Annotated in this window: 121 protein-coding genes, 1 other RNA gene and 1 riboswitch (1 of these 123 running past the window's edge); of the genes, 59 read left to right on the top strand and 63 right to left on the bottom strand. The window is 44.3% G+C overall.

All coding sequences use genetic code 11. The features are described from left to right. Nucleotides 1–206, top strand: the 3' end of a protein-coding gene (locus AAAA78_RS17190) for an MBL fold metallo-hydrolase (RefSeq protein ID WP_340593349.1). 1,144 nt of this gene lie to the left of the window's left edge; 206 of the gene's 1,350 nt are visible here — the last part of the coding sequence; the start codon falls outside the window, past its left edge; its stop codon occupies nt 204–206. Here the strand turns inward: AAAA78_RS17190 and AAAA78_RS17185 are convergent. From AAAA78_RS17185 to AAAA78_RS17175, 3 genes are read right to left on the bottom strand one after another with little or no spacing between them, the layout of a single operon-like run. After that, on the bottom strand, nt 198–710 hold the full coding sequence (locus AAAA78_RS17185) for a BON domain-containing protein (protein ID WP_340593348.1): 513 nt from the start codon (nt 708–710) through the stop codon (nt 198–200). The two genes, AAAA78_RS17190 and AAAA78_RS17185, sit on opposite strands and share 9 nt — an antisense overlap. A 14-nt stretch (nt 711–724) precedes the next feature. Further along, nucleotides 725–1,204, bottom strand: coding sequence for a DUF6496 domain-containing protein (locus AAAA78_RS17180; protein WP_340593346.1), 480 nt, complete (start codon nt 1,202–1,204; stop codon nt 725–727). Nucleotides 1,205–1,215: 11 nt separating this feature from the next. After that, nucleotides 1,216–1,689 carry a CBS domain-containing protein gene (locus AAAA78_RS17175; protein ID WP_340593345.1) on the bottom strand — a complete coding sequence of 158 codons (474 nt, stop codon included), beginning with the start codon at nt 1,687–1,689 and terminating at the stop codon, nt 1,216–1,218. A gap of 237 nt (nt 1,690–1,926) precedes the next feature. On the opposite strand from AAAA78_RS17175, the gene AAAA78_RS17170 reads away from it, so the two are divergent. After that, on the top strand, nt 1,927–2,796 hold the full coding sequence (locus AAAA78_RS17170) for a VOC family protein (protein WP_340593344.1): 870 nt from the start codon (nt 1,927–1,929) through the stop codon (nt 2,794–2,796). A 43-nt stretch (nt 2,797–2,839) separates the two neighbouring features. Here AAAA78_RS17170 and AAAA78_RS17165 read toward each other — a convergent pair whose 3' ends face one another. Continuing rightward, nucleotides 2,840–3,331, bottom strand: coding sequence for an SRPBCC family protein (locus AAAA78_RS17165; RefSeq protein WP_340593342.1), 492 nt, complete (start codon nt 3,329–3,331; stop codon nt 2,840–2,842). Nucleotides 3,332–3,559: 228 nt separating this feature from the next. On the opposite strand from AAAA78_RS17165, the gene AAAA78_RS17160 reads away from it, so the two are divergent. The 4 genes from AAAA78_RS17160 to AAAA78_RS17145 all read left to right on the top strand — a co-directional run bounded on the left by AAAA78_RS17160 (nt 3,560) and on the right by AAAA78_RS17145 (nt 8,001). Next, the gene (locus AAAA78_RS17160; protein WP_340593341.1) at nt 3,560–4,498 is read left to right on the top strand and encodes a hypothetical protein; all 939 of its coding nucleotides are present in this window, start codon (nt 3,560–3,562) and stop codon (nt 4,496–4,498) included. 90 nt (nt 4,499–4,588) lie between these two features. Next, nucleotides 4,589–6,457, top strand: a complete 1,869-nt coding sequence (locus AAAA78_RS17155; RefSeq protein ID WP_340593340.1) for an OPT family oligopeptide transporter — start codon at nt 4,589–4,591, stop codon at nt 6,455–6,457. A gap of 45 nt (nt 6,458–6,502) precedes the next feature. Continuing rightward, complete coding sequence (locus AAAA78_RS17150; RefSeq protein ID WP_340593339.1) at nt 6,503–6,865, top strand: MGMT family protein; 363 nt, start codon at nt 6,503–6,505, stop codon at nt 6,863–6,865. Further along, entirely contained in the window at nt 6,862–8,001 is a 1,140-nt protein-coding gene (locus AAAA78_RS17145) for a winged helix-turn-helix domain-containing protein (protein WP_340593338.1), read from the top strand. The genes AAAA78_RS17150 and AAAA78_RS17145 overlap by 4 nt, the downstream gene beginning before the upstream one ends. 58 nt (nt 8,002–8,059) lie before the next feature. Here AAAA78_RS17145 and AAAA78_RS17140 read toward each other — a convergent pair whose 3' ends face one another. The 5 genes from AAAA78_RS17140 to AAAA78_RS17120 form a co-directional block, all read right to left on the bottom strand. Then, the gene (locus tag AAAA78_RS17140; RefSeq protein ID WP_340593337.1) at nt 8,060–8,710 is read right to left on the bottom strand and encodes a L,D-transpeptidase; all 651 of its coding nucleotides are present in this window, start codon (nt 8,708–8,710) and stop codon (nt 8,060–8,062) included. A 216-nt stretch (nt 8,711–8,926) separates the two neighbouring features. Next, nucleotides 8,927–9,433: a DUF1993 domain-containing protein gene (locus tag AAAA78_RS17135; protein WP_340593336.1), complete on the bottom strand. Its 507-nt coding sequence runs from the start codon at nt 9,431–9,433 to the stop codon at nt 8,927–8,929. Between the two features lie 81 nt (nt 9,434–9,514). Next, nucleotides 9,515–10,012 carry an SgcJ/EcaC family oxidoreductase gene (locus AAAA78_RS17130; RefSeq protein ID WP_340593335.1) on the bottom strand — a complete coding sequence of 166 codons (498 nt, stop codon included), beginning with the start codon at nt 10,010–10,012 and terminating at the stop codon, nt 9,515–9,517. Nucleotides 10,013–10,068: 56 nt separating this feature from the next. Beyond that, entirely contained in the window at nt 10,069–11,814 is a 1,746-nt protein-coding gene (locus AAAA78_RS17125; protein WP_340593334.1) for a hypothetical protein, read from the bottom strand. A 58-nt stretch (nt 11,815–11,872) separates the two neighbouring features. Then, nucleotides 11,873–12,391 carry an asparaginase domain-containing protein gene (locus AAAA78_RS17120; protein ID WP_340593333.1) on the bottom strand — a complete coding sequence of 173 codons (519 nt, stop codon included), beginning with the start codon at nt 12,389–12,391 and terminating at the stop codon, nt 11,873–11,875. A 113-nt stretch (nt 12,392–12,504) separates the two neighbouring features. Between AAAA78_RS17120 and AAAA78_RS17115 the strand changes: the two genes are divergently transcribed. Next, complete coding sequence (locus AAAA78_RS17115; RefSeq protein WP_340593332.1) at nt 12,505–12,978, top strand: VOC family protein; 474 nt, start codon at nt 12,505–12,507, stop codon at nt 12,976–12,978. Between the two features lie 2 nt (nt 12,979–12,980). Here the strand turns inward: AAAA78_RS17115 and AAAA78_RS17110 are convergent, their stop codons facing one another. The 3 genes from AAAA78_RS17110 to AAAA78_RS17100 all read right to left on the bottom strand — a co-directional run bounded on the left by AAAA78_RS17110 (nt 12,981) and on the right by AAAA78_RS17100 (nt 14,570). Next, nucleotides 12,981–13,460: a GreA/GreB family elongation factor gene (locus AAAA78_RS17110; protein WP_340593331.1), complete on the bottom strand. Its 480-nt coding sequence runs from the start codon at nt 13,458–13,460 to the stop codon at nt 12,981–12,983. A gap of 54 nt (nt 13,461–13,514) precedes the next feature. After that, nucleotides 13,515–14,054: a DUF924 family protein gene (locus AAAA78_RS17105; protein WP_340593330.1), complete on the bottom strand. Its 540-nt coding sequence runs from the start codon at nt 14,052–14,054 to the stop codon at nt 13,515–13,517. A gap of 66 nt (nt 14,055–14,120) precedes the next feature. After that, complete coding sequence (locus tag AAAA78_RS17100) at nt 14,121–14,570, bottom strand: Hsp20/alpha crystallin family protein (RefSeq protein WP_340593329.1); 450 nt, start codon at nt 14,568–14,570, stop codon at nt 14,121–14,123. 147 nt (nt 14,571–14,717) lie between these two features. Between AAAA78_RS17100 and AAAA78_RS17095 the strand changes: the two genes are divergently transcribed. From AAAA78_RS17095 to AAAA78_RS17085, 3 genes are read left to right on the top strand one after another with little or no spacing between them, the layout of a single operon-like run. Further along, nucleotides 14,718–16,088: an NAD(P)H-binding protein gene (locus AAAA78_RS17095; protein WP_340593328.1), complete on the top strand. Its 1,371-nt coding sequence runs from the start codon at nt 14,718–14,720 to the stop codon at nt 16,086–16,088. Then, complete coding sequence (locus AAAA78_RS17090; protein WP_340593327.1) at nt 16,085–16,477, top strand: TM2 domain-containing protein; 393 nt, start codon at nt 16,085–16,087, stop codon at nt 16,475–16,477. Before AAAA78_RS17095 ends, AAAA78_RS17090 begins: the two co-directional genes overlap by 4 nt. A 2-nt stretch (nt 16,478–16,479) precedes the next feature. Beyond that, on the top strand, nt 16,480–16,842 hold the full coding sequence (locus AAAA78_RS17085) for a DUF1304 domain-containing protein (RefSeq protein WP_295903814.1): 363 nt from the start codon (nt 16,480–16,482) through the stop codon (nt 16,840–16,842). Here AAAA78_RS17085 and AAAA78_RS17080 read toward each other — a convergent pair. After that, nucleotides 16,820–18,616 carry a glycosyltransferase family 39 protein gene (locus AAAA78_RS17080; protein ID WP_340593326.1) on the bottom strand — a complete coding sequence of 599 codons (1,797 nt, stop codon included), beginning with the start codon at nt 18,614–18,616 and terminating at the stop codon, nt 16,820–16,822. The genes AAAA78_RS17085 and AAAA78_RS17080 overlap by 23 nt on opposite strands. Before the next feature lie 53 nt (nt 18,617–18,669). Continuing rightward, nucleotides 18,670–19,044, bottom strand: coding sequence for a hypothetical protein (locus tag AAAA78_RS17075; RefSeq protein WP_340593325.1), 375 nt, complete (start codon nt 19,042–19,044; stop codon nt 18,670–18,672). Nucleotides 19,045–19,074: 30 nt separating this feature from the next. Between AAAA78_RS17075 and gstA the strand changes: the two genes are divergently transcribed. The 3 genes from gstA to AAAA78_RS17060 all read left to right on the top strand — a co-directional run bounded on the left by gstA (nt 19,075) and on the right by AAAA78_RS17060 (nt 21,113). Then, nucleotides 19,075–19,707 carry a glutathione transferase GstA gene (gene gstA, locus AAAA78_RS17070; protein WP_340593324.1) on the top strand — a complete coding sequence of 211 codons (633 nt, stop codon included), beginning with the start codon at nt 19,075–19,077 and terminating at the stop codon, nt 19,705–19,707. Nucleotides 19,708–19,793: 86 nt separating this feature from the next. Further along, the gene (gene ubiG, locus AAAA78_RS17065; protein ID WP_340593323.1) at nt 19,794–20,564 is read left to right on the top strand and encodes a bifunctional 2-polyprenyl-6-hydroxyphenol methylase/3-demethylubiquinol 3-O-methyltransferase UbiG; all 771 of its coding nucleotides are present in this window, start codon (nt 19,794–19,796) and stop codon (nt 20,562–20,564) included. Nucleotides 20,565–20,627: 63 nt separating this feature from the next. Continuing rightward, complete coding sequence (locus AAAA78_RS17060; protein WP_340593322.1) at nt 20,628–21,113, top strand: DUF1772 domain-containing protein; 486 nt, start codon at nt 20,628–20,630, stop codon at nt 21,111–21,113. Here AAAA78_RS17060 and AAAA78_RS17055 read toward each other — a convergent pair. Continuing rightward, entirely contained in the window at nt 21,064–22,635 is a 1,572-nt protein-coding gene (locus AAAA78_RS17055; protein ID WP_340593321.1) for a B12-binding domain-containing radical SAM protein, read from the bottom strand. The two genes, AAAA78_RS17060 and AAAA78_RS17055, sit on opposite strands and share 50 nt — an antisense overlap. Before the next feature lie 129 nt (nt 22,636–22,764). Between AAAA78_RS17055 and AAAA78_RS17050 the strand changes: the two genes are divergently transcribed. Next, on the top strand, nt 22,765–23,994 hold the full coding sequence (locus AAAA78_RS17050; protein ID WP_340593320.1) for a M20/M25/M40 family metallo-hydrolase: 1,230 nt from the start codon (nt 22,765–22,767) through the stop codon (nt 23,992–23,994). A gap of 90 nt (nt 23,995–24,084) precedes the next feature. On the opposite strand, the gene AAAA78_RS17045 is transcribed toward AAAA78_RS17050, so the two are convergent. Beyond that, nucleotides 24,085–25,008 (bottom strand): LysR family transcriptional regulator, encoded by a 924-nt coding sequence (locus tag AAAA78_RS17045; RefSeq protein WP_295903787.1) that lies wholly within the window; start codon nt 25,006–25,008, stop codon nt 24,085–24,087. A gap of 207 nt (nt 25,009–25,215) precedes the next feature. On the opposite strand from AAAA78_RS17045, the gene AAAA78_RS17040 reads away from it, so the two are divergent. Both AAAA78_RS17040 and AAAA78_RS17035 read left to right on the top strand, forming a co-directional pair. Beyond that, entirely contained in the window at nt 25,216–25,596 is a 381-nt protein-coding gene (locus AAAA78_RS17040; protein WP_295903784.1) for an HPF/RaiA family ribosome-associated protein, read from the top strand. A 39-nt stretch (nt 25,597–25,635) separates the two neighbouring features. Beyond that, nucleotides 25,636–26,118: a BON domain-containing protein gene (locus AAAA78_RS17035; protein WP_340593318.1), complete on the top strand. Its 483-nt coding sequence runs from the start codon at nt 25,636–25,638 to the stop codon at nt 26,116–26,118. 88 nt (nt 26,119–26,206) lie between these two features. Here AAAA78_RS17035 and AAAA78_RS17030 read toward each other — a convergent pair whose 3' ends face one another. After that, nucleotides 26,207–26,776, bottom strand: a complete 570-nt coding sequence (locus AAAA78_RS17030) for a hypothetical protein (protein WP_340593317.1) — start codon at nt 26,774–26,776, stop codon at nt 26,207–26,209. A gap of 66 nt (nt 26,777–26,842) precedes the next feature. Between AAAA78_RS17030 and AAAA78_RS17025 the strand changes: the two genes are divergently transcribed. Continuing rightward, nucleotides 26,843–27,412, top strand: a complete 570-nt coding sequence (locus AAAA78_RS17025) for a flavodoxin family protein (protein ID WP_340593315.1) — start codon at nt 26,843–26,845, stop codon at nt 27,410–27,412. A gap of 63 nt (nt 27,413–27,475) precedes the next feature. Here AAAA78_RS17025 and AAAA78_RS17020 read toward each other — a convergent pair whose 3' ends face one another. The 4 genes from AAAA78_RS17020 to AAAA78_RS17005 form a co-directional block, all read right to left on the bottom strand. Beyond that, nucleotides 27,476–28,096 carry a superoxide dismutase gene (locus tag AAAA78_RS17020; RefSeq protein ID WP_295903770.1) on the bottom strand — a complete coding sequence of 207 codons (621 nt, stop codon included), beginning with the start codon at nt 28,094–28,096 and terminating at the stop codon, nt 27,476–27,478. 62 nt (nt 28,097–28,158) lie between these two features. Continuing rightward, nucleotides 28,159–29,448 carry a polyamine aminopropyltransferase gene (gene speE, locus AAAA78_RS17015; protein ID WP_340593313.1) on the bottom strand — a complete coding sequence of 430 codons (1,290 nt, stop codon included), beginning with the start codon at nt 29,446–29,448 and terminating at the stop codon, nt 28,159–28,161. A gap of 113 nt (nt 29,449–29,561) precedes the next feature. Continuing rightward, nucleotides 29,562–30,626 carry a hypothetical protein gene (locus AAAA78_RS17010; RefSeq protein WP_340593312.1) on the bottom strand — a complete coding sequence of 355 codons (1,065 nt, stop codon included), beginning with the start codon at nt 30,624–30,626 and terminating at the stop codon, nt 29,562–29,564. Between the two features lie 119 nt (nt 30,627–30,745). Beyond that, nucleotides 30,746–31,666 (bottom strand): class I SAM-dependent methyltransferase, encoded by a 921-nt coding sequence (locus tag AAAA78_RS17005; RefSeq protein WP_340593311.1) that lies wholly within the window; start codon nt 31,664–31,666, stop codon nt 30,746–30,748. Between the two features lie 46 nt (nt 31,667–31,712). On the opposite strand from AAAA78_RS17005, the gene AAAA78_RS17000 reads away from it, so the two are divergent. Continuing rightward, nucleotides 31,713–32,543, top strand: a complete 831-nt coding sequence (locus AAAA78_RS17000) for a Bd3614 family nucleic acid deaminase (RefSeq protein ID WP_340593310.1) — start codon at nt 31,713–31,715, stop codon at nt 32,541–32,543. Here the strand turns inward: AAAA78_RS17000 and AAAA78_RS16995 are convergent. Next, nucleotides 32,518–34,104 (bottom strand): PAS domain-containing hybrid sensor histidine kinase/response regulator, encoded by a 1,587-nt coding sequence (locus tag AAAA78_RS16995; RefSeq protein ID WP_340593309.1) that lies wholly within the window; start codon nt 34,102–34,104, stop codon nt 32,518–32,520. The two genes, AAAA78_RS17000 and AAAA78_RS16995, sit on opposite strands and share 26 nt — an antisense overlap. A 300-nt stretch (nt 34,105–34,404) precedes the next feature. On the opposite strand from AAAA78_RS16995, the gene AAAA78_RS16990 reads away from it, so the two are divergent. After that, entirely contained in the window at nt 34,405–34,740 is a 336-nt protein-coding gene (locus AAAA78_RS16990; RefSeq protein ID WP_340593308.1) for a four-helix bundle copper-binding protein, read from the top strand. Between the two features lie 85 nt (nt 34,741–34,825). Here AAAA78_RS16990 and AAAA78_RS16985 read toward each other — a convergent pair whose 3' ends face one another. Then, nucleotides 34,826–35,290 (bottom strand): fibronectin type III domain-containing protein, encoded by a 465-nt coding sequence (locus AAAA78_RS16985; RefSeq protein WP_340593307.1) that lies wholly within the window; start codon nt 35,288–35,290, stop codon nt 34,826–34,828. 98 nt (nt 35,291–35,388) lie between these two features. Here AAAA78_RS16985 and rnpB point away from each other — a divergent pair. Together rnpB and AAAA78_RS16975 are read left to right on the top strand one after the other, a co-directional pair. Continuing rightward, nucleotides 35,389–35,773: RNase P RNA component class A (gene rnpB, locus AAAA78_RS16980), an RNA gene on the top strand. Nucleotides 35,774–35,803: 30 nt separating this feature from the next. After that, nucleotides 35,804–37,630, top strand: coding sequence for a M3 family oligoendopeptidase (locus tag AAAA78_RS16975; RefSeq protein ID WP_340593306.1), 1,827 nt, complete (start codon nt 35,804–35,806; stop codon nt 37,628–37,630). A gap of 50 nt (nt 37,631–37,680) precedes the next feature. On the opposite strand, the gene AAAA78_RS16970 is transcribed toward AAAA78_RS16975, so the two are convergent. From AAAA78_RS16970 to AAAA78_RS16930, 9 genes are all read right to left on the bottom strand, one after another. Beyond that, on the bottom strand, nt 37,681–38,295 hold the full coding sequence (locus AAAA78_RS16970; RefSeq protein ID WP_340593305.1) for a glutathione S-transferase family protein: 615 nt from the start codon (nt 38,293–38,295) through the stop codon (nt 37,681–37,683). Between the two features lie 15 nt (nt 38,296–38,310). Then, nucleotides 38,311–39,105, bottom strand: a complete 795-nt coding sequence (locus tag AAAA78_RS16965; RefSeq protein ID WP_340593304.1) for an ABC transporter permease — start codon at nt 39,103–39,105, stop codon at nt 38,311–38,313. 2 nt (nt 39,106–39,107) lie between these two features. Further along, the gene (locus AAAA78_RS16960) at nt 39,108–39,926 is read right to left on the bottom strand and encodes an ABC transporter permease (RefSeq protein ID WP_340593303.1); all 819 of its coding nucleotides are present in this window, start codon (nt 39,924–39,926) and stop codon (nt 39,108–39,110) included. Further along, nucleotides 39,877–40,707 (bottom strand): ABC transporter ATP-binding protein, encoded by an 831-nt coding sequence (locus tag AAAA78_RS16955; protein ID WP_340593302.1) that lies wholly within the window; start codon nt 40,705–40,707, stop codon nt 39,877–39,879. Before AAAA78_RS16955 ends, AAAA78_RS16960 begins: the two co-directional genes overlap by 50 nt. 17 nt (nt 40,708–40,724) lie before the next feature. Continuing rightward, nucleotides 40,725–41,255 carry a hypothetical protein gene (locus tag AAAA78_RS16950; protein ID WP_340593301.1) on the bottom strand — a complete coding sequence of 177 codons (531 nt, stop codon included), beginning with the start codon at nt 41,253–41,255 and terminating at the stop codon, nt 40,725–40,727. A gap of 144 nt (nt 41,256–41,399) precedes the next feature. Next, nucleotides 41,400–42,200, bottom strand: a complete 801-nt coding sequence (locus tag AAAA78_RS16945) for an endonuclease/exonuclease/phosphatase family protein (RefSeq protein ID WP_340593300.1) — start codon at nt 42,198–42,200, stop codon at nt 41,400–41,402. A 42-nt stretch (nt 42,201–42,242) separates the two neighbouring features. Further along, nucleotides 42,243–42,767, bottom strand: a complete 525-nt coding sequence (locus AAAA78_RS16940; RefSeq protein WP_340593299.1) for a GNAT family N-acetyltransferase — start codon at nt 42,765–42,767, stop codon at nt 42,243–42,245. Between the two features lie 89 nt (nt 42,768–42,856). Then, complete coding sequence (locus tag AAAA78_RS16935) at nt 42,857–43,891, bottom strand: class I SAM-dependent methyltransferase (protein WP_340593298.1); 1,035 nt, start codon at nt 43,889–43,891, stop codon at nt 42,857–42,859. 1 nt (nt 43,892) lies between these two features. Further along, complete coding sequence (locus AAAA78_RS16930) at nt 43,893–44,375, bottom strand: hypothetical protein (protein ID WP_340593297.1); 483 nt, start codon at nt 44,373–44,375, stop codon at nt 43,893–43,895. Between the two features lie 101 nt (nt 44,376–44,476). On the opposite strand from AAAA78_RS16930, the gene AAAA78_RS16925 reads away from it, so the two are divergent. The 7 genes from AAAA78_RS16925 (at nt 44,477) to AAAA78_RS16895 (ending at nt 52,969) form a co-directional block, all read left to right on the top strand. Next, nucleotides 44,477–45,100 (top strand): hypothetical protein, encoded by a 624-nt coding sequence (locus AAAA78_RS16925; RefSeq protein ID WP_340593296.1) that lies wholly within the window; start codon nt 44,477–44,479, stop codon nt 45,098–45,100. A gap of 60 nt (nt 45,101–45,160) precedes the next feature. Continuing rightward, nucleotides 45,161–46,768: a carboxyl transferase domain-containing protein gene (locus AAAA78_RS16920; RefSeq protein WP_340593295.1), complete on the top strand. Its 1,608-nt coding sequence runs from the start codon at nt 45,161–45,163 to the stop codon at nt 46,766–46,768. A gap of 2 nt (nt 46,769–46,770) precedes the next feature. Further along, nucleotides 46,771–47,550: an enoyl-CoA hydratase-related protein gene (locus tag AAAA78_RS16915; RefSeq protein ID WP_340593293.1), complete on the top strand. Its 780-nt coding sequence runs from the start codon at nt 46,771–46,773 to the stop codon at nt 47,548–47,550. After that, a complete protein-coding gene (locus tag AAAA78_RS16910; RefSeq protein WP_340593291.1) occupies nt 47,550–49,028 on the top strand; it encodes an acetyl-CoA carboxylase biotin carboxylase subunit in 1,479 nt (492 codons plus the stop codon). Before AAAA78_RS16915 ends, AAAA78_RS16910 begins: the two co-directional genes overlap by 1 nt. Before the next feature lies 1 nt (nt 49,029). Further along, a complete protein-coding gene (locus AAAA78_RS16905; RefSeq protein WP_340593290.1) occupies nt 49,030–49,410 on the top strand; it encodes an acetyl-CoA carboxylase biotin carboxyl carrier protein subunit in 381 nt (126 codons plus the stop codon). A 5-nt stretch (nt 49,411–49,415) separates the two neighbouring features. Further along, nucleotides 49,416–50,354, top strand: a complete 939-nt coding sequence (locus tag AAAA78_RS16900; RefSeq protein WP_340593289.1) for a hydroxymethylglutaryl-CoA lyase — start codon at nt 49,416–49,418, stop codon at nt 50,352–50,354. An 83-nt stretch (nt 50,355–50,437) separates the two neighbouring features. Then, nucleotides 50,438–52,969: a PAS domain-containing hybrid sensor histidine kinase/response regulator gene (locus tag AAAA78_RS16895; RefSeq protein WP_340593288.1), complete on the top strand. Its 2,532-nt coding sequence runs from the start codon at nt 50,438–50,440 to the stop codon at nt 52,967–52,969. Here the strand turns inward: AAAA78_RS16895 and AAAA78_RS16890 are convergent. Further along, nucleotides 52,944–54,755, bottom strand: a complete 1,812-nt coding sequence (locus AAAA78_RS16890; protein WP_340593287.1) for a TonB-dependent receptor plug domain-containing protein — start codon at nt 54,753–54,755, stop codon at nt 52,944–52,946. The two genes, AAAA78_RS16895 and AAAA78_RS16890, sit on opposite strands and share 26 nt — an antisense overlap. Nucleotides 54,756–54,771: 16 nt before the next feature. Next, a complete protein-coding gene (locus tag AAAA78_RS16885; protein ID WP_340593286.1) occupies nt 54,772–55,359 on the bottom strand; it encodes an energy transducer TonB in 588 nt (195 codons plus the stop codon). Between the two features lie 156 nt (nt 55,360–55,515). Here AAAA78_RS16885 and AAAA78_RS16880 point away from each other — a divergent pair, with 156 nt between their 5' ends. From AAAA78_RS16880 to AAAA78_RS16870, 3 genes are all read left to right on the top strand, one after another. Next, nucleotides 55,516–56,970 carry a hypothetical protein gene (locus tag AAAA78_RS16880; RefSeq protein ID WP_340593285.1) on the top strand — a complete coding sequence of 485 codons (1,455 nt, stop codon included), beginning with the start codon at nt 55,516–55,518 and terminating at the stop codon, nt 56,968–56,970. 157 nt (nt 56,971–57,127) lie between these two features. Continuing rightward, nucleotides 57,128–58,663, top strand: a complete 1,536-nt coding sequence (locus AAAA78_RS16875) for an ABC-F family ATP-binding cassette domain-containing protein (protein ID WP_340593284.1) — start codon at nt 57,128–57,130, stop codon at nt 58,661–58,663. 77 nt (nt 58,664–58,740) lie between these two features. Beyond that, nucleotides 58,741–60,228, top strand: coding sequence for a hypothetical protein (locus AAAA78_RS16870; RefSeq protein ID WP_340593282.1), 1,488 nt, complete (start codon nt 58,741–58,743; stop codon nt 60,226–60,228). Here AAAA78_RS16870 and AAAA78_RS16865 read toward each other — a convergent pair. The 3 genes from AAAA78_RS16865 to AAAA78_RS16855 all read right to left on the bottom strand — a co-directional run bounded on the left by AAAA78_RS16865 (nt 60,225) and on the right by AAAA78_RS16855 (nt 63,808). Beyond that, a complete protein-coding gene (locus AAAA78_RS16865; protein WP_340593280.1) occupies nt 60,225–61,025 on the bottom strand; it encodes a DUF2799 domain-containing protein in 801 nt (266 codons plus the stop codon). The two genes, AAAA78_RS16870 and AAAA78_RS16865, sit on opposite strands and share 4 nt — an antisense overlap. After that, nucleotides 61,025–62,857: an ABC-F family ATP-binding cassette domain-containing protein gene (locus AAAA78_RS16860; protein WP_340593279.1), complete on the bottom strand. Its 1,833-nt coding sequence runs from the start codon at nt 62,855–62,857 to the stop codon at nt 61,025–61,027. The genes AAAA78_RS16865 and AAAA78_RS16860 overlap by 1 nt, the downstream gene beginning before the upstream one ends. Before the next feature lie 90 nt (nt 62,858–62,947). Further along, nucleotides 62,948–63,808 carry an endonuclease I family protein gene (locus tag AAAA78_RS16855; protein ID WP_340593278.1) on the bottom strand — a complete coding sequence of 287 codons (861 nt, stop codon included), beginning with the start codon at nt 63,806–63,808 and terminating at the stop codon, nt 62,948–62,950. Continuing rightward, nucleotides 63,799–63,897: riboswitch (purine riboswitch) on the bottom strand. Its footprint overlaps the gene before it by 10 nt. Nucleotides 63,898–64,093: 196 nt before the next feature. Between AAAA78_RS16855 and AAAA78_RS16850 the strand changes: the two genes are divergently transcribed. Both AAAA78_RS16850 and AAAA78_RS16845 read left to right on the top strand, forming a co-directional pair. Further along, nucleotides 64,094–65,041, top strand: coding sequence for a hypothetical protein (locus AAAA78_RS16850; protein ID WP_340593277.1), 948 nt, complete (start codon nt 64,094–64,096; stop codon nt 65,039–65,041). A gap of 51 nt (nt 65,042–65,092) precedes the next feature. Then, nucleotides 65,093–65,452, top strand: coding sequence for a zinc ribbon domain-containing protein YjdM (locus AAAA78_RS16845; RefSeq protein WP_340593276.1), 360 nt, complete (start codon nt 65,093–65,095; stop codon nt 65,450–65,452). Here the strand turns inward: AAAA78_RS16845 and panD are convergent. From panD to AAAA78_RS16815, 6 genes are read right to left on the bottom strand one after another with little or no spacing between them, the layout of a single operon-like run. Beyond that, nucleotides 65,449–65,835, bottom strand: a complete 387-nt coding sequence (gene panD / locus AAAA78_RS16840) for an aspartate 1-decarboxylase (RefSeq protein ID WP_340593275.1) — start codon at nt 65,833–65,835, stop codon at nt 65,449–65,451. The genes AAAA78_RS16845 and panD overlap by 4 nt on opposite strands. An 11-nt stretch (nt 65,836–65,846) precedes the next feature. Further along, nucleotides 65,847–66,617 carry a type III pantothenate kinase gene (locus AAAA78_RS16835; RefSeq protein WP_295905535.1) on the bottom strand — a complete coding sequence of 257 codons (771 nt, stop codon included), beginning with the start codon at nt 66,615–66,617 and terminating at the stop codon, nt 65,847–65,849. Then, nucleotides 66,614–67,888: a bifunctional phosphopantothenoylcysteine decarboxylase/phosphopantothenate--cysteine ligase CoaBC gene (coaBC, locus tag AAAA78_RS16830; RefSeq protein ID WP_340593274.1), complete on the bottom strand. Its 1,275-nt coding sequence runs from the start codon at nt 67,886–67,888 to the stop codon at nt 66,614–66,616. Before coaBC ends, AAAA78_RS16835 begins: the two co-directional genes overlap by 4 nt. Next, the gene (gene panC, locus AAAA78_RS16825) at nt 67,875–68,630 is read right to left on the bottom strand and encodes a pantoate--beta-alanine ligase (RefSeq protein ID WP_340593272.1); all 756 of its coding nucleotides are present in this window, start codon (nt 68,628–68,630) and stop codon (nt 67,875–67,877) included. The genes coaBC and panC overlap by 14 nt, the downstream gene beginning before the upstream one ends. Beyond that, nucleotides 68,627–69,418: a 3-methyl-2-oxobutanoate hydroxymethyltransferase gene (gene panB / locus AAAA78_RS16820; RefSeq protein ID WP_340593271.1), complete on the bottom strand. Its 792-nt coding sequence runs from the start codon at nt 69,416–69,418 to the stop codon at nt 68,627–68,629. Before panB ends, panC begins: the two co-directional genes overlap by 4 nt. 7 nt (nt 69,419–69,425) lie before the next feature. Then, nucleotides 69,426–70,148, bottom strand: a complete 723-nt coding sequence (locus AAAA78_RS16815; RefSeq protein WP_340593270.1) for a DUF2520 domain-containing protein — start codon at nt 70,146–70,148, stop codon at nt 69,426–69,428. A gap of 148 nt (nt 70,149–70,296) precedes the next feature. On the opposite strand from AAAA78_RS16815, the gene AAAA78_RS16810 reads away from it, so the two are divergent. The 4 genes from AAAA78_RS16810 (at nt 70,297) to AAAA78_RS16795 (ending at nt 73,213) form a co-directional block, all read left to right on the top strand. Beyond that, complete coding sequence (locus AAAA78_RS16810; protein WP_340593269.1) at nt 70,297–71,031, top strand: hypothetical protein; 735 nt, start codon at nt 70,297–70,299, stop codon at nt 71,029–71,031. Between the two features lie 38 nt (nt 71,032–71,069). Then, nucleotides 71,070–71,639, top strand: coding sequence for a hypothetical protein (locus AAAA78_RS16805; RefSeq protein ID WP_340593268.1), 570 nt, complete (start codon nt 71,070–71,072; stop codon nt 71,637–71,639). 12 nt (nt 71,640–71,651) lie between these two features. Then, nucleotides 71,652–72,362 carry an SDR family NAD(P)-dependent oxidoreductase gene (locus AAAA78_RS16800; RefSeq protein WP_340593267.1) on the top strand — a complete coding sequence of 237 codons (711 nt, stop codon included), beginning with the start codon at nt 71,652–71,654 and terminating at the stop codon, nt 72,360–72,362. A gap of 92 nt (nt 72,363–72,454) precedes the next feature. Next, nucleotides 72,455–73,213 (top strand): cyclic nucleotide-binding domain-containing protein, encoded by a 759-nt coding sequence (locus AAAA78_RS16795; protein ID WP_340593266.1) that lies wholly within the window; start codon nt 72,455–72,457, stop codon nt 73,211–73,213. A 26-nt stretch (nt 73,214–73,239) separates the two neighbouring features. On the opposite strand, the gene AAAA78_RS16790 is transcribed toward AAAA78_RS16795, so the two are convergent. Genes AAAA78_RS16790 through AAAA78_RS16770 form a run of 5 tightly spaced genes read right to left on the bottom strand, consistent with a single transcriptional unit; the run spans nt 73,240 to nt 76,480 of the window. Further along, the gene (locus tag AAAA78_RS16790) at nt 73,240–74,157 is read right to left on the bottom strand and encodes a hypothetical protein (protein ID WP_340593264.1); all 918 of its coding nucleotides are present in this window, start codon (nt 74,155–74,157) and stop codon (nt 73,240–73,242) included. A 50-nt stretch (nt 74,158–74,207) separates the two neighbouring features. Beyond that, complete coding sequence (locus AAAA78_RS16785; RefSeq protein WP_340593263.1) at nt 74,208–74,711, bottom strand: OmpH family outer membrane protein; 504 nt, start codon at nt 74,709–74,711, stop codon at nt 74,208–74,210. 21 nt (nt 74,712–74,732) lie between these two features. Beyond that, nucleotides 74,733–75,584, bottom strand: coding sequence for a DUF4097 family beta strand repeat-containing protein (locus tag AAAA78_RS16780; protein WP_340593262.1), 852 nt, complete (start codon nt 75,582–75,584; stop codon nt 74,733–74,735). 9 nt (nt 75,585–75,593) lie between these two features. Beyond that, complete coding sequence (locus AAAA78_RS16775; RefSeq protein ID WP_340593260.1) at nt 75,594–76,166, bottom strand: DUF1700 domain-containing protein; 573 nt, start codon at nt 76,164–76,166, stop codon at nt 75,594–75,596. Beyond that, the gene (locus tag AAAA78_RS16770) at nt 76,163–76,480 is read right to left on the bottom strand and encodes a PadR family transcriptional regulator (RefSeq protein ID WP_367276382.1); all 318 of its coding nucleotides are present in this window, start codon (nt 76,478–76,480) and stop codon (nt 76,163–76,165) included. Before AAAA78_RS16770 ends, AAAA78_RS16775 begins: the two co-directional genes overlap by 4 nt. 242 nt (nt 76,481–76,722) lie before the next feature. On the opposite strand from AAAA78_RS16770, the gene AAAA78_RS16765 reads away from it, so the two are divergent. Together AAAA78_RS16765 and AAAA78_RS16760 are read left to right on the top strand one after the other, a co-directional pair. Beyond that, a complete protein-coding gene (locus AAAA78_RS16765) occupies nt 76,723–77,505 on the top strand; it encodes a S1 family serine peptidase (RefSeq protein ID WP_340593259.1) in 783 nt (260 codons plus the stop codon). Nucleotides 77,506–78,123: 618 nt separating this feature from the next. Next, nucleotides 78,124–78,741, top strand: coding sequence for a hypothetical protein (locus AAAA78_RS16760; RefSeq protein ID WP_340593257.1), 618 nt, complete (start codon nt 78,124–78,126; stop codon nt 78,739–78,741). Between the two features lie 52 nt (nt 78,742–78,793). Here the strand turns inward: AAAA78_RS16760 and AAAA78_RS16755 are convergent, their stop codons facing one another. The 3 genes from AAAA78_RS16755 to AAAA78_RS16745 all read right to left on the bottom strand — a co-directional run bounded on the left by AAAA78_RS16755 (nt 78,794) and on the right by AAAA78_RS16745 (nt 82,702). Next, nucleotides 78,794–80,167 carry an HAD-IG family 5'-nucleotidase gene (locus tag AAAA78_RS16755; RefSeq protein WP_340593256.1) on the bottom strand — a complete coding sequence of 458 codons (1,374 nt, stop codon included), beginning with the start codon at nt 80,165–80,167 and terminating at the stop codon, nt 78,794–78,796. Nucleotides 80,168–80,174: 7 nt separating this feature from the next. Continuing rightward, entirely contained in the window at nt 80,175–80,540 is a 366-nt protein-coding gene (locus AAAA78_RS16750; protein WP_340593255.1) for a rhodanese-like domain-containing protein, read from the bottom strand. A gap of 173 nt (nt 80,541–80,713) precedes the next feature. Beyond that, a complete protein-coding gene (locus tag AAAA78_RS16745; RefSeq protein WP_340593253.1) occupies nt 80,714–82,702 on the bottom strand; it encodes a M13 family metallopeptidase in 1,989 nt (662 codons plus the stop codon). A gap of 159 nt (nt 82,703–82,861) precedes the next feature. Here AAAA78_RS16745 and AAAA78_RS16740 point away from each other — a divergent pair, with 159 nt between their 5' ends. The 11 genes from AAAA78_RS16740 to AAAA78_RS16690 all read left to right on the top strand — a co-directional run bounded on the left by AAAA78_RS16740 (nt 82,862) and on the right by AAAA78_RS16690 (nt 92,016). After that, nucleotides 82,862–83,377, top strand: a complete 516-nt coding sequence (locus AAAA78_RS16740) for a hypothetical protein (RefSeq protein ID WP_340593252.1) — start codon at nt 82,862–82,864, stop codon at nt 83,375–83,377. Nucleotides 83,378–83,429: 52 nt separating this feature from the next. Then, nucleotides 83,430–84,686: a DEAD/DEAH box helicase gene (locus AAAA78_RS16735; protein WP_340593251.1), complete on the top strand. Its 1,257-nt coding sequence runs from the start codon at nt 83,430–83,432 to the stop codon at nt 84,684–84,686. A gap of 1 nt (nt 84,687) precedes the next feature. Next, nucleotides 84,688–85,821: a hypothetical protein gene (locus tag AAAA78_RS16730; protein WP_340593250.1), complete on the top strand. Its 1,134-nt coding sequence runs from the start codon at nt 84,688–84,690 to the stop codon at nt 85,819–85,821. 347 nt (nt 85,822–86,168) lie between these two features. Further along, entirely contained in the window at nt 86,169–87,224 is a 1,056-nt protein-coding gene (gene hppD, locus AAAA78_RS16725; protein WP_340593249.1) for a 4-hydroxyphenylpyruvate dioxygenase, read from the top strand. 9 nt (nt 87,225–87,233) lie between these two features. Further along, nucleotides 87,234–88,418, top strand: coding sequence for a bifunctional diaminohydroxyphosphoribosylaminopyrimidine deaminase/5-amino-6-(5-phosphoribosylamino)uracil reductase RibD (ribD, locus tag AAAA78_RS16720; protein WP_340593248.1), 1,185 nt, complete (start codon nt 87,234–87,236; stop codon nt 88,416–88,418). A gap of 10 nt (nt 88,419–88,428) precedes the next feature. Beyond that, nucleotides 88,429–88,845, top strand: coding sequence for a PspC domain-containing protein (locus AAAA78_RS16715; RefSeq protein WP_340593246.1), 417 nt, complete (start codon nt 88,429–88,431; stop codon nt 88,843–88,845). A gap of 5 nt (nt 88,846–88,850) precedes the next feature. Then, nucleotides 88,851–89,252: a hypothetical protein gene (locus AAAA78_RS16710; protein WP_295902595.1), complete on the top strand. Its 402-nt coding sequence runs from the start codon at nt 88,851–88,853 to the stop codon at nt 89,250–89,252. Then, nucleotides 89,252–89,503 (top strand): hypothetical protein, encoded by a 252-nt coding sequence (locus AAAA78_RS16705; protein WP_340593243.1) that lies wholly within the window; start codon nt 89,252–89,254, stop codon nt 89,501–89,503. Before AAAA78_RS16710 ends, AAAA78_RS16705 begins: the two co-directional genes overlap by 1 nt. Nucleotides 89,504–89,575: 72 nt before the next feature. Beyond that, nucleotides 89,576–90,331 (top strand): ABC transporter permease, encoded by a 756-nt coding sequence (locus AAAA78_RS16700; RefSeq protein ID WP_340593242.1) that lies wholly within the window; start codon nt 89,576–89,578, stop codon nt 90,329–90,331. Continuing rightward, nucleotides 90,321–91,031: an ABC transporter ATP-binding protein gene (locus AAAA78_RS16695; RefSeq protein WP_340593241.1), complete on the top strand. Its 711-nt coding sequence runs from the start codon at nt 90,321–90,323 to the stop codon at nt 91,029–91,031. Before AAAA78_RS16700 ends, AAAA78_RS16695 begins: the two co-directional genes overlap by 11 nt. Continuing rightward, a complete protein-coding gene (locus tag AAAA78_RS16690; RefSeq protein WP_340593240.1) occupies nt 91,021–92,016 on the top strand; it encodes an ABC transporter substrate-binding protein in 996 nt (331 codons plus the stop codon). Before AAAA78_RS16695 ends, AAAA78_RS16690 begins: the two co-directional genes overlap by 11 nt. A gap of 28 nt (nt 92,017–92,044) precedes the next feature. On the opposite strand, the gene AAAA78_RS16685 is transcribed toward AAAA78_RS16690, so the two are convergent. Genes AAAA78_RS16685 through rfaD form a run of 3 tightly spaced genes read right to left on the bottom strand, consistent with a single transcriptional unit; the run spans nt 92,045 to nt 95,548 of the window. Next, a complete protein-coding gene (locus AAAA78_RS16685; RefSeq protein WP_340593239.1) occupies nt 92,045–92,827 on the bottom strand; it encodes an RNA methyltransferase in 783 nt (260 codons plus the stop codon). Further along, nucleotides 92,827–94,569 (bottom strand): aromatic amino acid hydroxylase, encoded by a 1,743-nt coding sequence (locus tag AAAA78_RS16680; RefSeq protein WP_340593238.1) that lies wholly within the window; start codon nt 94,567–94,569, stop codon nt 92,827–92,829. The genes AAAA78_RS16685 and AAAA78_RS16680 overlap by 1 nt, the downstream gene beginning before the upstream one ends. 10 nt (nt 94,570–94,579) lie before the next feature. Beyond that, a complete protein-coding gene (gene rfaD / locus AAAA78_RS16675) occupies nt 94,580–95,548 on the bottom strand; it encodes an ADP-glyceromanno-heptose 6-epimerase (RefSeq protein WP_340593237.1) in 969 nt (322 codons plus the stop codon). 198 nt (nt 95,549–95,746) lie between these two features. Here rfaD and AAAA78_RS16670 point away from each other — a divergent pair, with 198 nt between their 5' ends. The 3 genes from AAAA78_RS16670 to AAAA78_RS16660 all read left to right on the top strand — a co-directional run bounded on the left by AAAA78_RS16670 (nt 95,747) and on the right by AAAA78_RS16660 (nt 98,433). Then, nucleotides 95,747–97,300, top strand: a complete 1,554-nt coding sequence (locus AAAA78_RS16670) for a S41 family peptidase (RefSeq protein ID WP_340593236.1) — start codon at nt 95,747–95,749, stop codon at nt 97,298–97,300. Beyond that, nucleotides 97,297–97,935 (top strand): alpha/beta hydrolase, encoded by a 639-nt coding sequence (locus tag AAAA78_RS16665; RefSeq protein WP_340593235.1) that lies wholly within the window; start codon nt 97,297–97,299, stop codon nt 97,933–97,935. The genes AAAA78_RS16670 and AAAA78_RS16665 overlap by 4 nt, the downstream gene beginning before the upstream one ends. Nucleotides 97,936–98,022: 87 nt before the next feature. After that, nucleotides 98,023–98,433, top strand: coding sequence for a bacteriohemerythrin (locus tag AAAA78_RS16660; protein WP_340593234.1), 411 nt, complete (start codon nt 98,023–98,025; stop codon nt 98,431–98,433). Here the strand turns inward: AAAA78_RS16660 and AAAA78_RS16655 are convergent. Beyond that, nucleotides 98,430–98,681 (bottom strand): hypothetical protein, encoded by a 252-nt coding sequence (locus AAAA78_RS16655; RefSeq protein WP_340593233.1) that lies wholly within the window; start codon nt 98,679–98,681, stop codon nt 98,430–98,432. The two genes, AAAA78_RS16660 and AAAA78_RS16655, sit on opposite strands and share 4 nt — an antisense overlap. 187 nt (nt 98,682–98,868) lie before the next feature. Next, the gene (locus AAAA78_RS16650) at nt 98,869–100,725 is read right to left on the bottom strand and encodes a hypothetical protein (protein ID WP_340593232.1); all 1,857 of its coding nucleotides are present in this window, start codon (nt 100,723–100,725) and stop codon (nt 98,869–98,871) included. Nucleotides 100,726–100,850: 125 nt separating this feature from the next. Here AAAA78_RS16650 and AAAA78_RS16645 point away from each other — a divergent pair, with 125 nt between their 5' ends. Then, complete coding sequence (locus tag AAAA78_RS16645) at nt 100,851–101,480, top strand: hypothetical protein (protein ID WP_340593231.1); 630 nt, start codon at nt 100,851–100,853, stop codon at nt 101,478–101,480. On the opposite strand, the gene AAAA78_RS16640 is transcribed toward AAAA78_RS16645, so the two are convergent. The 3 genes from AAAA78_RS16640 to AAAA78_RS16630 all read right to left on the bottom strand — a co-directional run bounded on the left by AAAA78_RS16640 (nt 101,477) and on the right by AAAA78_RS16630 (nt 103,720). Further along, nucleotides 101,477–101,800 carry a hypothetical protein gene (locus AAAA78_RS16640; protein ID WP_340593230.1) on the bottom strand — a complete coding sequence of 108 codons (324 nt, stop codon included), beginning with the start codon at nt 101,798–101,800 and terminating at the stop codon, nt 101,477–101,479. The two genes, AAAA78_RS16645 and AAAA78_RS16640, sit on opposite strands and share 4 nt — an antisense overlap. Before the next feature lie 223 nt (nt 101,801–102,023). After that, a complete protein-coding gene (locus AAAA78_RS16635; RefSeq protein WP_340593229.1) occupies nt 102,024–103,193 on the bottom strand; it encodes a hypothetical protein in 1,170 nt (389 codons plus the stop codon). Further along, nucleotides 103,193–103,720: a peroxiredoxin gene (locus tag AAAA78_RS16630; RefSeq protein ID WP_340593228.1), complete on the bottom strand. Its 528-nt coding sequence runs from the start codon at nt 103,718–103,720 to the stop codon at nt 103,193–103,195. Before AAAA78_RS16630 ends, AAAA78_RS16635 begins: the two co-directional genes overlap by 1 nt. Before the next feature lie 67 nt (nt 103,721–103,787). Here AAAA78_RS16630 and AAAA78_RS16625 point away from each other — a divergent pair, with 67 nt between their 5' ends. Together AAAA78_RS16625 and AAAA78_RS16620 are read left to right on the top strand one after the other, a co-directional pair. Further along, nucleotides 103,788–104,558, top strand: coding sequence for an exodeoxyribonuclease III (locus AAAA78_RS16625; protein WP_295904599.1), 771 nt, complete (start codon nt 103,788–103,790; stop codon nt 104,556–104,558). A gap of 9 nt (nt 104,559–104,567) precedes the next feature. Next, nucleotides 104,568–105,152: an FxsA family protein gene (locus tag AAAA78_RS16620; protein WP_340593227.1), complete on the top strand. Its 585-nt coding sequence runs from the start codon at nt 104,568–104,570 to the stop codon at nt 105,150–105,152. 28 nt (nt 105,153–105,180) lie between these two features. Here AAAA78_RS16620 and AAAA78_RS16615 read toward each other — a convergent pair whose 3' ends face one another. Beyond that, nucleotides 105,181–106,467, bottom strand: coding sequence for a penicillin-binding transpeptidase domain-containing protein (locus tag AAAA78_RS16615; RefSeq protein ID WP_340593226.1), 1,287 nt, complete (start codon nt 106,465–106,467; stop codon nt 105,181–105,183). A gap of 136 nt (nt 106,468–106,603) precedes the next feature. Here AAAA78_RS16615 and AAAA78_RS16610 point away from each other — a divergent pair, with 136 nt between their 5' ends. The 3 genes from AAAA78_RS16610 (at nt 106,604) to AAAA78_RS16600 (ending at nt 108,480) form a co-directional block, all read left to right on the top strand. Then, nucleotides 106,604–107,236 carry a TetR/AcrR family transcriptional regulator gene (locus AAAA78_RS16610; RefSeq protein ID WP_340593224.1) on the top strand — a complete coding sequence of 211 codons (633 nt, stop codon included), beginning with the start codon at nt 106,604–106,606 and terminating at the stop codon, nt 107,234–107,236. 66 nt (nt 107,237–107,302) lie between these two features. Then, complete coding sequence (locus tag AAAA78_RS16605; RefSeq protein ID WP_340593223.1) at nt 107,303–107,647, top strand: hypothetical protein; 345 nt, start codon at nt 107,303–107,305, stop codon at nt 107,645–107,647. 461 nt (nt 107,648–108,108) lie between these two features. Then, nucleotides 108,109–108,480, top strand: coding sequence for a TraR/DksA family transcriptional regulator (locus AAAA78_RS16600; RefSeq protein ID WP_295900723.1), 372 nt, complete (start codon nt 108,109–108,111; stop codon nt 108,478–108,480). Between the two features lie 84 nt (nt 108,481–108,564). On the opposite strand, the gene AAAA78_RS16595 is transcribed toward AAAA78_RS16600, so the two are convergent. From AAAA78_RS16595 to AAAA78_RS16585, 3 genes are all read right to left on the bottom strand, one after another. Then, nucleotides 108,565–109,140: a uracil-DNA glycosylase family protein gene (locus AAAA78_RS16595; RefSeq protein WP_340593222.1), complete on the bottom strand. Its 576-nt coding sequence runs from the start codon at nt 109,138–109,140 to the stop codon at nt 108,565–108,567. 75 nt (nt 109,141–109,215) lie between these two features. Continuing rightward, complete coding sequence (locus tag AAAA78_RS16590) at nt 109,216–110,007, bottom strand: hypothetical protein (RefSeq protein WP_340593221.1); 792 nt, start codon at nt 110,005–110,007, stop codon at nt 109,216–109,218. Next, on the bottom strand, nt 109,998–110,837 hold the full coding sequence (locus AAAA78_RS16585; RefSeq protein ID WP_340593219.1) for a prepilin-type N-terminal cleavage/methylation domain-containing protein: 840 nt from the start codon (nt 110,835–110,837) through the stop codon (nt 109,998–110,000). Before AAAA78_RS16585 ends, AAAA78_RS16590 begins: the two co-directional genes overlap by 10 nt. Between the last annotated feature and the right edge of the window lie 36 nt (nt 110,838–110,873).

Here is a 110,873-nt window from a genome sequence, read left to right as displayed (position 1 = left end):
CGAAATTATACGCGGCCCTTGAGTTGGGCGAGTCTTTGACTTCTATGTATATGAGAATCAATAACTGTGTTTTTGATTCAGAAACAGAAAATGAAATTAAAGACGCCGATATTGTTGAAGATCCTCTTATTAGAAGTCTTTTTAACGGCGTCTTTGGTTCGTATCAAAAAGCCCAGCTTAAAAAAATCAAAAACCAATCACGATAAACTATGTGAGATGCGGCGAAGATCGCGGTCTCTCGGCAAAACCTCAAGATTGTTGTCAACTTGCTGGACACCTAACAGATCCTCAACAACTTCTTCAGCCAAGGCACGAACTCGTCTTGTTTCGACCGTTCCATCGAGATAAACGATACCGTGATCGACATCGACAATGATCTCGCTGGCATCGATATCCGGATGTCTAGAAAGGACTTCGCACACGTCTTCGTAAATGCGTTCATCCGTGCGACGATAATTTTTCGGACCTCTTCCGTAAAATGACTTTTGATTACGCTCCTCGCGGGGTTCGCGACTCCATTCGCGCGCAAGGTCGCGGTTGTTTTCACCTGGCACGTAACGCACATTTGGATTCATAGCTCGATCCCATTCATAGGACTCTGCTGTTGAATAGCTGTAACCCGATGAAGGCGTATGAATGGCGTCGGATCTTAATCCATAGTCGATAGATTCTGAAGTGATGTGGCGATAGCGAGGATTGGTGTGTCTCACGATAGACTCCTTTGCTAATGATGCGCGCGCATTTCTCGAGTGTGAGCAGCTTTTTTTGCAGCTCTTTTGAGTTCCTGAGGTCCCTTGGTTTTTACGGCTTTCATCGCAGCTTTGTGGCGTTTTTCAGGACCCCGTTTTTTAGCGGCTTGTTTTGAAAACTTCGACATGGATTCAGGCGAAACTGTCGATGTTGGTTCGCGTTTTAACGCCTTTAACGAAGCACGTGCTCGTTTTGCGGAAGTCTCGGAACTCGCTTTGCGTTTTGTCTTTCTTGTAGTCTTCGCTTTTTTATTTGGATTCGGGGGAAGTTTGACTCCGGCTTTACGGGCTTCTGAAAGACCGATAGCGATAGCTTGTTTCGGAGAGCGCACGCCATGTTCGCCTTTGCGCACTTTATCGATTTCGGCTTTGACGAATTCTCCGGCTTGAGTGGAGGGAGATTTTCCTTCGCGGGCTTTTTTGCGTGCCCGCTCAACGACTGCTTTTTCTGGCATAACAACCTCTATTAATGGTGAGACCGTTCGTTTTGATGTTGAGTTTCTGAAATTTGAACCAAATCAAAAAGAGCACCCAGAAGAACTTCAATTAAGTTTCTTGCAGTCACAACACCAATGACTTGGTTGCCTTGTCCCATCAAAGGCAGACGGGTGACACCGGAGTTTTTCATAAGACCCGCAAGTTTAAAAATATCGTCGTCGATATTTCCAGTGACAACCGAAGGCGACATAATATCACCGACACGGATCGACGACACGTCGTCATTCGAAGCAAGGCAAAGAGCAATGTCGCGATCCGTGACGATTCCTTGAATCGAGGATGGTCCTTTGTTTCCCATAACCAAAACATCTCCGACTTGTTGATCTTTCATAAGCTTTGCCGCTTCAGTAAGATTGGCGTCGGGACCGATAGAGACAATGCGGCTTTTTTCCCAGCGCAGTTTCAAGTTGGCTTTGCGAGTTCCGGTTTCTTGATGAGTCATTTTTGCTTCCATAAAATTCCTTGTGGTTAGAGTAATTTTCTCTTCACAAAAAGTGTCGGCCAATTTCGCTGGCTAAGAGAGAAAAAAGCACTCTTCGTGATAAAGTACAGCAAAGAGATTTCCATTTTGCTGAATGTTCAGAAAAAATAATGTGTCCAATATTGGACCTGTTTATTTGCACATATAGGCAAGGCTTTTTCCAAGTGCTACGATGAAAAAGAATTCTAAGGAGGCTTTATGCAAATCGATCCTTGTCTTTGGTTTGATAACCAAGCAGAAGAAGCGGCGAAACTCTACACGTCTCTTTTCAAAAACTCGAAGTTAGGAAGTGTAGCTTATTACGGGAAAGCGGGAGCTGAAGTCTCTGGGCAAAAAGAAGGTTCCGTGATGACTGTTGAATTTGAAATCGAAGGGCAAAATTACGTAGCTCTCAACGGTGGACCTATTTTTAAATTTACTCCCGGCGTTTCACTGTTCGTATCATGTGAAACGGAAGAGGAAATAAACCATCTTTGGAAGGAGCTGAGTAAGGACGGCAAAATTTTGTTTGAGCTTAAGGAATATCCTTGGGCAAAAAAATACGCTTGGTGTACGGATCGTTTCGGTCTTCCTTGGCAGTTGATTCTTTCCGAAAGCAAACAAAAGATCGCTCCTGCTATTCTATTTACAGGAAAAATGTTTGGAAAAGGCGAGGAAGCCATTGAATTTTATACTTCAGTTTTCAAGAACTCCATGGTGCAAACAATGCATAAGGATCCTCAAACTAAGACAGTGATGCACGCAAGGTTTTCTCTCGGTGGACAAGAGTTTGTTTTGATGGAAGGTCAAAAAGAGCAAACAAACGAGATTACGCATGCTCTTTCGTTGATGGTGAATTGTAAAACTCAAGAAGAGGTCGACGAGTATTGGCAGAAACTTTCCGCAGGCGGATCGACGGAGCCTTGTGGATGGCTCAAGGATAAATATGGCGTTTCATGGCAAGTTGTGCCTGAAGTTCTCGCAGAGATGATGAGCGACCGCGATCCTGTTAAAACGGAGAATGTGATGAAGGCTATGCTCACCATGAAAAAGCTTGATATCGCCAAGCTGAAAGACGCATATAGATGACTTTGTCTTACCAGGCTCTTGTTGTTACAAGGGCCTGATAATTCTAAAGATTAAGTTCCGCAGGTCTTTCATTTCGAAGAACATCATCGAACTTATCCAGAGATTCATTCCATCCTTGCACACACTGATCAAAAAAGTTGGCAGGAAAATCCTTATGAACGATAGTAAGTTTCGTTTGGTTGCCTTTATCTTCAAAGGTCACCGTCAATTCCAGTTCATCCTTCATGCTAGGCATTCCGTATTCAGCAGGAGAAACAATGTGCCCTTTTTCATCAGCGAATGAATCTGTTGCAACAATTTTTTCCAGATAGCGCACATCTTTGTAGGTGCCCGTACTCCAGAATAATTTTCCTTCAGCATCTTTCATGGCGTAAAGGTAAGTGCCGCCGATGCGCAGATCATTCTTAATAGAAGGAGCTGTGAAAGCTTTCGGTCCCCACCAGAGTTTGATGCGTTCAGGATCAGTCCACGTTCGCCAGACTTGTTCCCTCGGAGCATCGAACACACGAGTCAAAGTGATTGTTTTATTAAGCATGTTTTGCCTCCATGAGTGCCTTTATTCTACAACACAAAAGAGACGCTCAAGTTTGCAAAGTCACAAAATGTGAAAAAATAAAGTCGGGCTTTCTTTACGTCGAGTCGGTTGCCAAGGCTCACCATTTTACTGAGGTCTTTAACAAGAATTTCGAATGCTCTAGCTTCGCAAAAGACCTCTGTTAAGTTTGAGTCAAAGAATCCAAGCGCAAGGATTCAGGAGGATGATATGCGTTTTAATTTGATTGTCTTATTAGCAACGTTATTGGCGGGAGCATCTGTTTCTACCAGCGCCATCGCTCGTGACGACAGAGAAGATCCTTATGTAATATCTGATTATCAACCACAACACGAAGATCCTCGTGCACCAGGTTGGTCTGATTGGTCAAGCATTGGCGGTGTAGGCACTTCAGACCCGGCGTCATGTTCACGCTCAGGATTTCGCACGATTGTTTTTGTGCGTGGAACTGACAACGCTCTGTGGTTCCGGCACTGGGATGGCATGAAGTGGTCGGCATGGACTTCGTTAGGCGGAGTTCTTACTTCTTCTCCTGCATGCACATGTCAGGGAAATCGCATCGACGTTTTCGTGCGGGGAACAGACAATGCTTTATGGCAACGCACTTTCCGCGGAGCTTGGCTTCCATGGCAATCCTTAGGCGGAGTTCTGACTTCTGGTCCCGCAGCCTCTTCATGGGGTGGCAATCGACTTGATGTTTTTGTGCGCGGTACAGACAACGCTCTTTGGCACAAATGGTTTAGCGGTAACTCATGGTCTGCGTGGGAGTCTCTTGGAGGCGTACTGACTTCTGATCCTGGTGCTGCGTCTTGGGGTACTGGCCGAATAGATGTTTTTGTTCGTGGTACCGACAATGCCCTCTGGCATAAATGGTTTAGCGGTGGAGGATGGTCCGGCTGGGAGTCATTAGGTGGTGTGCTGACATCATCACCCGATGTCGCTTCGTGGGGAAACGGACGGCTTGACGTTTTTGTTCGCGGCACAGACAACGCCCTCTGGCACAAATGGTTCAGCGGTAGCTGGTCAGGTTGGGAATCGTTAGGCGGCGGACTTTCTTCAGGGCCTGGAGCAAATTCTTCGGCGAAAGATCATGTCATGGTTTTTGTAAAAGGAACTGATAACGCTATTTGGTTCCGTTCATATAGATAAAAATAAATTATCCCTTGTGGCTGGGATTTTTTCTGGTCACAAGGAAATTATCTATAGCATACTGTCCTCGGAATAAACGAAGGACGTGCTATGATTAAGGAACTCTCTGAAGAACAAGTTCACTCGATGACTCTTGAAGAAAAAGACGAGTGGTGGCTGAAGAATGTTTATAAGGGCGATATGCCTCAGCTCACACTCCGTTCTGCTTTGACGGGAATGATTCTTGGTGGCGTTTTAAGTCTGACGAATCTTTATATTGGAATCAAAACCGGATGGACATTGGGAGTAGGGATCTCTTCGGTGATTTTGTCTTTCGCGTTTTTTAAATTAATGGCGAAAATGAAACTCGGCTCGCACATGACGATTCTTGAAAACAATGCCATGCAAAGTATTGCAACAAGTGCCGGATATATGACAGCACCGATGATGGCCTCAATTCCTGCTTACATGATGGTGACAGGACAAGTGATTCCAATGTGGCAAACATTTTGGTGGATCGTTGTGTTGGCCTTGCTGGGAGTTCTCTTCGCATTCCCTTTAAAAAAACGTTTTATCAACGATGAACAAATGCCGTTTCCGGAAGGTTACGCTGCCGGTGTTGTGCTTGAAAGTCTGCATTCCGATGAAGGTAAAGAAGGTGTCTTTAAAGCGAAGCTAATGATGGCGGGTGCGGGTCTTTCTGCATTAATTGAAATTTTAAGAGCTGACGCCGTTTTGGATTCTTTAAAATTAAAGTTCTTAGCACTTCCACATTATTGGGACGATTTCATTTATAAATTCGCGACTCCTAAGATCATAGGAAGTCCTTTGAAAGATCTCACCATTCAGTTTGATACGTCCATCGTCATGATGGGAACGGGTGGTTTGATGAGCATGAAGACGGCGATGTCGATCTTGCTTGGTGGATTCATTAATTATTTCATTTGTGCGCCAATTCTTATTGATGCCGGAATTATTCCTGAAGCGAAGTTTAAAGCGATCACAATGTGGGCGCTATGGGGAGGTGCCGCAGTGATGACGACATCTTCTTTGTACGGTTTCTTTTCAAAACCACAAATCATTGTACAAAGTTTTGCAAAGATGTTTTCAAAAAAAGAAAAGAAGTCAGATGCTTTGGATAAAATTGAACTTCCAATGTGGATTTTTGCTGTAGGTATTCCTGTTCTTGGTGCTATCACAGTTTACTTGGGTCACGTGTGGTTCGGTATTCACTATTGGCTAGGACTTCTTGCGATTCCTTTGGTGTTCATCTTCACGCTCATTGCTGTCACATCGACGGGATTAACAGCGATCACTCCGGGCGGAGCTCTTGGCAAGCTCACACAAATCACTTATGGTGTGGTTGCTCCTGGAAATGTGACGACGAACTTAATGACGGCAGGAATCACATCCGAAGTTTCTTTGAATGCGAGTAATCTGCTCATGGATATTAAGCCTGCTTACATGTTGGGTGGAAAACCTCGTCATCAAGCGGTCGGTCATGTCTTAGGAATTTTTGCAGGTGGCTTAGTGGCTGTTCCCGTTTTCTATTCGCTCTTCCATGGCGACGTTTCCATGTTCACATCTGAAAGTCTGCCGCTTCCAAGTGCGTCTATTTGGAAAGGTGTTTCGGAAGTTTTAACAAAAGGAATTAGCAATCTTCATCCGACAGCGCAAGTGGCGGCTTTTGTCGGGGCTATTCTTGGAATTGTGATTGAAGTTCTAAATAAAAAAACGAAAGGCCGTTTTCCTCTTTCTGGAGTCGGTCTAGGCTTGGGATTTGTTCTTCGCTTTGCCGATGCATGGTCTATGGCTTTGGGAACTTTGCTATTCTGGCTTGCGCGCAAACGTTTTAAAGACCCTGCAAGCTTTGGTTATCGCGCGTTCGTTGATAACCAGGAAACTCTTGCGGCCGGTGTGATTGCGGGCGGATCAATTATAGGGATTATTTTAATTCTCTTGGAAAATGCAGTTGGTTAAACTAAAAAGGGAGCTCAAGCTCCCTTTTTTTGACTGAGGTCCGCGATGGAACAAACCGATTTTTCAAAGAAAGTTATTAGTTTCATTAAAAAGATTCCCAAAGGGAAAGTGGCGACTTACGGTCAAATCGCAAAACTTGCCGGAAAGCCGCAAGGTTCGCGGGGAGTCGCGTGGATTTTACACTCTTGCTCTGAAAGTCATGACCTTCCTTGGCAGCGCGTTTTAAATTCCAAGGGAAAGATTTCGTTTCCGCCATCGACTTCGTCTTACGTGAAACAAAAGCGTCTTCTTGTTAAAGAAGGCATTGAGTTTGGTGAGCAAGATCAGATCGATCTAAAGAAATTTCAGTGGAGAAAAAAGGTTGAAGCAAAGAAAACCAACACCCGCTCACCAAAGATGTTTTCATGAAAAAAGTTATTTCAAAAGAACAGGCAAAGGGATTATGGATTCAAGCGCAAGGATTGCATGAGCGCGTTCCTTTTGGAAAAGGCGCAAAAGCCACACAAGCTGCCGTTGAGCACTTGGGTTACGTGCAGATTGATACCATCAATGTGATTGAACGCTGTCATCATCATATTCTTTTCACGCGGATTCCCGACTATAAACGCCAGCATCTGCATCAAGCACAATCTCAAGATAAAACGGTGTTTGAGTATTGGACTCATGCTCTTTCCTATGTCCCTACGAAAGACTTTCGTTTTTATATGGACGAGATGAAACGCACACGACTTTCCCCAAGCAAGTGGTTTCAAACCGTAAAAAAAGAGGAAATGCAGAAAGTCCTAAAGCTTATCAAGAATGAAGGTCCTCTTTCTATCCGCGATATTGAAGATGACGTCCTTGTGGAGAAAAGTCATCCGTGGGCCAGCCGTAAACCATCGAAGAAAGCGTTGCAGTTGGGATTCTACACTGGACAACTCGTGATCTGCGAACGTCAAGGGATGTTGAAGAAGTATGAATTGCTGGATCGACATTTTGACTGGGAAAAGAAACCCGAGGCGGCAACCGAAAAAGAGATTTTAGAATATCTTCTTGAGCGCGCATTACGTTCTCAAGCTTTAGCCAGTGTTGATTCTATTTGTTACTTGGATGCTAAGAAAAAACCGGGAATTAAGAAGCTTATCGAGGGGAAAGCACGAAAGAAAGACCTTGTTCCTGTTCACGTTGCGGGTGTTGAAAAAACAGAATTTTGGATTAAGCCTGAAATACTTGAAAAGAAAATAGAGCTTGATAAGGACCTTGTGCATATCCTTTCTCCGTTTGATCCTTTGGTAATTCAAAGAAAACGTCTTCAGGCTTTGTTTGATTATGAACATCGTTTTGAAGCCTATCTGCCGAAAGAAAAGCGCGTTTACGGATATTTTGCTTTGCCCGTGCTAGTCGGCGATCAGGTTGTCGCTGCGATAGATTTAAAAGCGGACCGAGATAAGAACGAGTTGCTGATTCAAAAATGGAATTGGCTTCCGAAGATGAAATCAGCATCGAATAAAAAACTTATCGAAGAAGAGCTTCATCGTTTTGAAAAATTTCAACTTGGGAAATAGAAAACGGCGACCTTTGTGATCAGCAAAAGTCGCCGCTTTGCTCTCGCTCACAACGCACTCATTGAACTGTAATCCAAACGTTCTGGATTCCGTTACTACGAACTAAGCGATTAAATCGATATGCATTATCTGGATGCATGCGAATACAGCCATGCGAAGCGGGACGACCTAAGTTAGGCCAGTTGCCCCGCGGAGTTCCGTGAAGCGCAAATCCTCCCGCAATAAAAACGGCGTACGGCATATTGCCTAAGCCATTGTAATCTCCCTCTGGATATTTCGTAGATGTGTATCTGTCGTAAATACGTCCGTTAGGGTGTCTATCAAAATTAGGAGTCGTATATCCCGCTTTTCCTGTTGAAACAGGCCATGAGTCCGCAAGTCTTCCATGAACGTACAAATATAATCTTTGTGATGACTTCACAACCTGAGCCCACACAGCACATTCACTGCGGTAACAGCTTGCAAACCCGATAATATCATTAATAAACGATTCATCAGGTAAATGCGAAGGTTGACCTGTTTCCTCTTCATAAATTTCGTCGTAGTGGCGGAGCACTTCTTCGATATTGGGATCGAAGGGGTTGAGGTCCTCAATCATGTTTGGAATCTTGTCATTTTGCATGACTTTCATTGGTTCCGCGTGGACAGGTTGGGCTGTTAAAAAAAACAGAGTGATAGCGAGAGATGTTATTTGATGTATCAATTTCATGTCACACCTCCATTGTTAAATCTCCTTTCTGTTTCCATTCTACTGCTTGCGGTCAAAATTTTAGATTTTTCTGCGCAATTCACGACGGCTGACACAAGAATTTTATTTTTTAATGAAGAAGCTGAAACGGTCGGACACGGAGGTCGGGCGGATTTTGACAAAACAAAAGACGGGGCAAGGAGCCCCGTCTTCGAGAAATAGCACTTTACAGAAAAATTATTTTTTTAACGGCAATTTTCCTAAGTAGTCTTTTTTGCCGATATCCACACCGTTGTGTCTCAAGATCGAGTACGCTGTTGTGATGTGGAAATAGAAATTAGGAATAGCGTGGTGAAGAACGTATTCTTCTCCTGTGAGATATTGCCCTTCCCAACGTGGTTGCGTGATGTGCTTCGCCTCAGCACCTTTGTAATCAGCGGCAGAGAATTTTTCTAGAATCGAAATCGTGCTTTCAATACGGGCTTTGAAATCGCCGAAAGTTTTTTCGTTGTCTGCGTGAGACGGAACTTCTTTTCCAGTCAAACGATGTGCACACAGTTTCGCTGTATCACATGCGATTTGAATTTGGCGAGTTAAAGGAAACTGATCTGGAGCCAAGCGAGAGTGCAGCAAAACTTCCATATCAATTTTTTTGGAATCCGCAAACTGAGCACCTTTATCAAGAATCTCTAAAAGGTTGCGAAGCATTTTTACAAAAGGGGGATTAGTTGTTTCATAAAGCATAGAAAGCCTCCAGAGATACAACTATGAAAAGGTGCTACCAAATTGTCCAGCGCCAATTATTTTTGACGGACCTCAGTAACCTTAAAATCCCTGTGAGCTTTTTTCTGAAATATTGGAAAGCTTTAATTCTTCGCGCAGTTCTTTTGTAAGATCATCGGCAAGGTGCTGGCGTCCATGAAATGCCGCGGGCGTATTTTGAAAAAGAGCAATGCGCCAATGTTCGTGGTCCTTAACGGCTACGACTGTTTGAATGGCGTTGACCGCAGGCAGAATATCATTCTTGCCTCGGGGAACCATTCCTGCGACGGCCCGTAGCATTGCGACGGTGGGGCTTAAGAAGCGAACTTCGCGGACTTTGCTGATGTAAGTTGCTGTCGGGTGACTCAAAAAAATAGGGGCTAAGTGCTCGCCAATTTCATTTTGTCCGTTGGCGAGGCTTCCATCGAAGCCCACCATATTTCCATCATTCGTAAAAAGCTCCGCCATGCCTCGGGCACTTTGTTGGTTCCACGCCTGTAAAAGGTTGTGATAAAGAACACGAACCATATTTTCATCAGGATTAGCAGGAATAGAACTCATAACGATACCTCCGGAAGTCTTAATCCGACTACAGGAAGTATCGCAGTGGCAACTTATTAATTATTTGTTCTGTCTAAAATGTATTTTAATAAATTTTCGCGAGTGATGCCGCGTTCTGTGATTTGTGAGTCGGTGTTGACCGCAGCTGTTGTCTTCAGCCAGTTCTTAATCGTTGAGACCGAAGATTTTGAGGTTGGCGTAAAACCTTTTACTAGATCCAAACAAAGTCCGCGGGCTGCGCCTTCGTGAGGAGAGTAATCGCGTGAAACAAAAATGCCATTGCGGTACCACTGATTCTCACGGTGAATATTTGGATAGACGCGGTTTTTAAGCTCCGCCCAAATATCGCAGTACTCTTGATTGCTCATCTGCGAAGTCATTCGATATGAATTAACGTTCATGGATTCAAGAATCCAATCGGTGAGTTCCGGAGCCAGATTTTTTCGAAGCTCATTTGTTAAAGCTTTAAACTTTAAAACACTGATACGCAATTTTGGATCAAACAGCGCTTGCGAAGTTAAATCAGCAAAGCGGGAGGCATTTTGTTTCTGCCAACGTTGAGCCGCTTCATAATCTACGCAAGAGCCAAAGAAGCTCACCGGAATATTGCCTAAGACCGTCTGATAAAAACTTTGGCGACAAGCATTTTGAATGGCTTCTTTATCGGCGTTAGTGAAAGCACCGCCGTCTTGATTGACCTGTTTTTGATATTGCACGTTTAACGGCGTTTTGTGGCAGCTGGCTTCCGAAGTGAATTCAAGTCCGTCAAAAACGTACAGCCTGATTAGGTTGTACTTATCCATAGACTTACTTTTTAAAAGATCCGGATTCAAGCGGTAGGACGTCACACTTTCTGCAAAATCCTCGAAGGGATTTGTTTCGCCGTACTTCGATACAAAGGGATGACCTTGCATCGCCTTCTGTTTTTCTTTGGCAAATTCTCCGGGTTTAGTTTCTTTCCAGTTTCCAAGAGCTAACCAGGAAGCGGAACGATCATAGTCCGAAAATTGATTGTCCGATTGATTGTGCGCAATCTCGTGGAAAAGTGTGTACTGGCGCATAAGAGAATTTTGTTCGGACCAGCTGTCAAAGAGTTCAATCGAGGCATTGGCTATGACCGTGCCTGCGTTGTCTTTGTAAGAAGCCCGCGTAAATCCGCGTTTAAATCGGATGAGTTGTTTGTTAAAGCCAAAAGGCATTTGATCCGGATTCACAAGTTCAAAAGCACGGATTACGTCAATGATTTCAAGACCATTGAAAGCGTCAGCATTGATAAAAGAATAGGGTGAAGTGTTGACATCAAACTTATCCATTAGGAAAAGCATTTGCGGTCCGACGTCTCTTCCAAAAATCTTTTGAGCGGTACACAAAGCTTTCGTGCAAGAAGGATTGACGTTGAATTTTTCCTGAAAACTTTTTGGAGTTCCTTCAACCTCTGTCGATTCACGTGCTGGTGAAAGAAGTTTTGAAAGAGCTAATACCAAGCGGGGCTTTTCATCCACCAAACGGATTCCTGAAATCTCAGAAATTCCTCCCTCAAAACCCGGTCCATTCGGCATTTCACGATAATATTTTTCTATCTCTGCCGTTGTCGCTGGAAGTTTTATGCGGCATTTGGCTTGTTGAACGTGTTGAGCCTTCGCCGCCCACCAATCGAGTTCATCTGCGGCAGGAGTTCGGCCTTTGGTTTCAAACGGAACGGGATGATCTTCACTTGCTTGCGGCTGGACTTTCGTCGAGAGATGCGTGCACGAAGTGAGAATAAAAATCAAAGCGGCAGGAAAAGAGATCAGGTATTTCATACCCACACTCTTCGGAGATTATTGATAAATCCCAAGACTCAGAATGAGAAACTAGAGACTAAAAGCTCTCGAAAGTTCCCTTTTCTTTATTTTTTCTGACGTTGGGAACGTTGAAAACTTGATTGTGGAAAGAGATGTAAAAACCAGGTTTCATCAGCTTTGCCGTGAGAAGAGCTTCCGTTACATTTTGGGCGGCATCACTGTCTTCAAAACCCATTGGAATCATCGCGCCGGTGAAAACCACAGGAACTTTAGGTGTGCCTATTTCTTTATAGCAGTGCTCTGCCGTGATGCTCATCGTGTCTGTGCCGTGCAAAACGACAATTGGAGAACCTCTTTGCATTTGATCTTTTACAGTGGCGGCAATCAACGCGCGATCAGAATCAGTCATGTAAAGAGAATCTTTGCTGAGCAGTGGGTACACCATGATGTTTGTATACGGAAGACGCATCTTTGACAGAAGAAGATTTTTGATGCTGGTGCCACGATTTTCCAACGAACCGTCGAATTCGTTGTACGTTTTTTCGATAGTTCCACCTGTCGTGATAATAATAACATCTTGAATTGAAGTGCCCATGGTTCGAAATCCTATGTCAACTTCTAGGAACTAGCAAGAATTACCCTGCTGGAAAGTAATTTGCGAGTTTCAGCAAGGTCTTCTAAAAGAGAAACCTATTTATGGAGGTTTTCATGGCACAAAAAGTAGAACCAGTCCCGAACCCGCAAGCTCCTTTGACTCCGTACATCTGTATTCGTGGAGCTGCCAAAGCCATCGAGTTTTATAAAAAAGCTTTCGGTGCAGAGGAACTCTTTCGCATGGAGGATCCTTCTGGAAAAATCGGACACGCTGAAATTCGTGTGGCGGGAGGCAATCTGATGATTGCTGATGAATTTCCAGAAATGGATTTTCGCAGTCCCGAATCTTTGGGCGGAAATCCGATGACGCTGCATCTTTATGTGAAGGATGTGGATGCATTTACGGATAGAGCCGTGAAAGCGGGAATGACTGTGGACCGTCCTGTCGCGGATCAGTTTTATGGAGACCGTGGAGGAAAGCTAAAAGATCCATTTGGATATATTTGGTGGATCTCAACGCATAAAGAAGATGTCTCGCCCGAGGAATTAAAAAAACGTGCACAAAAAGCGTATCAGGAAAGACAGTAAACTTACCAGATATTGAGCACTTCATACTCGCGGAATTGATCGCCGTTTTCGACGACGGCAATTCCGCCGACCTTCAAGTCCTGCAACGCTTCACCTAAAGGGCTGCTGGGAGTGATAACTTGGATGGTACGGCCTTCATAAGAAATACTAAGACCGCCACCTTTTGCCATGATAAAAAAGAAACTGTGTTTGCCGTTGGATTCAACTTCGACCAAAGCTGTTGAGTTGATTTTATCATTAGGTCCGAAGTCTTTGATGTCGACGTGTTTGAAAATCACCAAGAGTTCTTCAATTTCAGCAATGCGCTTGGCTTGAGCGCCTGCAAGGTAAGAAGCTTCCAAACCGCGAGTGTCATATTCGTTTTCGGGTTTGCTTTCTTCATGAGTGGCTGCTTCGTAAGTCGCCTTAGCGGCTTGTTTTAAAACGTCCAAGTCGTTAGTAAGCTGCGTACGAATATTTTCGATGAGTTTCTTTTTATTCAAGCCAGACCTCGTTTGCCTTCTAGTATCGTCTTTTGACGAAAAAGAGGCAACAGTCTAAAACGAAGAACCCGGCGTTTTTAAAAATTCAATTTCTTCCGGAGTCGACGTGCGTCCCAAAACTCTATTGCGGTGAGGGTATCTTCCAAAACGATCGATAATATTCTTGTGAAGAATTTCGTATTTTAAACCGTTCTCAAGACCTTTTTGCGAAAAAAGCTCCACGGCTTTTTTGTGAACTTCTGGATCCTCGCTATGCATGTAAGGCATATAGATAAAAGATCTTTGTTCTAAAGAAATTTTTTGATCGTCACCTACGCGAACAGCTTCTTGCGCTAAATGCAATGCCAAAGGATCGGCGGCAAATGCTTTGGGAGTATCACGAAACATATTGCGAGCGAATTGATCTAAAACAATCACTTCAGAAAGACGCCCTTCTGGAGTTTGTCTCCATCCTGCTGAATTTCCCGCAACGACATAGTCATACGTTTTAGAAAAACGAGTGCGAATCTGCTGGTCAAAAAGATCATCTTTCATAAACCAGAAGCTAGGATCAATTTCTTCAAACCAAAAATCTAAAACGGGCTGCCAATCCATATACGTCTTTCTAAAAATAAGAGAGGGCCTGGTGGGGAACCAAGCCCTCGTGGGAGGAGAATGCGATTAGTGGGAAGGAGTATTGAGTTTTTCGGAAGAATCCCCAGTTTTAGATTGGATTTCAATAGTGCGTGCCTTCATCGCGGCAGCTTTAGGTAATTGAATACTTAAAACACCGTCTTCATGGTTGGCTTCGATTTTTTCAAAGTCCACCGTGTTCGGCACACTAAAGCTTCGTTTAAAAGAAGCAGTTTTATTATCTCGTTTTCTTTCGCCAGAGATGGTGAGAACGTTCTCATTCATCTCGATTTTAATATCTTCCTTTTTGACGCCAGGAAGATCCGCGCTAATTAGGTAATAATTTTCACCTTCTGTAATTTCATAGGCTGGAGAATAAGTACGCTCTGCTGGTGTGGCAGGCGCCTGCGCGAAATTTTCGAAAAATTTCTCCATCTCGTTGAAAAGATCCGTTGATGTTGTTCTTTGAGTTGACCAATAAGGTGTTAAAAGTCTCATAGAAAAACCTCCTTTATGAGTTCTTTCAGTACAAACATGTGTGCGCAAAAATTCTTGTCAAGGTGCCTACGTAAGTTGTTGTATTTTGTCGGTTCTTTTTAGAACCTAGATATGAATGTGATACGCTATTTCTTTTAGGGAGATTCTGTGAGGGTCGCAATTGCGGGTGCCAGTGGCTTTGTTGGCAAGGCCCTTGTCGAAGTTTTAAAAAAGGATCACGAAGTCGTGGCCTTAAGTCGTTCGGTGAATAAACAGCCGGACTCGAAAGTGCAATGGCGCGAGTGTGATCTTTTTAGTCTGCTTGATGCCGAGAAGGCGTTAAGCGATGTCGATGTAGCAGTGTATCTTGTTCACTCCATGCGTCCTTCTGCGCATCTAATTCAGGGAACCTTTGATGATTTAGATTTGATCGTCGCCGATAATTTTGTTAGAGCCGCCGAAAAAGCCGGAGTAAAACAAATTATTTACCTGGGTGGCATGAGACCCGATGATACGGATGAAGTATCGCCACATTTGCGCAGTCGTTGGGAAGTCGAACAAGTATTTAGAAAAAGCTCTGTGCCTACAACCGTTCTTCGCGCCGCGATTATTCTTGGTGCGGAAGGATCTTCATTCCATATCATGACTCGTTTAGTAAGGCGTTTGCCCGTGATGTTGTGTCCAGCTTGGACACGTACTCAGAGTCAGCCCATGGCTCTAAAGGACATTGTTTTTAGTCTCAGTCATTGCGTGGGAAATAAAGAATATTTCAATCAAGTTTTCGATGTTGGGGGACCTGAAGTCGTCAGTTATTCCTCGATGATGCTAAAGATCGCGAAGATTTGCGGTCTTCGTCGCCGAATTTTTCGTTTTCCTTTGGTTACACCAAAGCTTTCGACACTTTGGGTGTGTTTAATTACGAAAGCTCCTAAAGCTTTAGTGCGTCCTTTGGTAGAAGGTTTAAAAGCGTCTCTTATCGTAAATCCAAAAAGAGCGTTGCATATTCCAGGTTATCATTTCATGAATGTGGAGGAAGCTCTTACGGAAGCATTGAAAGATTACGACGAATCTAAAGCTCCTCTGGCATTTCAAGGAACGCCCTCACGTCGGCATGTCGTTCGTTCGGTGCAAAGAATCTCTTTACCTAAAGGGAAAACGGCAGAGAGTGTCGCTAAAAGCTATCAAGAATTTCTGCCGAAGATGCAACCGGGATTCTTGAAAGTTGAAGTGAAAGATAACTGGATTTATTTTTGCTGGCGCTTTCCATTAGTTCGTCTTTTGGTTCTAGAATATGCTCCTCAGCGCAGCTGGTCCCATCGACAACTTTTTTATGTGCGCGGCGGACTTCTAGCGCGCAAGACGGTTCGTGGTCGTTTAGAATTTCGTGAAGTTTTGGGCGGAGAGTATGTGATTGCGGCTATTCATGATTTTGAACCGCGCATACCTTGGTATATTTATAGATGGACGCAAGCTCTCTTTCATCTTTGGGTAATGAATCAATTTGGTGCATACTTAAATAAAAAGGAGAGGACATCGTGACAAATACAACTCACTCGACATTGATCGGCTACATCCTTTGGATTTTTGGTTTTATGGGAGCGCATCGCTTTTATTACGGTAAACCGATCACGGGAACTATCTGGTTCTTTACTTTAGGTCTTTTGGGAGTCGGTTGGTTGGTGGATTTATTTTTAATTCCATCAATGGATCGCCAAGCCGATCGTCGTTATAAAGCAGGACGAGTGGACTATAACATCGCCTGGATTCTACTTACTTTTTTAGGCTACTTTGGCGTTCATCGTTTTTATATGGGAAAATGGGTGACGGGCCTTATTTGGTTTTTCACTGGCGGCCTTTTCTTTTGCGGGTATCTTTTTGACTTCTGGACATTGAATGAACAGATCTCTGAAGTGAATGGAGTGGGATAAAAATGCTTTCAAATATTTTTGTGGGAGTCGTTGCTGTTCTTCATTTTTATTTTCTGTATTTGGAAATGTTTCTTTGGACGAAGCCTTTGGGATTAAAAATCTTTAGAAACACGCCGGAAAAGGCGAAAGAGTCAGCAGTTCTTGCTGCCAATCAAGGACTGTATAACGGTTTTCTAGTTGCGGGACTTATCTGGAGTCTTGTGCATCCAGATCTTTTATTCAGTTACCAGCTAAAACTTTTCTTCTTAGGTTGTGTGATTGTCGCAGGCATTTATGGTGCCGCGACGGTGAGTAAGCGTATTTTTTACGTTCAAGCCGTTCCTGCTATTCTGGCTTTGGTTTTTACGTTGGTGATGAAGCCTTAATTGCTTCCAGAGGCAAAGAAGAAGGTTTGGGTTTTTCAAGGGCCCAAGCCTTTATTTTTTCTAAAGCCCAAGCTAATCCGGCGGAACTCCAGACTATAATGATCGCGTCAAAGGGCACGCGGAACCGATTTTCTGATTTGAAAAACCACACAGTAAAAAACAGTGTCAACATCATCAAAGCAGCGACTTCGGTGAAGGAATCCTTTTTGCGTGAAAGGCTTAAAGCGCCGATAAGAGCAAAAGGAAGAAGTCCATATAAAAAGAATATCTCCCAAGGATAATACCAGGTCTTCATCGGTGTTTCGGCAATCGGCCACAGAGTATTTCCTGCAAAAAGATAGTAGATATAGCGGAAACTAGAAAGAAGAACGGCCGGATTTTCTTCAATGCATTTAAATCCTTCTTTCCAGAAGTAAGCTTGATCGGTGAAAGGGCGAGGCCATTTTTTAAAAGTTCTTTCTCCTAAAACTCCAAAGAGCGGAGACATCCAGCGCGCACCCCGGGAGTCGCGATTGTCTTTAGAAGGACATTTTCCTTCAACAAAGTTAAGGGCTCCTGCGGTAGGTCCCAATTGAGGTTTGTCGTAGTGAATTCCGGTCCAAACAACGTGGGGAATCACGACGATCAAACAACCCACAGCGAGCATACTGACTTTGAGAAAAGCGGCCGAAAGATTTTTGCGATCCCGATAAAGAAGCCATAGAGAAAACGCCGGAATAAAGAAAGCGTGATTGCCTTTAAAATAAAATGCAAAGGCCAGCAAAAACCCGATGATAAAAAATCCTGTCAGCGTTTGGCGTTTCAGAACTTTGAGTATGCACCAAAGAGTGAAGGTTATTAAAAAGGCATACGTCATTTCGGCCATATGCATAGAGGCCAATGCTGCTAAAGGGATATGAGTGCTGGCGACAAGCAAGCTGATCAGTCCTGCTGTTTTTCCAAAGCGTTCACGTACCATAAGAAAAATCAAAAAGACCACGCCCCAAGATAAAAATACCTGCAACCAGTTCAAAAGCGGAAACCCGCCTAAGTGACGAACCCACAAAGATAAAAGCGTATAGCCAATGGGCTGAAAGGTTTGTGTTGTTTGGTAAATGCCACGGTCCAACTCCCAACCGCGATCAAAGTACATTCCCATGTCAGAAAATAAACTCATTTGTGGGGAAGACATGATAAACACGAACCAGAACCGAAGAAAAAAGGCGCCCGCTAAAAAAATCATCACGGCAACACGCTCTGGATTTTGCATCGTGGGTAACTTTCCATAAACAGCTAAGCCCAACGAAATCATAAGAACTGTCAGTCCCAGTGCGAAGGGCCATTCGGTCCAATCAACATCAAGAATAACGCCGTAGTTTCCTCCAGAGGTGCTGCCGGCGATATACCATGTCGTCGGTTGGTTTAATATCGAAGCTGTATTGCGAAGAATAACACCGTCTTTATTATTGCAGACTGCATTTTGATTGGATGGAAAATTCCATTCTCCATGAGAAGTGCTGAGCTGATGAACGCAGTTAAATGTGCGCAAATGAAGACGCTTTGGTGCGACAAGCATAGGCTCTGTATCAAAATTTAACCAATAAAGACCATCTTGATGAGGGCGGTGATAAACCGTCGAGGGCGCTTGATCCGTGGAATCCAAATCAGGATGAATGAAGCGAATATTTTTAGGCTGGGGTGTTACGAAAGAGAACCACGACAGCGTGAGAAGAATTCCGCAAAGACCTGCAACAAAAAACCAATTCGTCGGAGAAAACTTTTTTCTTATTTCCATAGAGTCTGGACTATCTACAGAAATAAGTGTTTTGGCCTCAAGTTACGAAAGCTTTAGTGAACAAGTCGTAATAAAGTTCCGCCGTGAAGGAAGATCAAAACGAGATAAGGAATCGTGATCGGTCCTAGAACGCCCCAATGCTTCGGATTGTGAAACAGATGGAGGCCTGTAATAACAAAAATCAGAGGCGCAAAAACTGTCAGGCTTAGTGGCACTGCGAAACCTAATAAGAGAAAAGCTCCGAAAAATATTTCGACAAGTTTTACTATGGGCATGATGAATTTCGTTTCAACGCAGGCCTCAACAAATCTGTCGATAACCGGTCCCGAAGGCGGAATTTTCACCCAATAAAAAAAACCATTGAGTCCCCAAAAGACCATTTGCAATCCAAAAGCCCAACGGAAGATAATCTCGATGTATTCACTCATGTGTTTAGTCTATATGAAAGGATCAAAAGTATGAAACTCTATTTTTCACCAGGCGCGTGTTCGTTGGCTCCGCATATTATTCTCGAGGAGCTGGGCCTTAGCTACGAAGCAGAGTCCGTCGATCTACGCACAAAGAAAACCTCCAAAGGTGACGACTATTTCAAGATCAATCCCAAAGGTTCCGTTCCTTCAATGGATTTGCCTGACGGCGGACTTCTTACAGAGTGCGCAGTGATTTTACAATTTTTGTGCGACAAAAAGCCTGAAATGAATTTGATTCCAAAAGTAGGATCTCCGGATCGTTATCGTTGTTTGGAGTGGATGAATTACGTAGCAACTGAAATGCATAAAGGTCTTGGCGCTCTGTTTGCGACAGAGAGAATGTTTCCGAATAATCCATCAGGTGCTCAAGACTACCGTGACGGCATTCTCCTTAATATGGAACGTCGTTTTGCATTCTTAAACAGTCACTTCGAAAATAACAGTTTCTTGATGGGACAAACTTACACGGCACCTGACGCGTATTTATTTACTATTCTAGGATGGGCTAATTTCTTGAAGGTGGATCTGTCAAAACACGCTCACCTTTTCGGTTTTATGGAAAGAATGATGGGTCGTCCAGCGGTGCAAAAAGCCATGAGAGCAGAAGGTCTTTTAAAATAGTCTCGTGATTCTTGCCACTGGACTTCGCGAAACCTCCCTGAAAACTCAAGCTCTTTGGTAGTTTGAATCAATGGGGAGGTTTCTGCATGGATTCGGATCTCGCGAAGTTAGACCGGGAAATTATCAATAACGATGTGTACAACCATTTAGCGGAACGCTGGTATGAGGCGCAAGACGATCCCATCGCCCTCTTACGAAACCAGCACAAGTTAGAACTCCCATGGATCTTGGAAGAAATCCGTCGCAATATAGGTTACCGTGCAGAAATCCTCGATATGGGATGCGGTGGAGGATTTCTTTCAAACGATTTGGCTTTAGCAGGTCACAGTGTCACCGGAATTGACCTTTCAACCTCCAGTTTAAAAGTAGCCGAAAAGTACGATCGAACACACACGGTACGCTACATGCAGGGTGATATTTACCAAGTGCCATTTCCAAGAGAGAGTTTCGATGTTGTGGCGGCAATGGATGTTCTCGAACACGTGTCTGAGCCGAGCAAAGTGATTGCCGAAGCTACACGAGTTTTACGCCCCGGTGGACTTTTCTTTTTCAACACCTTTAACAAAAATCCATTATCGTGGCTTATTGTGATCAAAGGGATGGAATGGTTTGTAAAAAACACACCGAAGGACAATCACGTCTATTCGCTATTTATCGATCCAAATAAATTGCGCGACTGGATGGATGACGTGGGCCTGGAGTTGATGACCCTTCGAGGCATTCGGCCCGTCTTCGCACAGAAAGCATTCTTTCAACTTTTGCGAAGTGGAGTTGTTCCTAAAGACTTTCGTTTTAAATTCACAAAGCATCCACTCATCGCCTACACAGGCTACGCAAAAAAAATGCGTGAGCATTAAGGACTTTTTGATTTCAAAAAAGAAACTTGTGGTTCTCTAAACAAGAGAATATAGACTCTCGCTATGAGCGTATCTGTAGTTTCGAGATACATGAGCCTTTTGATGGTGGGTCTCATGGCGGGTAATTCCCTTGCATTCGTGTTAGGAATGGGGACTGCCATGGAAAAGCTTTCAATGGGATCTTACATTGAACTTCGTCAGTCCATGGATACAACATTCTCGGCGTGGGCTCCGCTTTTTTATATTCTTATCACAGCTTCGATTGCTTCTAATTTGTATTATCTGCGCAGAGCATGGAGAACTTTGGAATTCATGCTTGTCGCCTTTGCCTTGGTCTGTGTTCTTGATGAGGCTGTTATGACTTGGGCAACTCATTCTTGGCAGCTCATGACGCCGTTGTCAGATTGGGATGACATTCGCTCGCAATGGCTTCGTTTTATGTATATTCGAAGCGCACTGCTGGTCTCGGGTTTTGGTCTTTTGCTTGCTTCAAGCTTCTTTATGAAACGGTCTCTGTCTTCCCCGCGAGATGTCTTTGCTGTCGTTTAGGAATATTTGTCTTGTCTGACGAATCACCTAATGAATGTTTTTTCACTTGCGAATAGTCTTTTAAGAATTTCGGCAAATCTGTTTTTCCTGTCGCATAGTAATCTTCAAGGATCAGTGTTTTTGCATCTTCCTGAGGCCAGCCCAACTGATCTTTGAGATACGTGTAGGCCGTTTCAAAAAGGCTCAGTTGCGAAATTCCAAAGGACTGAGCATAGCGAGTCGTTAAGAATTCATTGAAGTCAAAAAATTCCCAGAAGAAGGATTTATCTTCACGAGTTTGTGAACGTTCTCGCAAGATATTCACAAACTTTTTAAAGACACCGCTATTGGCATAAAGATCCCAATACTTTGAAAAGCGATTCATCTTTTGCAAAGTTTCAAAATCCATATTCTTGTTGCGCAAAATCTGGAATGGAGGATGAGAAGAGTAAACCATCTCCCACTCTTTATCGTGACGGGCAATCGGAGCACCCTTAAGGCGCTTTAGGATTCCTACTTGAATTTCATGAGGTTGAAGTTCCGCCAAGGTATCAAAACCTTTTCCGAAACTGACAAGGTCTTCACCCGGAAGACCCGCAATTAGATCCGCATGAGTGTGCACGCCCGTTTCTGAAGCGAGAAAGCGGAAGTTGTCTTTCACTTTTTCATAGTCATTACGACGACTCACAAGATGTGCCACTTCGGGATTCCAGGTTTGAATACCGATTTCAAACTGCAAAGCCCCTGGAGGGAATTGTTTGATCAAATCGCGAATTTCCACCGGCAAACGATCCGGCACCATTTCAAAATGCAGGAAAAGACCCAAATGAATGCGATCCAAGAAGAACTGTAAGATCGTTGTGCACGTTGTAGGGCTTAAATTGAATGTACGGTCGATAAATTTAAATTGCCTCGCACCACGGTCTAAAAGTTTTTGCATCTCTTGCAGGAACTCTGTCAGTTCAAAGTTGCGCACGGCTTTGTCTAAAGATGACAAGCAGTATTCGCAGCGATATGGGCAACCCCGAGACACTTCGACGTAGATCACGCGGTTTTGAATGTCTTCATCGGTGTAAAGACCATAAGGTGTTTTGATTTTTTTAATATCAGGCAAAATCCCAGCCACGATTTTTGTGGAAGGAAGGACGCCGTTATCTAAATAATTTTTGCAGAACTCGTAAAACAAGAAATCCGCTTCACCTTTAATTGTGAAATCTGCGATTTGGCAGATGGGGTTGGTTTCTGATTCGTGACTGACCTCAGGACCTCCCAAAACCACAACTGTTTCGGGGCTGATTCTTTTTAATAACGACACAAGTTCCAAAGACTCCTGCGCATTCCAAATGTAAACGCCAAGGCCAATAATCTTTGGTTTTTGACGCAATAAAACCTCTGCGACATCGCGAGGATCGCGTTGAATGGTGAACTCCATAATCTCGGCACGGTCTTGGAGTTCTTCAAGGTTCGCCATGAGATAACGAAGCCCAAATGAGCTGTGCGGATACGAAGAGTTCAGGGTCACGAGTAGAATGTCTTTATTCATAGAAGGGCATCTTAGTGCATGTTGAAAAAATAAGCGAATTGTCTTTGCCAACATGAGGACAAAAAAGATACCATTACTTTGCAGTAACAAAAACCATGATGGTTTTTGTATATTTCAAAGGATTGAATTATGAAAATGGCCGCTCTGGCACTTTTATTCGTTGCATCGAATGCAATGGCCCACGTTCCTTCACTTGAAAGTTTCCAAACCAAACCCATTCTTGCAGATCTGAAGGACCTTCGCGCCTTAAATATTCCTGTTCTCGCAAAAGACGAGAGCGTGGAAGTAGGATACGCGATTGTCACTCCGCTGATGCAGCAAAGAATTCAAGAGCGTGCGCACAGTGTTGGCAAGTGCGGTGGTTTTGAAGACCTCAGCACAGATGTGATGTTGCAGTCCAACGGCTTTGATAAAATGCTCAGCGAGATGGCAAAGATCAAAGAGAAAAATGATCTTTACGAAAGAGCGCCATTTAAAATTCTTTCTTTAGAAAAAAATACGGGCATTGAATCTGCCTTAGCGGAAGTTAGCGAAAACAATCTGCGCAGCTATGTTCAATGGTTGTCTGCATTCCCCAACAGATACAATCGCGATTCACAACCTAACAAACACATTGTGGAAATGAAGCAGCGTTTGGAAGCCATGCTTTCCAATGCAACGATTCCTTACGAAATTTCTGAAATCACACATTCTTCAACGCAGCAAAATTCTTTACGTGTGCGTTTGGTGGGAAGTGCAAGACCTAATGAAATCATCGTTTTGGGCGGTCACCTAGATTCCATCAATCAATCTTGGGGCGGGGGAAAAGCAGCTCCCGGTGCTGATGACAATGCTTCTGGTTCAGCGAACTTGATCGAAGCATTGCGTATCTTGATGAACAAAACTCAACCAGAGCGCACTGTGGAATTCTTCTGGTATGCAGGCGAAGAGTCGGGCCTTTTGGGCTCTGCTGAAATTGCAAAGCAATATAAGGCAGAAAAGAAAGACGTCGTTGCAGTTCTTCAATTGGATATGACATTGTTCCCAGGTTCTGGTGAACTTGTGATTGGCAGCATGACAGATTTCACAAGCGCTTGGCTTCGTGATTATTTAAAAGCGATGAATGACACTTATTTGCATGCACGTATTGTTGACGATAAGTGTGGATACGGTTGCAGTGATCACGCTTCGTGGAACCGCCAAGGCTATGCAGCGTTGATGCCGTTTGAAGCGACTTTCCGTGCAAGCAATCAGAAGATTCATACAGCAAACGATATTATCAGCCCTGATTCCAACTTTAAGCATTCAGCGGTTTACACAAAAATCGCTCTTGTAATGGCAATGGATTTGGCAAACAGCCAAGCGCGCCAACCATACTAAAAATACAAAGGCCTGACGAGCAGGAAGCTCGTCAGGAAGGCCGCACAGGATAGCCAGCCTATGAATCACCGAGAGTAGCTGTAAAAAATATCAAACCATTTTCTCCAAACGCTTCACGCTATTCTTAACGTCTTCGACGACCTCGTCATAATTCGCATCTTTTCTTCCCAGCAAATACACCGTGTGTTTCCAGTAACCACTCTTAGGGCCAATGGTTGTTAAAACTCCGGATTTTACTTCGTCGTAAACATAGGGAACGGGAAGAAAGCCGACACCGGCGCCATCAATAATCGCACGGCCCACCACAGACATCACATCACTTTCAAAAACGACTTTTTTACGCGCTTTGATTTCTTGAAAGAATAAATCTGTTTCATGGCGCAATTTCATTTTGTAAGACGGGATGATGAGTCCCCACGGAACTGCATTTAAAAATTCCAAAGCGGATGTGCCCTTAGAAATGCGAATCTTCAACTCTTTTAGATTTTGTGTTGAGACAAGCAAATTCACCGGCATACTCGCGGAAGCAAACTCTTTCACATCTTCAGAGTAAATCGGTTTATTTGTTAACACCAAGTCGATGGATTGACTGCGCAATTGATTGATCAAATCCTCGGAAGGGGCAGAACTTACGAAAAAAGTTTTTTCAACACCGCGTTTACGTTCTTTAATGAGTGGACTTAAAAGATCGGCAATAAAAGGACGCTCCACTTGATCTGTAACACCGATACGAATTCTTTGGCTTTGTTTTTCGGATGGAGAGCGTAAGCTTTCTGCGAACTCGGCAGCGACGTCGAAAATTTTTTTACAGTAGGCAAAAGCGCGTTCTCCCTCAGGAGTGAGTTGCAAGCGTCGACCTTTTTTCTCGAATAATTTTTGATCTATGGAAGATTCGAAAACTTTTAATTGTGAACTTAATGAAGGTTGGCTGATATGCAGATATTTTGCGGCGTTACTAACGCCACCTAGCTTTGCCGTTACATAAAAGTAATATAAGTGGTTGTAGTTAAACATGAATCTAGACCCCCTGATGACAAGGCTTTTTCAGAGCCTTTTTGGAACTAGCCTTTCGCTGCAGCTCTGTAAGTATCGAAGTCTTTTAGAGTTTCCTCTAGGAAGCTGCGCGAATACATAACTTTATCCTAAGTATACCATCAAAATTATATATTTAAAGAAATTGTTGTTCTCAACGATAATAAGAAAAGAACAAGGAGGTAGATCATGCAAACAGACATCTACTACAGAGACATCACTAAAACTGAGAACCTTGAAGCTTATTTATTAGAAAAAGTGGAAGGGGCCATTGAAGACTTCTTCAAATATGATAGTGGTGCTCACCTCACAGTGCGAGTCGAATCGGATCGTCACCGAACGTCCACTCGCAAACCTAGTTACATCTGTGAGGTCATCTTAAAACCATCGCGTATGCGCACAGTGATTAAAGTGCGTAAAACCGATGAGAATTTTAAGGCGTGTGTAGCTAAAACGGTTTCTGCATTGAAAGTTATTCTTAGCAAAAGATCCTCTAAAAAAGCTCAACATCACAGACGAGACCCGATGTTGAACTTTGAACCACTTCCTGAATCTCAGGGAGTGGCTTAAGAAATAGTTGATAATCAACCGAGGCCGAAGGAGCAGCTTATGAATACTCTTCTTAAAAAAATTCGTGACAGAATAAAATGGGATAAAAGAGTAAGCATGGCTGACCTTGATATCGTCGTCCGTGGAAGTGTAGTCATTGTCAGTGGCTTTGTTGACACTTCCTACAAAAAGAATGCAGCGCTGGAAGCGATCTCTGACACAGAAGGCGTATGGGCCGTGGAAGATCGAATCATAGTTCCAGCAGATTATTATAGAACGGACGAGGAAATTACCAACATCCTTGAGTCACAAATGGCGGAAATGATCAAAATCGGCGGAGAGCATATCGAAGTCGAAGTGATCGACGGCATCGTCAAACTTGATGGTGAAGTTTACCGTCCAAGACTTAAAGCGATGGCGGTCGCATCGGCATGGGAGCTCTCCGGGGTGCGGGATGTCTTAAATTTCATTGAGATTAAAGACCCTCCCCGAAGAGTCCCTGTTACTGTAACCGATGAAACCCTAGTCAAGGAGGTGGCTTGATGAGAGTACACACAGACTAATATGCGGTCCTTTTCCCATCCCTCCATGTACGGGCGCCTGCAAGAGGCGCCCTCATCTTTTTAAGGGCTTACGGGCGACGGCATTCGCCGCGTTCTTGGCAAGACATCAACTGCTTACGAAGTTCCATCATTTCATCAAGAGAATATCCTAACGTCATATCGAAACCTTTTTCTAGGCCGCCGTCTTGAGAGATCGAAATAAATTTCTGAACTTGGTTGAAGTTCTTTTCACTCAAATCGCAATCTTGTCCACCGCATGTGACGTGCAACTTACGACCTGCACCCAAAGTTTCTAAGAAACGTTTGCGCTGTTCTTTAGCTTTTTTCAAAGCTCCCCCCAAACTGTTCCAGCATTTGACTTCCGCAATAACAACGGCGGATTGATTCGCGTTGCGGAAAACGATCACGTCTAACTCGCCGATCACGCGCTTTTCGCTACCGTATTGGATGCCTGTAGTAACTGTGTATTCAGGAGCTTTATAGATTTTTTCTAGATTAAGCTTAGCCACCTGCTCGCACACGGTGCCCGTGATGAAGTATTTTTCACCAGAGTCCTGCAAAGCTTCAAAAAGTGGACGGATGTCCTTGGCGTGAGCTGTAGAAACAGACAATAATAAAGCAAATACGTATTTCAACATGGATTTTCCCTCTTAAGGGAAGAACTAACATTGGATCCCGATGGCGGGCAAACAGGCTGGTCGACTATGAAAAAAATCTTAATTCTCAACGGCAGTCCCTCTGGAAATAAAGGGAACTGCGCTCTGTGGATCAAAGCCATTGAACCCTTCTTTAAAGGACAGGGTTCCGTAGACGTTGTTCACTTAGCGAAAACCTCCTATGGACCGGCGCTTAGAAAAAAGATTGAGAATTCCTCGGGTGTGATTTTTGTCACAGGGACTTATTGGGATTCGTGGGGAAGTCCTCTGCAGAAGCTTTTAGAAGACATGACGGACCTGGAAGCGTCAGTGGCACTCATGGGAAAACCCTGCGCGGTGTTCGTACTGATGCACTCCGTGGGAGGAAAATCCGTGTTGTCCCGTCTTCAAGGAGTTCTCTCGACAATGGGATTCTTAATTCCTCCAATGAGTGGAATGGTTTATTCGCTGGTTTCAGATATCGCTTTAAAATCAAAAAGCACACACGCCAAAGATTTCTGGCAAAAAGAAGACGTCGAACTGATTTTAGAAAACTTCCTGAAAGCCTGTGATTTAAAAATCAATTGGAGCACCTGGCCCGTCGACAAAAAAGATCCTAAGAGACAGTGGCTTAAATAAAAAAAGGGACTGGCTTAAAGCGCAGTCCCCTTTTGGTGAAAAAAGGTACCTGGTACCTTTTTTCTAAGTCATTGATTTCGTCAAATCGCGAACTTTTTTAGCTGCGTAGTTTTCTGAAACGAAGTTCCAGTTTACTTGCGACCAGAAAGTCTCAAGATATTTTTGACGAAGGTTTCTGTAATCAACGTAGTAAGCATGTTCCCAAACGTCAGCCACTAGCAATGGAGCCGGGCCGTTGTTTGTGAATGGAACTGCTGCGTTGGAAGTAGAAACCAGGCTCAATTTGCCAGAGGCATCTGTGCAAAGCCAGATCCAGCCTGAACCGAAAGTTTTAACACCGCCGTCGACGAATTTTGCTTTAAGCTCATCCATAGAACCGAAATCGCGTTTGATCGCAGTTTCAAGATCTGCAGAAGGTTTGCCACCTTGACCAGCCGGAGACATTCCGAACCAGAAGAAAGTGTGATTCCAAGCTTGAGCCGCGTTGTTGAACACGCCGCCAGAAGAAGTCAGAGTGATCTCTTCAAGGGATTTTCCTTTAAGAGAAGCATCTGTTTCAGCAAACTTATTCAAGTTGTCGATGTAAGCTTTGTGGTGTTTGTCGTAGTGGTAAGTCATTTGTTCTTCATTGAACAAAGGAGCAAGACCGGTTTTTGCGTATGGTAGAGTAGGTAGTTTGAACATGTACGCCTCCTATTGTTTAGTCTCAATTGAAACTATAATGAAAATAGGAGGCGGTCTATGAATTAAGCGTTTTCGCCGAGCATTGTTCTGACGAAGGTAGGCAAAGAAAAAGCCGCCGTGTGCAAATCTTCGTTGTAGTACTTAAGACCTTTGGCTGTAGAGAATTGGCGCGCTTTGTCTTTATTGAAGTCTTTTGCTGGATGGAATTGTCCCTTCACGCCGACTTGCAAGCTCCACATTCCAGATGGGTATGTCGTTGCATGGAAAAGCATAGTGTGGACGCTTCCTTTACCGAAAATTCCTTTAAGGCATTGGTTTAATTCAACGAAAGTGCCTTCATGGAACATTGGAGATTCACCTTGAGTCACGATCAAGCCGCCCTCTTTGAGTGCGTTTTTGCAGTTCGTGTAGAACTCTGTCGTGAAAAGACCTTGCGCAGGACCGACAGGATCTGAACCATCCACGATGATCACATCGTAAGATCCTGGAGCCGCGTCTTTTACGAATTGAATACCGTCACCGATGATGAGATTCAATTTCGGGTTGCCGAACTCAGAAGCGATTTGCGGAAGATGTTGCTTAGAAGCACGAATCACCGCTTCATCAATTTCAACCATCGTCACTTTTTCAATCTGGTCGTACTTGAAAAGCTCTCGGATTGTTCCGCCGTCACCGCCGCCGATCACAAGAACGTTCTTTGCGTTGCCGTGAGTTTGCATCACCGGGTGAGTGATCATTTCGTGATAGTGGAATTCATCGCGCTCTGTGCACATCACCATGTTGTTGATCGCCAAGAATTTTCCGTGAGAGTAAGAATCCAAAACACGAACGCGTTGGAACGGATTTGTTTCGTCGAAAAGAACATCGCCTGTGTAGCGCAAAGACAAAGCTTGGTTTTCATCTTTATCGGTGAACCATACGTTGCGCTCGATTTGCACACCTTTCGTCAAATCGAAAGAAGGTTTTTCGCGCATCACTTTGGGTTGGAAATCTGTTTTTTGAATAACGTGAAGAGATCCACGGTTCATTTCAAGTGCAGAGTAGTTTGCTTGGAAAGCTTTTTTCAGGTGTTCGAAAGAAACCCAGGGATCAACCGAATCGCCGCAAGTGAAAAGATCGACAGCGGCGTAACGGTATTCAGGCCAAGTGTGAATTGCTAAATGGCTTTCTTGAATCACCACAACACCACTTACGCCCCAAGGAGAAAAGTGATGGAAAGTCGAATTAATAACAGTAGCGCCTGCGATTTGTGCGGCTTCAATCATACTTCTTTCGATGATTGAAACGTCATTCAAAACCTCAGCGTTGCAACCACTGAACTCAACTAAAATATGGCGACCTAGAGCTTTCAATTCACTGTCCTCCCAGAAATGGATGTTTTAATGAAAGGGGGGTTCTAGGATCTTTTCACCCCCCTGACAAGAAAAAAATCGTCCTTTCAAAGAGTTACCAAACTCACGAAACCCTATTGAATATTAGGGCGACGTGGGCGTGGAAGCAGGTCAAATTGCCCTAGCTTGTAAGATGTGAGAATTTCAGGAGTTAAAGTGTCGAGCCAATCAGCGTATTGTTTGTAGCTCACGCATTTTACCTCTGGCATTCCGCAGACATTCTTAACAAAATCCTGAAGAGCGTCCCAGTAAGCGCCACCATTGTACTTCTCAAAGTTATGACCCAAACTCACAGGTGCACGGCGACCGTAGTAGTTCATATTGAAGTAGTTCATATAAGAATCGAGCATTTCCTTACGATAGTGTTCGCGGTTTGCTAGATCCTCTTTGGCTTTGGAATGAACATAGTAAAAGTTATAATCCATGCCGATGATCAATTTGCCAGTTCCGGCCATCTCGATCATGGGAAGAGTGATGTTCCAGAAACCGTATTTATTTTTTGTCGGCCATAAAGTTGAAGCACCGGGAACAGAGACATCATAGCGGAAGTTCATAGCCTTCATTGTCTGCCACAGAGCCTCGTTCACGCCCAAACGGGGAGCACGGAAGCCCACGACATCTTTTTCTCCCAAAGCATAACCTTGTGGATATTTTGAACTTGGAGTCAGGCCGTTGTTGAAATAAGCTCCGAAAACCAAGTCGTTGAATTGTTTAAATTCAGAATCCCAGTCATTTGTGTCCCAATTTTCACGAGCACCATCAAACTGACCGTTGCCACGAGAAGCAATTTCGTGTCCTTCAGCGTAGGCATCGTTCATCATGTTAAGGCGAGAAGCAATACCCATCGCACTTTCACCAAAACCGATATTTGAATATCCCACGTCGTGTTTTGGTGGAGCATAGAAGTGTCGATTGGCCTGGCGAAGAAAATAAACGCCACTAATGAAATAGGTGAATTTCACAGGCTTGTTGTTTTTGGTCATGTCCGCTGCGAAATCACGTGTGGCTTGCCACTGTCTCAGATCCAAACCGCCATCGAAACCGATCATAATATATTGTGGCGGTCGGGCTACTTTTTCAGGAGTCGGAACGCTTTGATTTTCAGCCCAAACTGTAGACGCTAAGAGAGAAAAAGACATTAGAGCTCCCAAAGAGAGCTTTTCCAATCTTGAAATCACGTTTCACCTCACTTTGAATGTTTGGAACAATTCTAAGCGCAGGTAGAAGGTGAGTTCACCTTACCGTATAGATAAGTCTCTTATTTATTTTTAATTTCAAAACAGCAGTGTATTTTTTTGTCGTGAAAATCTTGTGGAATGCTTTCGTCCGTCAGATCTTTGACGGTGTATTTGGCAAGTATGTTCTCAGACAATTTGAATTTTCGTTTATTGTTTGAAAAATACAAAACTCCGTCGGGCTTTAGCATACTCATACAGGCATTGACGAGAAAATCCTGATCACGCTCGACCTCAAAACTGTCTTCCATTTTTTTAGAGTTAGAAAAAGTGGGAGGATCTAAAAAGATCATATCAAAAGCAGCGTGATCGCGATGGGCGCGCAACCACTCCAGGACGTTGGCGTTGATAAAGCTGTGATCACCCAAATCAATGTTATTCAGTTCGAAGTTGTCTTGGGCCCACCGTAAATAGGTCTGAGACATATCGACACTTGTCGTGCGAGCCCCCGCTAAGGCAGCAAATACACTGACAGATCCTGTGTAGCAAAAAAGATTTAAGAACTTTTTGTCTTTCGCTGTTTTGAAAACCTTTTGGCGCATCGGACGGTGATCTAAGAATAATCCCGTATCAAGATAATCATAGAGGTTAACTTTTAGAAGAGCTTGTGATTCCCGCACGGAAAAAGTTTGCTCCTTGGAATCCAGTTTTTCGTATTGTTTAAGACCTTCTTGGCGCTCACGCTTTTTAATCACAATACAATCTTCCGAAGTTTTGAAAAGAGCTTTGAGGGCTTCAGTGACATGAGGAAGGTGATTTTTATCTTTATCTTTGATGAAATCACTTTTGTCGTAAACGACGTAGTGATCTTTATAAACATCGACGATGAACGGATATTCGGGAATGTCACGGTCATAAAGACGAAAGGCCTCAATCTGATGACGCTCAGACCAGCTCTTAAGTTTTTTAAAATTCTTTTCCAGGCGATTCTTGATCATGTCCATGGTTGATATTTAGACAAAAAATGGGGGTTATGGTACTTATTCCTTCATGTTGGCGGAAAAAAGAGCGGAGCATATAGCTTTTATATTAAATAAACCGGGAAAAGACGTGGCGTTTGTCGAGCATGACGGTGTTCTTTACTATGCTTATTTTTCTAAAGCACTCAGTGCCCCTTCCTCAGCGACGGTCAAACTTTTACAAGGATTGTTTGATGAGTTCGTCGATCACAGTTTTTTTATTTTGCGCCAAAGAATTTTCACGACAAGCCCGTTAACGGAAATGTGTCGAGGCATGGTGAAAGTTGTCGCCAAACGTGTTTCGGAAAATATTCTTCCTCTTGATCACGGTTTGAGTTTGAATTTGCGCTTTCAAAATGTAGGGGAAGAAGAAACGGCCCTGATTACGGTGCGCCACTTGAATGTCGAAAACCAAGTCCCGCTGCAGGAAGTACGTCAGTGGATTTCTCAAGGTTCTGCGACGAATCCTCAAGAGTATTTACAGCTTGCAAAAAAACTTGCACAAAAAATTCCCCGTGGCGAAGTCTTGCATGACTATGATCGGGATATCGCCGCTTTTTTAGTGAGCCCTAACGGCACCGTTTTAAGTTATGGAGTGAACTCTAACTCCAAGAATAAGACTTTGCATGCCGAGGTGAATCTGCTACAGAGACTTTTTAAAGAGTCTCAAGAGAAAATCCCCGAAGGCGCGACTTTATACTCCACCCACAAACCCTGTAAGATGTGTGCAGGAATGATTTATCACTGGAGCGCTCATCCGGAATCATTAAAGGTCTATTACGCTATCGAGGAAGCCGGAGGGCTTTCGCGGCAAACGGTTTTAGATCGCCATCAGATTAATAAACAGCTTCCGTCGAATTAAAAAATGAATTGATGGCTTTAATGAGAGTGTCTTTGCGGATGGGTTTCGACAGATGCATGTCACATCCTGCTTGCAAACTCTTTTCGACGTCTTCAGAAAATGCGTTGGCTGTGCAGGCAAAAATTCGTGCCGGCGTTCTTTCGGCCTTTTGCTCAATAGCGCGAATAAGGCCTGTGGCTTCATAGCCATCCATTCCCGGCATTTGCACGTCCATAAAAATAATATCGAAGTGTTGGCGCTCCGCTAATTCAACAGCCTCGATTCCACTGTGGGCGTAGCTTATATGATGAATTGTGTTTTGCAGGTAAATTCCAAAAAGATTGCGATTGTCGTCAACGTCATCAACGATCAGGATGCGCAGGCGGCTGTTAGCAATATTGTGTTTGATGTCGCTCAATTGATATCGTCCTTGCAGGGGGTTGTGCATAGTTGTTTTGCGTTCTGTGGTGGATGCCATGGTTGCCGTAAAATAGAAGACACTGCCAATGCCCTCGTCGCTTTCAAGCCAGATTTGGCCGTTCATCAATTGAACAATGTTCTTGGTGATGGAAAGTCCTAACCCCGTGCCACCGTAACGGCGAGTGGTCGCAGAGTCCGCTTGAGTGAAAGGTTGAAAAATATCTTTGAACTTCGAGCGGGGAATTCCAATCCCTGTGTCGGCAACACAGAAAAGAATATTTCCCGGTCGCGACGTACGGTTTTTCGCAACCCTTAAAGACACTTCGCCTTTCTGGGTGAACTTAATGGCATTATTGAGCAAGTTCATCAAAACTTGGCGCAATCGGTCCTGATCACCCACATAGAAAGCGTCAACATCTTCTTCAACATGTATGTTAAGCTGCAATCCTTTTTCTTTTGCTCGAAAGCCAAGCACAGCAACCAGTTCATCTAAAAGTTTCTGTAATTCAAAAGGTAGAAGCTTTAATTCAATTTCTCCGGCCTCAACTTTTGAAAGATCCAATATATCGTTGATGATCGTCATCAGCTGATTGTTGGCTCTTTGAAGAATTTCAACGAAAGAAGCTTGTTGGTCATCAAGGGGAGTCTCCGCCAACGTGTCCGTGATACCAATAATAGAATTTAGAGGCGTGCGGATTTCGTGACTCATATTTGCCAAAAATACGGATTTGGCGTAGGTCGCGGCTTTGGCTTTAGCCGCGACGGAAAGGAGCTCTTTGTTTTTCTTTTCAAGGTTTTCAGAAAGACTTTTTTTCTCTGTCACATCCATGGCCATCTTAACGATCTTTACGATTTCTCCCTGAAGATTGCGCACGGGAGTGTAAGAACCTTGAATCCATACGATAGATTTTTCTTTTGAAAGTCTTTTGAACTCGCCGGTTTGCGTGTGACCTGCAATCAATTGATTCCACATCTCCAGATATTCAAATTCATGCTGATAAAGTTCCGGTAAAAAAATCGAATGATGTTGCCCTACAAGTTCGTGAAGCTCATACCCCAATAGATTCAAAAAATTCTGATTGGCCCACAGAATTTTGCCTTGAATATCGAACTCGATCACGGCGTTGGAGTTTAACAGTGCTTCATAAACCGACTCAGTCATACGACAAGTCTTTCAGATTATTTAATTTTAATAAAATTACAAAAGCTGCTGGAAATTAAAGTTTTGTAATTTCACATCTAACACCGGTGTCGGAGCGACCTTAAATGTTCTTTAACAATCTTCTTCGATAAACTTGAACATCTTTTTCATGATTCCATTTTTTCGTCATATATTTAAAGAGAAGCTAATTTCAGGGAGGAAGTTATGCCTACTCATCCACTACAAGACAGTGACATTACGAAATGTATTAACCTTTGTTTCACTTGTTCTCGAAGTTGCCTTGAAACTCTCCACTATTGTATGGAGGAAAAGGGAACGGCCTTCTCGGGAAAACATCTTTCACTGCTTCAGTTCTGCGTTGATGCCTGTCAGATGACGGCGCGACTTTTGATTGCAGAGTCAGAGTTTTACAATCAATCCTGCGAGCTGACTTTTGAGCTCTGCAATGCCTGCGCAATCGAGTGCGAGCGGTATGAGTACGATGAAGTCTTTCAGCAATGTGCGGATATCTGCCGCAGCTGTGCTGAGTCTTGCAGAGGAATGTCAGGCATGACGGTGCGAGTGCCTAAAGAAGAAATCGAAAGAAAAAGAAATTCTTCGGCACGCACAAGTACAAACGGCGCGGCCCGTATTTAAATTTGAGAAAAATCTAAAGAAAAAAGCCTCTGGGATTTTGAATCTCACAGAGGCTTCATGCGAATTTGATTTTTTAAGTCGGAAATTATTTCGCAGCAGGAGTCGCGAACATAGACGTCGCAAAAAAACTCTTACGGAATGTATTCCAGTTATTAGATTTCACTGCAGCAACTCGCCAGAAGTAGTGTTTTCCAGCTTCCAAGCCCGTCACATCAAAAGAAGTCGTTTTGTGGTGATATTCGTTTGCCACAAGCCATTTGAAGTTTGGATCAGTAGCTACTTGAACGTGATATTCATCGGCGCCTGCAACTGCTTTCCATGTCAAAGCTGTTTTGTCGCCAGTCACTTCAGAGAAATACGCTGGAGCAGACAAATCAGGTTTTGCAGGAACATCATGTTTCTCTGGTTTCTCAGCAGGTTGTGGAAAAAGTGCGTTCATTTTTTCAGGTAAGTTTTCGTGGCCACCGCCACCGTGTCCTTCTTCAGCCAAAGAAGGTGAAGTCAAAGCAAGAGTCAAAGCGAACGCGAATAGAGATACGAGGATCTTCATGATAAATTCCTTTTGTAAACGATACGTAGAAAGTAAAATAAAATGGGATTGAAGAAAACCTTCTTGCGCTATTTGCTGGGGGGTGTTAGAAATCCCCTTCGGTTTTGCGGATGATCGCTCTAATAATGCTCTAACTTCCTGATATTAGAGAGGAAAGTCCGGACTCCATATGGCAGCGCAAGGGGTAACGCCCCTCGACGGTAACGTTAGGAACAGTGAAACAGAGAGAATGTCCAGGGCTATGAGCCAGATACCGGGAACGGGAGGGTCTGGGGAGCTGCTGGAGTGAAAACAGTCAAACTCTGCGCGGAGCAAGATCAAATAGGGAAGCACTAGTAGGACGGCCAGTCCGTAGCTTTCGGGTAAGATCGCTTGAGGGTGTCAGTAATGGCACTCCCAGAGGAATGATCATCCAAGATTATCGGGACAAATTATGGGACCTGGTGATTAGGACAGAATCCGGCTTACAGCAAAACCGTGATCCCGCCTTCCTTGCGTGGTACTCTAAAGCCTATGGAAAAAATGGCTTGGGATATCGAATCAGAGTACACGTCTTATAATTCACCTGAATACAAAGCAGAATTTGAGGGAGTGGTCACACTTGTGAACTCTCTTGAAAAATTGGCAGACACTATGAAGGTTGCTTTGCAAGCTTCGAGTGATGAGGGCCGGGACCCTGCGGATTCGCTGGTGGAAGGGTTGCAAAAGTTTCTTCTTGATAAAGAAACGGCGACGACAAATGCCTATAACATGATGACTTACGTTCATTCGATTTTGTCTGTGGATTCCTCTGATCAAGGAGCCCAGGCGAAAGAATCAGAATTAACGAGTTTGACCTCTCGCCTTTGGCAGGTTTCTATTCCTGTTTCAAATTTTCTCACACGTTGTTCCGATGGCTTTCTTGCGAAAGTGTTGGCGCACCCTGAACTAAAACCTTCTGAATTCTTGTGGAAGAATCAACGCGAACTTCGCATGACGTTGTTATCCGATGGCGAAGAAACTTTATTGGAAGCCGTTTCAAATCCCGGAATGCGTGCGTGGGGAGATCTTTACACAAAACTCAGCGGTTCCATGCGCTGTCATTTGAAATACAAAGATCGCACGGAAACTGTAGGTCTTGCGCAAGCCAGTGCTTTGATTCGCAATGTGGATGAGGAAACTCGCAAAGTAGCTTGGCAGAGCATTCAAAATGCTTGGACTGATCACAAAGAAACAGCTGCCGCGATTTTAAATTCTCTTTCGGGCTGGCGCCATGAAGTGAATAAAAAAAGATCTTACGCAAAGCCCGTGCATTTCTTAGATGGGGCTCTTCATGGCAGCCGCATTGAAAAAGAAACTTTAGAAGCTATGCTCGCGGCTTGTTACGACAATCTTTCTGAAACTCGTAAAGCTCCGCAGATCATGGCAAAGCTTATGGGTAAAAAACAATTAGATCCTTGGGATCTTTTGGCACAAAGCCCGGTGTCTGGTGGAAAGAAAGAGCGCAGTTATGATGAAGCTTTGACTTTGATTCAAGATTCATTCAGCGCGATCGATCCGCAAATGGGTGAATTCGTTAAAATGATGGCGGAGAAGCGTTGGATTGAAGGGCGTGTTCTTCCCAACAAACGCAATGGCGCCTACTGCACGGGATTTCCGAAGCGTCGCGAACCTCGCGTGTTTATGACTTACATGGGTTCTAACAGTGATGTCTCCACTTTGGCGCACGAGTTAGGTCACGCGTTTCACTCTTGGGTGATGAAAGATCTTCCTCGTTCGCAAACTCACTATCCAATGACATTGGCAGAAACGGCGAGCATTTTTGCAGAAACGGTTTTGCATGACGTTCTAATTGAAGAAGCTTCTAGCAAAGAAGAAAAAATTGAATTTGCCTGGGGAGAGATTGAAGGAGCGACAAGTTTCCTCATCAATATTCCGGCGCGTTTTGAATTTGAAAAGAACTTCTATGAACAGCGTGAAAAACGCAGCCTTAGCTCGGATGAATTGATTCGTTTAACGGATGAAGCTTGGACGAAATGGTATGGTCCGACATTGTCTGCGAATGACAAAATGTTCTGGGCGACCAAACTGCACTTTGCGATGGCGGGGAGAAGTTTTTATAACTTCCCTTACACATTCGGATACCTTTTCAGCATGAGTATCTATGCTCGCAGAAAAGAATTGGGTGGCGAGTTTATGAAAAAGTACATCGACATTCTTCGCGATACAGGTCGAATGAAGGCGGAAGATTTAGTGAAGAAGCATTTAGGTGAAGACATCCGCCGTCCTGAGTTCTGGCAGAAATCCATTGACGTGATCAAAACGAAGATCAACGATTTTGAAAAGCTCGCACTTTCTTAATTCCGTTTTATGGAAAACCGTGGCGCTAAGGCCACGGTCTTTAAGGAAACTTAGTGTTTGCGCATAGCCGCTACTTTTTGGAAAGCAGGGCGATCGGCGTAAGCTTTCGCCCAACGCTGAATGTTTGCGTAAGAGGATGTATCGTAACCCAATGCTGTTACGATATTAAGAACAGAAGCCACGTTCAAATCTGCTAAAGAGAATCTGTTGTTTACAAGGTAGTTCTTTCCTTCAAGGCCCTTTTCAAGAACCGTCAGTAAACGAGGCATTGCTTTTTTAGCGTCATCAATCACTTGTTGATTCCTGTGTTCAGCAGGAACGAACACTTGTTGAATAAGCCAATTGACTGCCGGAACTTGGAATTCTGCCAAAGCCCAGAAGCTCCATTGCATCACGTGTCCTTCTTCTTCTGGAGTTTGCGCGGCCAAAGGACTTTTGTGTTTCTTTGCGAGGTAATTTGTGATTGCCATAGATTCCCAGATCACGAATTCGCCATCAACTAGAACAGGAACTTTGCCGTTAGGATTTAACTGCATGAACGCTTCCGATTTATGCTCTTTGTTCTTCATATCCAAAGGCATAACTTCGTAATTGAGCCCCAGCTCTTCCAGCATCCAGTAGCAACGACCCGCACTTGACATCGGAGATCCATAAATTTTCAACATAACTAAAACCTTTCTTTAAGAGCTTGCGCTCGAATAAAACTTTAAAGCGAATTTCCAAAACTTGTTTGATAAATAAATTAAAAGTCCTGAAAGCACCACCACCCAGGCAAAAAGCAAAAAGTTCGGCGGTTCAAGAAGCGCGCGGGCAGGAACGCTGGCAATCACTCCCACAGGCAATGCTGTCAGGATGAACCATTTAAACCATGGCACGTAAATCGAATCAGGTCGCATTCCTAAGCGGTAAATCTGATACCAAATAAATTGAAGATTTTCAGAACGTGCAAAGATCACCGCCGTTGACGCCATTACAAAGCGCATAGCGTAGAGAGCAATGAGTCCACACGGAATAAGAACGAGGAGCCACAAAAGACGAAGCCACTCAAAGTCGGGCAGTTGTACAAGGCTGTAGATAAACCACGCCGTGCCCAACATCAGGTTTCCGATCATCGCCGTTGAAGCTTTTTGCAAACTCAAAATAAATTGAGAGTTCACGGGCTTTGCAAGAAGCAGATCTAAATCCCCTTTGCGCACTTTTTCTGAAAACTGATCCAGATTTTCAGAAAGAATAATCATGTAAAGTCCGTCTACGACAAACATGACTCCCAGGAAGACACGCATTTGCTCTAGATTCCAGTCGCCGATCTTTGGAGTATGTCGGAACAACACTTCAAAGGTGATGATCTGTGCAAGGTACCAAAATATATCGGTCGCAATACGCGTAAGAAAATTCACACGGTATTCAAGATCCGCAATAAAGCTTGTGCGGAAAAGAGCGAGATACAAAGAGAAATACTTTTTTAAAGTTTTCATCTTTACGCTCCTGTTCCTGTGTAAACGTTCACACCTTTGCGCCACATGTAGGCGCCGATCGCATTTACGATGACAATCGCTACCGTGATGGAAATGAACGACTGCCAAATGGAATCAATTTCAAGTCGGCCTGTGAGATAACCTACAGGAACGTAAACCCCTGCACTGAATGGCAAAGCAATCACGAAGGATTTAAACGGTTCCGGCATTAAATCCAGAGGAAAAAGTTCTCCGGTGAAAAGCCACAACGCTAAATTCTTTGCTCCGGTTAGCGCATAGACTTTATTCAGATAAAAAGCTGAGGAAGCGATAATAAAGCTGATCGAATGCACAAGAATCAGGTAATAGAACTCCAGCGCAAATGCCAAAGGGAGTCTCGCATACTTCGTCGGAAGATCGAAGATACTGACAGCAATAACGGGAATCATCATCGACACAATCGTTGTGATAAATTTATATCCCATCAATTGCGAAAAATAATATTCATAAAAACTCATCGGACGCACAAGAAGACTGTTCACGCTGCCTGAATCAATTTCTTGAATCATGCGGAACTCATACATCCAGCTTGTGCAAATACGCGCGAAGAACGCGCCCCAAAGAGCATAGGACAAATAATATTCGCGACCAAAACCGGCGATCTCACTTGTCGCGGCTCCAGCAAAAACGGCCACCCACAACAGAATTTCAATTCCTGTTGTGAGGGTCGGCTGCACAATCGCATCGACAAAATAATTTAATCTGTATTCTAAATTGGAAACTATCGCGAGCTTAGCGAACGCGAGATTCCGTTTCCAAAAAACGGCGAATGACGTCTTCAAAATCAACCTCTTCGTTTTCAGCAAGTTCGCTATTTGATTTCACAACAAATTCAGGAACGGTTCCCTGATAGACGATGTGTCCTTTGCTGATCAAAAGCAACTTGTCAGCAAGCTTGGCAATATCGTCCATGTAGTGACTTGTCAGGATCACCGTAGGACCTTTTTCTTTTACGTAAGCATCCAAAAATTCACGGATGGTTTCTTGAGCTACGATATCCAGACCGATCGTCGGTTCATCTAAAAACAGAACTTTCGGTTCATGTAAAAGAGCACCGATGATTTCCATCTTCATACGCTCACCCAAGCTTAAACGACGAAGCTGTGTGTGCAGGACATGCGAACACTGAAGCATCTCTGCCAAATGCTCGACACGTTTTCGTGCATAGCTAGGTTCAATATCGTAAATACGCGCCAGCAAAGCGTAAGAATCCGCAGGGGAAATATCCCACCACAATTGATTCTTTTGTCCTAAAAGGATACTGATTTGGCGAAGGAATTCGTTTTTTCTTTCAGAAGGTCTATAGCCCAAAACCAAAGCTTCACCACTTGTCGGTGTCACAAGCCCTGAAAGCATTTTCAGCAACGTTGTTTTACCAGCACCATTGGCGCCAACCAAACCCACGATTTGACCGGATTCAATTTGCAAAGTGGTTTTATCAACGGCGGTGCGGGAAACGTGCTTGCGATTGATAAAGCCGCGAAGAGAATTTAAAAAACCTTCGGGCTTTTGATATGTCTGATAGACGCGGGTAAGATCTTTGGTTTCGATTACGATCGCCATATTCAGGCGACTATAGACTAATTCCCAACAAAAGAGAACTCAGCGTAACGTTCTTCATCGCTAAAATAAGTTTGCGCGTCAGAAGAAACGTAACTGCCTTCAACGATGCGACCTTCTTTGCAACCCTTAAGAGATTCACGAGAGCCATTGAAATCGCAGTCGCCTGTGTACCAAGCTTTTTCAGAATACTGGATTTTATATCCAACAAGCTCATTGCCTTTATAGAAAGCCAAAACAGAATCCAAACGAGTGCGACCAGTTGCATGGTAATCACCCTCAAGAATCGTGTCGCCCCAAACTTGCGCTTGCTCAACAGCGATCTTTTTTAGGACTTCTTTGGTTTCAACAGAAAGTTTATTGAATTTGTTTTTTTGATTGTAAACGACTTGTTCTGTGTAAGGAGCTTTGCAAGGCTCTTCTTTGCAGGCGTTTTCGTAGTGAGCGGCTTCTTCGTAGAATTTATCGCCGTTAGGACCCATTTGATCGGCAAACGAAATAGAGGCCGCAGAAATCCCGAAAAGCGCTAGCACAGCAATTTTTAAAGACATAATGACCTCCAATGAAGTCACTATGCGCTTAAAATGAGAAAAATTTTAATACATAGAGAAGAAGTTATTATACGAAAAATGAATCTTAAAAGAGTTCTTAGAGAGGCCTTACAGAACCGAAAGCCTCTCTGTGCGAACAGAAATTTATTTCAGACGGAATTCGGCGGTCAGCGGTTTGTGGTCCGAGCTGTTGATGTTTTTATGCAGGTCTGTTCGAGTCGCCTCAAGGCCGCGTACATAGATGTGATCGAGCTTCAGTTTGCGATCATCATTGGCAAATGCAAGCTTCTTCATCGCGAGTCTTCCTAAAATCTCATCCAGGTATTGCAAGCGTTCGTTGTTCCAAGAGTTAAAGTCGCCCGCAAAAATCACTGGGCCATTGTGTTTCTTTAAAAAAGCCGCAACCTGTTCGATTTGTTCGCGGTTCAACTTGTTAGAGACAAAATTAAGTCCGTGAATGTTCGCAACCCACAAAGTCTCTGCCGAATTGGCCAAAGCATACTCGGCCACGATCACCATTTTCGGAGTTTTAAGAACAGGTTCACGCCCGGGACTTCTTAAAAAATGAATGGAAAGAGGAATGATCGGAGAACCCGTCATCACTCCCGTCGGATTTCGATCATTGTCGATAAAGCTTGTCGCAAAATCCCAGCAAAAACCCTTTTGCCCCAGCGCGATGGCCGGAACAAAATTGTCCATCATCGCTTCTTGAAGTAAAACGATGTCAGACCTCGGGGTGAAGTATTCAAAATCGCGCGCCCATTCGGCTTTCGCTTCTGCTTTTTTGATATTCCAGATAAAGAGTTGAAAATTAGAAGGCAAAAATTCCGACTTACAAGCCCCGAAGTGATACATAACATCTTTATCATTCGGAATTTCAATTTTGGCCTGAGCGTAAATCCCACTGAACCCAACAAAAACCGCCAAGATCAATCCCTTGATCACGCTTCCCCCTCAAAAGGTGCCTGATTCAAAACCGGGCACTTTTTAGATTTTCTTTTCTAGAACTGTGAATTCTAGGTTTTTTACTTTGGGGATTCCAAAACGTTCGTCGCCGTAAGGGAAAGGTTTCTTTTCGCCTGTGTTGCGGAAGCCGTGCTTTTCATACCAAGCAATCAACTCTGTACGTACTGAAATCACCGTCATAAAAATGGTAGTACAATCCCAGAATTGTGCAAGGGCTTCTGACTCTGCTAACAACATCTTGCCAATTCCCTGACTTTGCAAAGCAGGGTCGACGGTTAACATTCCCAGGTAACATTTCGCTCCCTGCTTCTCGAGGTGAACGCAGCCAAGCAAGTCCCCAGTATCATCGTCCTCAGCAATCAAAATAACAGAATCATCTTTGTTGATGATCTCACGAATTCCTTCTGCATCAGCGCGCTGACCATCCAGAAGATCCGCTTCGGTCGTCCACCCTTCTTTCGAAGAATCTCCGCGATAAGCCGAGTTCACAAGCTCCACAAGATCTTCAACATGACTTTCATCAGCTTGAGTAAATTCGATATGCATAAATCCTCCGAAAGGTGCCAGGTTCTTTTTTGGGTCTACACCGCAGCATTTATGATGCGATGTAGACCCAAAAAAGAAGCAGGCACCTTTTAAGTCTTTTTGCAGTAGATGAAAAGTTCTTTTCCTTGGCGGCGTGGGATGGATTTTTGCCAGCGTCCCCAGAAGATGGGTTGGTACGCCGATTTGAGGCGTTGGCGGAGCTCCCACTCGGTGCCGCCGTAAGGAGGGCCTTGGCGTTTTTCGAAAGTGAAGAAGACGCCCATCAAGTGGCCGCCGCTGACTAAAACGCGGTTCCAAGTTTTGACAAGGTCTTGGCGTTTTGCAGGGTTGATCGCGCAGTAGCACGTGTGCTCGAACACAAGATCGAAAGATTGGTCAAAATCGCGAGGGAGTTTAAACAAATCCGCTTCGACAAATTTTAAATTTTCCAAATGACCGTATTGCTTGCGCGCTTTTTCTAAAGCGAGCGGAGAAATATCTACGGCAGTAACAAAGTGACCAGCTTGCGCGAAAAACGCAGCATCGTGACCTTCGCCGCAACCTAAAACGAGTACGCGAGAAGGCGAGATTTTCAGACGTGGAATCATGTCTTTCAAAGCTTCGGCAGGTTCGCCTAAATTCCAACCTGGATTCGGTTCTGTTTCGTAAATTTGGCTCCAGTAAGTTTCTTTTTCAACGTCTTCGTTGTCGGGCCAGTACGGAGGGATGTCGTAAGTTTTCCCTTGGAACTCGATAAACTCGTCGCCGAATTCATCGAGCATATTAAAGAAACTCGCCTGCGCTTTTCGCGACATTACGAAAGGAATTTTATTTGCAGTGTAGCCGTGAAAACGATCCCACTCATCCAAGGACAAAGATTCCAAAGCAAAAGCAAAATGAACGCCGTAAGGAAGAGAGATTTCCCACGAGCCGTCTTTGAAATGAATTTGTTGAGCGACGTAAGGTTCATCGAAGGCTTCAACGATCACCGGCGTTGTACCGATCGTAGAAAGAAGAGTTCCGCCTTCGTGAATTTTTAGATTTTGCAGGAGTTCTTGTCCCACAAGAGGATCTTGGATGCGAACCTCGCGGCTCAGTCCGTAACCCTCTTCATCAATTTGGATAAATTGAGTGGGAATTGACATTTTACTTACGAGGAGTTGCCGTTGGGGCAGGTGTCGGTGTTGCGGCCGGAGTTTGTTCTGGTTCCGGAGCTTCTTCGCCCGGAGTCAGTGTTGAGCCTTCTGTGAAGACCACGATGTCATTTGTTGTTTTCACAGATTGAAGAGTCCATTTATCAACAGCAGAATCTTCGGAAGGTTCACGGTGTAAAAGGGCTTCGCCTTCGATCACTTGTTCAAGAGCTTCTCCGCCCTCAGAAGTGTCGATGAATTTGTAAGCAAAAACGGCGCGAACTTTGTTTTCACCCAAGGACTCCGTCCACAGACGAGTGATGGACAACTCTTTTGCGTTTGGTTTTTTCACAGCCAATGTATTTTTGATCAATTCCGCCAATTTAGCCTGAATGCCGGAGTGCGTCTCAAATCCCACGGCGTCTGTAGTGTGAATCACGTTCCAAGTCCAAACAAGCGCCGCGATGAAAACAACGAGGCTAACAATTTTCTTCATTCCTAGAGTCCTCTCTCTATTTACTCAGTGTGATAAAACTGACATCCTTATCCGACCATGATATTCCGTTTTTTTCAACACCCGTGCAGAGAGGATATCTCATGAACCAACAATGGCTGACAATCTTAATGTCAAAGGGGATTGAGCTGGAGCAAAACTTGCGTCAGCAATTGCAGACTGCCAAAGAAGGACTCAAGTCTCAGCTTGAAGACCGTGGCATTCGTCTGAGCGCCGCGGATTTGGCCGCTCTTTTAGAGGAAGTTTCACCTAAAGCTTCACATGCTGCCTTGAGTTATGCCCTTGATATTGTAAGACCCTTTTCGGCGGGCATGGGTTTGAGAATCTCTCGTCTCTCGGACACACAGGTGGAGATGGTGATTCCTTCCCGCACACGCAATTTCACGGAAACAAATCACATGCATGAGGGAGCCATCACAACAGCGGCGATTGAAGCTGCGAAACTGTTGTGGATGCGCCATGCTCCGATTGGAAATTTTGAAATCACGGTGACTCGTTTAGAGTCTGAATTTTTTAAAGAGCAAAGCGAAGACTGCCGAGTGCGCATGGAATTGCCAGAGACGACTCGCGAAGTTGTTTTAGCGGAACTGCGCGATCACCGCGAAGCCAAAGCAGAAGCTGAGTTGAAAGTTTTCGACAACAACGAACAAGCTGTCGCCGAACTTCGTTTGAATTTGAGTTTTAAACATACACCAGTAATCGGATAGCGCCGGGCGCACAGAGTGCAGCGGCCTCGGGCCGCGGAACTGAAGTAGTACAAGGGAATTATGGAAATTTTAGAGAGTCATTTAGATACAAGCTCTGCGGATTTTAAAGCCAATCGCGATGCTATGATGGGCATCGTGAATGAATGGCGCGAAAGAGTGAACCTCGTTAAACAAGGTGGCGGAGAAGACGCGACGAAAAAACACAAAGCGCGCGGCAAACTTACTGCGCGTGAGCGTATCGAAGCTCTTGTTGATGGTGGAACTGCATTCTTGGAGTTTTCTACTCTTGCAGCGTGGGACATGTATGAAGGCCAAGCACCGGGTGCAGGTGTGATCACAGGTATTGGTGTGATTCACGGAACTGAGTGCGTGATCGTGGCGAACGATGCCACTGTCAAAGGTGGAACATATTTCCCAATGACAGTGAAAAAACATTTACGCGCGCAAGAGATCGCTTTTGAAAACGGTCTTCCTTGTATTTATCTTGTCGACTCGGGTGGCGCGTTCTTGCCAATGCAAGCCGACGTTTTCCCGGACCGCGATCACTTCGGAAGAATTTTTTATAACCAGGCTCGTATGTCAGCAGCGAATATCCCGCAAATTTCCGTGGTGATGGGTTCGTGCACAGCGGGTGGTGCTTACGTTCCTGCGATGAGTGATGAAAACGTTATCGTTAAAGAAAACGGAACGATTTTTTTAGGTGGACCTCCTCTAGTAAAAGCCGCGACAGGTGAAGTCGTGGATGCGCAAGAGTTGGGTGGCGCGCAAGTTCACTGTGAAGTGAGCGGCGTGACAGATCACTTTGCCGAAGACGATGAACACGCGATTGAAATCACGCGTTCGATTGTGGCGCACTTAAATCACAAACGTGCCGTGCAAATGAAAATGGCTCCGGTTGAAGAGCCGCTGTTTGATGCCAAAGAACTTTACGGCATCATTCCTAAAGACAGCCGCGTTCCCTTTGATGTGCGTGAAGTAATTGCGCGTATCGTGGATGGTTCTAAGTTTCACGAATTCAAAGCTCTTTACGGAAAAACTTTGGTCACTGGTTTTGCCCACATCTGGGGAATGCCTGTGGGAATCATTGCGAACAACGGCGTGTTGTTCAGCGAGAGCGCGCAAAAAGCCGCGCACTTTATTGAACTTTGCGAACAACGTGAAGTGCCTTTGATTTTCCTGCAAAACATCACAGGTTTCATGGTCGGTAAGAAATACGAAAATGAAGGCATCGCAAAACACGGCGCTAAAATGGTGATGGCTGTTTCCAACGCTCACGTGCCGAAATTCACTGTCGTAATCGGCGGCTCTTACGGAGCAGGAAACTACGGCATGTGTGGAAGAGCGTACCAACCACGTCAATTGTGGATGTGGCCGAATGCCAAGATCAGCGTGATGGGTGGAGAGCAAGCGGCGAACGTATTGCTCACTGTGAAGCTAGATCAAATGGCTGCAAAAAAACAAACGATGACTGCTGAAGAACAAGCGGAATTTAAACGTCCGACTCTTGAAAAATACGAGAAAGAAAGTTCTGCTTATTATTCATCCGCTCGTCTTTGGGATGACGGAATCATTGATCCGGCAGACACACGTCGTGTGTTGGCGCTGGGAATTTCGGCAAGTCTTAACAAGTCTTGGGGTGATAAAGCTCAAGGCGTCTTTAGGATGTAGTTATGTCATTTGTTGTCGTAGCAGAGATGAATCAAGTGGCCTATGTAAAACTCAATAGGCCCGAAGTGAGAAACGCTTTTAATCCTGAAATGATCGAGGAGTTAACTAAAACGTTCCGCGATCTCAATGGCCGCAAAGATTTGCGCGCTATTGTCTTGCAAGGCGAAGGAAAAGCGTTCTGCGCAGGAGCGGATTTGAATTGGATGAAGGAGATGGTGAACTTCTCTTTTGAACAAAACCGCGAGGACTCTCTAAAACTTTTTAATATGTTTGAAACGATGGCAAACTGCATGTTGCCTATCATCGGACAAATTCATGGCGCTGCTTTCGGTGGAGCTTTGGGTTTGCTTGCGATCTGTGATGAAGTGATCGCGGAAGAGGGCACACAGTTCTGCTTTAGCGAAGTGAAGTTGGGAATTGCGCCAGCTGTGATTAGTTCTTTTGTTAATCGTAAAGCCGTTGCAGGAAAAGTTCGTCCGCTCATGCTTTCAGGCGTGGTTTTCAATCCCCACATCGCTCAACAAGCGGGACTTGTTAGTGAAGTTGTTCCGGCTGGTGAAGGTCACACGTCGGTGCAAAAAGTTTTGCATAACTATTTGCAATGCGGACCTGAAGCCGTTCGTGAAACAAAAAAACTTTTAAATGATTTGCCGTTTATGACTTGGAGTCAGCAACGCGATAACACAACAATCTTGATTGCTGAACGTCGCGCCAGTATCGAAGGACAAGAAGGTCTTAAATCTTTCTTAGAAAAACGTGAACCTAGTTGGAGACCTCAATAATGGGTAAGTTCTCTCGTATCGCCATCGCTAATCGTGGTGAAGTGGCCGTTCGTATTATCAAAGCCTGTGAAGAGTTAGGCATTGAAACAGTTCTTTTACATTCTGAAGCCGACATTGATACTCGCGCTTATAGAATGGCGACAAAAACAGTTTGCATTGGTCCTGCACCCACAGCAGAAAGTTATTTGAATATCGAAGCCAATATCAACGGAGCTTTGGCTGGTGGAGCACAAGCGATTCACCCAGGCTTTGGTTTCTTATCTGAAAATGCTGATTTCGCGGAAGCCGTTGGTAAAGTGGGATTAACATTTATCGGTCCCTCTCCAGCGTCCATTCGTTCTTTAGGTGACAAGGTTCACTGTAAAGAGTTGGCAAAACAAGCAGGCCTTCCTTTGGTGCCGGGCTATCAAGGTGAAAATCAAGATGTCGCGCACTTGATCACGCAAGCTGAAAAAATCGGATATCCGGTGATCGTGAAAGCTGCTGCCGGTGGCGGTGGTCGCGGGATGAAGCTTATTAAATCTTCTGCAGAAGCAGGGGAGTTGATTGAATCCGCTCAACGCGAAGCTCAGTCAGCGTTTGGTTCTCCGAAAGTTTTTTTAGAGAAGTATTTGGATCGAGCAAAACACATCGAGTTCCAAGTTTTCGGAGATAGCACAGGCAATGTCGTTCATTTCTTTGATCGTGAATGCTCAGTGCAACGTCGTCATCAAAAAATTATTGAAGAAGCGACTTCTCCGTCATTGACGGATGACCTTCGCCGTCGCATGGGTGAAGCGGCTTGCGCCATTGCCACTCTTGGAAAATACAAAGGGGCGGGAACTGTTGAATTCCTTTTGCAAGATGGAGAATTCTATCTTCTTGAGGTGAACACGCGTTTGCAAGTTGAACATCCCGTGACTGAAGAAGTGTTGGGTGTGGATTTAGTAAAAATGCAAATCCTCACAGCACAAGGTGAATACGTCCACGATCCAAAACAAATCCGCGTTCCAAAAGGGCATTCGATTGAGTGCCGTATCTATGCGGAAAATCCGTACTTGGGCGGCGTGCCTTCAACAGGTCTTTTGGGTGAAGTTCAATGGCCTGAAGGGCCTCGTCGCCGTTATGAATATGGTTTTGAAGCGGGCGACACAATCACTCCTTATTATGATCCGATGATTGCGAAAGTGATTGTCTGGGATGAATCTCGTCCTCGCGCAATTCAAAAAATGATCCGCGTTTTAAAAGATTCTGTGGTTTTTGGAGTGCACACGAATATTCCGTATTTGATTGAGATCCTTTCACACAAAGAATTCGTGATGGGCACAATGACGACACGATTTATTGAAACTCATTTCAGCGAGCCGATCAAAGAACCGGCACTTTCAGAAATCGATAAAAAAGTCGCGGAGGGAGCTTTGTTGCAACTTCGTGGTGGTGGAGAAACTGTAGTGACTGCGACGTCGTCTCCATGGGCTTCTTACTGGAGAGGTATCTAAGATGGAAGTAACAGTACGTATCGACGGCGTTGATCACAAAGCTCATGCTCAATTGATCAAAGGCACTTTGTGGGTGCACCACAATGGACGTGTTTTTACTCTGGATGCAGGCTCTGGACGAAAGTCTCGCAAAAAAGCCGGTGCCGGTGGATCTTCGGATCAAGTCATGGCACCAATGCCAGGTAAAGTGACAAAGATTCTTTTAACTCCAGGTTCTGCTGTTCAAGCAGGACAAGCGGTTCTAGTGATGGAAGCGATGAAAATGGAGTATACTTTAAAGGCTGAGATCGCAGGAACGATCGACAGCGTGAATTGCACAGTGGGCGAGCAAGTAGCTCTTGGAAAAGTCCTTGTGAGAATTAAGCCAAAAACCGATAAATAGGCGCTATGAAAAAGTCAGTTGTTATTGTGGAAATGGGATTAAGAGATGGTCTTCAAAACGAAAAAGCCGTTTTGGATGCCGACACTCGCGTGGAATTTGCAAAACGACTGATCGAAGCTGGAACAAAACGCGTGGAAATTGGTGCGTTTGTTTCTCCGCAATGGGTTCCGCAAATGGCGGGCACGGCCGAAGTGGTGGAAAAAACTTTTGCACTCGTCAAAGCAGGACAAATTCCCAAAAAAACGGAATTCTCCGTTCTTGTTCCCAATGAGCGCGGTATGCAAGACGCCATTAAAAGTGGCGTGAAAGAAGTCGCGATCTTTGCGGCTTGTTCGGAATCTTTCTCATTAAAAAATATCAACTGCACGATTGATGAAAGCTTTAAGCGCTTCGAACCTGTGATGGCTTTGGCGAAAAAGCATAAAATCAAAGTGCGCGGTTATCTTTCAACATGTTTTGGTTGCCCGTTTGAAGGAAAAGTTCCTGAAGCACGCGTGATCAAAATTGCTAAAAGAATGCATAAGCTTGGCGTCTATGAAATCTCGATCGGTGATACGATTGGTGTCGCAGATGTGGGCCAAGTGGAATCTCTTTTCAAAAAACTTAAAAAAGTAATTCCAGTAAAAAAATTAGCAGGTCACTTTCACGATACTCGCGGGCAAGCTCTTGCGAATATTCTTGCCGCCTACAAAATGGGTGTGACGGTGTTCGATACAAGTCTTGGCGGCTTAGGCGGATGCCCTTATGCTCCGGGCGCGACAGGCAACGTCGCCACAGAAGACGTTGTATATATGTTCCACGGCATGGGAGTAAAAACAGGTTTGAACCTGGACAGACTCTTGGCAATCGATCCGTGGATGACAGAAAAAATTCAACATGCCTTGCCGTCTAAAGTCGGCAAAGTCGGAAAATTAAAACCTCTCGGAAAAGTCACAAAGCCATAATTCTTGTCGGCTCTCAGTCCTCTGAGGAATCCATTGAAAGGATTTTCTTGGAAGCGTAGGTTGAGAGTTTGGGAGGAGTGTAAATGGAACCTTCCCGGGAAAGGTATCAGCAGGATCAAAGATATAAAACCATCTTTGATTCCGACATGATTGGTATTATCGCAAGCACCATGAATGGTTCAATTCTGGATGCGAACGATTATGTTTTAAAAATGTTGGGTTACACTCGTCGTGATCTTGAACGTCATGAGCTGAATTGGATCAAACTCACGGCGCCAGAAGATGTTGAGACGAGCAAGGGTTATATTGATCAACTTCTAAGAAATAAAACCATCGCCGGTTTTGAAAAAGAATACGTTCATAAAGACGGTCATCGCGTTCCAGCTTTGGTTTCCTTGACTATGTTTAAAGACGGCACGGTGATCGCACTTGTTTTGGATATTTCGGCTCGAAAAAAAATCGAACGAGAACTGGAGCAAGCCAATCTCCTTCTGGAAGAGCGTGTTTCACTGCGCACACAAGAACTTCAGCAATCCCAAGCCTTTTTTGAAGCTATTTTTGAAAACATGCCGACGATGGTTTTTGTTAAAGACGCCCAAGATTTTCGCTTCGTTCGTTTCAACAAGGCAGGAGAAAAATTAATTGGCGTTCCCCGCGCCCAAATGATCGGCAAAACCGATTACGATCTATTTCCAAAGGAACAGGCCGATGCATCTATAGAAAATGAACGATACGTCGTTGAACAGTCACGTGTTGTGGATATTCCCGAAGAGCCGATTCAAACAGCACAGGGCTTGCGATATTTGCATACAAAAAAAATTCCGATCTTTAATAAAAAAGGAAAACCTGAATATCTTCTTTGCGTTTCTGAAGACATCACTGAAAGAAAAGAGTCAGAAAAACAAAAGATGGCTCTGCTGGAAGAGCAACTGGCCCGCGAAGCGGCAGAAGCTCGCGCCAAACAAATGGGATTTTTATCTGAACTCAGTTATGTCCTTGCGGAATCCTTCGATCAAGAACGTGTCTTAAAAAGTTTTACCGAAGAAGTGGTCAATTTTCTGGCGGACATCTGTGTCGTCGATCTTTTAGATGACGAGGGCTATGATATCGCGATTACAGAAATCTCATCCCATGACAAGTTTGATGAGGAATATATCAGGGCTTGGCGGAAACGCCATCCTCTGCGTTGGGATGCCGCTTTCGGAGCCGCGCAAGTTTTGCGTTCGGGGCAGTCCGAGCTTTATCAAAGAGTCGATATGGATTTGCATCTCGCAGAAAGTTTTAGTGCGGATGCTTATGCGGAAGATAGGCCGGTCTTTATAAGTTCCATGATCGTGACACCGATTAAAATCCGCGATCAAAGGCCGTTTGGTTTCGTCACATTTTTGTTAAAACAAGAAGAATTCAATGAAATGGATTTGTCCATAGCCGATGAGATTTCCAGTCGGTTGGCCATAGCTATCGAAAATTCAAGACTGTTTTATAAAGCTCAAGAAGCCAACAGGGCGAAAAGTGCTTTTCTAGCTAACGTAAGCCATGAAATTCGTACGCCGCTGGGTGCGATGTTGGGATTTACCGAAATGCTGAAGGAAGATGAGTCTCTAAACGAAGAACAAAGGGACATGATCGAAACTATTCTGCGAAATGGTCAACAGCTTCTGCGAATCGTTGATGAAATTTTGGATATTTCTAAGGTGGAGTCTGAAAGAATTCAGATTGAACAAATTCCATTTTCTTTACCTGCGTTGCTTGACGATATTGTGCATCTGTTAAAAGGACGTGCCGAAGAAAAAGGGATTGAGCTAAAGGTAAAATATGAAAATCTTCCGGAATTTATTGTGTCGGATCCGACGCGTCTTCGTCAGATTCTCATTAATGTGATCGGTAATGCGATTAAATTTACTGACGAAGGATATGTCGAATTAGAGGCCCGCTGTAAAAAGAATTTGCAATTCAGAGTGACGGATACAGGGATTGGGATTTCTCCGGAACAAAGAAGCAATTTATTTCAACCTTTTGTTCAGGCGGATAGCTCTACAACGCGAAGGTTTGGCGGCACGGGATTAGGACTTTTTCTTTCTCGTAAACTTGCGCGCCTATTAGGTGGCGATGTGATTCTGGATAGAAGCTCTGCAGGAAAGGGGAGTAGTTTTTTAATTTCCGTGGCTTATCAAAAAGCGGATCACGGACAGGATTTGTCGACCCATGTTGAGAATCATGAACGCGACAACTTTAAGCTTATTAGCAGTGTTTTGATTGTGGATGATGCCTCTGACAACCGCGACTTGTTTCGCCGTTATTTGCAGAAACTTGGAGTCGAAGAAAAAGCCATCGATATGGCACAAAATGGAATAGAAGCTGTCGAGAAAGCTCTTAATAAACCATACGACTTGATCTTGATGGATATTCAAATGCCGCAAATGGATGGTTTTCAGGCTCTCGATGAATTGAAGAAAAAGAATTACAAAGGTTTCGTTGTGGCGCTCACTGCGCATGCGATGAAAGGAGATGAAGAAAAATGTCTGGCTGCGGGATTTGACGGGTATTTGCAAAAGCCCCTCTCGCGAGAGGCTTTAAGAGAAATTTTAATTAAAACCAGTACTCACCACCGATAACGCCTGAGAATCCTTCCGTGTAGAAGGAATAAGTTTCCTGATAGCGATAATCTAAAAGGTTGTTCAGACGAGTGTAGGCCGTAAGACCATTTCCCAGTTCATAAGAATAAGAAGCATTGGCAATCGCGTAACCTGGAAGAGTTGTGAGAGTTGTATTGCCATTGCGATCCAGTCTTTCACCTGCGCCGACAACTTCCAAACTACCGGTTTGTGGGCCCCAAGTTTGAATATATTTAATGCTGCCGTTGACCAGAGGACGGCGGATCAACCAACGAGCGTTGTCGATATCACGTGGTTCTTGATAACCATAAGTCATTAAAAGCGACGAAGTTTCTGTCGGACGAAGTGTGTAGACGACTTCGGCGCCACGAGTTTCTGATTTGTTGACGTTTGTATATTTCAAGGACGGATAACTTCCCTGAGTTACAATCAGGTTAGAGAACTGTGACGTGAAAAGTGTGATCGACAACTGTTGTCTTTCGCTCAATTGAATTTCTTGTGAAAGACTGTATTGAGTCGCTCTTTCTTCTTTCAAATCCGGATTTCCATAAGTGGAATAAAGCTGGAACAAAGAGGGAATTTTGTATCCAGTTGATACTTCCAGTTTTGTTTTTTCAAACAAAATTAAACCCAATTGATAGGTGCTCACCGGATCTTGATCCGCCCAGTTCTCGACACGTCCACCAGCAGAGATGGCAAAGTGAGGAGTTAATTGGTAATCTGCTTTGGCAAAAACACCACGTTGTTCCGCAAAAGAATTCGACTTTTCTGAACCTGTATCGCGATAAACGAAATCTTCAAAGATGTAGCTTAAGCCGGTCGTCAGAGTCAGCTTATCAGTTTTAACCGGCGTTAGATCCAAACGCACGGTGCGCAGGTTGGCTCCATAGTCTTGATCTGTGAGCATCGGATTTTCTGGAGTCACTGGCTGATTGAAAGTTCGAAGACTGTTTTGCGCACTCAACGTTAAACGAGGAGACCAAATAAAATTATTGAACTTCAAATTTGAAGACACACCTAGCTGTCGCGCGTATTGTTCAAAATTTGAAGTATCGACGATTTGATAACTCATTCCGGAAGTTGCGGAATAGTTGAGTTCCTGAATGTAGTTAGCCTTAAGATGTCCTTCAACGGCGCCCTTCCAAGCGTAAGCACCTTCCGCATTCCAGTTGTTGCGAGAATAAGTTCGGGATGAATCCAGAACCGGAGACTCCGCGTCTTTCCAGGAACCGTGACCGCGAATAATCATCCCACTGTCATACGTGAGCATTTCGGTGTGAGTTGCAGAAATATCGCGGGCATTCTGAGTGCCAAGCTCTCCTTGGATTCCGCTTCTTTCTTTAAGTTCTTGAGGAATGGTTTCAATTTTAATAACACCACTTAAAGCCTGACCACCGTAAAGAACGGTCTGGCTGCCTTTAATAATTTCAATGCGTCGAACGGATTTGACGTCCAATGAATTAAGATTGAACGTTCTTTGAATTGTTGAAGCATCGTAAAAAGGAACACCGTCGACTAAAATCAACAAGTGGCTTGAGTCTCCACCACGGATGTAGATGGAGTTCGGTTGAAACGGTGTATTGGTCACGGTGACATTGGCTTGGCTTGCCAGAAGAGACGTAATATTAGGAGCACGAGAATCTTTAATCGTCTTTTCATCAATCACGATACGACTTGAAGTATTAAAGACAACATCTTCCACCACAGTTTCAAAAGAAGGCGGAGTTTCTTGAGCCCACGCTGGAGCGCTGATCAATAAGGAAAGCAATAAATAAACTTGTTTCACGAGGAGTTCCCTTTAGTTAATTCACATCTAATTTAAATCGGTAGGTATAACGAATCTTAACTGCAACAGATTCAGATCCTTTTTGCGCAGGTTGAAATTCGAATTGCTTTAAGGCTTCAATCGCAGATTCATTCAATCCAAAGCCAGGACCGCTGATGACATTGACGTCTCGGACTTTGCCGGAGCGATCAATCAAAACATCCAAAACAACAGCACCGTCTACTCCGGCTTTTTTTGCTTCGGCAGGGTAGGTGGCTTTTACTTCTTTCGCCACTTTTGGGAAACGTGTGACTTCACCCCAGCCCACAGGTGTGGATTCAGCGCTCTCAGAAGAATTTGCTCCTTCTGCAGGACTTTCCTGGGCTGTTGTTTCTGAAATATTTTTTCCTTCAAAGCTTGGAGGACCTGAGACCGAAGTTTTTTTCACCACTGAAGGCGTCATCACAGGAGCGACAGCGTTTGTTTGTGCGGCTGAAGTCGCCAAAGTGAGATCTAGAATTTCTTCGTGAAAAGAATGTGGATTCTCATGACCACAAAACCAAAGGTAGCTGCCAAGAGCGAGATGAAGAATGAGTGATACAACGATCCAGAGTGCGTATTTCAAAACAAAATAAACTTCCCACAAATCGACAGGATGATCAATCTTGGGGACAAAAAATCGACCGGATTCGCAATACCCTTTCAGTGAGAGGGTTTTAAGGATTTCTCAGAATGAGACGGGGCACTATTTTTGATAATAAGAATGCCAAGAGGTGCTCTTATGAACTCTAAGCGCAGATATTCCCATTTGATCCCTTCCGTACTGGTCGTGACGTCCCTTATTTTGTCAGCCTGTCAAGAGGCTGGTCACCAGGTCACTCCACGTGTGGCGTCAAATAATAAAAATGCGAAGGTGGAATCTGTCGCTGGGCGCACGAAACTGACAAAAGAACAAGAAGGTCAGGTCGTCGATCCAACAAGCCTCGTGCCTTATCAACAATATTTAAAAACCACTTTCGATAACCTGAGCGAAGGTTCAACGACTTCATGGCCGACACTTTTTAAGTTAAAAAAATGGATCATTGCTCCAATGGATCTCAAGAAGGACGAAGCGAAATCTCTTTCCATGACGTATTCTGAATCCACAGCGCAGGCCCAAGCTCGCCAAACGCAGTTTGAAGTGTGGATCGACTCACGCACTGTGAAAGACGCCACCGATGCCGACAAAGCCCAATTGATTCTCACAGAGTTTTTGACGAGCCTTTACACGCTGAAGAACTTGCCTGGCGATCAGTTCTGCAATCTCGTAAAAGAAATTTCACCAAAATCTCAGTGCGCAGCTGCGAAAGAAGATATTTCTCAGCAAGCAGAAGCTGATGCCACTGCTAAAAAAGAAGAAGCAGCAAGAAAGACGCAGCAGCGCGCGGCGGGCAAAACATCTCCGAAGCCGGCGGTTGAGCGTTCGACTCTTGTGCAAGCCAAGCCTTTGGGTCAAGGTGATTACAATAATATCCGCGTCGTAAAAAATTATATTCTTCAACAGGGTGCAAACATTCGTCAGGATGAACTAATTAAGAAAATGTCTGAAACGGGCTTTGACGTGCGCATCTTCGATGTGGAGATTCAAGCCGACGACGGCATGGGTGACACAGGCAAGGTCAGCGGAGAAGCTTTGGAATCCCTTTTTGTTCAAGCAAAAGCTTTGGATAAAAACAAAGTCACTTGTCATCTACTACAACTCGATACCAAGAGTTCTTGTGAAATTTCCGTTCAACGCACTGTTGAGCAAGTTCCCGAAGCAGAAGCCCGTCATTTGCTAAAATACTCTTTGAAAGAAGAGGGCGCAGAGCAGGCATTTGTTTCAGAATCAGTTTATCAACTCAAAGAGATCTCTATCGGCCGTTATCCTGAAAAGGAAACAAAAGAAGAGCTTCGTTTAGTACCGCTGACTGGCGTTGCCTTAAATAACCGTGAAGTCGGTGCGACTTTCCGTGTGACTTATATGGTTGTGACAAGAACGAAAGAAGCTCTGAAGCTTGAGGGCTTTTTAACAGTTCCGGGTGAAGTTTCTAAAACAACTCACGACGAACAAAAGAATAAAACTTTGTGCGAGGGCAAACTTCCTGAGGCCAAGGATAAAAACAGCGATGTGATTCTGGTTACGAAAGACAGCAAGTATGCTGATGCCATCAAATCCGTTTTAAAAGGTATTCAAGTCGTTCCACCGTGCTGGTAGGACCTTCAAAAAGGCCGCTCTTGTAATTCACGCGGCCTTATGTTAGCCTTATTCTTGTCGGGGTCACTCCTGACGTCTATGAGAAATTAAATCCGTCATTATTCCTTATTCTAAAACTTCATTCGACCCAATCAGGGTCTTTGGACGGATTTTCTATATGCAAAATAATTTAATAAGCGTGACCGCAAGGTCGCTGGGCTTTGAGCTTCCTCAAGGCGAAAAACTTTTTTCAGATATTTCGTTTTCTCTAAACGCTTCTCGCTATGGTTTGGTGGGACCCAACGGCGTGGGAAAAAGCACGTTAGCTAAAATTTTAGCGGGCCTTCTTTCGCCTTCGTCAGGAGAAATCAAAACTTCGCACGCGATTGTGTATTTGGCACAATCCGAAGAGGCAAAAAACCAAACGGTTGCGGAATATTTAATTCATCTGTGGGACAGTCCTCATGTCTCTGCCGAGGAGTGGGGCCCTTTGCTGCAAAATATTCCTTTAGAAAGTTACTTAAACACATTAAGCGGAGGAGAATGGACCCGTGTGCGTATTGCCGAAGCATTATCGCGAGCGGGTGGTTTACTTATTTTAGATGAACCTACGAACAATCTAGATAAAGAAGCACGGAACTATATCGCTGAATTTGTAGACTCCTACCGTGGAGCTTTACTGCTTATCAGCCATGACCGTGATCTCTTAAATCATGTGGACTCCATTCTGGAACTTTCAAATCAAGGATTGTCCGTCTATGGCGGAAACTATGAGTTTTACAAAGAACAAAAAGAAAATGAAAGAGAGCTTCAAGAAGAAAGACTGGACCGCGCTCGGCGCGAGAAAAAGAAATTGGAAAGAGAACACAAAGAAAAATTGCTCTCGCAAGAAAAGCGCATGAGAGAAGGAACTCGTAAAGCAGCACGAGGCGGAATTCCGCGCATTATTGCCGGAGGCTTAAAACGCCGCGCCCAGGAAACCCACGGCAGGATTCAAGCTCATGAGGAAAAACGTGTGGAAAAAGCCCAAGAGAGTTTTCAGGATTTGTTTGCAAAAACAAAACGCGAAAGCACTTTGGGTCTGGAACTGCCAGAGACCTCAGTGCCTGAAGGAAAATTGATTTTTGAACTCAAAGATTTCAACGTCCGGTTTTCTTCTCAAGACAAGAGTTTGTGGCCCGAAGATATTTCTATGGTGATGAAAGGTCCCAAACGTTGGGCTTTAGCGGGAGCAAACGGAGCAGGTAAGACCACTTTGATTAAAACTCTGCTGGGACAGGCGCCGCCTGAGGCGCGAGTTTTCGGATCTCTCCATAAAGGAGATCTGGCGACGGCTTTTCTTGATCAAAAGTATTCTCTTTTAAGCGGCGATCTTTCGATTCTAGAAAATGTGATGGAACATTCTCGCTATGATTTGATTGAAACCAGAAACCGTCTGGCGCGCTTTCAGTTTATGGGGGAAAAAGTTCATCAAAAAGTAAATTCACTCAGTGGGGGAGAAAAGCTCAAGGCTTCGCTTGCGAAAATTCTTTTAGCTTCTCCAGCTCCTCAGTTTTTGATTTTGGATGAGCCGACAAACAACTTGGATATCGCAAGTCTTGAAGTGCTCGAAGAGGCTCTTTGCGAATATCAAGGGGCTTTGTTGGTGGTGTCCCACGATGAAGTTTTTCTAGAAAACATTGGAATCAGTGAGGTCTACCTTTTGCAATCTTAGCCCGTACTATGATTGCTCGTTGGTTGACCTCCTTGAGTTTTGTGTGTTTTGGCCTACTTAGCCTGATGGTTCTTCAGATGACGAAGAGGCCGCTTTGTATCGATTCCAAGGTTGTCGAAAGAATTGACAGGCTCGCTGAGAGTGGAACGGATTCTGTTTTCCGTTGTGCTCTTAACAAGGCAACGCCTTACAGTCAGTTCTTTAGCGAGCACGTGAAGGATCTCAGTTACCGTATTCAGCAGACGGAAAGGCTCCTTGAAAGCATGGAGCCTTTCTATCGCAAAGTGCAGATCACGATTCTGCAAGACCGACCGTATTTGTTCCGTGTTCAAGGTCATCAGATTTATATCGGCGAAAGACTTTTAGAAGCCCCAGGTCACTTAGAAAAAGGTCTTTTAAAAATCTGGTATCGTGAAAGAAATGAAGCTCTGTTTTCAGAGCAAGCTTTGATGGAAGAAGTTGTCACAGATTTCCTTTTATATTTGCAAAGCGGTGACTTGGATATCGGTGATCCCACAACGAAAATCAAAACAGCTTTGCGCAAAGTGAAATGGCCTTATGTGATTAAGTCTGTTTCGGCTTATTGTGATTCGCCGTGGAAACAATCTGAACATTTCGCCGCTTGCCAAAACAAGCAAGAGGCCGTGTCTTTGATTGACCAACAAGTTATTGAGTTGAGTTTAAGGCCACTTCTGGTCACAAGTTGGATTCGCTCGTTTAAAGACCTTTCGGTGAAAGAACGTTTTTATTTTACGCAGAATCTGCCACAACTTTTACGTTCTGAGCATTCTCCTGCGCTGCCAATTGTACCGGTTGCGGGGATTCCGGGTGCGCAAGAGACTATTTTGTTGCGTGCGGCTGACGCAATTAAAAACGTGAACTCTTTCGTTGCGACTTCACAGGCGATGAAAGATTCAGAAGTGCACCGCCTGTTTGTGGCAAATTTCACCAATGAGCTTCGCTCTAATGGTTTTCAAGATGCATTTGCGGAAGCTTCCTTTGATGTTCTTTACGTCAGCCAGGAAGGTTTGTCAGAAAGCTCGAAAGTTTTTCAACAGTTTGTGAAGATCGCGAAAGCTCAACCAAAACTGCAAATCGCGCTTCAAGATAAAGAAAATCTTTGGATGCTTCCTTCTCGTTATCCAATTCCTTTGAAATCTTTTGGGCAAATCAAAGCCACACGTACAGTGGTTGAAAAATGCGGTGGTTATAATTTTAGTTATGTCATGGATTATGCCGATGTGACGGAGAAACTTTTGGTCGTCGATCACTGCGATTCAAAAAGGGAAATTCAATTCTCTCGTTTCTTAAGCGAGGGGGCGGAAGGTTTTGGCGCTCAGAACAAGGGCATCGCTTTTGTGCAATTTCATTTGCCGTCTCTTTTAATGAAGAAGACGGAACTTGAACAAGTGGCCAATGTTTTTGAATTTATCCAGAAACGTGATGTAGAAAGTCCGTCTTTTAAAAGTCTTGGCTGGCGCGAAGTCCACTGGAGCGAACAGGCTAAAGCTTATCAGCCGAAGGCTTACGTGGACGCGATCGAATGGTTCCGCGTACCCAACTAATCAAGACTTGGCAGTTCTGCCTTAAACTCTTTGATTTCATCCATTTTCGTTTTGCGTTCGCGGTCTAGATTGTTGATGTCAATCTGAATGCCAGAAACTGTAGAGCGCAATGAAGAAACATCCGTCGACAAAGAAGAAATTCTTCCATCCAAGTAACTGCGTTGTGATGAATTCGCGATCGGCGTAAAATTTCTTTGAGCTTCCAACGCCGAAACTTCTCCTTCAAGACTGCCTAAGCGACCTTGGTTGTAACTCAAATCGGCTCGGCGCGAAGCAATTTTTGTTTCAATCTCATGAATATCGGATTCGCGTGAACTGATCATCGCTTGCACGTATCTTTTACGGCCTTTGCGGTATTCCGCCAAAAACGCAGGTTCTAAATCTTTAGGGCAAATGTTTTGATATTTCTTTCCTGAGGCTCCGGCATTTTGACCGTTGGATTTTGCGCAATAGTCTTTCACGCCTTTTTTGTGTTCCGCCAAAAGAACATTGATCTGAGGTCCTTCGCAAACTTCGCGAGAATAGAAGTCTCCGCTTTTACCGACTTGATAAGCGTAAGAAGGACTGCAGTATTTTTGCATACCGCTTTTGAATCCCTGATCCAGTTGTGATTCTTGAATTTCAGCTTCGACTTTGCGGCACTCATTGACGAGCTTATCTGAATTAAGCCATTCACCACGAAGAGCGACTTTCTTTCCGTGTTCAAACCAGTTAACAGACTCACACTCTTTTTTCTTAAAATAACTTGCACACGCCGTCAGATTTAAAGCCAAAGCAATCAAAAGAATTCGTGTCATTACGACCCCACAAGCTGTTTGAGTTCACTTTCGAAACTGTGCTGATCTTCCATGGCTTGAAGCATGGTGTTTTCAAGATCTTCAATCTGAGCGCTCGTGTCGTGGAGCTCTTTCGCCAGAGTTCCCGCTTTTTCTCCCGCAGCGCTCATCAGTTTTTCATTTAAAGAATCTCTCATCTTATTAAGATCGGCAATCTTCTTGTCGCAGTCTTCAATAAGCTTTTGAGACTTTTTAATCTGACCTTCAAGTCTCTTGCGCTCTTCTTTGTAGTTAAACTTTGTGGACTCATCCGATTTTCCAGCAGAGCGGACAGAGGCGTCGGCATTTTCAAAAACTCGATCTGCCAAAAAGCCTTTTTGCAAACTCCATACGTATTCGTCATAGGTGCCTGGATAAAGAGTGAGTTTACCGTGATTCACTTCCAAAATCTTGTTCGCGACACGACCGATAAAACCACGATCATGGCTGACGGTCACAATCGTACCTTCGTATTTTTCCAAGGCTGTCGTCAAAGCTTCGACCGTGTCGAAGTCCAAATGATTCGTCGGCTCATCTAATAATAGTAACGGAGATTTCTGTAAAAGAATCTGCCCCAAAGCCACGCGCGATTTCTCACCACCGGAAAGCACTTTGACTTTCTTCAAAGCCGCATCACCAGAAAACAACAAACTTCCTGCGATATTAAGAACATCCTGATGAGTCACTTCTTTGTGTGCCAGAGACGCCATCGCTTCAATCACAGTGTGTTCAGGATTTAAGGCTTCCGGAGTGTGTTGAGCAAAATAAGAAAAACTAACTTGATGACCCCACTTAATGGAACCTTTTACCAAGGGAATTTGCTCACCCAAAGATTTAAGCAAAGTGGATTTACCAGCACCGTTAAGACCCACGATGCCTAAATGATTGCCACGTTCTAAGCGCAGTGAAACATCTTTAAGAATGACTTTGTCGCCGTAACCGCAATCCGCATGCTCGATTTCGAGAATTGTTTTTCCAGTCGGACTTGCCGGAGGAATATGGATGTGTGAATGCGTGGGGGCCGCCTTCATCTCAATCACTTCCATTTTTTCCAGAGCTTTCAAACGGCTTTGCGCTTGACGGGCTTTGGTGGCTTTCGCTCCAAAACGAGTGACGAAATCCATAATGGATTTTCTTTTAGCCTGCTGATTGAGAATTTGTTTTTGCAAAATTTCATTGAGCATCGCTTTTTGCTCAAAGTAGTCATCAAGACTTCCTGGAAACTTCACAATATCGCCAGACTCAACTTCTAGAATATGATCTGTCACGCGACGAAGAAATTCGCGGTCATGTGAGATCAAAAGAAACGCGCCTTTGAATTCTTGCAAGAAGTTTTCTAAAACCAACAAAGTTTCTAGGTCCAAGAAGTTCGTGGGCTCGTCCAGCAAAAGTAAATTCGGCTCTTGTCCAATTAAGTACAAAAGCTTCACACGCATGCGATAACCACCGCTGAGTTGCTTTAAATGCGATTGAAAGTGCGCTTCGCTTAAACCTAATTTCAATCCAAACTGTTTAAGTTCCCACAGTGGTTTAATGCAGTTCTTCGCAAGATACTCTTCAACCTTCTCGTCGACATTCCAATCAGATTCTTGCTCCAAATATCCCAAACGCAGTTGTTGAGATTTTGTGACAATACCTTGATCAAGATGTTCTTGATCGACCAGGATCTTAAACAAAGTGGATTTGCCGGCTCCGTTGGGACCGATAACGCCAACGTGTTCCCCTTCGTTAATAGCAAAGGTGGCGTCTTCAAAAAGACTTTTTGAACCAAAGGCTTTGTAACCGGATTGAAGTTGTAGAAGGGTGATAGCCATGCCCAGAAACTTCTCTGAAAAGTCGCATGACGTCAAGAAAAAGGGCCCGTTTTCACAGACCCTTCTCGGTATTTAACTTGGAATTAACAACTAGAAATCAGCGATGTTGTCTTGAAGGTTCGGGAAATCAACGAATGGATTTCTGTTACCTTGAGTTGCGTAAATGTCGTCGTTGCGACGGATTTCTTCGTCATCAATCGGATCTTCTTTAGCCCATTTACGTAAGAAAGCTTCTTCGCTGGCATTGATTGGAAGATCGTAGCGCAAAGAGAAGTAGAACAACGCGCGAGCGACATTTCCTTTGTGATTGTGAGGTGGTTCAAAGATCTCTTTGCCACCGCCGTCTGGAGTGCCGAAGCGAGACGCCGGGCAACCCAACGTTTTCGTGTCTTTCACGACTTCACCGAAGTTGTTGTTACCACGAACAGAGTTCAATTTTGAATCGGTAGGGAAAAGGTGATGAAGGTCGGCTTTTTGAGTGCCTTTATCGAATTTGCCAGAGAAACGGCTTTGTGGCCAGGTGTGCTCAACGTTGATCACGTTGCTGTCAGGAATTCTGTTGGGAGCGGGAGCGTTTCCGCCTCTGAAATCGGCGGCTGTCTTTTCGTTGTCACAGTAGACATCTGTTACTGAGTAATTTCCGCCGCCATTGTCATGAAGATAGAATTTACCCATCAAGTAAACGCGGGCTCCGTTGTATCCGATCGAAGTCTGCGCATAACAATTAGATCCGCTGCAGTTATTGACTATCTGATCAAGGCCCCCATTCACACGAAGGTGGTAACTTCTTAAAACTAGTTTGATGCTATTTTTTAAATCGTTGTTGCTAATTCCAGAAGCGAGGTCGCTGTAAAATTTCTCGCCGTAGTAAGGAACTTCCTGAGAAGCGGGAGCGGCATGTCCGAAGTTTGCAGAAAACAGGACCACCAGTGTAAGCATCAAAACGTTCATCTATCCTCCATAGTTAGACATTTCTTGGTGTCTAGTAGAAACACTGCGCCCTATTCGCAGCATATACGGGGTTCACGCGTAAAACCTAATTCACGGATCGCTCAGCTTGCAAGAAAACTCCGTAAAGCTAACGTTTTCCCAACAATTCTTCGCTGCGCATCACTTAAGTCGGGCGCAAAACGATCCCAAAATGAGAAAATCTAGAGTTTTTGACGCCGTAAGCTCATGGAATAAGGCGATTTCCCGATAAGTCTAATCATGAGATTTGGGGAAAGAGATACCAATATGACTTTCAAAACATTCGTGGTTTTCATCATGTCGGTTCCATTCCTCGTTCAAGCGCAAACGACAACAGCACCCAACTCTGCCGCTGTTTTTCAAAACATGCAGCTGCAACAACAATACATGGTGCAACAACAGCAAGCGCAGATGGCGGCGGTCGAAGCTGCAAATCAGCAAGCTGTTCAAGCGCAAGCCGATGCCACACAAAAACAAAATATCTTTCAATTGATCTTGGGACTTTGTCCTTTGATGTTTGGTGGCGGTTCCAAATCAGCGATGGGTAACACCGGTAACAAACTTCAAGACGCGGCCTATGAAATGGAAGATGCAGCGTGGGCAGCCCGTGAAAAAGAAGGATTCGTCTACGAAAAAGATTTGAATCGTGATCTTGCCCGTGAAATCGGGGGAGATGCCAGTGCGAAGTTCGCCAAAGGTTGTGACCACTTTATCAATAAAGAAGGTCAGCTTGGAGCTTGGGGTTCCTACACTCTTCAGCAAATCAAAGACAAACCGGAATCTTTTGGTTTGAATGTTCCTGATGATATTACAAAGTGGTGCCCAAATTATCCTAAGATGAGTAAAGATCAAAGAGAACTTTACTGGGTGTGGATCATCATGTCGATGGCTTCTTCCGAATCAAGTTGTAATCCAAACAATGACAATCGAAATGCTCCGAATGGAACAGCGATTGGTCTTTTGCAAGTGTGGAAACCTGTTTGTCCGAAGGCGCGTGATCTACACGTGCCTTATCAAAATATCCAATGCGGTATCGATCTTCTTGCTAAAGAACTTCAAAATCGTGACACGCTCATGACTCCCACATCGAAAGGCCCAGAGGGAACTTACTGGGGACCTTTGCGCAGTGATGATTGGAACAAACGTCGTGGCGGTGATATCGCGGGAGCTCAGAAAACTCGCGGCTTGATGAGTCAATACCGTTACTGCAAATAATATTTCCGTCGAGCCATAGCCAAATTGTCTTTGATGTGCTTTATTAAGCGCATGAGCAATGAATCAAAATGTCCTAAATGCGGTTCCGAACATATTTATCAAGACGGCAACTTGTGGGTGTGCCCTGAGTGCGGTCATGAGTGGAGCGTGCATGCCTCCATCGAGGTTGTAGAAGATGCTCCTGCATCGAATGTTATTAAAGATGCGAATGGAAATATTCTTCAAGACGGTGACACGGTCACTGTGATCAAAGACTTGAAAGTGAAAGGTTCGTCTTCTTCGGTGAAGGTCGGAACGAAAGTGAAAAACATCCGCTTGGTGTATGATAGCGCCGATGGACACGATATCGCGTGCAAGATCGATGGTTTCGGCGCGATGGGTTTGAAATCTCAATACGTGAAGAAGGCTTAGGCCTTCTTCTTTTTATTATTCTTAGCGTCTTCTTTACGTTTGGCCTTCACACGATTTTTGTTGTCGACAAAAACCACGGAAGGCTCGTGCTTCTTAGCTTCTTCAAGGCTTAATCCGCAGTAAGAACAGATGATCACAAGATCGCCTCTTTGTACGTGGCGAGCAGCGGCTCCATTGAGGCAAATCTCGCCTTTATTTCCTAAGATCACATAAGTAGAAAAACGGGCGCCGTTATTGCAGTTGTAAATATCTACGCGCTCGTTGATAAGCAGGCCGGAAGCTTTAATAAGATCAGGGCAGATGCTCACGGAGCCTTCGTAATCAAGGTCCGCTCCAGTGACAGTCGCGCGGTGAATTTTTGCTCTTAACATTGATAAGTTCATAATCGAAATCCTTAAGTATTGTATTGCAAAGCGATCAGCATGCCTTTAAGAACCAAGTCCGGCACAATCTCATCGAATATTTTTTCTTTTTCAAATAACGAAGAAAATCCACCTGTGCCAATCACAAGAGGTTTTTCATCCTGGAAACATTCCTTCGTGATGCGTTCGCGAAGTTCTTTAATCGTGCCTAAGTGGCCGTAATAAAGACCCGACTGAATGCTTTCCACTGTCGAGCGTCCCAAAGCTTCATGCATAGAGATGATTTCTACCGATGGAAGCTTTGCAGTCTTGCTTTCAAGAGCTTCCATGTTCAAGCGAAGTCCGGCCACGATGGAGCCACCCAAATAGTCTTTATCCTTGGTCACAGCACAGAAGGTTGTCGCCGTTCCCAAATCCACAAGAATCAGATTTTTTCCTGGATACAAGTGAGTCGCCGCAATGGAATTGGCGATACGGTCCGCACCGACTTCCAAAGGATTGCGGTATTTCACCTTAAGACCTGTTTTTACTCCTGCTTGCAGAATGAATGGATTGATATTGAAGTACTTCATGCACGCACCACGAAGTGAATAAATCACTTCAGGCACCACACTGCAGATCGCGATTTGTTTGATCTTCGAAGGGTCATAGCCGTTTTCACGAATTGCACTGCGCAGGAAAATTCCTGTTTCATCCGAAGAAGCTCCGCTTTTGGAATTCTTACGGAAAGACAAAACCATTTTGTCTTTATCAAAAAGACCGGCATAAATCTGTGTATTGCCGACATCAAGGCATAAAATCATAAAGCGTCCTTAGGTATAAGCACTTGAATCAATTCGTAAGTGAGTTGTTCCAAGTTTTCGCAAGGGACGGCTTCTTTCGAATTAATCAAGGTGAACTTGTGAGTTCTATTAACAATATCAATATCTGTCATGTCGTTATGAACGACGTAATCCGCATTAGAACCTTTAAAAAGTTTATCCACAGCTGCTTTGCGTTCTTCTTCCGAAGCATGGCTTGTGAGTTTAAAGGCAATCACTTGGACGTTTTTATTTTTTGAATAAACTCTTAAGCGATCCACGATCTTGTGATTGCGCTTAAGATGAATGCTCATGCTATCTGCGTCTGAACTGACTTTTTTTACTTCAAACGGATGATAGTTTTCGCCATTCACTTCGATGGTATCAACTGAGTAATCGCTGACAGCTGCCGCATGAATCACGTGAGTGAATTCATTCTTGGAAAGATAATCTTTCATTTTTTCATCAAGACTTGCAAAGCTTGTGAAGAAATCTTTCTTAGCGACATGTTCTGCTTTAAGCGACGTTCCGTGAGCTTGAAGCAAAGTCACATCAAAACCCATCTGTCCCATGGCTTCTGCAATGGCAATCCCAGTGCGACCGGAACTTAAGTTGCTGATCACGCGAACCGTGTCAATCGGCTCTTGTGTTCCGCCTGCTGTGACTAATACTTTCACTTTCGAAAACGCTGAAGCGCGAGCTGCACGAGCAGGATCAGCATTCGTAGCAGGTTGTTTTTTCAACGCTTCCAAAGTGAATTTTAAAATTAAATCAGGCTCTAAAAGTTTTCCCCAGCCTTCTTCACCGCAAGCAAGAATTCCTGACGCCGTATCAAGAATCTCAATACCCATTCCACGCAAAGCCTCTAAAGACTTTTGCGTCACAGGATGTTTGTACATGCTCGTGTTCATCGCTGGAGCCACAAGAAAAGGCTTTTTAAAATCGTGAGCCAGGAACAAAGTCTGAACCAGATCATCGCCCACACCCTGCGCGGCTTTATTAATAAAATTCGCCGTTGCAGGAGCCACCAAAATCGCATCAGCCCATCTCATCAAGTGAATATGGTCCATGACGTTACCCGTGGCATACATATCACTCACGACGGGTTTCCCAGTCAGTCCTTCCAAGGTCGCATTGCCGACAAATTTCAAAGCAGAAGGTGTTGCGACGACTTGCACTTCGCAACCGGCTTGCACAAGACGGGAAACCACATGGCACGCTTTGTAACAGGCAATAGAGCCTGTCATCATAAAGAGAACTTTAGATTTCGACATTGTCTATCAACCTCACTTCTCCCAATTTCGCCGCAACAAATCGGCGGTTCCCGATATCAGTGACATAGTCGACGACAAAACCCTGAGAGTTGAGCTTTGCAGCGGCTTCCTCCGCAGATTTACTTTCCGTGATGGCTTTATAAATTGCCGGAGCTTTGGCGCGTTCTTCCGGAGACAATCTTGTGTTGCGAGAACTCATCGCAAGACCGTCTTTTTCACGCATTGTCGGAACAGGAACGATTTCTAGATTCATAAAGAAGCTATCCACCATGCCTTTAATCAAAGTCATTTGTTGGAAATCTTTCTCACCGAAATAAGCTTTGGTTGGAGAAACAATGTTAAATAACTTCATCACCACAGACAAAACGCCATCAAAGTGTCCAGGGCGGTGAGCGCCATCCAATAACTTCGAATATTCATTCTCTGTGACTTTGTAGCGGTAGTTATCCGGATACATGTCGCTGTACTTTGGATAAAAAATTGCATCCACACCATTGCGTTCGGCCATCGCAAGATCAGCTTCCCAAGTTTTTGGATACTTTTCCAAATCGTTTGGGTCATTGAATTGCGTGGGGTTCACAAAAATAGAAAGCACGACGAAATCATTGTCGTCATAAGCGCGTTTTAGCAAAGACTCATGGCCTTCGTGCAAAGCACCCATCGTCGGAACAAAGCCGATGGAGCCGTGTTTTCCCCAGCGCCAGGTTTTAAATTCTTGAGGTGAGCGTAAAACTTGGATCATGAATAGCTCTCCTTCTCTGTGGGAAAGGCGCTTTCAACGACTTCGTTGTGGTAGGAGTTGAAAACATTTTTCAAAGTTTCATAACCGTTAAAGTATGTTTTGAGGTACTTCGGTTTAAAGCCTTCATTCATTCCAAGCATATCTTGCAGAACTAAAACCTGTCCGTCGCAATCAGGACCTGCACCAATACCGATCGTTGGAATTTCTAAAGAGGCGGTGATTTCACGCGCAAGTTTCGAAGGCACGCATTCCAGCACAACCGAAAACGCTCCAGCATCTTGAAGCTGCAAAGCTTGCTCTTTGATTTTCTTTTGCGCTTTTTCATCACGGCCTTGAACTTTAAATCCGCCCAGTTGATTCACGGATTGGGGAGTAAGTCCCAAGTGACCCATTACAGGAACACCGGAATCCACCAAGTGACGAACAAGTTCAATATTTCCAGAAGCTCCTTCCAGTTTCACAGCATGAGCCCCAGCCTTCATGATTTTTTCAATGTAAGTCATATTGGCCGTTAAACCTTTGCGGTAGCTCATAAAAGGAAGATCGCCGATAACAAATTTCTCTCCAGCTCCGCGAACAACCGCCGCCGTATGAAGAGCCATCATGTTCACAGAAGCATTCAAAGTCGTTTTGTGTCCGTGCATAGTCATCGCCAAAGAATCACCGACTAAAAGGCAATCAATGTTGCTGGCAGCAGCAATGCGCGCGAAGGAATAGTCGTAGCAGGTGAGCATGGAAATTTTTTGCTTTTTAGTTTTCTTATCTTGGAAATCAAGGATGGTTTTCATAAGGGCCTCACTTTCGCGGATACTCGGGCCAATAAGTTTTTAGAAAAGCCTGATAGATCTCTTGGTAGGGATCGTTTTTCAAAGCTTGTAAATTTGCATTCACTGTTTCAACGTCTTTACGAACCAAAGGACCCGTCAAAGCTTTTGCCGGATCAGCAAAAGTATTGGCGAGAACTTTTTCTACATAGACTTGTGCCGCCTCCGCCGGAATTTTCATTTCTGAAAAACCCGAAAGCATTTTGCCAACAAGCAAAGTGACGAAGTTTCCTCCGAGCACACAATAAGAATGATAAAGAGCTTTCTCGGAAGCCTCGATCACAGAAGAAGAATTAGGAATTCCAGGCAGAGCTTCTTCCAAAGAAGAAACTCCCGTCAGAGTGAAATGAATTTTTTTATAAAAATCTAAATCGTAAAACTCAGGTCCAAATGTCATCAAGGGGTGGGCTGAAATCATGCCCTCGAAATGATGGGCTCCTGAAAATTGCACGACCACTTTTTCATGACCTGCTAAATGCTGGCGATAAAATCCTGCCAAAGCGCCGTCACTGATAGCCAAAAGAACGTGAGTCGCCGAAGAAACTTTGCGCGCCAAAGCATGCGGATCTTGAGAGCGGTCCCAGGATTCAAAACTGATATTTAACAAATTGAAGTAATGGCCCATATGGCGGGCGACGCGGCCAGAGCCAATCAAGAGATAGGAAATAGAAGAATTCGTTTTTGTCGCCTTCATATAATTGGGTACCTGTCCTTTAAGAGATCAAGTCCTTATGTAATGGTCGCAAACTAGCACAATTCTAACAGATTTCAACGCCGAATACCACGCTGCGCCAGGCTCTGGAAACTAGACTTAAACGCTAAACTGAGCGAAGTTCTCGCCCATGAAGTACTTATATTGGATTTCCGCGACCGCTGTTATCGCTCTAGGCATCTATTTTGCCATGAATTTTTCAATTCAGCCGCAGTCAATTCCTAAGATCAAATTTTCTCAGGTTCATGTTCCCGAAGAATTAGGTAAAGGTGTTTTCGAACGACTTCGTTTGGAGATCAAAGAAGCTCCGATTGTTTTATTAGGAGTCACTCCTAACTACATCGAAGACATGGAATTGTGGCGCGGTTTCTTTGAAGCCAATCAAGAGCCGGGTTCCAAGTACGATGTGATCGTTGTTGAACCCATGCTTCCTTATGTGGAACTTTTTAGCTCTAACATGCGCATTGATATCAAAGACGACATGGCTCGTTTTGTTGAGGGAGTTAAAAAAGCTCGCGCCGAGGGCTTGCGTGTGGCCGTGATTGTCCCGAACGTTTATTCTTCGCAATTATTGAAGAATAATCCTGCCAATCGTTTGAAAGAAGAGTACAAGCTCGACGTCACAAGTTTTTCCGTGACGAAGTTTCCTGTGACTCGTGAACAAGAACAATTCTTTGAGCCAAAGTGTGAAATGGAACAAGGAAAAGACTTAGCGGGAACGGGAGCGTTGGGTTGCATGATTCAAAACATCGCCCGCAAAACGTATCGCAAAAAATTTGAAGACAATAAGTATTCAGGAATGATGGAGCAAACAGGCGCAAAAGATTATTTAATTCTTTTGAATCGAAACGCCGGCTCTAAATAAGAAAAAGGTACCAGGTACCTTTTTCCTCAAGGGGGAATATGAAAATGAAATGGATCGCTTTGGCTGCGGTTTCTTTTTTGGGTCTTTCTGCACAAGCGGGAAGTAATCTTGAAGGTGAGTGGAGAAGCGAAGACGGTAAAGCCGTTGTTCGTTTGGTTGAGTTCAATGGTAAACTAACATTGAATACGCGCAGTTATTATTCGAACGGTGCTCCGTCTGATTACTTCTTTGAGTTCCGCGTTCCCACAGATCGCGATGTGCGTGCAGGAGAAATCTTGCAGGGTCGTTTGCGCAGCATTGATGGTTATTATGGCTGCGTTTTTGACGAAGAAGCTCAAGCGCAACTTGCTGAAGATGGAAAATTGAAATTGCATTATCCTCTTTTGACGTTCCACCGCGAAACTCGTTCCGTGCGCCAAGGTATTGGTGTGGGCTATCGTCGCGTGATTGATTGGAATGGTTGGGGATGGGTTGAGACGATTTATTCTTTCCCTATCGAACGCTGGCGTACAATTTCTTCTGAGTGTGTGGTCGATGCAAAAAATTGGTCCACGGGAGTTTTAGTTCGCGGTGGTTTAGAGATCCCAGTTCCGCCTCGTCCAAACTAAGGAGTTTCCTTTATGAAAAAAATCGCCATTGTAACCGGAGCAAATCGTGGATTGGGTCTTGCGACAAGCGAGGCTTTAGCACAAAGAGGCTACAAAGTTATCATGGCGATGCGCAACCCGGATAAAGCGCAAAAGCAGGTCAATGCTTTAAAGATGAAAGATCTGGATGTGGTTGCGATGAAGCTGGATCAGTCTTCAGAAAAAAGCATCACGGATTTCGTAAATCAAATTCGTCAAGAGTATGGTTTTGTCGATGTGTTGGTGAATAACGCCGGAATTTTGATCGACAGCGAGGACGGTGGAAACTCTTCCGTCTTTAAAACGAAAGCTTCGACGGTTTTAAAAACTTTTACGACAAACACGCTGGGGCCTTTCTTATTAACGCAAAAGATTTTTCCTTTGATGAAACAAGAAGGTTACGGTCGTATCGTGAATGTCTCTAGTGGCATGGCGCAGTTGTCTCAAGCCCAAGTGGCGTCGGCTTCTTACCGTCTCTCCAAAACAGCATTGAATATGGTCACAAATCTTTTTGCCTCTGAAGTCGGTGATGCTGACATCTGCGTGAATTCCGTTTCTCCGGGTTGGGTGCGCACTGATATGGGTGGTCCCAATGCGGATCGTTCCGTAGAGCAAGGGATCAAAGGGATATTGTGGGCAGCGACTTTACCAAAAGGTGGCCCCAATGGTGGGTTCTTCCGCGACGGTGAACCTCTAACTTGGTAATGTTCTCTTCAAAAGTCCAAGAGCAAATCTAATCTTTGATAAATTTTGATTAAAACTTATTATTAAGGTCTGCGTAGTAGAAGGATTCCTCTATGTCTGACCTTGAAAACAAAAAAGTTTTTCTTATTGCCTCAAGCACTCCCAAAGAGATTGAAGCTTTGGAAAATCTCATCAAAAACCATTTTCAAAACGCCACCATTTTTACGGCGACAGATGGTATAGAAGCGCTTTTTAAGAGTGAAAACGTGACTCCTCACGTGGTTTTTCTGGATACGAATTTGCAAAAGTTAAGCGCATTTGATCTGACAGAAAAGATTCTTCATCGCAAGGAACGTATTGCTGTTATTCTTTCGACAGAACCTTTCGAGCCTGAACGCTTCGTGGATCAAGTCGTGACAGGCCAAGTGCAGTTTTTAGAGAGGCCTTTAAAAGAAGGGGCGCTCGTTAAGGCCTTCACCAGAGCATTGAATTGGATTTCGTACGTTGAAAACTCTCACTATCATTTACGTTTCTTAGCAGCGAATGAGGTTTTGATTCGTCAGGGTGACAAAGGTGATTTCATTTATTTAGTGAAGTCAGGAAAACTCAAAGCTTATCGTGAAGAACAGGGACAAGAAGTTCTTTTGGGCCATATTCAGGCCGGTGAATTTGTCGGAGAAATGTCCTATATCAACGGCGAAGCCAGGTCGGCTTTCGTTATGAGTGTCACCGATTGCGAACTGATCGAAATTCCCAGCAGCTATTTTGATGTCGTACTATTTTCAAAACCCGCATGGTCGAAAGCTTTGGTAAAAACACTTTCACAGCGTTTGAAAAACTCCAACGAAGAAAAGACCGTCAAAGTAGAATAAAAGGTACCAGTTACCTTTTTCCCTGCTTACTCAGTTCTATTTAAGGTGACTTGGCCCACCATTTTGTATTGGCCTAGTTTTTCTTTTTCGTAGTAGTTACCAACCCAAGCCGCACCTCGATTGTCACGAGGATAAATCTGGATGTATCCATCATCACCGTACACATTGACGATCACAGCCTTGCTGCCTGCAGGACTTGAGAAATTTCCGGAAAGCATTGATTTGCTGCTGCCAGTGCGCGTGCGACTAAATGTTTTGCCGTTTCTTTTGTCGGTTAATGTGATGAAAGTGTCGTCTTTGGAGTTTTTATTGTAGGGAATTTCCCATTCAATAAACCAGTCACTCTTGTGAGTCTTGCGATCAAAAAAAGTAATCTCACCTTGGAAGTGACCGCTGACGGCTTGCGCTTCTTGATTGCTGATGGCCCCAGAACCTTTAATGGCGTCAAAGAAATCCGGAATCTCAAGCTTGCGTGCTTCTTCAAGAGCTTCCGCCTCATCACGAGCTTGGCGTACTTTGTATTCACTGCGAGTCCAACTTGCCTTAGAGGTGGGAGTCGGTGTTGGTTGCGGAGTTTCTTGCGACATCATTTGTGGTGTCGGCTCAGTCGCCGGAACAGGAGTTACTGTGGGAGTAGCAATAGAACAAGCGGCATCTAAAAGTGCTGGATTGGTCGGTTTGTATCCAAGCTTTAAACCGAGATCAGCCAAGAAAACAGTGACGATTTTTCCCAAGATCTCATCGGCTTTTTTATAACGATCTTCCAAGGATTTTAAATTTTGATATTCTTCAAAATCCTGGCGAGTCAGCTCCACTAGATTTTCTTTAATTTTTTCTTCGATTTGTTCGGCATTTTGTGCGGCAGGAACGGAACGTTGCCCAGCTTTATAGGAGACAAAACTAACCGTGAGTAAAACTACAAGACTTAAGATCCACTTTGTCATAGGAAAAAGGTACCAGGTACCTTTTTCCCATGGAAGTCTTTTTCGAAGGACTATTTTTCTTTTTCAAATTCTTTAACGACATCGTCAGTGAGATCGACGGCAGGATTTGCATACAAAATATCAGGAGTGCCTTGGAAGACGATGGAAAACCCCTTGTCCTTGGAAACTTTGGCGATCACTCGCTGCAATTTCTCCATCACGGGTTTTGTCAGATCGTCATTCTTTTTTTGGATATCCGCCTGACTTTGTCCAAGGTCTTCGCGGAATTTCAGCATTTCATTCTGAATTTCCGTCTGCTTTTCCTTTAGTGCTGCTGCTGAAAGAACGGATTTTTTCTTATCCAAATCTTCGCGAAGTTTTTTGATTTGAGCTTCCTTTTGATCCAGTTCTTTTTTCTTTTTGTTAAACTGAACTTCCAGTTCTGCTTTCGCCTTTTTCCCAGCAGAAGTCGCTTGAACCGCCTTGGGAATATCAACAAAACCCACTTGAGACTCAGCGCCTGCATAGGCAGCAGCCAATAATACGACGGTCATAAAGACAAATATTCTTAGCATGGGAAGCCTCCTCGGCCTTTATTATTCAATCTCAATATCACCGCTTGTGGTAGACACTTTAACGTTGTAATTCCCGTTTTTGTTGCTGCCGTGAGCGTTTTTAATATCACCAGAAACAGATTTTAAAGCAAATTGCGTTTTATCGTTTTTAACGAGTTTCATTTTGACGTCGCCGGAAACAGAAGTCAGGTCAATGTCCGCGGGAAGCGAATTTGCAAAAGCCAAGTTGCCGCTCACGGATTTGCCTTCAATTTTCTTAATGGATGCGCCTTCGGCATTCAGATTTCCGGATACAGATTTCATCTCTATTTTGTTAGCAGAGACTTGATTTAAAGCGATGTCGCCAGAAACAGTTTTAAGTTCCAACTCGTCCACATTTAAATTTTCCACTGTCACATTTCCACTGACAGTAACGACGTCAAGCTCCTGAGCAAATGAAGCAGGAACCTCGATATGCACGTCGAGTTTTTTAACGACGTCTCCTTCAGGTTCACTGATCTTGAGTTCATTTCCTGTGGTTTCTGCTTCAAGAAGGCGGGGAGCTCGGCTCTTATCTATATCTCCGGTTGCGGTGATTTTTATTTCACTTCCGCTGGATTTTTTGATGGAGACATTTCCGGTAAACAACTTGATCTTCATTTTTTCTGCGGGAGGGGCGAAGTTCCAAGTGTCTTGCGTGTTAACCATTTCTGAATCGCTGTGAAATCTTTTTGAAACTCCACCCACTCGAATTGAAACATTCATTTTATCTTCAAGCTTAGAAACCAGGTGAGGATCCGTTTCAAAGGCTTTTCCTCCGGCGTAGGTCGCGAGACTTAAAAAGGCCACGGTCCATACAGAGAACGCGATGAAAAATTTCGTAAAGAGATTCATTGTATACTCCTACTTTTGTAAAACGAATTTAAGATTCCACTGAAGGTAATTGATCAAGGCCATGATGATGTACTTGGTGATAAGGAACATCACCATGCAACCCAAAGCGGCCATGCCAAAAAGCCCCATGCTGGAAGAAATGCCTGCCACCCACGCCCACGCATTGGCGGAAAGGGTGCCGAGCGTGGGTAGCAGCGAGAGAAGGGCTAAGCTTACAGCGCCAATAGCCAATGCCACTGCCCAACCGGATGCAAGGAGGGACAGCACAACAACTCCCGGAATAAATAAAACAATAAAATTAAACGGCGCGATCACCAAAAGGCGACCGATCACATTGAAAGCCAAACTCCATTGAAATCCTTTTTCAGGATTTTTGATTTCGCTGATAAGGCTTTCTGTTTTATGAGCCTTTGCGATGGTCGGAGGAAATCCCAAGCTTTCAGAAATTTCTTCTTCGGTTTTTCTTTTGCTCAAACCGTGATTGAAATGTTCTTCATAGTCAGAAAGAATGTCCTGCACATTTGGAACCTGATGACGTTCAAGTTCTTCCTGCAGTGTTTTTAAGAACTCTTGTTTATTCATGTGATTTCCCTGCCAATAAGCGTTTCGATTTGATTATTAAATTCCATCCATTGCTTGAACTGATCTTTTTGAAACTCTTTTCCCAGTTTCGTAATTCGATAGTATTTGCGGGGAGGGCCTTCCGAAGATTCTTGCAAATAGGTCTCGAAATATTTTTCTTCCGTCAAACGACGAAGAATCGGGTAAAGAGTGCCCTCAGAAATTTCCAAAATTTTAGAAATTTCTTCGACCAGCTCGTAGCCGTAGTAGTCCTTGCGCCCAATCATCGTGAGCACACACAGTTCTAGGACTCCTTTTTTAAATTGCGCATTCATACCGTTGAACCTTTCGGTACTAAATTATGCTAGGTACTGTGTAATGTAAAGTACCAAGTGATGTACAGTAGAAGAATTGCAAAACCGCACCTAAGTAATTGAAATTCTAGATAAATTATATTCCTGCGGCGCGGTTTCGAGGTCGACCAACGTCGAGTTCCTCTTCTTTCCTTTGTCGAGTCACACATACCTGGAGTGAAATTGACAAAGGCACTTTCTAAAAGTTTCGAGGGGGAACGTTTATGAAGCTAATGAATCATCTTTTGATGGTCGGTCTTATTTGTTTGTCGGCAACATCTTTTGCAAAACCAAGCGGCGATTTTCACACAAAAATCGTAGGCGGCGTAGAAGCCACTCCGGGTGAATTTCCGTTCATCGTGTCTTTGCATGGTTCCTACGGCGGTCACTTCTGTGGAGCCTCACTTATTAAGAAGAACTGGGTTTTGACAGCAGCTCACTGTGCAAAAGGTTCGACAATTAAAAATGTCGTGATTGGTTTGCACGATCAAAGAAATGCTTCTAAGGCAGAAACGATCCGTCCTAAGCGCGTGATCGTTCATCCACAATACGATGACAACAGCGCGGACTTCGATTTCGCATTGATTGAGCTTTCAAAAGATTCTCAGTACGAACCTATTGAAATCAACACGACTGAAATCGCAATCCCTGATTCTGGCGATCAGATCATGGCGACAGTGGCGGGTTGGGGAGTGACGAATGAAAACTCTTACTCATTGCCAAGCCGTTTGCAAAAAGTAGATGTGCCGTTGATTTCTCACGATTCGTGCAATCAAAGTTATAAGAACACAATCACAGACCGCATGCTTTGTGCTGGCTACGCACAAGGTGGCAAAGACTCTTGCCAAGGTGACAGCGGTGGACCGCTTGTTGCAAAAACAGTCAACGGTCAGAATCTTTTGATCGGCGTTGTAAGCTGGGGTAACGGCTGCGCTCGCGCAGGCCAACCAGGCGTTTACGCAAAAGTAAACGAAGCCACAACTTGGATTGAGCAAACAGCTCGCTAATGAAATAAAAAGTTAGAAAAGAAAAAGGGGAAAGGACTTAAAGCCTTTCCCCTTTTTCTTTTTCAATATACAAAAAATCGCTCTAGAGCGATCAGATCTATACTTAAAACAGTTATTAGTTTATCGTGTCATTTGATGTTTTTTCTTCAATCAAATATCAATTTGCATTCTAATTTTAATTGGCCGGTCTGATCGCTGCCTTTGGCGAGGCAGCGATAAACGGCGACGGACAAAAAGACATTATGCTAGGAGAAATTTATGAAATATCTCGCGATCATTCTATTCAATTGCATAGCGCTCTCGAGTTGGGCCGATACTTGTCCATACTCACATAACAGTTTTGATATTGAAGTAACTAGCAAGGCTCAAAATATTGATGATGGGTACAGTTACGAATACTCAGTATCGAATTCTAAAGACAGTGTAATACCTGTTAGGAATTTTTTTCTTAAGCCTAACGAAAAAAGCACACCACGATCGCCTGTAGGGTGGAAGGAACCGCACTTTTTTTCCCGCAGTACTTTCTTTGGTTGGAGTCCCAAAGGTTTATCGAAAGGCATCAAGCCGGGGGAATCAGTTTCAGGATTTTCTCTTACTTCTAAGGGCAGACCTGGAATCGTGAAGGCGTCATTTTTGGGAAGCAACTCTATCACTGGCGTTATTTATACAAAGATTAACCGAGGCAAAGATACGGCATGTCCGGGATTTTGGGATTATGGAAGTCGTGGCGTTGAGGACTCTCGCGCTTCAGTGATGGTGCTTGGGCCAATTCCAAGTAATCAAGTAAGTCCTACAGCATTGTACCGCTTAAAAGCCGATCAAGCTTGGACGGGTTCTTTAGAGACTTCGCATGATGCACTTCAAGCAATTGATCCAATGGCAAAAGGAAAGATTGATGTTCTTTTGCTTGAAGACAATGACATTAAGATTGAAGACATTCGGATTGATAGCATCAAGTTTGGGCGCGGAAATGCGCAACCAGAATCTTCAAAAATCGTTGATATAACTATGGCGTCTCCGAAGTATTCAGGCAAAGCACTTCAGCTTACTTTTGCTCTAGAAAAGGTTCAGGTGCTTTGTGATTTAGATCGCGCTCTTTTCTTAGGAGGGGAAGCCTCGAAAGGTCGTCACGTTTATACAGGTGTTCAGATTAAACCTACGTTCTGTGACGTAAAAAATTGGGCGCCGGAAGTTCCAAATATCTTAAAAGTACGAGCGCAGTCTCCGAATGAATAAAAAAAAGAGGGGCATCAGCCCCTCTTTTTAACTAACTTAAATAAAATGGATGTCAGTAAATTTCGTGAGCCAACGGTCGGCGAGGCGCACGGAAGTAAGTTCTTGGCGAAAGATCCAAAAGATCTGCCAATTTTTCCATATACACACAAGCGTAGCGGTCTAATTGATAAGCGAAATAACTTTCTTCATTACCGGCTCTCATCAACTGACCCCAGTTGCCGTTGTACATCGACTGTTGCTTTTTAATAAGCTGACTGATTTGCGCATCAATCTCTGAAATTGATTTTTGCAGAGTTTCGATTTGTGACTCATTAATATCCGCTGCTTTTTCAATTTTGCGGGTCATGATCTCAGTCAGTTCGTCTTCAAGAGGCTCTTTCTTTTTCATCAAGACTTCGATTTCCTGATTGATAGGCTCAGCCTTTTTGTTGTTGTCCACCTCGATGTCGAGTTCTTCGATCACCATCGCGGTTCTCCAGTTACAATCCTTTTTCAAGCGCAGGATGTCGCCGTAGATATGGTCGCCGATGTACAGGATGTCGTCCCCAGCCAAATCAAGATCGTTCGTGAATTTCTTTGCGTTTCCGCCTTGATAGATCCCCGGAGTCAGCTTGCCTTCCATATTCGTCATCGTGCCATCGGCAGGATTCACGCGAAGATATTTTTGATTTTCATAGAAGAACTTAGGCTTAGAAGCAAAAGTGATCACGATCTCAAACAGATCTTGCCAAGATTTGTGCTCTTTCAAGAAAGGTTGAATCGCGTAATCCAAAAGCAATTTCGTGTAGTGGAAATCAGAGTTCGTTAACACGAAAATCTTTTTCCCATGACGACGGAACTTTTCAAGACCTGCCACCAATTGTGGATCTTTGATGATGTAATGATCCAAATTCTTTTTAACGACTTCTTTCAGTGAGCCATCGCGGTGAGCTTCATCCAAAGCATCCAAGACGTCATCCGCAATTTGCGAATACTCAGGATACTTGTTCGCAAGATCCGTATCTTTCAATTCAACGATTTGCGCGATCAAGTTCGCCAAAGAAATCGAGAAAGACGTATCGACAGCCAAATAATCTGAGTTACTCAAATCAATGTAAGTCGACTTGTATAGCTTCTGATGGCTTTTGAAATCCAATGGTTTTAAACCATGGTAGCTCGCACGAATCGCCGTGTAGCGATTGAGTTTCAAAAGATTTCCCATCTTACGGTCGATCACAAGTCCGCGGATCGCATAGTTATAATCAAAAGTGAGCTTGCGCAAAGCTTCAGGATAACCGCGCTTGATCAACTTTTCGATCATTGTCGTGTGAGAAAGGCGTTCAAAGTTTTCACTGTTATAACGAACCAAAGTGTGGTCCATGTCGACGCCGATGTAGCGAATCTTTTTTAGATTCAACGTTCTATTTACAAATACTTTTCCAGGCATAGTTCTCTTATCTTTCAACCGGAAGCTGAAGGTCATTCCATAGCAGCATTCCGCCTTGCATATTATAAACGTGAGTCAGTCCATTCATCATCGCATAAGCCGTTGCTTTGGCAGAGCGACCGCCGCTACGGCAGATGAAGACGACCGTTTGGTCTTTGGGAAGTTTAGAAAGGTGATCGGGAAGAGTGTCCAGCACGATAAGTTCAGATCCAGGCACGTGACCCAACTCACCGACGTATTCTTCCGGTTGACGAACATCGATCATTTTTACGTTCGTCATCATTTTTTGCAGCTCCACGGGAGCAATGTCGTAGACTCCCTCATAATGAGGGTTTTCAGTTTTTGATTCGAAGTTTACTAACTTCACTGTCACAGATTCCTCCTGCGTCACAGCCAAGAGACTAACCATAACATTTGCAGGCATTGACAGCAAGGAAATGCGCGCCAGGCGCAGGAGGTGCAATTGCGAAGCAATGGAGCTGGACTTATGCCGCCCAGGCCCAAGATTTGAGGGACGCTTGAATAGGAGCGTCCCTCGGAAGGAAATTACCAAATGTGGACGCGTTCGCTCTCAGGCAAGGTCATTTTGTCGCCTTCTTTGCACTGGAATGTTTCAGAGAAAGCGGCTTGATGTTTCACCTGCTCATTGATGCGAGCCCAACCAGCGGCATGCGGATCGGTTTTTCTCATCAGCTTATCGAAATCCGGGCGAGTCACGGAACACCATAGTCTGCCGTAAGCCACGAAGAATTTTTTCTTATCTTCTATGCTGCCTTTACCTTGCGGGAAAGCCGCATTGTAAGCGAACGTGAGGCCTACAAGATCCGCCACGTTTTCACCCAAAGTCAGTTTTCCGTCGTGATCCGCCTTCGCGAATTGATCGATCATTTTTTGACCGCGCAGATTGAACTCCATGATGTCTTTTGTCGTCATCCATTGTTTCAAGCGACCTTGAGAGTCGTATTTAGAGCCGCTGTCATCAATACTGTGGCCCAATTCATGACCGATCACCGCACCAACAGCACCTAGGTTTTCAATCACGGATCCGTCTTTGTCATAGAATGGATATTGCAAAATTCCGATAGGCAAAACGAATTTGTTTTCGTTGCTGCTGTAGTACGCATTCACAGTCAACGGTCCCATACCCCAAGAATCTTGGTTGGCAGGTTCGCGGACTTCTTTCATCGTCTTTTCCCAGCGAGCTTCGTTGTACTTCATCACGTTTTGCACATAATTGTTTTTCGAGTACGTACGAAGAGGCATGAAATCCCACTCTTTGTCTGTATGAGGTTTCACGAGTTGCAAGCGAGCTGTTTTGATTTTTGCAATCGCTTCTTTTTTGCCTTCTTTAGAAAGCCATGTGTTTGCACTCAAGCCATCCAAGATGCTTTGACGGATGCGAGAAGCCACTTCATTGATTTTTGTTTCGTCAAAGTTCGGAAACACCTTATCAACCAAAGCAGCATCAAGTTCCTTCATAAAATGATCTGTAGCGACGTTCGTGCAGCGCTCTTGACGATCCGGACGTTTTTGCGGGCCACCAAAGAATTTCTTTTCAAAGTTAAATCCTGTTTTGAAAAACTTTTGGTAAGCGTCGTCCATCTGATCTTGCAACGCTTTGTACAGATAAATATCTTTCCAAACCTCCAACGGACGAGTCGTGATTTGCGCATTCACGAAATCAAAAGCCTCTGGAATTGGAGTGTTGATAACAAGTTCCGGCGGAACTTTCTCAAAGATCAAACCCAGTTGAAGATTTGGATATTTCTTTACTAGGTCTGCTTGCGTGCTCACTCGCTTTTCGCTCCAACGTTGGTGGCGAACTGCCGTCACAGGATATGTTTTAATAAACTCTTTTTCTAAAGCAATCACGCTTTGCGCTTTGGTTTTTGCTTCGGATTTTTTAATATGCGGATAAATATTTCGGAAGAATACAGTCAGAAGATTTTCATACTCTTTCAGCAATTCCGGTTGTTCATAATATTTGTGATCTGGAAGAAGCATGAAATTCGCATAAAGCATGGAATCCATTTTCTTTGGATCATCCAAGTTCGGAGACGCCCAAAGCGAAACCATATTGCCCAAGCCCCTTGGCATATTGGCGTGAGAGTAGCGGATCAACTCTTCAGGAGTTTTAATTTTCTCAACTTCCTGAGTGATTTTTGTGACGACGGCTTTTTCGTCTTTCGCTCTTTCCGGAGCATTCATGCAAGAAAGATACATGCCGCGAATTTGTTCCGTGCGCGGATCTAAATCTTTTTTTAGAGGAAGTTCTTTCATGAATTTCTTTTTCACTTCTAAAAGACGCTCGCGAGAGTCGCTGAACGCAAACAAGTGAATGCTGCGGTCGTCGCGCAACTTGAACGCCGCTTCAGCTTTTGAACAAACGTATTTGTGAAAGTCATCACAAGGGTTCACGTCCGTATTAAGAGGGAATTCTCTTTTTTCTGGAATCGCAGAAGAAGGAACAACAGGCTTTGCCGTTTTCGCTTGAGCGGAAAGCGCCAAACTGGAGATCAAAAGTAGTTTAAGCATGGTGGTGTGTTTTCCATTATGTTGGTTAATCGTTTTAAGATGGTAATCCTGCTCTAATTCATTTTAAAGGCCTTTGAGACTATGATCGAGGGCGTTAAGGGTCTAGAAAAGTTGTCATCGGTATTCTTCCAGGATAATCGAACAGAAGGGGGATTTTTTATGAAACGTTTTGTTTTGCTTTTGTTGGCAACGATGGCTTTGGCCGCTTGTAAAACTGTTAAAATTGAAAACGGTGAAGTTCCTGATGAGTATCTTTCTCGCGCTAAAAAATTAGAAGGCGTGTACTCAGGATCTTTTGAAGGCCGCCGTGGCCAATTGACGATCACATTCCAAGGCAATAAGCCTGTTTTACTTTATAAAGATGCTCGCGGCGACAGCTTGGTGATGCCAGAGTGCCGGTCTTCTATGAATGACCTTAAATGGGTTTACGTGACTCGCAAAGGTGCTGTTGAATCGGCTGGTTTCTATTTTGATCCGGGCGTTTGCATGATCGATGGACGTGAGGTTGTCTTGTCTTTCGCTGATGATTACAACACGATCCGTGTGAGTCTTTTAGACCGCCGTGTTTACGACCGTCGCTGTCGTTGGGAAGTAACAGACCCACGTCGTGGCCCGCAAGAAATCTGCGAAATCGTTCAGCGCGATATGACTTTGAACGGTAAATTTTCTCGCTAATCGTTGAGGCTATCTGCTTCAATTTCATTTGTAGGGACGATCATGAAATGGCATGATCGTTCCATTCATGACACGAACTCCGATTGATCTTTCTCCTGAACAAGCTGACGCCCTGGAACTTCTTCGTTCCGGCGAAAATGTTTTCCTGACTGGCGGAGCCGGTAGCGGGAAGAGTTTTCTTATCCGTCATTTTATGAAGGAACTTGATCCCAAAGAAATGCCGATCCTTGCAAGCACAGGAGCGGCGGCCGTTCTTTTGGGCGGAAGAACTTTTCATAGTTTCTTCGGTTTAGGAATTATGGAGGGCGGACCTGATGCGACTTATCAGCGTGCGAGCAAAGACACGCGTTTGATGTCGCGCCTTCGTAAAGTCGAAGGCGTTATCATCGATGAGATTTCGATGATCCCTGGCCAAGCGCTCATGATCGCCGAAGCTTTAGCGCAAAGAGCGCGCGAATCCAAACTTCCTTGGGGCGGCATGCGTATTATTTCTGTGGGGGATTTTGCGCAACTTCCTCCGGTAACACAAACCGGACAGCGTGACTGGTGTTTTTTGAATATGGTTTGGAATCAAAGCGGGTTTCAAACATCGATGCTTTCCCACAATCAAAGAGTTTCTGATAATTTATTCCTCGATGTTTTAAGCGACGTTCGTCACGGACTTTCCAGTGAGAGAGTGCGCGATTTTTTAAATGAGCACATCCAAGAACACGATGAGGATCATCCAGGGACGCGTCTTTTCGGACGTAAAATGTACGCTGAAAAGTTCAACGAGAAAAAACTCAACGAGCTTAACGAAGAAGAAGTTACGATTGATTCGATTTACTTTGGTTCTGAAAAACATGTTGAGCTGTTAATGAAAACAGCTCCGGTGCCTGTGAAGTTGATTTTAAAACTGGGCTGCCGAGTGATGTTCTTGCAAAACGATCCGCAGAAGCGTTGGGTGAACGGAACGCGCGGTGTGATCACGGATATTGCCACTGATAAAATCATCGTGAAAAAAGACAACGGCCGTGAGGTGCAAGTCGATAAAGCTTCTTTTGCTCTGCAAGACGCTGAAGGCAATGTCATGGCGTCTGTTATTCAATTCCCTTTGACATTGGCTTATGCAACCACGATTCATAAAAGTCAGGGAGCCACATTGGATGATTTGTGGTGCGATCTGAGTTCTTTGTGGGAACCAGGGCACGCGTATGTAGCGTTAAGTCGCTTGCGTTCGTCAGAAGGTTTGCACTTGATCGGTTGGAGTCCTCGTTCCATTATTGTAGATCCAAAGGTATTGGATTTTTACAAACGAATGGAAAGATAAAGTGCTGCTGAAAATAATCTCTTTTCTTCTGCTCCTCGGTTCTTCTGCGAGCGCTGTGAATTACACGGGTCCCGTGGGTCATCGCGAAGCTTTTTTGGCAAACTCCGGTGGAGCGATGATTGATTCTCCCGGAAATGTTTTGCTGAATCCGGCAGGTTTGGGATTTCGCCAAAACAAAGAAACCGCCTTGAGTGTCAGTGGAAACGCTGTTGCTCGTCAGGAGTTTAATGTTTCTCAATATTCTGTTGATCCAGAAGAGATGACAGTCCGTCCGCTTCTAGCGGCAAGCGTTTTTCCAACTCAGTATGGAACAATGGCCGTGTTTCTGGCAAATCCAACGGCTTTTAGAATTTATGGTGGATCTGAATACACGACTTCAGGTGTAGCTGTAAAAACATTGTTGCGTGTTGATTATCAGGAACTCGCGACAGGAGTCACTTTTGCAAACACGGTAAATTCAGATCTTGCTTGGGGCGTTTCTGCGGGTGTTTCGATGGAGACGCAGAAAAGTTACGGATATACGCGAGCTTTTCAAACAGGAGTCACTGCAGCGACGTCATTTAATTTAACGGAACAAAAAACGATTTCTTTGTTTGTGACTCCGGGGCTTCTTTATAAAGCGGCAGACTTCTGGCACATTGGTCTTTCGATGAAAACCTTAGCGGATATTTCTTCAACGGCGAATACTCAACGATTTGCCACAAGCTCCAGTTCTCCAACAACAGTGGAAGAAACGGATAGGTCCTTTGATCCCAACGGAACAAATCCTTTTGCGTATCGGTTAGGACAAGAGTTTATTTTTTCTCCCGCGAATTCTTTGTACTTTGATATTGTCTATGTCAGTGCGACTTCCGCTTACAACTCCAACAACGAAAAATATTTAAACGATGAAGTTTGGGAAGGCTCTTTGGGATATCGTCACAGCCTTTCCGGCTCATACGAATTGTTAACCGGATACGCTTACACGCAATCTCAGAGTGCGGATTTCAATATGATTTCAGCAGGTCTTTCGATGAATCGCCGAAACAACGAATTCATTGTGGGGGGTTATTATCTTTCAAACACTCCAAAAGATGCAGCTTCGAGCGGTTACAATTCTTACGGAATTTTATTTTCGTCGAACGTTGAATACTAGTAGATCCACATCAGATCTTTAAGCAGTCCAATCAAAATAATGGTGAGCAGAGTCTGAATAGCCAGAGCAATATAGAACCACGCTGGTGTTTTTTCTGTGCTCTGTTTGGACATTCTACCCTCTGATTTAGGAATCGGAGTTTATAAACAAATATGAAGTTAATTCTATTATTATTGCCCACCTTTAATTTGCAATCGCCCATACAGGTCAGAGCAGGACCAGTTTTGCCGTCATAAGCTCTTGATATTCCTTAGTTTATTCATGCTTGAATAACGCCCAAAATGGGGCTACTGTCAGTCTGTTTTGATTAAAATAACCTCAGTGATTACTCTGACTTAGGGGGAACCATGGCTCAGATTACAGAGAAAAATCCAATTGGACTTAATGGAGTTGATTTCATCGAATACTCCGGTCCCGATGCTCATTATTTCGAACAAGTTTTTAAGCGTTATGCGTTTAAAGAAGTGGGACAAGTTCATGGCAAAAATATCAGATTGTATCGTCAAGGCGATATCAACTACATCTTGAACTGCGAACCACAAACTTTCGCGACCGACTTTGCAAAACTTCACGGCAATTGCATTTGCGCAACGGGTTTCCGTGTTGTGGATGCGCAACACGCTTTCAAAGAAGCTGTTGCTCGCGGTGCTCGTCCTTATGAAGGCAACGATCATCAAAAAGGCGCAACGCCATTCCCGGCTGTCTACGGTATCGGCGACTCTTTGATTTACTTCATGGACGATAAGAACCAAGACAAGCTTTACAACGAAATCTTCCAAGTAAAACCGGAAGACAAAGCTCCAGAGGGAGTTGGTTTTAAAGTGATCGACCATTTCACGAACAACGTTCCAAAAGGCGAGATGGATAAGTGGTACGAGTTCTATGTCAAAATCTTCAACTTCTATGAAGCGCACTATTTCGATATTCGTGGTTCAAAAACAGGTCTTCTTTCTAGAGCAATGCGTTCGCCTTGCGGAAAATTCTCTGTGCCTATCAACGAACCGACAGAATCTAAATCACAAATTCAAGAGTACCTGGATGAATATAAAGGTTCTGGCATTCAACACGTGGCTTTGTTGACGAACGACATTCTTTCAACACTTGAGAAGTTAAAAAACAGCGACATTCAATTCCTCACTCCGCCACCTCATTCGTATTATGAGATGTTGTCGAACCGCGTGCCGAACGTAACTGAAGATTTGGGTCGCCTTGAAAAGAATGCGATTCTTGTCGATGGTGATAAGCACGGTTACTTGTTGCAAATCTTTACGAAGAACACTTTCGGCCCGATTTTCTACGAAGTGATTCAACGTAAAGGTCACGACGGTTTTGGTGACGGAAACTTCCAAGCTCTTTTTGATGCGATTGAACGCGATCAAAAAGAACGCGGTTACTTAACATAGTAAGGGTGCATGGAATCCATTAAGCACATTCCACTTCCAGAGCGCGGAACAAAACTCACTGAAGAGCAAGCAATGAAACTTGCTATCAGTGAGGCTTACAAAGGGGCGACGCGAGTCAGCCCCAATCCTTTAGTCGGCTCTGTTGTTTTGGATGCGCAAGGTGGATTTTTGGCTTGTGGGCACCATGAATTTTATGGCGGCCCTCATGCCGAAGTGAATGCTCTTAAAAATCTTTCTTCTGCTGAACTAAAAGACGCCCATGTTTTTGTGACGCTCGAACCTTGCGCTCACGAGGGAAAAACTCCTTCGTGTGCAAAGATGATGGCGAAGTTGCCTCTTAAGAAAGTCACATTCGGCTTGATTGATCCAAATCCTTTGGTGGCAGGTCAAGGAGCCGACATTCTTCGCAATGCTGGAATTGACGCCGAAGTCTTTTCGAGTGCTGATCCCAAGGAAGATCGTGAAATCAAAACTCTGCTTGAAGAAGTCTGTGAAGCGTTCCTGTGGAATTTCCGTGAGAAAAAAGTTTTTGTCGCTTTAAAAATGGCATCCAGTCTCGACGGCCAAGTGGCTTTACGCTCTGGTGAAAGTCAGTGGATCACGGGACCTGAATCGCGCGAATACGTTCATTATCTGCGTGCTTGTTACGACGCGATCTTAGTTGGAAAAGGCACAATTGATTTTGATAATCCTTCACTCAACGTGCGCCATCCCGAAATAAATAAAAAAAACAAAGTGGTTGTGATTGATGGCGAGGCGGAGCTTCTGCATCGTTTTACAGATTTAAAACTTGCGCAAATTCACGCCGCTTCAGACGTCTTCTGGTGTGTAGCGGAGGATATGAAAGAGAACGTCGAAAAGACTTTAAAAACTCTTTCAATAGCGCCACAGATTATTTACGTAAAAACCAACGTCGGTGGAGATCTGAATCTTGAAGATCTTTTGGCTCAACTTCATCTCAAGGGACTTCGTTCCGTGATGGTTGAGGGCGGTGCTTTTACGGCGAGTTCGTTTATCGATCAGGGACTAGTGAACCGCATCTACATGTTCCAAGCTCCGATCATTATGGGCTCGGGTGGGTCTCGTTCATGGACTGAAACCGTGCGAGTGCCGACAATGAAAGATAAGATTCATGTGAAGAATCCTCGATATTTGACATTCGGGAGTGACTTCATGATCACAGGAACTTTTTAAGGAGGCCTTGATGACTTCCTCTTCTTCCGCAACTGCAAATTATAGATGGACTCGCGCGAGCGACGGGGCTTTGGCCGGGGTTTGTAAGGGTCTAGCTGATGCTTTGGGTATCGAAACTTGGATATTGCGCGTCATTTGGTTGATTGCAGTCCTCTGGTTCGGCACTGGAGTCGTGTTTTATTTGATCCTGGCAGTTTGCTTGCCCCGCGTCGATAGACTGGACCAAGCTCTAGATAGAAAGCTTCTTGGCGTCTGTGCTAGAATAGCTAAAAGGTATCGCATCGAAGTGGGCCTAGTAAGAACAGGCTTTGTCCTGTTAGCCCTAATAACTTTCGGTGTTGCGATCCTGGGTTACGGCCTCTGTTATTTCTTAGTTCCTAAGGCCGACGAACCCGCAAGTCGCTCGAAGAGCGCAGGAGTATTTTAATATTTATGGGTGATGACAGTAGTAGGTCGATCATAAAAGCCCTCAAAAATGAATGGTCTCTTTTCTTGGAAGCCTTCCAAGGTGATAAAGAAGAAGATGCCTTTGAAACTGGAAAACTCGAAGTTCTAAGCCTTGATGAAATCCGTGAGATGACAAAGGCGCTGGTCGAGGACCGCAAGAAGATCAATCAAAAATTAGAGTCTCTTTCAAAAGAGATCGATTTGAATTCCGCAAAGCTTGAAAGTCTCCGTTTGGTCGGGGGCGAAGAAGATATCACGCTGAAACGCATTCATGAACTTAACGACTTAGGACAGACCATGGCTCAGACGTTGTCGCGCCTGGATCACCGCCTTCGTGAAATTCGTGAACAAGAAAACAAAATTCAAGAGGCTTTGATCTCTTCGTAATGATGTCCTTTCTTTTTCTTCCCTTGTTGGCGTCCGCGGATCTTGCTTTGAGCGGCAAGGTCCTAAGCCTGCAAAAGAATTCTTTAAAGAATTCTTTTTTAGTTCGCTTTGATACTGTTTCGGAAACTTTGGAAGTGGACCGCGGGCCTTTGTATTACTGCTTAAAGAACAAATTGAGCTCCCAAGAAAACGTTGTGTTTTCATTCGATCCGAAGACTTTAAAAATCCGCGCTTGCGGGAATCTTCTTTAAAAGTCGCATTAAGATCAGAAAAATTAGAACTACGAATTGAGTTTCCCTAGCGATAGTGTTGTGATCACTGACATGAAGTGGTCTCGCGTTTGTTCGATTTTTTTCTTAGTGGTTCTTGTCGTGTTGTGGGAGGTTTTGTCCCGCCTGCAGGTTTATCGCGAAGACTTCTTTCCTTATTTAAAGACATTCATTGAAGCAACGACACACGAAATTTCAAGTGGCCGCCTTTTGGTTGATTTGATGGCGTCCCTTTATCGTTGGGTTTGTGGATTTTTACTTTCGGCTCTAGTGGGAATTCCCGTGGGCCTTTTGTTGGGCCGTAGTGAATCTTTTCGTCAGTTTATTTCTCCTTACTTAAATTTTTTCCGCAGTCTTTCTCCGCTAGCGTGGATTCCTTTTGCCGTGATTTGGTTTGGAATTGGCGATATGCCAGTGATCTTTTTGATTTTCTTAGGCTGTGTCTTCCCATTGTTGTTTGCAACGATGAACGCTGTCTTTCATGTGCCAAAAGTTTACGATCAATTGGCCCGTGATTATCATTTTAGTGGTGCGGAGTATTTCTTTGAAATTCTTTTTCCTGCTGTTCTGCCGCAGATCGTATCTTCTTTGCGTTTAGTTTCAGGCCTTGCGTGGATTGTTCTGGTTCCCGCCGAAATGCTTGCAGGCAAAGAAGGCGTAGGCTTCGCCATTTCCGATGCAAGAAACGGCATGCGCACGGATCTGTTAGTTTTAAATATGATCGTCATCGCGGTCATAGCTCACTTCATTGACTACGGTCTGCAAAGACTCAATCGCAAATCCCACGTGAGATGGAGTTATGAGCAGTAAAATTCTTCTTGATCTAAAAAACATCAGTTTTTCTTATCCTCAGCATACTGTTCTGCAAGACATCAGTTTTCAAGTTGCAGAAGGGGAGACGTTAAGCCTTATTGGTCCTAGTGGTTGTGGTAAAACGACCTTGCTTCATTTAATTGCTGGAGATTATGCTCCTTCTGGCGGGACTATTCAAAAACAAGGACTCTGGCGAAGAGTGCATCAAAGTAATGCTTTATTTCCTTGGCTCACAGTTGAAGAAAATATTCGGTTGGGTCTTCGTGGAATTGATTCTTCACGCAGCCTCGATTTTGAAAAATTAGTAAATCTTTTAGACTTAAAACGTGTTTTAAATTTTTATCCACGCCAGCTTTCAGGCGGTTTAAGACAGAGATCCGAAATTGCGCGCGCGTTGATCGGTCGTCCTGATGGTTTGCTTTTAGATGAACCTTTTTCGTCATTGGATTATTTAATCCGCCGTGAAACTCGTGAGTACATGTCGGAGCTTTTAAAAGAATTTCCGATTGCTGTGGTTTTGGTTACTCACGATATTCCCGAGGCCCTTTCTTTAACTCAGAAAATTTATATTATGAATGGACGTCCTGCGACTTTCCAAAAATCTTATGAAAGTCATCAGAGCAAAGAAAATCTGGTGGAACAAATTTGGCAGGATTTAAAATTTGAATCGGAACAGGTGGTAGAAATTGAAAAATAAAAAGTGGATTGTTTCAATTGTCTTGGCTGTGATTGTTTTAGGTGGCCTTGGGGTGATGAGAAATCATTTTAAGAAAAAATCTGAAACGGCAAAAAAAGTTTTAGATGTCGGTTTTCTTCCGGTAACTTGCCACCTCACTTGTCCCGTGACGGACTTTGCGACAAGCCGCAATCCTGATTATCGTTTTGTGTCCCAGCGCTTTACAGATTTTCCGACAATGGCAGAAGCTTTTAAAGCGGGCCGCCTAAAGGCTGCGTTCTTTATTGCACCCATGGCAATGAAGCTTCGCGAGCAAGGTGTAAAAGCCAAGATCGTTTATCTTGGGCACCGTGATGGCTCCACAGTGATGGTGAAAAAAGAGTCACCGATTCACAATTTGCGTGATTTGGAAGGAAAAAAGTTTGCGATCCCAAGCCGTTACAGCAATCAATACTTGGTGATTCGTAAATTAATGAAAGACCAAGGAGTCTCGCCAGAAAAAATTCAGTTCGTTGAAATTCCTCCACCAGAAATGCCGGCAGCTTTGGCGAATTCAAGCATTGATGCTTACTTTATCGGAGAGCCTCATGCGGCTAAATCAGAATTGAATGGAGTGGGACGAGTTTTGTATCACGCCAAAGACATTTGGCCTAAGTTCATTTCTTGTGTCCTCATCGTGAGCGAAGATTTAATGGCAAGCGACCCTGATATTGTAAAGGAACTTGTCGCAGGCATTGCTGAAAGCGGAGAATGGGCAGAAACCCACCGTGAAAAAGCGGCAGCTGTCGCAGCTCCTTACTATCGCCAAGACGAAAAACTTCTTCGCTATGTTCTAACAACTCCAAAAGATCGCGTGAGCTACCGTATGCTGACTCCTGAAGATGCCGACATCAAAGTCATTCACGACATGGCTATCGAAGCCGGACTTCTCGTAAAACCCATCGAACTTTCTCAATTGGTCGATCGCAGTTTTATTCCCAAAGAAATTAAATCCAAAGAGTTGTAAGAAGAAAAGGTCCTTGTGGACCCTTTTTCTAATCTCTTTTTTGGAAGGCCTTCCATTCGCGGAGTTTGCGGATGCTTTGTTGCAGAACGGTTTCTAGAACCACCAATTCTTTTTTTGTTGGTGTGTTTTGCAAAAGCATTCGGCGTAGAACCGTGTAGACGTTGATCTTTCTTTGGCGAGTCAGATCAAAACCCATTTCTTCAAGCCAAGTTTTTAAGGTCTGATCTGGATCAATGCCTTTGATTCCTTGAGGGGCACGACGAAGTTTTCCGCCGTCAAGTTTTGTACGCTCGCCGCCCCATTTTTTGCGAAGAGAGAACATTCCCAGAAGCGTGGCTTGTGCAAGATTTAAACTCCAGTTTTCACCAAACGTTGGAAGGCACGCGCAGAAATTCGCATGCTCTAAGTCTTCGGCAGACAATCCCCAATCTTCAGGACCGAAAACCAAATGGACGACGACGGGAATATCACTCTGTGTTTGAAATTGGGGAGCATGATCGGCGATATCGGTAAGAACATCGTCAATGTCACGCACTTGGCGACCTTTTCCATCACGAGCCGTAAAACAAATCTTAATACTTTCAGGTTCTTTTTCTAAGAATTCATCCCACGAAGCATATGTCGTGCGGTTTTGCAGACCCGTTTGACCTGTGGCCGCCGTTTGCTGGGCTTCATAAGTGATTTCACAAGCCGGAGCTACGAGCACGAGTTTATCAATTCCCATGTTGCTCATCGCGCGCGAAGTCGCTCCGATATTTCTTTCGTAAATAGTGCGCACTAGAACAATGCGCACTTCAAAGGGACGTTTCATTAAAGGGCTCCCGCCAGCGTAAGGCCGTCGTGAATAAGGCCTTTTGTTTTTTCGTCTTTTCCTGAAAGGCTTGCTAAATCCAATTCCAACTGTTTTTTTAAAGGAGATTGGGGTGCTCTTGCATTGACGATTTCAAGAGCTTCCATAAATAACAGCCAATCATTCGGGAAATGCATGCGATGAGCAGAAACCACTTTTTCCAAAGCTGTTGTTAGCTCCTTGCCGGCGATTTTATTTTCACGAATTTTACGGACAGTGCCGTAATGGTCGTGACGAGTTAATTCAGCGCCTGAATACTTGGGAATCGGAACGCGCTTAGCAACAAAGTCTGAAGTTTCACCATAAGCTTCACGGTCCGCAGGACCACCAAAAACAGACGTTACGGAAGAACCAATCGCAATATCGAACGTCCCCCATTCAGGAGCAAACAAAACGCGACCTTTAAATTCTGCTTTCGCGTCAGAAAGCGTGATGAACACAGTTTTTCCGTCTTTAGTTAAACGACTTTGTACGGTTCCAGTAACGACAACACCGGAAGTGTATTCAAGACGAGTGTTCTTTCCTGGCTCTACATGAAGAGCTGCCCATTCATTTTCTGTGAAAGTCGAAGGACATTTTTCAGGATGAACTTTTAAATAACCAACCGGAGTTCCAAATCCGTGAGAGTGATATTTCTTATCATGACCTGATAATTCGTGATCAGCATAAGCAAGCTGTGACGGACCTTGCAAACGCAAGTAAGCAAGTTTTCCGCCGTCATCCGTGATCGCTTCAACGATTTGGCCCGAGATTTGAATTCCTGAATTAAGTTCTGCCGTATTCACAGACTGAGCTTGAATAGCTTTTTCTAAACCTTTAAGTCCGCCCAAGCGGAAGGCCATCTGCGACGCCATTTCTTCAAGAACTTGAGAAAGGTTTTTGAAATCAGAAGCAACAAACAATTGAGGTTGTGGCTCGGTGATATCGTAGCCTGTCTTAATACAGTCGACCGTGAGAGGAATTTTTTTAACTTTATCGCTGAGACACCATTTGGATTCGCCAACACTGGAAAGCAAACCAGCGCCAAAGATTTTTGGATTATCAAGTTTACCGATAAGGCCATATTCCGCCGTCCACCAGTTCATACGAGATAATTCAGAGGCTTCAGAAATATGGGAAATACTTTTTCCAACTTTTTCTAAAGTTTCTTCGGCGTTTTTAATTTGTTCTGGTGTTGAGCTCGGATTTTCTTTGATGTCGGAAAGTTCACGAATGGCTTCGTACAAATCCAAATCTTCTTTGCTGATGATCGCTTTCTTGGCGATTTGAGCATACTGACGAAGATATTCAGAAAATTCAGGATGAATTAAAATCGGCGCATGTCCTGCAGCCTCGTGAACGATGTCAGGAGCTGGCGTGTACAGGAGATGATCAAGGCTGCGCATATCCGAAGCGATGGGCAAAACACCTAAAGACTGCAACTCCATGAAAGCCGCCGGTGGGATAAATCCGCTGACTGGCAAAGCTCGCCAACCGAAGGCTTGCAGTTTTTTACTAATGTCATCAATGCGCGGAATGCGTTCGATGTCGATGCCTGTTTTTTGTAAACCCTCGACATAACATTCGTGGGCATGCTTTGAAAGAAAAGCTTTGAGTTGGCGCAAGATATAGCGCCATACAGCTTGATCCACGGGAGTGTACTTTTCGTAGTGTTGTTCTACAACGTATTTTCTTAAGTGCGGGGGTAAAAAGTCCGTCTCCATGTTGTCTCGCTTACAGTGAAGGATCGTCTTTAGAAAGATAGTTTTGCACGTAATCAGCCACAGCTTTTTCCAAAGGCCATTTCGCTGCACTCATGCCGGCTGCCGACCATTTGTCTGTTTTTGCTTCTGTGAAGTACTGATATTGACCACGAATATTTTCAGGCATTTCAAGCCAGTTGATTTTCATCTCTTTACTCATGGCAGAGAAAACAGAACTTGCAAGATCAAGCCATGTGCGTGGTTTTCCGAAGCCCATGTTGTAAATACCGTTTGTCGGCTTTTTCTCCATGAGTTCCGCCATCCAACCCGTGACGTCTTTCACGTACACAAAGTCGCGCATGAATTCGCCGTCTTTGTATTTTGGATCCGCCGATTTAAAAAGTCCCAAAGAGCCATTGGCCTTGATTTGGTTGTAGGCTTTAAACGCTACGCTGGACATCGCTTCTTTGTGATATTCATTCGGCCCAAAGACATTAAAGAATTTCAAACCATACCAGTGCGGCGGAGTTTTTGTTTGCTTTAAAGCCCAACGATCAAAAAGAACTTTGGATTCGCCATACAAATTAAGCGGACGAAGTTTCTCTGGATCTGTGGTGTCGTCAAAACCAAGTTCACCAGCGCCATAGGTCGCAGCACTAGAAGCATAGATCATGTCTTTCTTGTATTCCGCACACCATTCAAAAATTCTTTGCGTGTAGTAAGTGTTGTTCTCCCAAAGAAACTCTTTGTTGGTTTCTGTCGTCGAAGAACAAGCACCCATGTGGATGATCCACGTGACTTCTTTTTTTGCTTTGTCGGTATTTAAGAAAGCCCAAAGTTCGTCTTTCAAAAGGAACTGACTGATTTTTCTTTTGCTTAAAAGATTGCGTTCGGAAAGACCGACAGAGTCTACGGCAACGATATCGGTATGACCTCTCTGGTTGAGTTCCCACACCATCACACTGCCAATAAAGCCATTTGCACCAGTAACAATAATCATAAAAATCCAGTCCTTCTTAGTCCTTTGAACCTATTACAGGAAGGGCTTTTTCTCAAGGAAAGGGGCGGCAAAAAGGACCTCTGTTGAGGGCCTGTTCAACCCAGAAAAAAATACTGAAAAAGCCCCTCAAAAGGGAACCAATTCGATCTGAGCAGGCACATCCATTGCTCAGGATTGTCACTAATCGGGAGGCGATGAGTGCTCAGTTCACCACGCATGTTCATATTCTCATTGTTTGTATTGGCCGTGGGGGTCAGTCTGTCCTTGTCACGTTCAAACAGTGGCACTTCCAAGGTTAAGTCCGTTGAGGACTACTGGGCTGAGACGGGGCTCGGCCCAGCTGCCTTGGAAGATCTTCTGCAAGACCAAACGTGTGGAAGCTCCGAGCGTTATTTCTTGGCCTGCACAAACTCCGTTCTCACAATTGCAAATCGTTTTAATTTAAGTCTCAATACCGATGGAAACTTGGTTCCCGTTCATGAAGCTTTGTCTAGCGACATGAGTTCCGAGAAAAAACAGCTTGAGCCATGGAGAGATTTCTTTACGAACAACACGGACAAAGCCGTGAAGATCTCTTTCATGAAAGCCTGGAAAGAACTTGAATCCCGTTACATCTCTTCCTCGCAAAAATCGATGATGGTGGGTTTGGGTTTAAACGGATTCATCTCTGTGTTTCGTGATCCACACACGTACTTGATGCCGGTCTCTCAGTTTAAAGAAGTCGTTTCAAAAGCCGACAACCGCTCTACAGCTTTGGGAGTCGTGCTGGGACTTTCTGGTGGTCAGTACGTAATTCGCAAAGTGACAGAAGGTAGTCCTGCAAAACTCGCGGGCCTTAAAAAAGGCGACGTCCTTTTAGAGATCAACGGTCATAAGCTCAAAGGCCTTTTGCAAGCGCGCGTGTCTGAGCTTTTAAAAGGCGAAGTGGGTGAGGCCAGTACTCTTTTGATCAGTCACGACGGGAACGAGAAAAAATATAAACTTCGTCGCACCGAAATCACGGTGGCCACTGTTTCCACACGCGTGATTGACGGTATCAAGCCTATCGGCGTTGTCGGTATTAACAAATTCGCTAAAGGTGCTTGTGAAAAAGTAAAAGAGTCTTTGGAGATTGTTAAAAAAGCACACGTCCGCGGATTGTTGTTAGACCTGCGTGACAATCCAGGCGGACAGATGGAAGAAGCGGCTTGTATCACGAGCTTGTTTGTCGGATCTGAAAAGAAAATCTTCGAAGTTCGTTATCTTGATCCAGGTAAAAAAGCGGAAGAATATTTTGGTGGAGAAGAAAAAATCTTTGATCTTCCGGTGGCCGTTCTTATCAACGGAGCCTCTGCAAGTGCTTCTGAAATCGTTGCGGGAGCTTTGCGTGACTTAAATCGCGCGGTTCTTGTTGGCGAAAGAACTTTCGGTAAGGGTTCCTTCCAGGAAGGCGAGTACTGGTCACAAAATAAAAAGATCGCTCTTTTTGAAACCAAAGGATTTTACTATCTGCCGTCAGGGCGCTCTCCGCAAATGAAAGGGCTGACTCCTGACGTGACAGTGAGTTTTGATAATATCTGGGTAGGACGCGAAAGCGATCAATTTATCAATCCATTGCGTGCGCCTGAGAAACAAATTCTCAATGCAGGAAAACCCTATTCTTCGGATTCATGTTTGGATATAGAGGAAAGTGCGACGGGCGAAGATCTTCAACTCTCAAAAGCGCGTCAGGTTTTATTCTGTGCAAGCACAGTGGCAAGAGCGGGGCTATGATTACGACAGATTTATTTAAACATAAATTTATTCCGGCAAAAAAGAAGTCGGACAATTTAATGATTGTTCTGCATGGCCGCGGTGACAGCATTAAGCCGTTTTTCTCTTTTAACGAAGAGCTCAATCTTCCCGAGATGAATTATCTTTTGCTGAACGCTCCTCGTCGCTTTATGGACGGTTACACTTGGTATGGAGAGCCTCCTTTTCAAGGTAAAGGCGTTCTTAAAATTCGCGAAAAACTTTTTGATCTTCTGAACGACTTAGAAAATCAAGGTTGGAAAAGCGAAAAGATTTTCCTCTTTGGATTTTCGCAAGGTTGTTTGATCAGTGCTGATATCGGTTTGAATTATCCAAAAAAATTAGGCGGCATCGTCGGTATTAGCGGCTACTTTAATTTCTACCCTCGTTGGAGAGCAAACCTTTCGCAGGAAGCTCGCCAAACCCCATGGATCTTCACGCACGGACACCAGGACGACATTCTTCCTCTTGAAGAAACTAAATACGGGGTGGATAAACTCAAAGACGCAGGCCTTCGTGTGGATTGGGTTGAAATGGAGAAAGACCACTCTCTTAAAGACGAGGAATATCCTATTATTCGACGTTGGGTCCGCGATCAACTCGCCGATTTAAAATAAATTTTTGTCAGACATGATGGCCATCATATAGAAGTCTCCAACGCCACCCGATATATTGCGTGAATGCAATACAAAGGGAGCTAAGTTATGGCAGACACATTCTTTAAATGGGACCAACAGAAGTTATCGACTCATGTTGAGGCAATGGACAACGAACACAAGAAGCTTGTTGATATTATGAACCGCCTCTATGAGCGCCACGAGGCCAAGGCGTCAAAGATTGAACTGAACTCGATCATTCGTGAGCTTGCCGCTTGGACGATCACACACTTCGAGCATGAAGAGAAATTTTTTGATACTCTTCCGTATTCTCATGCGGCCGTTCACAAAAAGATCCATAAAGATTTGATTGAAAGACTCAAAGGGCATCAGGCTGAGTTTGAAAAAACGGGTGTTCTTACTCCGGCGTTCTTTCAATTTCTTAAGACATGGCTAACAGCACACATTATGGGAATTGATACGAAATACGGAGAGATCGCCGTGAAACAAGCTGGCTAATGCGTTGGTGATTTCAATAGACTCTTCCATCTTTCAACGACGGCTCCGCTACTGGCATCGATACTCAGGCGGCTATCGTTGATTTCGACGGACTCTTTCTCTGGTTTCGGAACGGAGATATAAACTTTTTCGACTTTTTCCGAGACCGTGCCACCGAAGGCTGGAAGTTTTCTGAGAGAGTTGAATCCCCAAGCAACGACTATCAAAGAAGCACATACTAATGATGCGATCAAAACTTTTTTCTTCATATCTCTATCCCCATGGAATGGAGATATGCAAGGTCATGCCATGTTCGAAAATAAATTTAGTAATAAAGCGACGTTGAGAGAATAGACATCGCTCACTCTCTAGACAAAATCATCCAAGACATAAGGTCTCTTGATGAGACAGAAAAATTTCTGAAATTTAAGGTTGAGGTGTTCCCAAGAAGAACACCTAAATAGACTCGCTATGTTCTTCAACGAGGCTTAAGAGTTTCGCATACAGATCCATCTTCACCGCAGGAGTGGCTTGCAGGTCACGGTAAAAACGACTGACAGGAACTTCAGGAGCACCGTTGTTTTCAAACACCAAACGATCGACGATCTTTTGAATTTGATCCATCGAAAGACCTTTTTTCTTTTCGGTGATAATTTCTTCCACCATTTCAATCAAGGCGTTTCCTGTGATGCGCTTATCTGAATTGAGCTTGTCGGCTCGTTCACAAATGCCCTTCAAAATTGTTTCTGGTTTTTGTTTTCCTGCTGCAACTGTGACGAGTTCACGGTACAGCTCTTGGAAAGATTGTATATGACGTCGCTGTTTTTCACCCATGCGGGCATCACGTACTTTGGCGAAACCCGAAAGGATTGTTTTAAAAAACACGTTTTCTGTCATCCAGCGTTTTTCAAATGGCAATGGACTTTCCATCAAAAAGCGCGGCAATTCACGTAATATAGAGCGCATATTGTAAAGGGCCGGATGGTTGATGCCGTCAGCGACTTTTTCACTGCTACCACTGATCTTAGCGCGTTCAAAGAACGAAAATTCTTTATCAAAGCGCTCAAAAAGATTTTTCTGAGCAAAGATATGATTTCTTTGGCTTGCATTGAAACCCATGCGGTACAAAATGCGTTCTGCACGTTTCTCGTCAAAAAGCTGATTGAATTTTTCAACCTGAGGATGGCGTGAAAAAACACGCAATGGTTTTTTCTTTTTTGTTTTAAGATAATCCACCATTTGCGCAAACACTTGCACGATCAAACGGGCTTTTTGTTTTTGTTCATTCAAATTTGTCGAGAATCTTTCAACGTCATCATAACGATATTTGTCGTGACGAATTCCAAATTGGCGAACGCTGCCGTAATCAATAATTCCGGCATCCGCTAAAACGTTGTCACCATCCCAGTCAAGCCACGCAAAAATATAATCGATATCCATTTGTGCGGTGAAGTCTGCGAATGATTTGCAAACATGAGCCAGAAGTTCATCGTATTTTGCGTTGCCCTTCGCTGTGATATCCCACACTTTATTATCCGTCTGTCTATCGATCAGATAATCTGTCGCGGCTTTAAGGGCTTCATATTTTTCTTGTTTTAAATAAAGGAATAAGTGCGCTGGACGAATTAAGTTTGGAGCCGCGCGAACACCGATGCCGTAACCTTTTCCAAGATCAATCACACAAAGAACACGCTCTGTGCGAAGCCCCTGCAGATGCATAACCTCGGCAAGGATTGAGGCCGCTAAAAGCTCGTCAATTTCCGCTAAACCACAACCATAACCAAACTCAGTGCCACCGGTTTTTAAAGGCTTCTGTGCTTCAACAGCGCCTGGCGCCAAGCAAGTGACACCCGTACCACGGCTGGACACGTCCCATGTCATTCCACGGTGATAAACAGTGCCGTTCCAGATACCCCTACCATCGCCGGAAGTTTTACCTTGTTTGTTAGCGTGTTGCAGTTGCAAATAACGAGTCGCCATATAGCGGTGAGGACGAATCGTTTCAGGATCAACGCGACGGTGAGTGAGTTCGTCGTATTCATTGATGATTTGCAAAGAGAAAGTTTCAATAAGTTTCTTTTCAAGCTCTTCCGTCATCTGATGAGGATGATCGGGAGCGATCAGGCCCATTTCTTTTGCGAGTATGAAGTTGAAGTAGGCGACTTTTCCTGTTTGAAGTTCTCGCACCTTGTACGAGACATAGCCATCCTTAACAGCATCCATCCAAGGGTGAACACCATTGAGTTGATCAAAGGAAGAATAAAAGTTCGACAGTTCCTTGAGCTTTCGAGCGCCGCTATGTTTCATCGTCATGATGCTTCCACACTCCTTGTAGAAAAATGAGACACTCTTCATATCGGCAGGCCAGGCCTGCACTTTAATATTAAGCCCTAAAAAAATTCTTCCGAATACTGGACTGGACAAAATAAGGGGACTTCATGAAGACACCTGGATTTCTGCTTCTAGCGCTACTTTCCACAAGTTCATTTGCCGTTAACAAGGACATTTCCGGCCGTTTGATTCAACCTTCTTTCGCTTCGGCGCCGGCATGTGAAGAGCGTCCGGAGTTCCTTACGGAGATTCGTAACGATTTCGTCGGCACCGTGTCTCGCTTGCCAGAAGCGGTTTTGGTGGCAAGAGATGTCGAATATTATATTGAAGGCAAGCATGGGGACGAAGCGGTGAAGCTTTATGGTTATCAGTCTTTTTTGCAGCAAACAGCGGCGTCGCAAATTCTTTGTGGAAGCACTCCACAAGCTGGTAAAGAGCGCTTTTCTTTGCTGGCGCCCACTTTGATCGACACTAGGAAGCAACCAAAAATAGGCCAAAGTCTGTGGCAATTTCAGCTCATGACGGAAGGAAATAAGTACTCTTTCTGGAATTTAAAGAGCCCAGCCTTAAAAAATAAAACGGATCTGGAAAAGTGGCTTAAGAGTTCCGGCGCTCAATACAAGATCTATCAGCGCTCGCACACAGAGTTTGAGCTCATGCTGGTAAAAAAAGAGCGCGAGGTGACGCAGTATCTTTCCATTCGCTACGATTCAATTCCGGATATGCGCAATAACTAAAGTACTTGAACGGATAAATTGTATTTTTTAAAGAGAGCCTCCAACTTTTTGGAGGTTTTTAATTTTTGAACCGCACCATCGAATTCTTTTTTTGTGAGTTTGCTATGCGGGCTGATGGCGCAGGCAATAGGATACTCTTGCACTAAGAGACGCTGGCGCTTTTCTTCAATTTCAGGATGATTGCTTTTAAAGTAATCGAAAAACACTTCGTCGGTGGGTGCGTCTTCGCGCACGAGGGACTTATCTTGAAAGTACGGATTTAAGTTTGGATAAGTGTAATCCAGGGACGTTCCGATGACGACCCCCTTAAGCTCATCCAATGATTTCGGCAGAGGAGCCGGGCCAACGCAAGCACGGAATGCTCTCGTCCCAGGATTTGCGCAAGACTTGAAATGAATTCAGGCAAAATTCCTTGTGGCGTGTTCTGATCTAAAAAAAGCAAAGGTGGCGGCAGCGTGATCGGAACGCCCGCGCGCAAGGGAGCCTTGTTCGAAGCTTCTGTAAAAACCGGGAATAAAAAGAAAAGGACTAACAGTAAATGCATTATTTAAAGAGTGTAGTAGCAAATCCGCCGTAAGGGGTGCGCAAATTCGTGACTTGCCCCTGATAAATGCGAGCCAACACAAGCTGTAGTCGACCTTGATAGGCATAACAACGAAGGTCATATTTGAATTTTTGTTCGCCGTCAGGTGTTGTCAAATTCACTTCCGGCGCTGGAACGTACTCTTGAGCAATCATGTCGGCATTCATGATCTCATCAAAAGTTTTTTTGCTGACCGAAGCTCCTTTGTAAGATTGCTTTGAGCCAAAAGCGTTCTTCGGTTTGAAGAATAATTTCTTTCTTTCTGTCCAAATCTTATCGGCCATTGCGGGGCAGATGTCATAGGAAAGGGGAACTGTTTGGCGAATCAATTGAAGATCTTCTCCAACGAGGCCTTGTGACTCTAAGAAGCCGGGAACTCCCCAGTCAATCAAGCGTTGCTTGTCAGCCAATAACAAATATTCAAAAGGATTTGGTGACAAACAGACTTCGCGATTCAAAAACTTTTCACGCAATGTTTGGCTGCTGGGCTCTGTAAGAAAGAAATCCGTGTAGCGATTGTAGATAAATTCGGGATAGAAATTCTGGAACAGCTCACGGTAATCCTGGATGTGAGAATCCCATCCCCATGATTTGAAAAGTTCGTTGTAAACCAGGAACTCCACAAACAGTCGTTGCTCAGAAGGCGCTTCATCGGTGATGGCGATTTTTAGAGCGTCGGCGATGTTCTTACCCTGCAATCGCAACTCCGTACGAATGCTGTCGCCAATTTCTGCCAGGGAAAAATCAGAAATAGGCAGTGGGTGGCCTTTCATCTGATACATTTGATGGCCTAAAACCAGAAACGCGGCATTCGTATTGATTTCAATGAGTTTCAAATTTTGATTTTCATCGACGTGAAAATCGTAACTCATCATGATCGATTTATTTCCCGGGTCTTTAAGACCTTTTTCCGCAATAAGCTCTTTGTAGTGATTCAGATAAGAGGGCTTTTCACGCAAAGAAAAAAGCAAAGAGATGATTTTCTGTGCTTGTTCAAGAACGGATTTGGGAAGTTCAATTGCGAACGGTGAAATCAGATTTTCAGCGACAAGATTTTCCAGAGGCTGTTTATCTAGCCCCGGGAAAGAAGTTCTTAATTGTCGGATGTATTCTGATTTAATGTCTTTCATTATTTTAGCGGCGTGATGTGCTGATCGCCCTTTTTCCAGCCCGCTTGGCAAAGCTCACCGGATTGGCAGCCTTGAAGAACGCGTAAAATTTCTTTAGCGTCACGGCCTACAGACGTGTTGTGAATTCCTATGTACTGAAGTTTTTGATCAGGATCGATAATGAAAGTTCCGCGAGTCGCAATGCCACGGTCTTCGATAAGAACCCCATAATCACGGGCCATGCGTTTTGTTAAATCAGCAACCAAAGGGTAACCCAAATTGCCAAGATCGTCGCGCAACCAACGTTTGTGAGAGTGAACGGAGTCCACACTGCAACCAACAACAGAAGCTCCTGCCGCTTCAAAATCGCGTAAATGTTCGCGGAATTGAGTCAGCTCCGTAGGACATACGAATGTGAAGTCCAGTGGATAGAAAAATAAAATGAGCCATTTTCCTTTATAGTCATTCAAAGAGATATCTTTAACTTCACCGGCGTCGAAAACCGCTTGAGCTGAAAAATGAGGTGCTGGTTGGTTAATCATTGGCATGGACACTAACTCCTTGTATCTGCTATTTATAGATGCCTCCGATAGAGCGGAAACACAAGGAGAAACTGTGAAAATCATCTCTTGGAATGTGAATGGAATTAGAGCTTGTTACAAAAAAGGTCTCATGGATTTTGTGGGAGCGGAGAAGCCTGATATTTTTTGCGTTCAAGAGACAAAAGCTCATATTGATCAAATCGAGGAAGAGGCACGAAACTTACGTTGGGAGCACTCTTATTGGTCGTCAGCGAAACGTAAAGGTTATTCAGGCGTGGCGACTTTCACTCATGTAGAACCCAAAAGCGTGCAGTATCATTTCAACGAAATTCCTGATTATGAATCTGAAGGACGTATCGTGATGTCTGATCATGGCGCGTTTGATCTTTACAATATTTATTTTCCTAACGGTGGATCAGGAGTTGAGCGTCACAACTTCAAACAACAGTTTTTGAAAGATCTTAATATCCATCTAAAAGAAAAACTAAAAACCGGAAGGCAGGTCATTGTTGTCGGAGACTACAACGTGGCTCACGAGAACATCGACGTTTTTGACCCTGTGGGTTTGTCGAAAGAAAGCGGTTTTTTGCCGGAGGAACGCGTGTGGATGGATCAGTTTCTTGAACTGGGATTCATCGACACCTTCCGTTATTTTAAACCCACCGAAGCAAAGCGTTACTCGTGGTGGGATATGCGCACGTTTGGGCGCATTTCAAATCGCGGCTGGCGTATCGACTACATTTGTATTTCAAAAGGCCTTGAGAAATATCTGTCTTCAGCAGATATTCTCGAACAAATTGAAGGATCCGATCATTGCCCTGTGGTGGCAACGTTGGATCTGTAAGGAGCCCTTGTGTTTTTTATTCCCTTTCCCTTGGTCATTGCTGAAATCGTGATTTTCTTTTTGGCTGTGCAAGAGTGGGGCTTTCTGAACACGTTAGGTTTTTATCTGCTGCCGTGTCTTTTGGGATTTTTTATCGTGGCAACAGTAGGACGCATGGCCGTGATGACGTTGCAATCAACGGTGATGCGCGGTCAGCTTCCGGCGTCACGCATCTTGCACTCGGGCGCGATCTTTCTTTCGGGCTTGTTGTTTTTAATTCCTTCATTCTTTGCACGTGTCTTGGCCTTGGTTTTATTTTTGCCAGGTCTTCGGCACATTGCTGTGTGGAGATTTAAAGCGTACATGGCAAAACAAATCGCAAAAGGCTCTGCGAACTTTAACTTCGGTGGTAGCGGTGGACCTTTCGGTTTTGGCATGGGCAATATGGGCGGCGGAGGTTTTCGTTATTATGAATACCGCAGTGACGGAACAGGATTCGATCAAACTCCCGAAGAGCGCGAGGTTTTCGAATCCAATGTCTTGGACGTTACGCCTTTAAAAATTGTTCACGAGAAAAAAGAAGATTCAGGAAACGGTGAGGACTCAAAAAGCTAACGGAAAAAAGGTACCAGGTACCTTTTTCTTATTTCGCAGAAGAAATCACGCGGCCTTTTTTATTGTCAGCCACGATAGGACCGAAATACTTTCTGAACATGCTTTGCCCAAGGTGAGCTGACTTCACTGTCCAGAATTTTTTATTCACAGTGATCGCAGCAACGGCGATCTTGCGTTCATTGTCTAAAGCGTAACCCACGAACCAGTCGACACGGCCACGAGGGTTGTCGCCCGTAAGGTGACCGGTTTTTCCACCCATTTCAATTTCGCGGAACTTGCGGTCTTTCATGATCGGACGGAACGAGCGGCGAGATGTTCCCGAAGCCACGGTTTGCTCCATCAACTCGCGAACTTTTGCAGCCGACTCTTTCGTCATGATGTTGCCATTGGTAAGTGTGGCACCTTCATAAAGAGTTTCGCCGTTTTCGTCTTTTACAGAATCAATAAGGTAAGGGATCACAACTTGACCGTCGTTAGCAACCGACGCTGCGATCATCGCACCTTGTACAGGGCTCATGCGATTTGTTTTGTTATAGCCGGAAGCGGCCTCTGCCAATTCAAAACCTTTTCCTGGAGGAATGTAGGCAACACCCATATCCACGGGGAAGTCCGCAGGGATTTCTTGATTGAACATGAAACGGTTCGCGTATTCATTTAGATCTTCAGGGTGAAGATTCTCAATGCTTAAGCGTCCAAACGCTGTATTGATGGATCTTGCAAAAGCGTCTTTCAAAGTAATGACATTCGTCCAACGAGTGACTTTATCTGAAAGAACATTTTTCTTATAAAGAGTGTACGCGCCACCGTTGTAGCGGATCTTATGCTCGGGAGTCACACCGGCTTTGTCGACCGCTGCCGTTGCAGTCACAACTTTGAAAACGGAAGCAGCTGGAAAGGTCGCTTGCAGGTTTAAGTTAGTGGCTTGCGGATTGTCGCGCTGAAAACTCGACATCGCTAAAACCTCACCGGTGGAAGCATCAATCATAAAGATCGCACCGTAGTCAGGCTTATAAGATTTCAAAAGGCGATCGGCTTCGCGCTGAAGATCTTCATCCAGCGTATAGCTTAAGGTCACAGTGTGATCTTCACCATTCCATGGAAGCGCCGCCTTTTCAGGAAATTGATTCGAACGAACTTTGTCGCCAAGAGCTTTGGCGATTTGAACGCGCTGATCGAGTTGAGTTTGAATTTTCTTGTGCACTTGAGCTTCTTGGCTTTCGGAAGCCGTGAAGCCCATGAGAGAATAAAGGCCACAAAGGCAGGCACCTGAAAATGCGAATAGTTTTAACAACTTATATTTGTTTTTAGAACGCATTATTTTATGGTAGCACCAAGAAATAAACGCTTACAAGGCTAATCTCGAAAGAAGACGCCGGAAACCCATATCTCGTGCGCTTTTCGGGCTGTTCTTACGTGACTCTCAGAGGGACTTGGACTAAAGACTAATTTACATGAAGACCAAAGAACGCATCCTCCTTACTTCCATCGAACTCTTCAATCGCAGCGGCGTCGTGGCTATCACGACCAATCACATCGCAAAGGCGATGGATATCAGCCCTGGAAACCTTTATTTCCACTATGACAATAAGGAAGAAATCTTGGTGGAGCTTTTTAAGCGTATGGCAAAGGACACCTACGATGTTTGGCGTCCTCGTCGCACGAAAAAAGCAAGCCCTTTGGAATTCATCAACCAGAACTTTGAACTGTACTGGCGCTACCGCTTCTTCCACCGTGAGATGTACGCTCTACGTCGTCGTGATCAGCAGCTTGCGAAAATGTGGAGAGCCCACATCCAAAAAATGATGAAGTTGATGGTCATCCTTTACCGCCAATGGGTGAAGGACGGAAAGATGGCGAAGATCGACGAAGTTTCTGAAATGCAGTACATTGCCGAGTCTTTGCTCGCAATGGCGACCACGTTCTTGCAGTTCTTTGAATCCGCTGAAAAACAACCCGGCAAGCGCAGTATTGAGCGTGGTAAGCATCACGTAGCACGTCTTCTTTTGCCGTACACTTCTGGCGAAACAAAGAACGAGTTTGAAAAATTTCTCAAGTCCAAGCCAAAAACGTCACCTGAGGTGTAATTTAACGCCCTTTCAGGTGGCAAGATCGTTGCTTTAGTGGGAGCCATAACGAAAGGCTCCCCCAAAATGAAAACTATCGTTGCGTTTTTCTCTACCGTTCTTTTTGCTGCCAATTCTTATTCAGCCACTCCGTGTGCGGAACTCAAACAAGAACTGAAAGCCATGCAAGCTGCTCAACAGCAGGTGGTGGCGAGCCTTATCAATAATCACGAAACTTTTGCTTCTTCTTTGGAGGAGTATTCCACTGTTGTGAAAACGGCCAAAGGGTCTTCAGTTAAAGCCGTTTCTTCACAAATGGACGAATCAGCGCAGGCCTTCCGCTCTCGCGGTGTTCAGGGGAAAAAAATGGCTGCCAAACTCAACGATGCCACGGGGGACTTGTTGGCGCGTGTAGCTTCTTGTCTTAAGTAATCTGCCTCAGCTTGCGCTCGCTTCTTCGGGGGAAGATACAAGCGAGCGTATTGGGAAGGCGGCCGTTCTAGGTCGCCTTCATTTTCGTTTAAGCCTCTTCATCAGCTTTCTTTCTGTCATCTATCAATTCGAACTGTTTCATAATGAGATTTAGCAGGGATAAACTGCTTTCTACGTTTCTTTTCTCTCAGCCAAGGGCTAGAATTTCTAACGCGCTGCGCTTGATTGTGGGGTTCTAATCAAGAAGTTGGTTATAATTTTAAGAAACTGACGAGGAAATCCTCCTCTGAGGACTTCTGGGTCGGCGCATCTATGGCCACATTCAGGGATTCATCAAGATTTTCATAGATTTGTTTAATTTTAAGTTAATGTAAGATTTTTTAGTTGCAAAATTTACATAGGTAGAACTTAATAGGTCAGTTCCAAATTGGCACTTAAGCTGGAAGGAACAGGGGGGCAATATGGCTATCTCTGAAAAGCTCGTCGCTGAATGCAGACAAAAGCTTTTGCAATCGAAGCAAGACATCCTCAACAGAGTGAAAGAGGCTCGATTGAACTTGGACCAGAACGAGGAAAAGGGTGGAGACGAAGGTGATCAAACCGTTCGTGTGTTGGCTGAACAAGAATTCCTCAGCATGCACGAAAGACTCCGCTCACAATTGATGGAAATCGAAAGCGCTTTGGCTCGCATCGAGAGCGGTTCTTTCGGTTACTGCGAAGAGACAGAAGAGGAAATCGAACCGGAGAGACTTCGCGCGATTCCTTGGACTCGTCTTAGCATCGAGGGTGCTGAAATTCGCGAATCCATGAACAAACGCTACGCTCGCGGCTAAATCTACAGCGTACTTTATATATAGATATCATCTCGAGGGGATTTAAGGGGATGCGGCTTCATTGCGTGCATCCCCTTTGTTTTTTTATTTGAGTGCCTTTTGTACGAGTTTCCGCATTTCGGGGACGAGTTCTTTTTCAAACCAGGGATTTTTTTTGAGCCAAATATTATTTCGCGGAGACGGATGTGGCATGGGAATAAACTGCGGATAGAACTTTTCCCAGTTTTTCACTGTTGCCGTGAGATCTTTTGCATGAGACGGCAGGAAGTGGTCGATCGCATAGCCGCCGACAAGAATGTGCAGTTCTATCTCTGTGAGATGCTCACGAATTTGCGTCATCCATTTCTTCGCGCATTCAGGACGGGGAGGAAGGTCGCCGGATGTTCCTTTTCCGGGATAACAAAAACCCATTGGCACGATCGCAATTTTATTGGCGTCATAGAAGTCTTCTTTGGAAATTCCAAGCCACTGACGAAGGCGATCGCCACTGGCATCATTCCACGGGGTTTCGCTGTCGTGAGCTTTGATCCCTGGCGCTTGTCCTGTGATTAGAATTTTTGATGATGCTGAAAAATTCAAAATAGGGCGCGGCTCTAAGGGCAAATCTTTGCGACAAAGTGTGCATTTTCGAATTTTTTTAAGGAGGACATCGTCTTTCATTCGTCACTAGGATACTCGAAGGAGGATTTTTAGAGCGAGCCATTTCCCGAAAGACAAACTAAAGGCGGGGAAGAATTAATGGTTTCTATTGCACCAAGTGCAAATATATTTCTGAGTTCCGCTAAAGTTTCCGACGTAGTTAGCAATATAGGGAGCTGTGCAGGCCGCAGGAGAAGTTACAATACCTTGGTTGCTATTTATGCAACGAAGATCGGGATTGCATCGCAAACTCACTGGAGAATTAATGCCATCAAAAGCGCCGCCGACAGCTTCGCAGGCCTCCGCCAATGAGCCAGGCCCGAAGCATTGCTGAATGCGCGCCGCTGTCGAGCTTATCGGAAGAACATTGATGTAAATAGGAATTCTGCGTTCGGCTGGTTGGGGATTCCAAGAAACGTCTTTCGGAGTAAGAATAATTTCGGCTTCATACTTATTGAGACCTCCAATGAAGGGAGGCCAATCCAAAGTCACAACCCGCGGGTTGCCGTTTTGGTCTAAGGATCTTTTTTTAACGATGATTCGAACTGTTTCTATGGTGATATCGGACTGAGCACTTCTCCAGCCATCTTGCAACGGACCCGGATCACCTGCGTAATTCGTATTGATTCGTAAAGGCTGCTCGACATTGATAAGTGTGGGATTGATTGTTTGAGGCAAAGAACCAAGAACGCGAGCGCACGAGACTCCGTCGTTAATTTCAAGACGAAGCGCTGTGATCATCGCTTGGAACTCTTGCTGGCGTCTGCGTGTTGCCGCAGATTCATCAGAAGTTTTTAAGTATTGCACTAAGATAGGAAAAAGCACCGCCACAAGTGCCACAATGCTTAAAGTTATAATGAAGGCGGAGCCCTTTTTGTTTAACTGCATTGCATGCAAATGTAAAAGTCCTCCTGGTTTGTGATGGTCGTTGTACATTTTTTTCCGCAGCTGACTTCATGAGTATGAATGAATCTTCCCAGAATGGAGGGCGTTGCTCCGGAAGGACACGAGGTCGTATTCGTGATAGGATTTCTATAGTCTCCACTAAACGAAGGATCGCAACCACTGTCACTTGGCGAGCAAGTAAGCACAATATAAGTTCCCTTCATCTGGCAATTCGTCGCAGGTTTACATGTGTTCGAAGAGGCAACGTAAGTACCTCCCATAGCCGTACATGCATCTGCCAATGAAGTTTCGATGTGACATTGTGCGATTGTGTTCGTAGGGCCAATAAGGATAGGCACTTCAATAAAGCGCGTTCTCATTTCCACGTTAGTCCCGGCTGTTTGCTCTTCGAAACCGATTTTGATTTGTGCGACTTTGCGTGTGTAGATGTTCGTACCGATTTGCAAAGTGGAAGGTGCAGCACCTTTATCTTTGATCGTCACATTTTTAATCAGCAGTTGATTGTTGATTCGGAAATTGTCGGCAATAGGAAGATTGTTTCCGCCGTAGCCGTTGTAGCCGTTAATCGTCAGAGGAGTTTCGCTCGCGGTAGGTGCAGGTAGATTCATTAGAGCAGCACTGCAGCCCGCAGCGCTTTGCAACCACTTTCCAAGGGAATTCATGAATTCATTGGACTCTGTTTTATTCACGATATTTGCTTGGCGTTTGAATACCACTTGGATGATGGCACCAACTCCTATTGAGACTGTTGCGAGTATGGCTAAGCTCACAAGAATTTCAACAAGGGTAAAACCATTCTTATTTTGATACATATACGTTCCAGTAAAAATTAAAAACAGTTAGATCTT

The organism is Bdellovibrio sp. BCCA (assembly GCF_037996825.1).
GTDB lineage: Bacteria > Bdellovibrionota > Bdellovibrionia > Bdellovibrionales > Bdellovibrionaceae > Bdellovibrio.
This window is presented reverse-complemented; position numbering and strand designations above follow the sequence as displayed.

Coding starts and splice junctions, on each gene's coding strand:
- AAAA78_RS17180 (WP_340593346.1), bottom strand. CDS start 1,204: ATGCCAGAAAAAGCAGTCGTTGAGCGGGCACGCAAAAAAGCCCGCGAA.
- AAAA78_RS17175 (WP_340593345.1), bottom strand. CDS start 1,689: ATGACTCATCAAGAAACCGGAACTCGCAAAGCCAACTTGAAACTGCGC.
- AAAA78_RS17170 (WP_340593344.1), top strand. CDS start 1,927: ATGCAAATCGATCCTTGTCTTTGGTTTGATAACCAAGCAGAAGAAGCG.
- AAAA78_RS17165 (WP_340593342.1), bottom strand. CDS start 3,331: ATGCTTAATAAAACAATCACTTTGACTCGTGTGTTCGATGCTCCGAGG.
- AAAA78_RS17160 (WP_340593341.1), top strand. CDS start 3,560: ATGCGTTTTAATTTGATTGTCTTATTAGCAACGTTATTGGCGGGAGCA.
- AAAA78_RS17155 (WP_340593340.1), top strand. CDS start 4,589: ATGATTAAGGAACTCTCTGAAGAACAAGTTCACTCGATGACTCTTGAA.
- AAAA78_RS17150 (WP_340593339.1), top strand. CDS start 6,503: ATGGAACAAACCGATTTTTCAAAGAAAGTTATTAGTTTCATTAAAAAG.
- AAAA78_RS17145 (WP_340593338.1), top strand. CDS start 6,862: ATGAAAAAAGTTATTTCAAAAGAACAGGCAAAGGGATTATGGATTCAA.
- AAAA78_RS17140 (WP_340593337.1), bottom strand. CDS start 8,710: ATGAAATTGATACATCAAATAACATCTCTCGCTATCACTCTGTTTTTT.
- AAAA78_RS17135 (WP_340593336.1), bottom strand. CDS start 9,433: ATGCTTTATGAAACAACTAATCCCCCTTTTGTAAAAATGCTTCGCAAC.
- AAAA78_RS17130 (WP_340593335.1), bottom strand. CDS start 10,012: ATGAGTTCTATTCCTGCTAATCCTGATGAAAATATGGTTCGTGTTCTT.
- AAAA78_RS17125 (WP_340593334.1), bottom strand. CDS start 11,814: ATGAAATACCTGATCTCTTTTCCTGCCGCTTTGATTTTTATTCTCACT.
- AAAA78_RS17120 (WP_340593333.1), bottom strand. CDS start 12,391: ATGGGCACTTCAATTCAAGATGTTATTATTATCACGACAGGTGGAACT.
- AAAA78_RS17115 (WP_340593332.1), top strand. CDS start 12,505: ATGGCACAAAAAGTAGAACCAGTCCCGAACCCGCAAGCTCCTTTGACT.
- AAAA78_RS17105 (WP_340593330.1), bottom strand. CDS start 14,054: ATGGATTGGCAGCCCGTTTTAGATTTTTGGTTTGAAGAAATTGATCCT.
- AAAA78_RS17100 (WP_340593329.1), bottom strand. CDS start 14,570: ATGAGACTTTTAACACCTTATTGGTCAACTCAAAGAACAACATCAACG.
- AAAA78_RS17085 (WP_295903814.1), top strand. CDS start 16,480: ATGCTTTCAAATATTTTTGTGGGAGTCGTTGCTGTTCTTCATTTTTAT.
- AAAA78_RS17080 (WP_340593326.1), bottom strand. CDS start 18,616: ATGGAAATAAGAAAAAAGTTTTCTCCGACGAATTGGTTTTTTGTTGCA.
- AAAA78_RS17075 (WP_340593325.1), bottom strand. CDS start 19,044: ATGAGTGAATACATCGAGATTATCTTCCGTTGGGCTTTTGGATTGCAA.
- gstA (WP_340593324.1), top strand. CDS start 19,075: ATGAAACTCTATTTTTCACCAGGCGCGTGTTCGTTGGCTCCGCATATT.
- ubiG (WP_340593323.1), top strand. CDS start 19,794: ATGGATTCGGATCTCGCGAAGTTAGACCGGGAAATTATCAATAACGAT.
- AAAA78_RS17060 (WP_340593322.1), top strand. CDS start 20,628: ATGAGCGTATCTGTAGTTTCGAGATACATGAGCCTTTTGATGGTGGGT.
- AAAA78_RS17055 (WP_340593321.1), bottom strand. CDS start 22,635: ATGAATAAAGACATTCTACTCGTGACCCTGAACTCTTCGTATCCGCAC.
- AAAA78_RS17050 (WP_340593320.1), top strand. CDS start 22,765: ATGAAAATGGCCGCTCTGGCACTTTTATTCGTTGCATCGAATGCAATG.
- AAAA78_RS17045 (WP_295903787.1), bottom strand. CDS start 25,008: ATGTTTAACTACAACCACTTATATTACTTTTATGTAACGGCAAAGCTA.
- AAAA78_RS17040 (WP_295903784.1), top strand. CDS start 25,216: ATGCAAACAGACATCTACTACAGAGACATCACTAAAACTGAGAACCTT.
- AAAA78_RS17035 (WP_340593318.1), top strand. CDS start 25,636: ATGAATACTCTTCTTAAAAAAATTCGTGACAGAATAAAATGGGATAAA.
- AAAA78_RS17030 (WP_340593317.1), bottom strand. CDS start 26,776: ATGTTGAAATACGTATTTGCTTTATTATTGTCTGTTTCTACAGCTCAC.
- AAAA78_RS17025 (WP_340593315.1), top strand. CDS start 26,843: ATGAAAAAAATCTTAATTCTCAACGGCAGTCCCTCTGGAAATAAAGGG.
- AAAA78_RS17020 (WP_295903770.1), bottom strand. CDS start 28,096: ATGTTCAAACTACCTACTCTACCATACGCAAAAACCGGTCTTGCTCCT.
- AAAA78_RS17010 (WP_340593312.1), bottom strand. CDS start 30,626: ATGTCTTTTTCTCTCTTAGCGTCTACAGTTTGGGCTGAAAATCAAAGC.
- AAAA78_RS17005 (WP_340593311.1), bottom strand. CDS start 31,666: ATGGACATGATCAAGAATCGCCTGGAAAAGAATTTTAAAAAACTTAAG.
- AAAA78_RS17000 (WP_340593310.1), top strand. CDS start 31,713: ATGTTGGCGGAAAAAAGAGCGGAGCATATAGCTTTTATATTAAATAAA.
- AAAA78_RS16995 (WP_340593309.1), bottom strand. CDS start 34,104: ATGACTGAGTCGGTTTATGAAGCACTGTTAAACTCCAACGCCGTGATC.
- AAAA78_RS16990 (WP_340593308.1), top strand. CDS start 34,405: ATGGAGGAAAAGGGAACGGCCTTCTCGGGAAAACATCTTTCACTGCTT.
- AAAA78_RS16985 (WP_340593307.1), bottom strand. CDS start 35,290: ATGAAGATCCTCGTATCTCTATTCGCGTTCGCTTTGACTCTTGCTTTG.
- AAAA78_RS16975 (WP_340593306.1), top strand. CDS start 35,804: ATGGAAAAAATGGCTTGGGATATCGAATCAGAGTACACGTCTTATAAT.
- AAAA78_RS16970 (WP_340593305.1), bottom strand. CDS start 38,295: ATGTTGAAAATTTATGGATCTCCGATGTCAAGTGCGGGTCGTTGCTAC.
- AAAA78_RS16965 (WP_340593304.1), bottom strand. CDS start 39,105: ATGAAAACTTTAAAAAAGTATTTCTCTTTGTATCTCGCTCTTTTCCGC.
- AAAA78_RS16955 (WP_340593302.1), bottom strand. CDS start 40,707: ATGGCGATCGTAATCGAAACCAAAGATCTTACCCGCGTCTATCAGACA.
- AAAA78_RS16950 (WP_340593301.1), bottom strand. CDS start 41,255: ATGTCTTTAAAAATTGCTGTGCTAGCGCTTTTCGGGATTTCTGCGGCC.
- AAAA78_RS16940 (WP_340593299.1), bottom strand. CDS start 42,767: ATGCATATCGAATTTACTCAAGCTGATGAAAGTCATGTTGAAGATCTT.
- AAAA78_RS16935 (WP_340593298.1), bottom strand. CDS start 43,891: ATGTCAATTCCCACTCAATTTATCCAAATTGATGAAGAGGGTTACGGA.
- AAAA78_RS16930 (WP_340593297.1), bottom strand. CDS start 44,375: ATGAAGAAAATTGTTAGCCTCGTTGTTTTCATCGCGGCGCTTGTTTGG.
- AAAA78_RS16925 (WP_340593296.1), top strand. CDS start 44,477: ATGAACCAACAATGGCTGACAATCTTAATGTCAAAGGGGATTGAGCTG.
- AAAA78_RS16920 (WP_340593295.1), top strand. CDS start 45,161: ATGGAAATTTTAGAGAGTCATTTAGATACAAGCTCTGCGGATTTTAAA.
- AAAA78_RS16915 (WP_340593293.1), top strand. CDS start 46,771: ATGTCATTTGTTGTCGTAGCAGAGATGAATCAAGTGGCCTATGTAAAA.
- AAAA78_RS16910 (WP_340593291.1), top strand. CDS start 47,550: ATGGGTAAGTTCTCTCGTATCGCCATCGCTAATCGTGGTGAAGTGGCC.
- AAAA78_RS16905 (WP_340593290.1), top strand. CDS start 49,030: ATGGAAGTAACAGTACGTATCGACGGCGTTGATCACAAAGCTCATGCT.
- AAAA78_RS16900 (WP_340593289.1), top strand. CDS start 49,416: ATGAAAAAGTCAGTTGTTATTGTGGAAATGGGATTAAGAGATGGTCTT.
- AAAA78_RS16895 (WP_340593288.1), top strand. CDS start 50,438: ATGGAACCTTCCCGGGAAAGGTATCAGCAGGATCAAAGATATAAAACC.
- AAAA78_RS16880 (WP_340593285.1), top strand. CDS start 55,516: ATGAACTCTAAGCGCAGATATTCCCATTTGATCCCTTCCGTACTGGTC.
- AAAA78_RS16875 (WP_340593284.1), top strand. CDS start 57,128: ATGCAAAATAATTTAATAAGCGTGACCGCAAGGTCGCTGGGCTTTGAG.
- AAAA78_RS16870 (WP_340593282.1), top strand. CDS start 58,741: ATGACGAAGAGGCCGCTTTGTATCGATTCCAAGGTTGTCGAAAGAATT.
- AAAA78_RS16865 (WP_340593280.1), bottom strand. CDS start 61,025: ATGACACGAATTCTTTTGATTGCTTTGGCTTTAAATCTGACGGCGTGT.
- AAAA78_RS16860 (WP_340593279.1), bottom strand. CDS start 62,857: ATGGCTATCACCCTTCTACAACTTCAATCCGGTTACAAAGCCTTTGGT.
- AAAA78_RS16855 (WP_340593278.1), bottom strand. CDS start 63,808: ATGAACGTTTTGATGCTTACACTGGTGGTCCTGTTTTCTGCAAACTTC.
- AAAA78_RS16850 (WP_340593277.1), top strand. CDS start 64,094: ATGACTTTCAAAACATTCGTGGTTTTCATCATGTCGGTTCCATTCCTC.
- AAAA78_RS16845 (WP_340593276.1), top strand. CDS start 65,093: ATGAGCAATGAATCAAAATGTCCTAAATGCGGTTCCGAACATATTTAT.
- panD (WP_340593275.1), bottom strand. CDS start 65,835: ATGAACTTATCAATGTTAAGAGCAAAAATTCACCGCGCGACTGTCACT.
- AAAA78_RS16835 (WP_295905535.1), bottom strand. CDS start 66,617: ATGATTTTATGCCTTGATGTCGGCAATACACAGATTTATGCCGGTCTT.
- coaBC (WP_340593274.1), bottom strand. CDS start 67,888: ATGTCGAAATCTAAAGTTCTCTTTATGATGACAGGCTCTATTGCCTGT.
- panC (WP_340593272.1), bottom strand. CDS start 68,630: ATGATCCAAGTTTTACGCTCACCTCAAGAATTTAAAACCTGGCGCTGG.
- panB (WP_340593271.1), bottom strand. CDS start 69,418: ATGAAAACCATCCTTGATTTCCAAGATAAGAAAACTAAAAAGCAAAAA.
- AAAA78_RS16815 (WP_340593270.1), bottom strand. CDS start 70,148: ATGAAGGCGACAAAAACGAATTCTTCTATTTCCTATCTCTTGATTGGC.
- AAAA78_RS16810 (WP_340593269.1), top strand. CDS start 70,297: ATGAAGTACTTATATTGGATTTCCGCGACCGCTGTTATCGCTCTAGGC.
- AAAA78_RS16805 (WP_340593268.1), top strand. CDS start 71,070: ATGAAAATGAAATGGATCGCTTTGGCTGCGGTTTCTTTTTTGGGTCTT.
- AAAA78_RS16800 (WP_340593267.1), top strand. CDS start 71,652: ATGAAAAAAATCGCCATTGTAACCGGAGCAAATCGTGGATTGGGTCTT.
- AAAA78_RS16795 (WP_340593266.1), top strand. CDS start 72,455: ATGTCTGACCTTGAAAACAAAAAAGTTTTTCTTATTGCCTCAAGCACT.
- AAAA78_RS16790 (WP_340593264.1), bottom strand. CDS start 74,157: ATGACAAAGTGGATCTTAAGTCTTGTAGTTTTACTCACGGTTAGTTTT.
- AAAA78_RS16785 (WP_340593263.1), bottom strand. CDS start 74,711: ATGCTAAGAATATTTGTCTTTATGACCGTCGTATTATTGGCTGCTGCC.
- AAAA78_RS16780 (WP_340593262.1), bottom strand. CDS start 75,584: ATGAATCTCTTTACGAAATTTTTCATCGCGTTCTCTGTATGGACCGTG.
- AAAA78_RS16775 (WP_340593260.1), bottom strand. CDS start 76,166: ATGAATAAACAAGAGTTCTTAAAAACACTGCAGGAAGAACTTGAACGT.
- AAAA78_RS16770 (WP_367276382.1), bottom strand. CDS start 76,480: ATGAATGCGCAATTTAAAAAAGGAGTCCTAGAACTGTGTGTGCTCACG.
- AAAA78_RS16765 (WP_340593259.1), top strand. CDS start 76,723: ATGAAGCTAATGAATCATCTTTTGATGGTCGGTCTTATTTGTTTGTCG.
- AAAA78_RS16755 (WP_340593256.1), bottom strand. CDS start 80,167: ATGCCTGGAAAAGTATTTGTAAATAGAACGTTGAATCTAAAAAAGATT.
- AAAA78_RS16745 (WP_340593253.1), bottom strand. CDS start 82,702: ATGCTTAAACTACTTTTGATCTCCAGTTTGGCGCTTTCCGCTCAAGCG.
- AAAA78_RS16740 (WP_340593252.1), top strand. CDS start 82,862: ATGAAACGTTTTGTTTTGCTTTTGTTGGCAACGATGGCTTTGGCCGCT.
- AAAA78_RS16735 (WP_340593251.1), top strand. CDS start 83,430: ATGATCGTTCCATTCATGACACGAACTCCGATTGATCTTTCTCCTGAA.
- hppD (WP_340593249.1), top strand. CDS start 86,169: ATGGCTCAGATTACAGAGAAAAATCCAATTGGACTTAATGGAGTTGAT.
- ribD (WP_340593248.1), top strand. CDS start 87,234: ATGGAATCCATTAAGCACATTCCACTTCCAGAGCGCGGAACAAAACTC.
- AAAA78_RS16715 (WP_340593246.1), top strand. CDS start 88,429: ATGACTTCCTCTTCTTCCGCAACTGCAAATTATAGATGGACTCGCGCG.
- AAAA78_RS16710 (WP_295902595.1), top strand. CDS start 88,851: ATGGGTGATGACAGTAGTAGGTCGATCATAAAAGCCCTCAAAAATGAA.
- AAAA78_RS16705 (WP_340593243.1), top strand. CDS start 89,252: ATGATGTCCTTTCTTTTTCTTCCCTTGTTGGCGTCCGCGGATCTTGCT.
- AAAA78_RS16700 (WP_340593242.1), top strand. CDS start 89,576: ATGAAGTGGTCTCGCGTTTGTTCGATTTTTTTCTTAGTGGTTCTTGTC.
- AAAA78_RS16695 (WP_340593241.1), top strand. CDS start 90,321: ATGAGCAGTAAAATTCTTCTTGATCTAAAAAACATCAGTTTTTCTTAT.
- AAAA78_RS16685 (WP_340593239.1), bottom strand. CDS start 92,827: ATGAAACGTCCCTTTGAAGTGCGCATTGTTCTAGTGCGCACTATTTAC.
- AAAA78_RS16680 (WP_340593238.1), bottom strand. CDS start 94,569: ATGGAGACGGACTTTTTACCCCCGCACTTAAGAAAATACGTTGTAGAA.
- rfaD (WP_340593237.1), bottom strand. CDS start 95,548: ATGATTATTGTTACTGGTGCAAATGGCTTTATTGGCAGTGTGATGGTG.
- AAAA78_RS16665 (WP_340593235.1), top strand. CDS start 97,297: ATGATTACGACAGATTTATTTAAACATAAATTTATTCCGGCAAAAAAG.
- AAAA78_RS16660 (WP_340593234.1), top strand. CDS start 98,023: ATGGCAGACACATTCTTTAAATGGGACCAACAGAAGTTATCGACTCAT.
- AAAA78_RS16655 (WP_340593233.1), bottom strand. CDS start 98,681: ATGAAGAAAAAAGTTTTGATCGCATCATTAGTATGTGCTTCTTTGATA.
- AAAA78_RS16650 (WP_340593232.1), bottom strand. CDS start 100,725: ATGACGATGAAACATAGCGGCGCTCGAAAGCTCAAGGAACTGTCGAAC.
- AAAA78_RS16645 (WP_340593231.1), top strand. CDS start 100,851: ATGAAGACACCTGGATTTCTGCTTCTAGCGCTACTTTCCACAAGTTCA.
- AAAA78_RS16635 (WP_340593229.1), bottom strand. CDS start 103,193: ATGAAAGACATTAAATCAGAATACATCCGACAATTAAGAACTTCTTTC.
- AAAA78_RS16630 (WP_340593228.1), bottom strand. CDS start 103,720: ATGCCAATGATTAACCAACCAGCACCTCATTTTTCAGCTCAAGCGGTT.
- AAAA78_RS16615 (WP_340593226.1), bottom strand. CDS start 106,467: ATGCGTTCTAAAAACAAATATAAGTTGTTAAAACTATTCGCATTTTCA.
- AAAA78_RS16610 (WP_340593224.1), top strand. CDS start 106,604: ATGAAGACCAAAGAACGCATCCTCCTTACTTCCATCGAACTCTTCAAT.
- AAAA78_RS16605 (WP_340593223.1), top strand. CDS start 107,303: ATGAAAACTATCGTTGCGTTTTTCTCTACCGTTCTTTTTGCTGCCAAT.
- AAAA78_RS16600 (WP_295900723.1), top strand. CDS start 108,109: ATGGCTATCTCTGAAAAGCTCGTCGCTGAATGCAGACAAAAGCTTTTG.
- AAAA78_RS16595 (WP_340593222.1), bottom strand. CDS start 109,140: ATGAAAGACGATGTCCTCCTTAAAAAAATTCGAAAATGCACACTTTGT.
- AAAA78_RS16590 (WP_340593221.1), bottom strand. CDS start 110,007: ATGCAGTTAAACAAAAAGGGCTCCGCCTTCATTATAACTTTAAGCATT.
- AAAA78_RS16585 (WP_340593219.1), bottom strand. CDS start 110,837: ATGTATCAAAATAAGAATGGTTTTACCCTTGTTGAAATTCTTGTGAGC.